The organism is Agrobacterium sp. NPDC089420 (assembly GCF_044900305.1).
Taxonomy (GTDB): domain Bacteria; phylum Pseudomonadota; class Alphaproteobacteria; order Rhizobiales; family Rhizobiaceae; genus Agrobacterium.
In genome coordinates this window covers 1-114,121 of the sequence record NZ_JBJDMY010000015.1, presented here as the reverse complement: position 1 = coordinate 114,121, position 114,121 = coordinate 1, and the positions used below count along the sequence as shown (strand labels likewise).

General features: G+C 61.3%; 99 protein-coding genes (1 of these 99 cut by a window edge). 55 read left to right on the top strand and 44 right to left on the bottom strand.

What is annotated here, in order from left to right; all coding sequences use genetic code 11:
- Both ACI2KA_RS20965 and ACI2KA_RS20960 read left to right on the top strand, forming a co-directional pair.
- Positions 1 to 1,059: the 3' portion of an aminotransferase class V-fold PLP-dependent enzyme gene (locus ACI2KA_RS20965; RefSeq protein WP_404504386.1), read on the top strand. Its footprint begins 138 nt before the window's first position; the window shows 1,059 of its 1,197 coding nt (coding positions 139-1,197); its start codon lies off the left edge, out of view; its stop codon occupies positions 1,057 to 1,059.
- Between the two features lie 106 nt (positions 1,060 to 1,165).
- Positions 1,166 to 3,001, top strand: a complete 1,836-nt coding sequence (locus ACI2KA_RS20960) for a dipeptide ABC transporter ATP-binding protein (protein WP_404504385.1) — start codon at positions 1,166 to 1,168, stop codon at positions 2,999 to 3,001.
- 6 nt (positions 3,002 to 3,007) lie between these two features.
- Here the strand turns inward: ACI2KA_RS20960 and ACI2KA_RS20955 are convergent, their stop codons facing one another.
- Positions 3,008 to 3,637, bottom strand: a complete 630-nt coding sequence (locus ACI2KA_RS20955; protein WP_404504384.1) for a glutathione S-transferase family protein — start codon at positions 3,635 to 3,637, stop codon at positions 3,008 to 3,010.
- Between the two features lies 1 nt (position 3,638).
- Positions 3,639 to 4,004 (bottom strand): ArsR/SmtB family transcription factor, encoded by a 366-nt coding sequence (locus tag ACI2KA_RS20950; protein WP_404504383.1) that lies wholly within the window; start codon positions 4,002 to 4,004, stop codon positions 3,639 to 3,641.
- A gap of 211 nt (positions 4,005 to 4,215) precedes the next feature.
- Between ACI2KA_RS20950 and ACI2KA_RS20945 the strand changes: the two genes are divergently transcribed.
- From ACI2KA_RS20945 to ACI2KA_RS20930, 4 genes are read left to right on the top strand one after another with little or no spacing between them, the layout of a single operon-like run.
- Positions 4,216 to 5,082, top strand: a complete 867-nt coding sequence (locus ACI2KA_RS20945; RefSeq protein ID WP_404504382.1) for an ABC transporter substrate-binding protein — start codon at positions 4,216 to 4,218, stop codon at positions 5,080 to 5,082.
- Positions 5,079 to 6,206 carry an LLM class flavin-dependent oxidoreductase gene (locus ACI2KA_RS20940; RefSeq protein WP_404504381.1) on the top strand — a complete coding sequence of 376 codons (1,128 nt, stop codon included), beginning with the start codon at positions 5,079 to 5,081 and terminating at the stop codon, positions 6,204 to 6,206. Before ACI2KA_RS20945 ends, ACI2KA_RS20940 begins: the two co-directional genes overlap by 4 nt.
- A 28-nt stretch (positions 6,207 to 6,234) precedes the next feature.
- On the top strand, positions 6,235 to 8,067 hold the full coding sequence (locus ACI2KA_RS20935; protein ID WP_404504380.1) for a TRAP transporter large permease subunit: 1,833 nt from the start codon (positions 6,235 to 6,237) through the stop codon (positions 8,065 to 8,067).
- A gap of 15 nt (positions 8,068 to 8,082) precedes the next feature.
- Positions 8,083 to 9,081 (top strand): TRAP transporter substrate-binding protein, encoded by a 999-nt coding sequence (locus ACI2KA_RS20930; RefSeq protein ID WP_404504379.1) that lies wholly within the window; start codon positions 8,083 to 8,085, stop codon positions 9,079 to 9,081.
- Between the two features lie 68 nt (positions 9,082 to 9,149).
- On the opposite strand, the gene aztD is transcribed toward ACI2KA_RS20930, so the two are convergent.
- Positions 9,150 to 10,400, bottom strand: a complete 1,251-nt coding sequence (gene aztD, locus ACI2KA_RS20925; RefSeq protein ID WP_404504378.1) for a zinc metallochaperone AztD — start codon at positions 10,398 to 10,400, stop codon at positions 9,150 to 9,152.
- Positions 10,401 to 10,674: 274 nt separating this feature from the next.
- On the bottom strand, positions 10,675 to 12,186 hold the full coding sequence (locus ACI2KA_RS20920; RefSeq protein ID WP_404504377.1) for an aldehyde dehydrogenase (NADP(+)): 1,512 nt from the start codon (positions 12,184 to 12,186) through the stop codon (positions 10,675 to 10,677).
- Between the two features lie 246 nt (positions 12,187 to 12,432).
- On the opposite strand from ACI2KA_RS20920, the gene ACI2KA_RS20915 reads away from it, so the two are divergent.
- Positions 12,433 to 12,783: an antibiotic resistance protein VanZ gene (locus tag ACI2KA_RS20915; protein WP_404504376.1), complete on the top strand. Its 351-nt coding sequence runs from the start codon at positions 12,433 to 12,435 to the stop codon at positions 12,781 to 12,783.
- Positions 12,784 to 12,810: 27 nt separating this feature from the next.
- Here ACI2KA_RS20915 and uxuA read toward each other — a convergent pair whose 3' ends face one another.
- From uxuA to ACI2KA_RS20880, 7 genes are all read right to left on the bottom strand, one after another.
- Positions 12,811 to 14,019, bottom strand: a complete 1,209-nt coding sequence (gene uxuA, locus ACI2KA_RS20910; protein ID WP_404504375.1) for a mannonate dehydratase — start codon at positions 14,017 to 14,019, stop codon at positions 12,811 to 12,813.
- Between the two features lie 16 nt (positions 14,020 to 14,035).
- Positions 14,036 to 15,082: an L-idonate 5-dehydrogenase gene (locus ACI2KA_RS20905; protein WP_404504374.1), complete on the bottom strand. Its 1,047-nt coding sequence runs from the start codon at positions 15,080 to 15,082 to the stop codon at positions 14,036 to 14,038.
- Positions 15,083 to 15,155: 73 nt separating this feature from the next.
- Complete coding sequence (locus ACI2KA_RS20900) at positions 15,156 to 16,562, bottom strand: TRAP transporter large permease (protein ID WP_404504373.1); 1,407 nt, start codon at positions 16,560 to 16,562, stop codon at positions 15,156 to 15,158.
- Between the two features lie 4 nt (positions 16,563 to 16,566).
- Positions 16,567 to 17,139: a TRAP transporter small permease gene (locus ACI2KA_RS20895; protein WP_020809476.1), complete on the bottom strand. Its 573-nt coding sequence runs from the start codon at positions 17,137 to 17,139 to the stop codon at positions 16,567 to 16,569.
- Positions 17,140 to 17,199: 60 nt separating this feature from the next.
- Positions 17,200 to 18,174 carry a sialic acid TRAP transporter substrate-binding protein SiaP gene (locus ACI2KA_RS20890; protein ID WP_404504372.1) on the bottom strand — a complete coding sequence of 325 codons (975 nt, stop codon included), beginning with the start codon at positions 18,172 to 18,174 and terminating at the stop codon, positions 17,200 to 17,202.
- 63 nt (positions 18,175 to 18,237) lie between these two features.
- Positions 18,238 to 18,954, bottom strand: coding sequence for a FadR/GntR family transcriptional regulator (locus ACI2KA_RS20885; protein ID WP_404504371.1), 717 nt, complete (start codon positions 18,952 to 18,954; stop codon positions 18,238 to 18,240).
- 380 nt (positions 18,955 to 19,334) lie between these two features.
- Positions 19,335 to 20,021: an HAD family hydrolase gene (locus ACI2KA_RS20880; RefSeq protein ID WP_404504370.1), complete on the bottom strand. Its 687-nt coding sequence runs from the start codon at positions 20,019 to 20,021 to the stop codon at positions 19,335 to 19,337.
- A 407-nt stretch (positions 20,022 to 20,428) separates the two neighbouring features.
- Here ACI2KA_RS20880 and minC point away from each other — a divergent pair, with 407 nt between their 5' ends.
- Genes minC through minE form a run of 3 tightly spaced genes read left to right on the top strand, consistent with a single transcriptional unit; the run spans position 20,429 to position 22,266 of the window.
- Positions 20,429 to 21,157 carry a septum site-determining protein MinC gene (gene minC / locus ACI2KA_RS20875; protein ID WP_404504369.1) on the top strand — a complete coding sequence of 243 codons (729 nt, stop codon included), beginning with the start codon at positions 20,429 to 20,431 and terminating at the stop codon, positions 21,155 to 21,157.
- Positions 21,158 to 21,193: 36 nt separating this feature from the next.
- Positions 21,194 to 22,009, top strand: a complete 816-nt coding sequence (minD, locus tag ACI2KA_RS20870; protein WP_080829757.1) for a septum site-determining protein MinD — start codon at positions 21,194 to 21,196, stop codon at positions 22,007 to 22,009.
- Entirely contained in the window at positions 22,006 to 22,266 is a 261-nt protein-coding gene (minE, locus tag ACI2KA_RS20865; protein WP_020809474.1) for a cell division topological specificity factor MinE, read from the top strand. Before minD ends, minE begins: the two co-directional genes overlap by 4 nt.
- A gap of 39 nt (positions 22,267 to 22,305) precedes the next feature.
- Here the strand turns inward: minE and ACI2KA_RS20860 are convergent, their stop codons facing one another.
- The 3 genes from ACI2KA_RS20860 to ACI2KA_RS20850 form a co-directional block, all read right to left on the bottom strand.
- Entirely contained in the window at positions 22,306 to 23,211 is a 906-nt protein-coding gene (locus ACI2KA_RS20860) for an amino acid ABC transporter substrate-binding protein (RefSeq protein ID WP_404504368.1), read from the bottom strand.
- Positions 23,212 to 23,280: 69 nt separating this feature from the next.
- Positions 23,281 to 24,174 (bottom strand): amino acid ABC transporter substrate-binding protein, encoded by an 894-nt coding sequence (locus tag ACI2KA_RS20855; RefSeq protein WP_404504367.1) that lies wholly within the window; start codon positions 24,172 to 24,174, stop codon positions 23,281 to 23,283.
- 30 nt (positions 24,175 to 24,204) lie between these two features.
- A complete protein-coding gene (locus ACI2KA_RS20850) occupies positions 24,205 to 26,523 on the bottom strand; it encodes an EAL domain-containing protein (protein WP_404504366.1) in 2,319 nt (772 codons plus the stop codon).
- Between the two features lie 347 nt (positions 26,524 to 26,870).
- Between ACI2KA_RS20850 and ACI2KA_RS20845 the strand changes: the two genes are divergently transcribed.
- Entirely contained in the window at positions 26,871 to 28,229 is a 1,359-nt protein-coding gene (locus tag ACI2KA_RS20845) for an amidase (protein ID WP_404504365.1), read from the top strand.
- Between the two features lie 191 nt (positions 28,230 to 28,420).
- On the opposite strand, the gene ACI2KA_RS20840 is transcribed toward ACI2KA_RS20845, so the two are convergent.
- From ACI2KA_RS20840 to ACI2KA_RS20830, 3 genes are read right to left on the bottom strand one after another with little or no spacing between them, the layout of a single operon-like run.
- Positions 28,421 to 29,062: a ThuA domain-containing protein gene (locus ACI2KA_RS20840; RefSeq protein ID WP_003523774.1), complete on the bottom strand. Its 642-nt coding sequence runs from the start codon at positions 29,060 to 29,062 to the stop codon at positions 28,421 to 28,423.
- 33 nt (positions 29,063 to 29,095) lie between these two features.
- Positions 29,096 to 30,196, bottom strand: a complete 1,101-nt coding sequence (locus ACI2KA_RS20835) for a Gfo/Idh/MocA family protein (protein ID WP_404504364.1) — start codon at positions 30,194 to 30,196, stop codon at positions 29,096 to 29,098.
- A 55-nt stretch (positions 30,197 to 30,251) separates the two neighbouring features.
- Positions 30,252 to 31,451, bottom strand: a complete 1,200-nt coding sequence (locus ACI2KA_RS20830) for an ROK family protein (protein WP_404504363.1) — start codon at positions 31,449 to 31,451, stop codon at positions 30,252 to 30,254.
- A 196-nt stretch (positions 31,452 to 31,647) separates the two neighbouring features.
- On the opposite strand from ACI2KA_RS20830, the gene ACI2KA_RS20825 reads away from it, so the two are divergent.
- From ACI2KA_RS20825 to ACI2KA_RS20800, 6 genes are all read left to right on the top strand, one after another.
- Positions 31,648 to 32,949 carry an ABC transporter substrate-binding protein gene (locus tag ACI2KA_RS20825; protein WP_404504362.1) on the top strand — a complete coding sequence of 434 codons (1,302 nt, stop codon included), beginning with the start codon at positions 31,648 to 31,650 and terminating at the stop codon, positions 32,947 to 32,949.
- Between the two features lie 74 nt (positions 32,950 to 33,023).
- The gene (locus ACI2KA_RS20820; protein WP_404504361.1) at positions 33,024 to 33,962 is read left to right on the top strand and encodes a carbohydrate ABC transporter permease; all 939 of its coding nucleotides are present in this window, start codon (positions 33,024 to 33,026) and stop codon (positions 33,960 to 33,962) included.
- Positions 33,955 to 34,803: a carbohydrate ABC transporter permease gene (locus ACI2KA_RS20815; protein ID WP_020809465.1), complete on the top strand. Its 849-nt coding sequence runs from the start codon at positions 33,955 to 33,957 to the stop codon at positions 34,801 to 34,803. The genes ACI2KA_RS20820 and ACI2KA_RS20815 overlap by 8 nt, the downstream gene beginning before the upstream one ends.
- A 17-nt stretch (positions 34,804 to 34,820) precedes the next feature.
- Positions 34,821 to 35,894: an ABC transporter ATP-binding protein gene (locus ACI2KA_RS20810; protein WP_404504360.1), complete on the top strand. Its 1,074-nt coding sequence runs from the start codon at positions 34,821 to 34,823 to the stop codon at positions 35,892 to 35,894.
- Between the two features lie 144 nt (positions 35,895 to 36,038).
- Complete coding sequence (locus ACI2KA_RS20805) at positions 36,039 to 37,091, top strand: sugar phosphate isomerase/epimerase family protein (protein WP_404504359.1); 1,053 nt, start codon at positions 36,039 to 36,041, stop codon at positions 37,089 to 37,091.
- 21 nt (positions 37,092 to 37,112) lie between these two features.
- A complete protein-coding gene (locus ACI2KA_RS20800) occupies positions 37,113 to 38,300 on the top strand; it encodes a Gfo/Idh/MocA family protein (RefSeq protein ID WP_404504358.1) in 1,188 nt (395 codons plus the stop codon).
- A gap of 267 nt (positions 38,301 to 38,567) precedes the next feature.
- Here the strand turns inward: ACI2KA_RS20800 and ACI2KA_RS20795 are convergent, their stop codons facing one another.
- The 3 genes from ACI2KA_RS20795 to ACI2KA_RS20785 form a co-directional block, all read right to left on the bottom strand.
- Positions 38,568 to 38,816: a hypothetical protein gene (locus ACI2KA_RS20795; protein ID WP_404504357.1), complete on the bottom strand. Its 249-nt coding sequence runs from the start codon at positions 38,814 to 38,816 to the stop codon at positions 38,568 to 38,570.
- Positions 38,817 to 38,934: 118 nt separating this feature from the next.
- Entirely contained in the window at positions 38,935 to 40,221 is a 1,287-nt protein-coding gene (locus ACI2KA_RS20790; protein ID WP_404504356.1) for a glycerate kinase, read from the bottom strand.
- Positions 40,222 to 40,225: 4 nt separating this feature from the next.
- Complete coding sequence (locus ACI2KA_RS20785; protein WP_404504355.1) at positions 40,226 to 40,579, bottom strand: DUF1304 domain-containing protein; 354 nt, start codon at positions 40,577 to 40,579, stop codon at positions 40,226 to 40,228.
- 230 nt (positions 40,580 to 40,809) lie between these two features.
- Between ACI2KA_RS20785 and ACI2KA_RS20780 the strand changes: the two genes are divergently transcribed.
- The 3 genes from ACI2KA_RS20780 to ACI2KA_RS20770 are packed head-to-tail and all read left to right on the top strand — an operon-like array spanning position 40,810 to position 46,281.
- Positions 40,810 to 41,574: an ImuA family protein gene (locus ACI2KA_RS20780; RefSeq protein ID WP_404504354.1), complete on the top strand. Its 765-nt coding sequence runs from the start codon at positions 40,810 to 40,812 to the stop codon at positions 41,572 to 41,574.
- Positions 41,489 to 43,006, top strand: a complete 1,518-nt coding sequence (locus tag ACI2KA_RS20775) for a Y-family DNA polymerase (RefSeq protein WP_404504353.1) — start codon at positions 41,489 to 41,491, stop codon at positions 43,004 to 43,006. The genes ACI2KA_RS20780 and ACI2KA_RS20775 overlap by 86 nt, the downstream gene beginning before the upstream one ends.
- A complete protein-coding gene (locus ACI2KA_RS20770) occupies positions 43,003 to 46,281 on the top strand; it encodes an error-prone DNA polymerase (RefSeq protein ID WP_404504352.1) in 3,279 nt (1,092 codons plus the stop codon). The genes ACI2KA_RS20775 and ACI2KA_RS20770 overlap by 4 nt, the downstream gene beginning before the upstream one ends.
- 10 nt (positions 46,282 to 46,291) lie before the next feature.
- Here the strand turns inward: ACI2KA_RS20770 and ACI2KA_RS20765 are convergent, their stop codons facing one another.
- Positions 46,292 to 47,230 (bottom strand): AraC family transcriptional regulator, encoded by a 939-nt coding sequence (locus tag ACI2KA_RS20765; RefSeq protein WP_404504351.1) that lies wholly within the window; start codon positions 47,228 to 47,230, stop codon positions 46,292 to 46,294.
- A 182-nt stretch (positions 47,231 to 47,412) separates the two neighbouring features.
- On the opposite strand from ACI2KA_RS20765, the gene ACI2KA_RS20760 reads away from it, so the two are divergent.
- Complete coding sequence (locus ACI2KA_RS20760; RefSeq protein ID WP_404504350.1) at positions 47,413 to 48,630, top strand: MFS transporter; 1,218 nt, start codon at positions 47,413 to 47,415, stop codon at positions 48,628 to 48,630.
- Between the two features lie 130 nt (positions 48,631 to 48,760).
- On the opposite strand, the gene ACI2KA_RS20755 is transcribed toward ACI2KA_RS20760, so the two are convergent.
- The 5 genes from ACI2KA_RS20755 to ytfQ form a co-directional block, all read right to left on the bottom strand.
- Positions 48,761 to 49,495 carry a FadR/GntR family transcriptional regulator gene (locus ACI2KA_RS20755; protein WP_404504349.1) on the bottom strand — a complete coding sequence of 245 codons (735 nt, stop codon included), beginning with the start codon at positions 49,493 to 49,495 and terminating at the stop codon, positions 48,761 to 48,763.
- Between the two features lie 18 nt (positions 49,496 to 49,513).
- Complete coding sequence (yjfF, locus tag ACI2KA_RS20750; RefSeq protein WP_404504348.1) at positions 49,514 to 50,494, bottom strand: galactofuranose ABC transporter, permease protein YjfF; 981 nt, start codon at positions 50,492 to 50,494, stop codon at positions 49,514 to 49,516.
- Positions 50,491 to 51,534 (bottom strand): ABC transporter permease, encoded by a 1,044-nt coding sequence (locus ACI2KA_RS20745; RefSeq protein ID WP_404504347.1) that lies wholly within the window; start codon positions 51,532 to 51,534, stop codon positions 50,491 to 50,493. The genes yjfF and ACI2KA_RS20745 overlap by 4 nt, the downstream gene beginning before the upstream one ends.
- Positions 51,534 to 53,057 carry a sugar ABC transporter ATP-binding protein gene (locus ACI2KA_RS20740; RefSeq protein WP_404504346.1) on the bottom strand — a complete coding sequence of 508 codons (1,524 nt, stop codon included), beginning with the start codon at positions 53,055 to 53,057 and terminating at the stop codon, positions 51,534 to 51,536. Before ACI2KA_RS20740 ends, ACI2KA_RS20745 begins: the two co-directional genes overlap by 1 nt.
- Before the next feature lie 181 nt (positions 53,058 to 53,238).
- On the bottom strand, positions 53,239 to 54,198 hold the full coding sequence (ytfQ, locus tag ACI2KA_RS20735) for a galactofuranose ABC transporter, galactofuranose-binding protein YtfQ (protein ID WP_404504345.1): 960 nt from the start codon (positions 54,196 to 54,198) through the stop codon (positions 53,239 to 53,241).
- Between the two features lie 519 nt (positions 54,199 to 54,717).
- Between ytfQ and ACI2KA_RS20730 the strand changes: the two genes are divergently transcribed.
- A complete protein-coding gene (locus ACI2KA_RS20730) occupies positions 54,718 to 56,529 on the top strand; it encodes an IlvD/Edd family dehydratase (RefSeq protein WP_174057710.1) in 1,812 nt (603 codons plus the stop codon).
- Between the two features lie 345 nt (positions 56,530 to 56,874).
- Here ACI2KA_RS20730 and ACI2KA_RS20725 read toward each other — a convergent pair whose 3' ends face one another.
- The 7 genes from ACI2KA_RS20725 to ACI2KA_RS20695 all read right to left on the bottom strand — a co-directional run bounded on the left by ACI2KA_RS20725 (position 56,875) and on the right by ACI2KA_RS20695 (position 63,366).
- On the bottom strand, positions 56,875 to 57,063 hold the full coding sequence (locus tag ACI2KA_RS20725; RefSeq protein WP_404504344.1) for a hypothetical protein: 189 nt from the start codon (positions 57,061 to 57,063) through the stop codon (positions 56,875 to 56,877).
- A gap of 165 nt (positions 57,064 to 57,228) precedes the next feature.
- Positions 57,229 to 58,347, bottom strand: coding sequence for a pyridoxal-phosphate-dependent aminotransferase family protein (locus tag ACI2KA_RS20720; RefSeq protein WP_404504343.1), 1,119 nt, complete (start codon positions 58,345 to 58,347; stop codon positions 57,229 to 57,231).
- A gap of 3 nt (positions 58,348 to 58,350) precedes the next feature.
- On the bottom strand, positions 58,351 to 59,136 hold the full coding sequence (locus tag ACI2KA_RS20715) for an ABC transporter ATP-binding protein (RefSeq protein WP_404504342.1): 786 nt from the start codon (positions 59,134 to 59,136) through the stop codon (positions 58,351 to 58,353).
- Positions 59,133 to 59,936 carry an ABC transporter ATP-binding protein gene (locus ACI2KA_RS20710; protein ID WP_404504341.1) on the bottom strand — a complete coding sequence of 268 codons (804 nt, stop codon included), beginning with the start codon at positions 59,934 to 59,936 and terminating at the stop codon, positions 59,133 to 59,135. Before ACI2KA_RS20710 ends, ACI2KA_RS20715 begins: the two co-directional genes overlap by 4 nt.
- A complete protein-coding gene (locus ACI2KA_RS20705; protein WP_404504340.1) occupies positions 59,933 to 60,763 on the bottom strand; it encodes an ABC transporter permease in 831 nt (276 codons plus the stop codon). The genes ACI2KA_RS20710 and ACI2KA_RS20705 overlap by 4 nt, the downstream gene beginning before the upstream one ends.
- Positions 60,760 to 61,749, bottom strand: a complete 990-nt coding sequence (locus ACI2KA_RS20700; RefSeq protein ID WP_404504339.1) for an ABC transporter permease — start codon at positions 61,747 to 61,749, stop codon at positions 60,760 to 60,762. The genes ACI2KA_RS20705 and ACI2KA_RS20700 overlap by 4 nt, the downstream gene beginning before the upstream one ends.
- Positions 61,750 to 61,758: 9 nt before the next feature.
- A complete protein-coding gene (locus ACI2KA_RS20695; protein ID WP_404504338.1) occupies positions 61,759 to 63,366 on the bottom strand; it encodes an ABC transporter substrate-binding protein in 1,608 nt (535 codons plus the stop codon).
- A 377-nt stretch (positions 63,367 to 63,743) separates the two neighbouring features.
- Between ACI2KA_RS20695 and ACI2KA_RS20690 the strand changes: the two genes are divergently transcribed.
- Positions 63,744 to 66,482 (top strand): DNA translocase FtsK, encoded by a 2,739-nt coding sequence (locus ACI2KA_RS20690; RefSeq protein ID WP_404504337.1) that lies wholly within the window; start codon positions 63,744 to 63,746, stop codon positions 66,480 to 66,482.
- An 87-nt stretch (positions 66,483 to 66,569) separates the two neighbouring features.
- Positions 66,570 to 67,646, top strand: a complete 1,077-nt coding sequence (locus tag ACI2KA_RS20685) for an Ldh family oxidoreductase (protein WP_404504336.1) — start codon at positions 66,570 to 66,572, stop codon at positions 67,644 to 67,646.
- A 42-nt stretch (positions 67,647 to 67,688) separates the two neighbouring features.
- Here ACI2KA_RS20685 and ACI2KA_RS20680 read toward each other — a convergent pair whose 3' ends face one another.
- Entirely contained in the window at positions 67,689 to 69,680 is a 1,992-nt protein-coding gene (locus ACI2KA_RS20680) for a putative bifunctional diguanylate cyclase/phosphodiesterase (protein ID WP_404504335.1), read from the bottom strand.
- 316 nt (positions 69,681 to 69,996) lie between these two features.
- Between ACI2KA_RS20680 and ACI2KA_RS20675 the strand changes: the two genes are divergently transcribed.
- The 3 genes from ACI2KA_RS20675 to ACI2KA_RS20665 all read left to right on the top strand — a co-directional run bounded on the left by ACI2KA_RS20675 (position 69,997) and on the right by ACI2KA_RS20665 (position 73,727).
- Positions 69,997 to 71,043 carry a class I SAM-dependent methyltransferase gene (locus ACI2KA_RS20675; RefSeq protein ID WP_404504334.1) on the top strand — a complete coding sequence of 349 codons (1,047 nt, stop codon included), beginning with the start codon at positions 69,997 to 69,999 and terminating at the stop codon, positions 71,041 to 71,043.
- Between the two features lie 188 nt (positions 71,044 to 71,231).
- On the top strand, positions 71,232 to 72,056 hold the full coding sequence (locus ACI2KA_RS20670; protein WP_404504333.1) for a bifunctional allantoicase/(S)-ureidoglycine aminohydrolase: 825 nt from the start codon (positions 71,232 to 71,234) through the stop codon (positions 72,054 to 72,056).
- Between the two features lie 165 nt (positions 72,057 to 72,221).
- Positions 72,222 to 73,727 (top strand): diguanylate cyclase domain-containing protein, encoded by a 1,506-nt coding sequence (locus ACI2KA_RS20665; RefSeq protein WP_404504332.1) that lies wholly within the window; start codon positions 72,222 to 72,224, stop codon positions 73,725 to 73,727.
- Positions 73,728 to 73,745: 18 nt separating this feature from the next.
- Here the strand turns inward: ACI2KA_RS20665 and ACI2KA_RS20660 are convergent, their stop codons facing one another.
- Both ACI2KA_RS20660 and ACI2KA_RS20655 read right to left on the bottom strand, forming a co-directional pair.
- Positions 73,746 to 74,375: a TetR/AcrR family transcriptional regulator gene (locus ACI2KA_RS20660; RefSeq protein WP_404504331.1), complete on the bottom strand. Its 630-nt coding sequence runs from the start codon at positions 74,373 to 74,375 to the stop codon at positions 73,746 to 73,748.
- Positions 74,372 to 74,563, bottom strand: a complete 192-nt coding sequence (locus ACI2KA_RS20655; protein WP_404504330.1) for a hypothetical protein — start codon at positions 74,561 to 74,563, stop codon at positions 74,372 to 74,374. The genes ACI2KA_RS20660 and ACI2KA_RS20655 overlap by 4 nt, the downstream gene beginning before the upstream one ends.
- Between ACI2KA_RS20655 and gap the strand changes: the two genes are divergently transcribed.
- The 7 genes from gap (at position 74,553) to ACI2KA_RS20620 (ending at position 84,785) form a co-directional block, all read left to right on the top strand.
- On the top strand, positions 74,553 to 75,560 hold the full coding sequence (gene gap, locus ACI2KA_RS20650) for a type I glyceraldehyde-3-phosphate dehydrogenase (RefSeq protein ID WP_404504329.1): 1,008 nt from the start codon (positions 74,553 to 74,555) through the stop codon (positions 75,558 to 75,560). The two genes, ACI2KA_RS20655 and gap, sit on opposite strands and share 11 nt — an antisense overlap.
- A 381-nt stretch (positions 75,561 to 75,941) precedes the next feature.
- Positions 75,942 to 77,129 (top strand): efflux RND transporter periplasmic adaptor subunit, encoded by a 1,188-nt coding sequence (locus ACI2KA_RS20645; RefSeq protein WP_404504328.1) that lies wholly within the window; start codon positions 75,942 to 75,944, stop codon positions 77,127 to 77,129.
- Between the two features lie 12 nt (positions 77,130 to 77,141).
- Positions 77,142 to 80,276: a multidrug efflux RND transporter permease subunit gene (locus tag ACI2KA_RS20640; protein ID WP_404504327.1), complete on the top strand. Its 3,135-nt coding sequence runs from the start codon at positions 77,142 to 77,144 to the stop codon at positions 80,274 to 80,276.
- Between the two features lie 101 nt (positions 80,277 to 80,377).
- A complete protein-coding gene (locus ACI2KA_RS20635) occupies positions 80,378 to 81,001 on the top strand; it encodes a TetR family transcriptional regulator (protein ID WP_404504326.1) in 624 nt (207 codons plus the stop codon).
- A gap of 182 nt (positions 81,002 to 81,183) precedes the next feature.
- Positions 81,184 to 82,707: a sugar ABC transporter ATP-binding protein gene (locus tag ACI2KA_RS20630; protein WP_404504325.1), complete on the top strand. Its 1,524-nt coding sequence runs from the start codon at positions 81,184 to 81,186 to the stop codon at positions 82,705 to 82,707.
- 50 nt (positions 82,708 to 82,757) lie between these two features.
- Positions 82,758 to 83,759 (top strand): ABC transporter permease, encoded by a 1,002-nt coding sequence (locus ACI2KA_RS20625; RefSeq protein WP_404504324.1) that lies wholly within the window; start codon positions 82,758 to 82,760, stop codon positions 83,757 to 83,759.
- A 72-nt stretch (positions 83,760 to 83,831) separates the two neighbouring features.
- Positions 83,832 to 84,785, top strand: a complete 954-nt coding sequence (locus ACI2KA_RS20620; RefSeq protein WP_404504323.1) for a substrate-binding domain-containing protein — start codon at positions 83,832 to 83,834, stop codon at positions 84,783 to 84,785.
- Positions 84,786 to 85,036: 251 nt separating this feature from the next.
- Here ACI2KA_RS20620 and ACI2KA_RS20615 read toward each other — a convergent pair whose 3' ends face one another.
- Positions 85,037 to 85,930 (bottom strand): LysR family transcriptional regulator, encoded by an 894-nt coding sequence (locus ACI2KA_RS20615; protein ID WP_065117027.1) that lies wholly within the window; start codon positions 85,928 to 85,930, stop codon positions 85,037 to 85,039.
- 538 nt (positions 85,931 to 86,468) lie between these two features.
- Here ACI2KA_RS20615 and odc2 point away from each other — a divergent pair.
- The 9 genes from odc2 (at position 86,469) to ACI2KA_RS20570 (ending at position 94,748) form a co-directional block, all read left to right on the top strand.
- Complete coding sequence (gene odc2, locus ACI2KA_RS20610; RefSeq protein WP_404504322.1) at positions 86,469 to 87,602, top strand: ornithine/lysine decarboxylase; 1,134 nt, start codon at positions 86,469 to 86,471, stop codon at positions 87,600 to 87,602.
- 250 nt (positions 87,603 to 87,852) lie between these two features.
- A complete protein-coding gene (locus ACI2KA_RS20605) occupies positions 87,853 to 88,422 on the top strand; it encodes a GNAT family N-acetyltransferase (protein ID WP_404504321.1) in 570 nt (189 codons plus the stop codon).
- Between the two features lie 206 nt (positions 88,423 to 88,628).
- Entirely contained in the window at positions 88,629 to 89,870 is a 1,242-nt protein-coding gene (locus ACI2KA_RS20600; protein ID WP_404504320.1) for an MFS transporter, read from the top strand.
- 93 nt (positions 89,871 to 89,963) lie between these two features.
- The gene (locus ACI2KA_RS20595) at positions 89,964 to 90,365 is read left to right on the top strand and encodes a MarR family winged helix-turn-helix transcriptional regulator (protein WP_404504319.1); all 402 of its coding nucleotides are present in this window, start codon (positions 89,964 to 89,966) and stop codon (positions 90,363 to 90,365) included.
- Between the two features lie 88 nt (positions 90,366 to 90,453).
- Positions 90,454 to 91,749, top strand: a complete 1,296-nt coding sequence (locus ACI2KA_RS20590) for an MFS transporter (RefSeq protein WP_404504318.1) — start codon at positions 90,454 to 90,456, stop codon at positions 91,747 to 91,749.
- A gap of 31 nt (positions 91,750 to 91,780) precedes the next feature.
- A complete protein-coding gene (locus ACI2KA_RS20585; RefSeq protein WP_404504317.1) occupies positions 91,781 to 92,041 on the top strand; it encodes a hypothetical protein in 261 nt (86 codons plus the stop codon).
- Positions 92,038 to 92,724 carry an OmpW family protein gene (locus ACI2KA_RS20580; protein ID WP_404504316.1) on the top strand — a complete coding sequence of 229 codons (687 nt, stop codon included), beginning with the start codon at positions 92,038 to 92,040 and terminating at the stop codon, positions 92,722 to 92,724. The genes ACI2KA_RS20585 and ACI2KA_RS20580 overlap by 4 nt, the downstream gene beginning before the upstream one ends.
- Positions 92,725 to 92,928: 204 nt before the next feature.
- Positions 92,929 to 93,372 carry a glyoxalase superfamily protein gene (locus ACI2KA_RS20575; RefSeq protein WP_404504315.1) on the top strand — a complete coding sequence of 148 codons (444 nt, stop codon included), beginning with the start codon at positions 92,929 to 92,931 and terminating at the stop codon, positions 93,370 to 93,372.
- 269 nt (positions 93,373 to 93,641) lie between these two features.
- Positions 93,642 to 94,748: an acyltransferase family protein gene (locus ACI2KA_RS20570; protein WP_404504314.1), complete on the top strand. Its 1,107-nt coding sequence runs from the start codon at positions 93,642 to 93,644 to the stop codon at positions 94,746 to 94,748.
- A gap of 64 nt (positions 94,749 to 94,812) precedes the next feature.
- Here ACI2KA_RS20570 and ACI2KA_RS20565 read toward each other — a convergent pair whose 3' ends face one another.
- From ACI2KA_RS20565 to ugpB, 4 genes are all read right to left on the bottom strand, one after another.
- Positions 94,813 to 95,874, bottom strand: coding sequence for a sn-glycerol-3-phosphate import ATP-binding protein UgpC (locus ACI2KA_RS20565; protein ID WP_404504313.1), 1,062 nt, complete (start codon positions 95,872 to 95,874; stop codon positions 94,813 to 94,815).
- Entirely contained in the window at positions 95,874 to 96,722 is an 849-nt protein-coding gene (gene ugpE, locus ACI2KA_RS20560; protein ID WP_404504312.1) for a sn-glycerol-3-phosphate ABC transporter permease UgpE, read from the bottom strand. Before ugpE ends, ACI2KA_RS20565 begins: the two co-directional genes overlap by 1 nt.
- Before the next feature lie 9 nt (positions 96,723 to 96,731).
- Entirely contained in the window at positions 96,732 to 97,613 is an 882-nt protein-coding gene (ugpA, locus tag ACI2KA_RS20555) for a sn-glycerol-3-phosphate ABC transporter permease UgpA (RefSeq protein WP_046800832.1), read from the bottom strand.
- 69 nt (positions 97,614 to 97,682) lie between these two features.
- The gene (ugpB, locus tag ACI2KA_RS20550; protein WP_404504432.1) at positions 97,683 to 98,993 is read right to left on the bottom strand and encodes a sn-glycerol-3-phosphate ABC transporter substrate-binding protein UgpB; all 1,311 of its coding nucleotides are present in this window, start codon (positions 98,991 to 98,993) and stop codon (positions 97,683 to 97,685) included.
- Positions 98,994 to 99,341: 348 nt separating this feature from the next.
- On the opposite strand from ugpB, the gene ACI2KA_RS20545 reads away from it, so the two are divergent.
- From ACI2KA_RS20545 to ACI2KA_RS20535, 3 genes are all read left to right on the top strand, one after another.
- Entirely contained in the window at positions 99,342 to 100,448 is a 1,107-nt protein-coding gene (locus ACI2KA_RS20545) for a CobW family GTP-binding protein (RefSeq protein WP_404504431.1), read from the top strand.
- A complete protein-coding gene (locus ACI2KA_RS20540; protein ID WP_404504311.1) occupies positions 100,445 to 100,714 on the top strand; it encodes a hypothetical protein in 270 nt (89 codons plus the stop codon). Before ACI2KA_RS20545 ends, ACI2KA_RS20540 begins: the two co-directional genes overlap by 4 nt.
- Positions 100,715 to 100,807: 93 nt before the next feature.
- On the top strand, positions 100,808 to 101,245 hold the full coding sequence (locus ACI2KA_RS20535; RefSeq protein ID WP_404504310.1) for a YqaA family protein: 438 nt from the start codon (positions 100,808 to 100,810) through the stop codon (positions 101,243 to 101,245).
- A gap of 94 nt (positions 101,246 to 101,339) precedes the next feature.
- On the opposite strand, the gene zigA is transcribed toward ACI2KA_RS20535, so the two are convergent.
- A complete protein-coding gene (gene zigA / locus ACI2KA_RS20530) occupies positions 101,340 to 102,545 on the bottom strand; it encodes a zinc metallochaperone GTPase ZigA (protein WP_404504309.1) in 1,206 nt (401 codons plus the stop codon).
- A 411-nt stretch (positions 102,546 to 102,956) separates the two neighbouring features.
- Between zigA and aztA the strand changes: the two genes are divergently transcribed.
- The 9 genes from aztA to ACI2KA_RS20485 all read left to right on the top strand — a co-directional run bounded on the left by aztA (position 102,957) and on the right by ACI2KA_RS20485 (position 112,069).
- Positions 102,957 to 103,796: a zinc ABC transporter ATP-binding protein AztA gene (aztA, locus tag ACI2KA_RS20525; protein WP_404504308.1), complete on the top strand. Its 840-nt coding sequence runs from the start codon at positions 102,957 to 102,959 to the stop codon at positions 103,794 to 103,796.
- Positions 103,789 to 104,655, top strand: coding sequence for a zinc ABC transporter permease AztB (aztB, locus tag ACI2KA_RS20520; protein ID WP_404504430.1), 867 nt, complete (start codon positions 103,789 to 103,791; stop codon positions 104,653 to 104,655). Before aztA ends, aztB begins: the two co-directional genes overlap by 8 nt.
- 29 nt (positions 104,656 to 104,684) lie before the next feature.
- Positions 104,685 to 105,710 carry a zinc ABC transporter substrate-binding protein AztC gene (gene aztC, locus ACI2KA_RS20515; protein WP_404504307.1) on the top strand — a complete coding sequence of 342 codons (1,026 nt, stop codon included), beginning with the start codon at positions 104,685 to 104,687 and terminating at the stop codon, positions 105,708 to 105,710.
- A gap of 190 nt (positions 105,711 to 105,900) precedes the next feature.
- Positions 105,901 to 106,593 carry a FadR/GntR family transcriptional regulator gene (locus ACI2KA_RS20510; protein WP_404504429.1) on the top strand — a complete coding sequence of 231 codons (693 nt, stop codon included), beginning with the start codon at positions 105,901 to 105,903 and terminating at the stop codon, positions 106,591 to 106,593.
- Positions 106,590 to 107,762, top strand: a complete 1,173-nt coding sequence (locus ACI2KA_RS20505) for a PLP-dependent transferase (protein WP_404504306.1) — start codon at positions 106,590 to 106,592, stop codon at positions 107,760 to 107,762. The genes ACI2KA_RS20510 and ACI2KA_RS20505 overlap by 4 nt, the downstream gene beginning before the upstream one ends.
- A gap of 37 nt (positions 107,763 to 107,799) precedes the next feature.
- Entirely contained in the window at positions 107,800 to 109,059 is a 1,260-nt protein-coding gene (locus tag ACI2KA_RS20500) for an ABC transporter substrate-binding protein (RefSeq protein WP_404504305.1), read from the top strand.
- A gap of 150 nt (positions 109,060 to 109,209) precedes the next feature.
- Positions 109,210 to 110,154 (top strand): carbohydrate ABC transporter permease, encoded by a 945-nt coding sequence (locus ACI2KA_RS20495; RefSeq protein ID WP_003525091.1) that lies wholly within the window; start codon positions 109,210 to 109,212, stop codon positions 110,152 to 110,154.
- Between the two features lie 3 nt (positions 110,155 to 110,157).
- The gene (locus tag ACI2KA_RS20490) at positions 110,158 to 110,988 is read left to right on the top strand and encodes a carbohydrate ABC transporter permease (protein WP_404504304.1); all 831 of its coding nucleotides are present in this window, start codon (positions 110,158 to 110,160) and stop codon (positions 110,986 to 110,988) included.
- A gap of 4 nt (positions 110,989 to 110,992) precedes the next feature.
- Entirely contained in the window at positions 110,993 to 112,069 is a 1,077-nt protein-coding gene (locus ACI2KA_RS20485) for an ABC transporter ATP-binding protein (RefSeq protein WP_404504303.1), read from the top strand.
- Positions 112,070 to 112,507: 438 nt separating this feature from the next.
- Here the strand turns inward: ACI2KA_RS20485 and ACI2KA_RS20480 are convergent, their stop codons facing one another.
- Entirely contained in the window at positions 112,508 to 113,506 is a 999-nt protein-coding gene (locus ACI2KA_RS20480) for an ABC transporter ATP-binding protein (RefSeq protein ID WP_404504302.1), read from the bottom strand.
- 12 nt (positions 113,507 to 113,518) lie between these two features.
- Positions 113,519 to 114,121 (bottom strand): carbohydrate ABC transporter permease (locus ACI2KA_RS20475; RefSeq protein WP_404504301.1); only part of this gene is annotated, 603 nt, incomplete at its 5' end.

Here is a 114,121-nt window from a genome sequence, read left to right as displayed (position 1 = left end):
ATCAACGATCTGCAGCGCAAGGCGAGCGCGATCATCGCGAGGCTGACGGGCGGGGAAGCCGGTTTCGTCACGGCCTCCTGCTCTTCCGGTATCAGCCTTGCGGTAGCGGGCGCGATCACCGGCAACAATCTGCTGGCCATTGAAAAGCTGCCCGATGTCGCGCCTGAGAAAAATGAAGTGCTGGTGCAGATGGGGCATGTGGTGAGCTACGGCGCGCCGGTGGATCAGGCAATCCGCCTCGGCGGCGGCAAGGTGGTGCTGATCGGGCAGGCGACATCCGCCCATCGTTTCCACATGGAAAACGCCATTACCGACAAGACGGCGGCGGCGGTCTATGTCGTCTCGCATCATGTGGTCGATTACGGCCTGCTGCATCTTTCCGAATTTGTCGAGATCGCCCATGCCAAGGGCGTGCCTGTCATTGTCGATGCCGCTTCCGAATATGACCTGAAGCTGTTTCTGGCCACGGGCGCGGATGTTGTCCTCTATTCCGGCCACAAGTTCCTTGGCGGCCCCACCTCAGGCATCGTCGCCGGCAGGAAGGAACTGGTGCGCCACGCCTTCCTGCAGAATATGGGCATCGGCCGCGGCATGAAGGTCGGCAAGGAGAGCATCTATGGCGTCATGGCGGCGCTGGAGGCCTGGGAAAAGCGCGACCATACCGGCATTCGCGAGCGGGAGACCGGTTATCTCAACCTCTGGAAAAACACGCTGGATGGACGCCCGGGTGTGACGGCGCTGATCGAGCCCGACCCGACCAACAATCCGCTCGACCGGCTGCGTGTCATCATCGATGCCGAAGAGGCGCACATTACCGCCTGGGACCTGACGACGGCGCTGGCCAGGGGCAATCCGCCGATCATCACCCGCGATCACGAGGTGGAGCATCGTTATTTCTATCTCGACCCCTGCAACCTGCATCCCGGTCAGGAAACCATCGTGGCTTTCCGGCTGGCGGAGGAACTGGACAAGGCATGTGCCTCCAACGAGGTGATTGCGACACCGTTCGAAGACCGCAGCCGCCACCGTTTCGACGGCATGCTGCGCTGGCCTGATTGAGTAGGCGCGTGGCTGCCGCGCGTTTCTTCTCCCTGGGCGGGGACAAGAAACCAGCCGCGACGCCGAGCCTCAACAGTTCAAACGACAAGAAAAGAAGGGAACGATCATGACCATGCCGCAGATGGCGCCGCTCGGTGCCGAAGACGCCGTGCTTTCCGTCCGCAATCTCACCACGTCCTTTCACGTGGACGGCGACTGGAAACCGGTGGTGCGTGATATTTCCTTCGATGTCGGCCCCGGCGAGACGGTCGCAATCGTTGGCGAAAGCGGTTCGGGCAAAAGCGTGACATCGCTTTCCATCATGCGGCTGCTGGATCGGGAAAGCAGCAGGGTTCAAGGTGAAATCCTGCTCGGGCGTCGCAACCTGCTCGCCCTTTCCGAAGACGCCATGCGGCGGATCAGGGGTAACGAGGTCGCCATGATCTTCCAGGAGCCGATGACCAGCCTCAATCCGCTCTTCACCATCGGCGACCAGATTTCCGAGGCTCTGCTGTGCCATCAGCCGATGTCGAAAGCCGATGCGCGGGCTGAGACGATCCGTCTTCTCGAAAAAGTCCGCATCCCCTCGGCCGCCTCACGTTTCGATGAATATCCGCACCGCTTTTCCGGCGGCATGCGCCAGCGTGTGATGATCGCCATGGCGCTTGCGTCCAAACCGAAACTCTTGATCGCCGACGAGCCGACGACGGCGCTCGACGTGACGATTCAGGGCCAGATTCTCGATCTCATCAAGACGCTTCAGGAAGAGGAGGGCACCTCCGTCCTGTTCATCACCCACGATATGGGCGTGGTGGCGGAAATCGCCGACCGTACAGTCGTCATGTACCGTGGTGAGCAGGTGGAAGTCGGCGCGACGGCGGATATCTTCCACCGCGGCAAACATCCCTATACCCGCGCGCTTCTGTCCGCCGTTCCGGTTCTGGGGTCGATGAAGGGTGAGGAAAGGCCGCTCCGCTTTCCCATCGTCAACACCACCACGGGGGAAACGCAGGAGCCGGCACGCCCGGCCGATACCGTCGATGCCAGCGCCCAGCCGGTGCTGAAGGTGGAGGAGCTGACCAAGCGCTTCGATATCCACTCCGGCCTGCTGGGACGGCTCAGCGGCCGGGTCCATGCGGTGGAGAATGTATCCTTCGATCTCAGGGCCGCCGAGACATTGTCGCTGGTGGGCGAAAGCGGCTGCGGCAAGTCCACCACCGGACGCGCCATCATGCGGCTGATCGAGCCGGATGCCGGTTCGGTGGTGGTGAATGGCGAGAATATTCTCGCTCTCGACAAGAGCGGCATGCGCGAAATGCGCAAGACGGTGCAGATGATCTTTCAAGACCCTTTTGCCTCGCTCAATCCGCGCATGACGGTGGGGGCGGCGATTGCCGAACCGTTTCTGGAACATCGCATGGGCAGCGCCCGCGAGGCGAAGGATGTGGTGGCCGATATGCTGAACAGGGTCGGCCTGTCGCCGGATATGGCGGTGCGTTATCCGCACGAATTTTCCGGCGGCCAGCGCCAGCGCATCTGCATCGCCCGCGCGCTGGTATTGCAGCCGAAAGTCATTGTTGCCGATGAAAGCGTTTCGGCGCTGGATGTTTCCATCAAGGCGCAGGTCATCAACCTGATGCTGGATCTGCAGCAGAGCCTCGATCTCGCCTTCCTGTTCATTTCCCATGACATGGCCGTGGTGGAACGCGTCAGCCATCGGGTGGCGGTGATGTATCTCGGCGAGATCGTCGAAATCGGTCCGCGCGCTGCTGTCTTCGACAATCCGCAGCACGATTATACCCGCAAGCTGATGGCCGCCGTGCCGGTGCCGGATCCGGACCGCCGCAACACACGGCGTGGTGCTGCCAATGACGAGCTGAAAAGCCCTATCCGCGCCGTCGATTATGCCGTCAAGCCGCGTGAGTACCGCGAGGTCTCGCCCGGTCACCTCGTGGCCTGCTGAAGCTGGTTACAGACCCGGTACGTCCGATGTCGCGAAAGGTATGCCGTAGCCGCGCTTGAAACTTTGCCGCTGTCCGAGATGGCGATACCATTTTTGCACGGCTGGAAAGTCGTCGAGGTTGATCCTGTGGCGTGCGAAACGCGAGACCCATGGCCAGATGGCGATATCGGCGATGGAGAAATCGCCGGCCACGAACTCCCGCCCGCTCAAACGGTCGTTCAATGTCCGGTAAAGCCGCTCCACATCCGCCGCAAAACGCGTCTCGGCAAACGGGGCTTGTCCGGCGTGATAGGTCAGGAAATAATGGGCATAACCGAGTGTCGGGCCGAAATTGGCGGCTTGCCACATCAGCCATTCGGTGACTGTCAGTCGCTCGGCATTAGAGGCGGGCAGAAGCCGGCCGGCCTTTTCGGCCAGATAGATCAGGATCGCGTTCGATTCCGTCAGGATGGTGCCGTTTTCATCGTCGACGATCGCAGGAATTTTCGAGGCGGGATTGATGCGGATATAATCGGCCGCGAATTGCTCACCCTTTTCGATGTCGATGGCGTGGCTGCGATAGGGCAGGCCGAGTTCTTCCAGCGCAACGGAGATTTTGAGGCCGTTCGGCGTGATCCAGGTGTAAAGGTCGATCATGTTAATCGAACATCGCCTCATCCAGCGGCAAGGCGCGCCTGCCTTTCCTGCCGGTCACGTCCGAAAGGTCCTTGTAAAGACCACGCAGGGTCAGAACCAGCTGCACGATACGCGGATCGGTGACACGATAGATCACCGCCTTGCCTTCTCGCGTGCCTTCGATGACACCCGCATCGCGCAATTCGGCCAGCTGCTGCGAAAGTGTGGGCTGCTGTATGCCGAGTTCATATTCCAGTGCGGAAACGGAAGCTTCCGTTTCCATGAGATAACAGACGATGGCCAGCCGATTGGCATTGGCGACAAGCTTTAAAAGCTCGCTCGCTTCCACCACGCTGCGGCAGATGAGATTGGAAACCGGTTTCGTCACGACTGCAGGCCCATTGTTCAGACTATAAAAAAGTAAATTGTCTTGCAAAAGATTTCAATGGCTTGATTGGGATTGCTGGGAGTGGCTCCGGCATTTTTTAAAATCTACAGGATTGGTAGATTTCTCTTTCATTTTCCGGCCAAGGATCGACAAAACGTTTCTCGAAAACATTCTATAAAAAAGTAGATTGATTGCGAAATGAGGTGTCGACATGAAAATCGGGGTTCATCCCAACAATCTGCATTTACGGCTCGCCCGGCTCTGGCCCGGCGCTTTTGCGGAATTCGATCCGCAATTCGTTGCCTATCGCGAAGGGCGCGATACGGCGGCGCTGCTGGAAAGGGGTGACATCCATTTCGGCGGCACCGGTTCTACGCCGCCGATAGAGGCGGATGCGCGGGGGCTTTCAGCGGTCTATATCGCCGCTTCCGCACCGAGACCTGCCAATGGCGCGATCCTCGTGCGTCGCGACAGCCCGATCCGTTCCGCCGCCGATCTTGCAGGAAAGCGCATATCATTGATCGACGGATCGTTTCATACCTATCTTCTGGCGCGCAGCCTGGAAGGGGCGGGGCTTGGGCTTTCGGATGTCGCCCGGATCGAAAGCGGCGACAGCGACAGTCTGCAAGACCTCGTGGAGGGTCGTGTTGATGCCTGGGTGACGATGTCTCCCCGCCTGGAAAAGGCTTTGACCCATGATGAGATCAGCCTTCTTGTCCGTTGCGGTTCCACCATTCCCAACCGCTCGTTATTCTGGACGCTTGCGCGCCACGATATGGCGCCGGATTTCAGGCTGGCGATTGCTGCCGAACTCGACCGCGTCGGCCGGGCTGTCATGGCGGATATTGACCGGGCCGCAAGCCTTATTGCCGCCGAACCGGGCAGCGAGGGAGACGCGACATCCTGGGCGAAGGTGCTGCGCTCGCGTGATCTTTCCGTGGTTCCTGCCGGAGAAAATATCCTTGCCGAGCAGCAGGAGGAGGCCGATACGCTTTACAGGCACGGCCATTTCTCTTTACCGGTTCAGACCGGGCAAGGCCCGGCTCATCAATCAGTCAGTACGGGAGGCGACCGATGAATGTTTTCTGGTACATGTGCGCACCCGATGGCGCTTATCCCTGGCAGCCGGAAGGCTCCCGCAAGGTCGATCTCGGCTATTACAGGCAGCTGGCGCTCGCTTACGATCAGCTTGGTTATACCGGTGCGCTGTTTGCCACCGGGGCGCATGATGTCTGGGTTCTGGCGGGCGCGCTGCTTTCCTACACCGAGCGGCTGAAACTGCTGGTCGCCATCCATCCGGGCCTGATCGCGCCGACGCTGCTTGGCAAGATGGCGGCGACGCTCCAGGAGTTTTCGCGCGGACGCCTGCTGATCAATGTCGTCTCCGGCGATGCGAAGATGCTGGGCGCTTATGGCATGACCATGCCGCATGACGAGCGTTACGATATGGCGGATGAATATCTGCAGATCTGGCACCGGCTTTTCGCCGGCGAGACCGTGGATTTCAAGGGGCGATATTTCCAGACGGACGGTGCCAAACTCGCTTTGCCGGTGGGGCAGGGCATAGAGCCGCCGCCTTTGTGGTTCGGCGGTTCTTCGGACAAGGCCATCGACGTTGCGGCGAAACATGTCGAGACCTACCTCTCATGGGGGGAAACGCCGGACCAGATCGGCGCGAAGGTCGATCTCGTCAAGGCGCGGGCGGAAAAGCTTGGCCGCGAGCTGGAATACGGCATTCGCCTTTATGTTATCGTGCGCGATACGGATGAAGAGGCCTGGGCGGCGGCCGCCGACCTCTATGGCCGCATGGATGAGGCCGCGATTGCCGCCAACCAGCGTTTCGTCGGCAAGACGGATTCCGTCGGCCAGCAGCGAATGACGGCGATGCATGGCGGACAGAAACCGGAAAACCTGCGCGATCTCGAAATCGCGCCCAATCTCTGGGCCGGCATCGGCCTGGTGCGGCCCGGGCCGGGAACCGCGATTGTCGGCTCGCCGGATACTGTCATCCGCACGCTGGAGGCCTATAAGAAGGCGGGTGTGAACACCTTTATCCTTTCCGGCATGCCATTGCTGGAAGAGGCTTTCCGCTTCGGCGAAAAGGTCCTGCCACGTCTCGATGTGTCGCGGGAGGTGTCCGCGGCAAAACAATTCACCTGGTCGACCTTGTTCGACCGAGACCTCTCGGCCAAGGCCTCCTGAGCATGGTGCGGGAGTGGAGAAGAACAACATGACGGCAAGCCCGGCAACGACAATCGCGCAACGGCGCTTCGGTCCACACGGCTTGGCCGGGCAGGCGCTTGCCGTCCTGGACACGGTGCTCGGGGCGGTTGCCGCCGCAATCCTGGCGACGCTTCTTGTGGTGGTGCTGGTCAATGTCACCCTGCGATACCTGTTCCATACCGGTTTCATCGGCGCGGAAGATCTGGGCATCTGGCTCAATGTGGCGATGATCGCGGTCGGCGCACCGCTCAGCCTCAAGAGCGCTCTGGCCATGCGGCTCGATGTGTTCGTGCGCTTCCTGCCGGAACGCTTTTATGCCGCAACCGAAGTTCTGGCCGATGCCTTTTCCTTCGTCGCAGCCCTCATCCTCGCTTTCGGCGGGGTGGAGATCGCGGCGATGCTGGGTGGCACTTCGCCAACGCTCGGCCTGCCGGAATGGGTGCGTTTCGGTTTTCTCGGTGCAGGCGGCGCGCTGATCTTTGTTTATCTGGCGCTTCAGCGTCTTAGTGAGGGCAAGGCGCTTGCCGTTCTGCTTTCCGTCGTCATCGCGGTGGTTTCTTATGTCGGTCTGCCGGAAGTGTTCGTCGATACGAGCCTGCCGCCGAGCCTGTTTCTGGCGCTGACGGCGGCGGTAGGGCTGGTTCTGGCCGCGCCGCTCGCCCATGCCTTCCTTGCTGCCGCCTATGTGGCGATCGCCTTCGGCAGCACCTTGCCGGAACCGGCCATCGTTTCCTCGACGGTGACGGGTATGTCGAAATTCCTGCTGCTGGCCATTCCCTTCTTCCTGCTGGCCGGAAGCCTGCTGACGGAATCGGGCGTCGCCAACCAGCTGGTGCGTTTTGCCGCCTCCATGGTCGGCCACCGGCGGGCAGGGCTGGCGCAGACGACACTTCTGACCAGCGTGCTGTTTTCCGGCGCATCCGGCTCCTCGGTCGCCAATGCCGCCTTCGGCGCTTCCACCTTCCAGCCGGAACTGGTGAAGCACGGCTATCCGCCGGCGCAGGCGGGCGCGATCATTGCCGCCACCTCGGTGCTGGACAATGTCATTCCGCCTTCCATCGCCTTTCTCATCCTCGCAACGGCCACCAACCTGTCGGTCGGTTCGCTGCTGGTCGGCGGCTTTTTCGCCGGCGGACTGATGGCGGTCTGCCTTGCGGTGGCGATCCATCTTAGCGTGCGCAGCGTCGAGACCTTGCCGCGCGCCACGGGAACGGAGCGCTGGCGCTCGGCCATCGCCGCAATACCCGCCTTCGGCCTCGGCGTCATCGTGGTCGTCGGCATCCGCATCGGCATCGTCACCACCACGGAAGCCGCCGCCCTTGCCGCCCTTTACACGCTGCTTCTCGGTTTCGGTTACCGGCTGGGCGCGGGCCGCATTTTCGCGACCTTCCGCCAATCGGCGGGTGAGGCGGCGGCCATCGGCCTTCTGATCGGCACGGCGGGGCCTTTCGCCTTCCTGCTGGCAGTGGACAATGTCTCGGGTCTCGTCACCGACTTCGTGACGTTGCTCGGCGGCAGCAAGATTGCGGTTCTCCTGCTTTCCAACCTCATCCTGCTCGTGGTCGGTCTGGTGCTGGATATTGGTGCTGCCATCCTGCTGTTCGGGCCGATCCTGTTGCCCGCTGCCGTGGCGGCCGGCATCGATCCCATTCATTTCGGCGTCATTCTCGTGGTCAATCTGATGATCCATGGCCTGACGCCGCCGCTCGGCATGCTGATCTTCGTGGTCAGCGGTGTCACCCGCATTCAGGCGACAGCACTTTTCCGGGCTGTCGTTCCCTATCTCCTTTCCCTTCTCGTTTCCCTCGCCATCTTGTGCGCCTGGGCCATTTTCTTCTAAATCCGGGGTTTATTCATGACTATTATCGATCGCCGTAATCTCCTCAAACTCTCCGCCATTGGCGCTGCAACGCTTGCCGCCCCCGCTTTCATGCGCACGGCACATGCCAGAACCCGCAGCCTCACGGTTGCCTCGCTTTTCGCCGACGACAAGCCGGAGACGAAAATCTGGGTGAAGATCAGCGAACTGGTGGAGGCAAAGCTGCCCGGCCGTTTCCGTTTCAACATCGTCAAGAGCGGTGCGCTGGGCGGTGAAAAGGAAGTGGCGGAAAATATCCGCCTCGGATCGGTTCAGGCAAGCCTTTCGACAGTCTCCTCGCTGTCCGGCTGGGTGCCGGAACTGCAGATCCTCGATCTGCCCTTCCTGTTCCGCGATGCCGACCATGTGCGCAAGGTGGTGACGGGCGAGACTGGCGCTGATCTGAAGACGAAGCTCGCCGCCCAGCAATTCATCGCCGCCGATTTCATCAATTACGGCGCGCGCCATCTTCTGACCAAGGAGCCGGTCACCCGGCCGGAGCAGCTGGAAGGCAAGAAGATCCGCGTCATCCAGAGTCCGTTGCACACCAAGCTGTGGAGCGCCTTCGGCACCACGCCGGTCGGTATCCCGATCACCGAGACCTATAATGCGCTGGCAACCGGCGTGGCCGATGCGATGGATCTTACCAAGTCCGCTTATGCCGGCTTCAAGCTTTACGAGGTCGTACCCTATCTCACGGAAACCGGCCACATCTGGGCTTCAGGCGTCGTTTATTACGGGGCGGCCTTCTGGAACCAGCTGGATGACGAAGAGAAGAAGGTTCTCTCGGAGGCATCGAGCGAAGGCGCGCAATATTTCAACCAGCTGATCGTCGAGGACGAGGTGAAGTCCGTCGAGCTTGCGCTTTCCAAGGGCGGCAAGGTGCTGCAGCCGGAGGCGCTGGACGAATGGCGCAAGGGCGCGCAGGGCGTGTGGCAGGATTTCGCCGGCATCGTCGGTGGTATCGAGAAGATACAGGCTGTGCAGTCGGCCTGATAATACGGCCCTTCAAAATCGGAAACCCCGTGCATCCTTCGGGCGCACGGGGTCTCTTTTGTTCGGTATCAGTGCGAAGCGCCGGAGCCGCCGACGGCGACGATGGAATATGGCTGGCCTTCCACCGCAAGCGTGCGGGTCTCCTTCAGGCTTTCCGCATCCACCACGCGCACCAGCGAATGGCGCGGATCGGAGATCGCGATCTGTCCGTCGGCAACGGCGAGACGCGGGCGCGGATCGCGCCAATGGCCATCCTTGCTGTAGGGTTCGGTCACCTTTGCCTTGCGGGTGATGGCGCCTTCCAGCACATCCAGCACATGCAGGTCGCCATCTTCCGTCAGGATATAGGCGTTGCGCGGATTGGCGGGGTCGAGGATGAAATCGACGCGCCGGGTCGGCAGCTCCACCAGGCGGAAGGCATCCTTGCTGTCAGGATCGATCAGGACGACCTTGTCCTCACTGTAGTTTCCGAGGAAGAACTGCATGGATTTGCCGCCGAGCAGCGTGCCGGTATAGGCTTTCGGGAAATCTTCCGGATAGGCCAGCATGTCGAGCTTCGGGCCATCCGTGCCGCCCGGCCGGGCAACGAGAATGCCTTCCTTGCAGCCAAAAGCCGCAAGCCGTGCGGATGTGGCCTCGCCGTGCAGATCGGTGCATGCCGCCTGTTCGCCAACCTGCTTGCCGTCCCTGTCGAGAACGCGCAGCCCGATGCGGGGCGGCAGCGTGTCGGGTTTGGTTTCGATCTGCGTATTCGGCACAGACACCAGAACGTAACGGCCCATCGTCACCGCCACGCCGTGATGCGGCGCGGTCGTGTCGACGGTGCGGACCTTTGCCTTGCCGTCCAGCAGGGCGGCCTCATCGATGATCTCCGCCTTGCCGCCGCGGTCATAGAACAGGATGGCGTGGTCATCATGCGGCACGACGTGGAACGGGCGCTTGCCTTCGAAGGTAACGGGCAGCAATGCCGTATCTTCCACATCCAGATCACGATGCTCGCCGTGGTCGGAAAAGACGATGCCGGTCTTGATCACATGCACGATATCCGAATCCGACTGCGTGGCAAAAACAGTCTTGCCGGAGGCGCTGGCGGTCAGCGCCGCATAGCCCTTGAGGTCGTAGCGTCCGAGTTCCTTGCCGGTTTCGAAATTGATCGCGCGCACCACCGGCTGGGTGTGATCGGCGACGAAGAGTCGCCATTCCTTGACGCTGTCGCCGCTTTCTTCCGCCTGTGCAACGCCAGAGGCCAGCGGCAGGGTGAAGGCAAGGCACGTGGCGAGCGCGCTCATGCCAAGGTGCTGTTGAAGGGAAAATCTCATGGTGTTCCTTCCAGACGTTGTCATCCTTGTGCGGATACGAACCGACGCCGGTTCCGAAGGATGAATGTAATGTTATTACGTTACGAGCGTACGTATTAGCATTACGTGCGGGGTCGATGTCAACCGGCGCCGGCGTTTCGATGTCGAAAATCTGGATGGAGGTCGCAAGGCGGGAGGAAGCATGGGACGCTGCAGTATCAACGCCTATATCCCGAAGGGCCGTAATGCCCGATGAAAAAAGGCAGGCGCATCGCTGCACCTGCCCTGATCTTGTTTAGCGGATGTCCTGAGGCAGAACGTCCGAAGGGATGTTCTGGTAGGAAACCGGGCGCATGAAGCGGCGGATCGACATGGTGCCGACCGAGGTCGCGCCGAAATTCGTCGAAGCCGGGTAAGGGCCGCCATGAACCATGGCTTCGGAGACTTCCACGCCGGTCGGGAAACCGTTGGCGAGAACGCGGCCGGCCTTGCGCTCCAGGATCGGCAGCAGCTTGCGGCCAAGCTCGGCGTCGCCGGCATCCAGATGCAGGGTTGCGGTCAGCTGGCCTTCGAAGCTCTTTGCCACTTCCAGCATTTCCTCCGCGCTATCGACCGTCACGATCAGGCCGAGCGGTCCGAAGACTTCTTCGGCAAGCGCGTGGTTGGCAACCCAGTCCTTGCCGGAAACCCGGTAAAGATAGGGCGTCGCGTTGCGCAGGTTGCAGGTGGTGGTCAGCACGTCGCGCACGCCGTTGCCGGCGGCGATCCGGTCGCGGCCGTCACGATAGGCGGCGGCGATGCCGTCGGTCAGCATGACCTGCGGGCCGACTTCGGAAAGCGCTGCGCGCGCAGTTTCAGCAATTGCATCCGCCTGCTCGGAGAGAATGACGGCGATGCCGGGATTGGTGCAGAACTGGCCTGCACCCATGGTGAGCGAACCGGCCCAGCCCTTGGCAATGGCTTCACCACGAGCGGCAACGGCTTCCGGCAGCAGGAACATCGGGTTGACGGAACCGAGTTCGCCGAAGAAGGGGATCGGCTCGGGGCGCTGGGCGCAGAGATCAAACAGCGCGCGGCCGCCGGCAAGCGAGCCGGTGAAACCGACCGCCTTGATGCGCGGATGCTGCACGAGCGCGGAACCGACATCGCGGCGGCCGCCCTGGATCAGCGAGAAGACGCCGGGATGCAGATTGTGCTTCTTGACGGCGGCGAGAACGGCTTCGGCGACGATCTCGCCGGTGCCGGGATGGGCCGAGTGGCCCTTGACGACGACGGGGCAGCCGGCGGCCAGCGCCGCGGCGGTGTCACCACCGGCCGTGGAGAAGGCGAGCGGGAAGTTCGACGCACCGAAGACGGCGACGGGGCCGATCGGACGCTGCATCAGGCGGATATCCGGGCGTGGCAGCGGCTGGCGATCCGGCAGCGCTTCGTCGTGGCGGCGGTCGAGATAGTCGCCCTTGCGGATATGCGAGGCGAAAAGGCGCAGCTGGCCAACGGTGCGGCCGCGTTCGCCCTGCAGGCGCGCGGTCGGCAGGCCGGTTTCCGACGAGCCGATTTCGGTGATGGCGTCGGCACGCGCTTCGATCTCGTCAGCGATGGTGTCGAGGAAAGCGGCGCGCTCTTCGCGGGTGGTGTAGCCATAGCTCCAGAAAGCGTCTTCGGCTGCTTCACAGGCTGCATTCACCAGATCGACGGTGCCAACCGAAAAATCGAAAGCCTCGCCATGTGCAGGCTCGCTGCGGAATTTTGCATCCGTCGCGACCCATTCTCCTGCAACCAGATGTTTGCCGTGCGGCTTGAAACTCATTGTGCTCTTCCCTGAAAATCTGATCCTGTGTGGAAAATCCACCCGATACCGTGACACCCGACCGAAAGGCGACAGCGCAAACGCCATCAGCCGCGATCCTCGCCCGGTTGCCTTCTGCCTTAGCCCGTGCGGGGCCTGAGCGAAAGCCGGTTTCTCAACTATTTGACCAAAAAGTGTGATTAATTGGGCGGGACGTGAAAAACACCGGCTTCCGTTTACGCGCACGGCGTTTTATATGACGTCATGATGACAAACAGACTTCCGAAATATGTCGCCTGGTCGGTTCTTTTGCTGATCGTGATCGTGACAATCTGCCCGATCGGCTTTCGGCCGCACACGCTGACCACGGTCGGGATAGACCGCGCCGCCGCCTTCGCTTTCTGCTCGGCGGCTTTCGTGTTCGCCTATCCGCGCCACTGGCTTGCCGTCATCGTCGCGGGTGTTACCGCGGCCTTCGGTATCGAGGCGCTGCAATTTCTGTCACCGACACGTCATCCGCATCTGATGGATGCCGTCGTGAAAGCCGCCGGGGCCATAGCCGGCGGGCTTTTCACCATTTCCTGTCTCCTGTTCCGGGCGCGATTGAGCGCCAGCTGACGGAGCGCCGGCAGTCAATTTTCCCGCTCAGCGTTTGCCACCGGCCAGACCGAAACGGCCGTGGGACAGCGTGCGCTCGATCCCGCGCAACTCCGCCAAGCCCTTGAGCCGGCCGATGGCGGGATAACCGGGCTGTGCGCCGCGTGTCAGGTCGTCGAGAATCTCCTGCCCGTGATCGGGCCGCATCGGAATTTCGTGGTCTGCGCGCCCCTCCGCCCGACGGCGGGCTTCTTCGGTGAGAAGTGCTGCGATAACGGCGACCATGTCGGTGCCGCCCTCCAGATGTTCATCCTCGAAGAAGGAGCAGGGCACGGTATCGGTGTCACGCGTCACATTGCGCAGATGCACAAAATGGATGCGGTCGGCAAAACGGCTGGCGATGAAGGGCAGGTCGTTATCCGCCCGAGCGCCAAGCGAGCCGGTGCAGAGCGTCACGCCATTGGCGCGGCTGTCGACCTTCGAGAGCATGTGGGCATAGTCCGCCTCCGTTGAGAGAATGCGCGGCAGGCCGAGCAGCGGCCATGGCGGATCATCACCATGGGCGCAGATGTTGATGCCCACTTCCGCGGCAACCGGCGTCACCTCGGACAGAAAATCGATCAGGTTCTGCTGCAGCCTTTCACGGTTGACGCCGTGATAGGAGCGAAGTTTTTCGAGCAGCTGGGCGAGCGTATAACCATCCGCCGAGCCGGGCAGGCCAGCGCCGATATTGCGCCCGAGTGCTGCGATTTTTGTATCCGGCATTTCGGCGAAGCGTTTTGCCGCTTCCTCCAGCAGCCAGTCCGGATAATCGGCCTTTGCATCAGGGCGCTTCAGAATATGAATGTCGAAAGCGGCGAAATCGGTCAGATCGAAGCGCATGGCCTTTGCGCCGTGCCGTGTTTCCCAGCGAAGGTCGGTGCGGGTCCAGTCCAGCACCGGCATGAAATTGTAACAAACGGTACGGATGCCGGAAGCGGAGAGGCGGCGCAGCGTCTCCTGCCAGTTGGCGATGTGGTTTTTCCAGTCGCCTGTCTGGGTCTTGATATCCTCGGAAACCGGCACGCTCTCAACGACATCCCAATAAAGACCACCGGCCTTGATCGCTTCATGCCGTTTGGTGATTTCGTCCATCGGCCAGACGTCACCGGTGGCGATATGGTGCAACGCGCTGACGATGCCTTCCGCACCCGCCTGAGCCGCATCCTGAACCGTGACCTTGTCGACCGGGCCGAACCAGCGCCATGTATGTCTCATCTTTGATCCTCAAATATCAGTCTGCGGAAAATGTCAGCTGCACCTTGCAGGCGGCGGAGCGGTCTCCGGCCTGTTCGAAGGCCGCTTTCGCCTCGCCAAGCGGGAAGCTGTGGGAAATGATCGGCCGCACATCGATCTTGCGTGTGGAGATAAGCCCGGCGGCGATGGCGAATTCATCGTGGAAACGCTGCGAGCCGCGCCAGAGGATTTCCTTGCCCACCAGCGCATTGAGCGGAAAGGTGATGTCGCCGGTGACGCCGACCTGCACGATGGTGCCGCGCGGGCGCACGCAGGCAAAGGCGGTGCGAAGCGCGGGACCGGCTGCGGAGCAATCGAAAATGACGTCGAAATAGCCCTTGTCGTCCTGATAGGGCAAAAGCGCCTCAGCGTCCTTCGCGACATTGATTGTGCGGTCCGCACCCATTGCGGGTGCGCGTTCCAGCGCGGCATCGGTGAGATCGGTGGCGACGATGGTGCCCGCACCGGCATGGCGGGCGGCGGCAATGGTCAGGAGGCCGATGGGACCAGCGCCGGTCACCAGCACCTTTGCACCTGTCAGATCGCCGGCCTGGGCGACTGCATGCAGGCAGACGGCAAGCGGCTCCGTGCAGGCGGCTTCGGCGGGCGAGGTTGTATCGGGAAATGGCGCGCATTGTTTTGCGGCAACCACCAGCCGGTCGCGGAACATGCCCTGTTCATGCGGCAAGCGCATGGCGCTGCCCATGAAGCGCATGTCGAGGCAATGGATCGGCTGGCCTTGCAGGCAGAAACGGCAATGGCCGCAGGGTTGCGAGGGATTGATGGCGACGAGCTGGCCGATCACGAGCCCGCTGACGCCTTCTCCCAGTGCCCGCACGTGGCCCGACGCTTCGTGGCCGCAAATGATCGGCTCGCGTACCCGGACCGGGCCGAAGCCGCCATCCTGATAATAATGAAGGTCGGAACCGCAGATGCCGCCTGCGGCCATGGCGAGCAGCACGTCGCCTGGGCCGGGGGCCGTCACGTCCTGCGTTTCGACGCGGATATCTTCACGGGAATATAGACGTGCCACGCGTGTCTGCATGACCATGCCCTCATGTCTGTGTATGGATGAATGCACCCGCGCGGCGGCAAACCGCGCGGGCAGGAATGCGCCGTCAGCGGATCAGGCCCATTTCGGTCGGCAGCCACAAGGTGATTGCCGGGATGAAGGTGATCAGCAGCAACGCCACGAACAGCGGCACCAGCCAGGGCAGGATGGCGATGGTCGTGCGTTCGACGGAGAGTTTCGCCACGCGCGAGAGCACGAACAGCACCATGCCGAGCGGCGGATGCAAAAGCCCGATCATCAGGTTGAGCGTGATGATGAGCCCGAAATGCACCGGGTCGATATTGAACTGCAGCACCAGCGGCATAAGGATCGGCACGAGGATGGTGATGGCCGCGATCGTGTCGAGGAAGCAGCCGACGAACAGCATCAGGAGATTGACCAGCACGAGGAAAATCCACTTGCTGTCGGTGATCGTCAGGATCGCCGCCGACAGAAGCTGCGCCGCCTGGCTGACTGTCAGCAGCCACGCGAAGACGGAAGCCGCCGCGACGATGAAGAGCACCGAGGCGGTGGTCTCGATGGTGTCGAAGGTCGATTTCGCCAGCGTCTTGAAGGTCATGGTCCGGTAACGGACGAGCCCGAGGAACAGCGACCAAAGCACGGCCGCGACGGCCGCCTCCGTTGGCGTGAACCAGCCCATGGTCATGCCGCCGATCAGGATCACCGGCGTCATCAGCGCCATCACGGCGGAGAAGTCGAAATACCAGTCGCAGGCAAGCAGGATGACCAGCACAATCAGGATCGACAGGTTGAGCGACAGGCCGGTGAGGGTGAGGAGATAGATGCCGAGCGGCACCATCATCACCACAAAAACTTCCAGCGATGCGCCGAAGATGGTTCTGAGGCTGAACGGCGTATCGGATCCCCAGCCCTTGATATAGGCGAAGACGGCGACCGTGATCATCATCAAAAGCGTCATGACGACGCCCGGGACGATGCCGGCCATGAACAGCGCGCCGATCGAGACATTGGCCATCATGCCGTAGATGACGAAGGGCAGCGATGGCGGGAAGATCGGCCCGAGCGTTGCGGAGGCGGCGGTGACGCCGACGGCCGCCTCGACCGGGTAACCGTGATCCTTCATGGCCTTGATTTCGATGGTGCCGATCCCGGCCGCATCGGCGAGTGCCGTACCCGACATGCCGGAAAAGATCACCGAGCCGATGATGTTGACCTGCGCGAGGCCGCCCTTCATCCAGCCGACCAGCGCCACGGCGAAGGAATAGATACGTCCGGTCACCCCCGCCGTGTTCATGAGATTGCCGGCGAGGATGAAGAAGGGAACGGCCAGAAGCGGGAAGCTTTCCACACCGGCGATCAGGCGCTGTGCCGCGATGATATCAGGCGCGACATTATAGAATACGATGTAGAGCAGCGACGCCGAGGCCATGGAAATGGCGACCGGCAGTCCGATCAGCATCAGGAGAAGAAAAGAGCCGATAAGAAGCAGCATATGGTCAATCCCCCGCGCTCTGGAATTCTTCGGGCCGTTCCAGAACGGAGTAGCCGCGCTGCATATTGGCGATGAAGACCTGCACCGACCGGAAGAACATCAAAACGAAAGCGGCCAGAACCGTGTAGAAAACGATGTTGCGCGGCAGCGCCACGGTGACCATCTCCTCATCGGCGACGATTTCCAGATAACGCCACATCAGCCAGGATGTGTAAGCGAAGAACAGGATGCGCAGCACGTCAACGAGGATCGACATGGCGCGGGCCACCTGCGGCGGCACGTAGTGATAAAGCACATCCACCTGGATGTGGCGCGACATGCGTACGCACATGACCGAACCCAGAAACACCACGCCGATCAGGCAGTTGACGGCGATTTCTTCCGTCCAGGCGTAGCTGTTGTTGAGCACATAGCGGGTGAAGAACTGAAGGAACACGCAGCCCGTCATCAGCCAGAACAAGCCGAGCGTGACCCAGTCCTCGAATGAATAGACCTTGAGATCGACCTCGGGCGGCGCCTCGTCGAACGTATGTGCCAGTTCCTCAGGCGTGACCTGAGTATGGATTTCCTGCGACATTGAGATATCCCGTCTGGAGAGAAAGGGCGGTGCGGCAAAGAAGCCGCACCGGATCTTGGCTCACTTGACGGCGCGAATGGCTTCCCAGTCGGCCTTGTCGTAACCGAAGTCCTCGAACTTCACTTTTTCGATGACGTTCTTCTCGAAGTCGGCCTTGTCGACCTCCGCGACGGTCAGGCCGCGCTTCTTGAAGTCTTCGACGAGGCTTTTCTCGCGTTCATCGATGGTCTTGGTGGTCCGCTCGGCGGCTTCCTGCATGACCTCGGTGAAGATTTTCTTGTCTTCATCCGATAGCTGCGACCAGAGGTTCTTCGAGATCACCGTGTTGAGGTGATCGACGATGTGGCCGGTCAGGACGATGTTCTTCTGCACTTCGAAGAACTTCTTCGCCTCGATGGTGGTCAGCGGGTTTTCCTGCGCGTCGACGGTGCCGTTCTGCAGTGCGAGATAGACTTCCGCGAAAGCGATCGGCGTGGTGTTGGCGCCGCAGGCGCGCGGCATGGCGAGATAGGCCGGAACATCGGGAACACGCATCTTTAAGCCCGCCATGTCGGCGCAGGCGGCAATCGGCTTGTTCGACGTGGTGTGACGCGTGCCGTAATAGCTGACGGCGGCGATGTGGTTGCCGGTCTTGTCTTCATAACCCTTGGCGAGACGCTTGAAGATATCGCTCTTGGTATAGGCGATCAGATGGCCCGGATCGCGGAAGATATAGGGAAAATAGGTGACGCCGATCGGCTTGAAATCACGTGCGGCAAAGCTCGAACCGGAAATGATGATATCCACGGTGCCGATCTTCAGGCCCTGGTTGATATCGGCTTCCTTGCCAAGCTGCGACGCCGGGAAAACATCCACCTTGTAGCGGCCGTCGGTGCGCTTGGCGATTTCTCCCGCGGCCCAGACCGAATCGGTGTGGAAAGGCTCGGATGTCTCGTAGACATGCGCCCATTTCAGCGTGGTCTGTGCCTGCGCCGCCAGCGCGGAAAGCAGAATGGCGGCCGTTGCGCCCATCAAAGTCGACAATCTGATTTTCATTCTTAACTCCTCCCGAATTAAAGTCAGATGTGCTGTTTTTTCCGTCGCCGGTTGCGGCAACGGTCACTCTTCTCCGATCGTTTCCTCCCCGAAACTTTCGGAAAATCTCTTCTGCGATAGCGTCAGGTGCTGCCGCATGGCTTCCCGTGCGCCCTCGGGATCGTTTGCCGCAATGGCGTCGCGGATCACCCGGTGCTCCTGAACAGCGAGGATCCAGGTATGCGGACCCTCGAAATAGCTGGCGAGCTTCTCGAAATAGGGCGAAAGGCTGCGCTCGTCATAGATCAGGCCGGTAAAGCGGTTGAGCGCCGAATTGCCGATGATGTCGGCAATGGCGGTATGAAAGGCGCGGTCGAGATTGAGCGCCTGCGGCGAATTGTCGAGCGCGCCGGCCATGCGCTCGATGATATCGTCGAGCTTGGCGATGCATTCCGGCGTGGCGAGCCTTGCCGCCTCTTCCGCAATCGCACTCTCGATGATGCAGCGCGCCTGCAGGATTTCGAACGGGCCATGGGCGTCCGGCACGGCGGGTTTTTCCTTGGCCTGCTTGCCGGCCGCGCTGACATAGACGCCCGAGCCCATCCTGATATGGATATGACCTTCCACTTCCAGAACGATAAGGGCTTCACGCACCGTCGGGCGGGAGACGCCGAAGCGTTCCGCAAGGTCGCGTTCCGCCGGCAGGCGCTGACCTTCGGTCAGTTCCCCGCTTTCGATGAGCAAGCGAATTTGTTCCGCGACCAGCCGGTAAAGGCGGCGCGGCTCCAGAGCCACAAACATGATGTCCTCCCAGCGCGAAAGTCTCCCCCGATCGCGCAAGCGGTAAGATGGTCTTACCAATTTTATTAGGGCGCATTTGTGTGGCGCTGTCAATCGGCGGTTAGTGGAAAAGTACGCGGTGCAAGGTCCGGGGATTTTTACGGCAAGCATGGTATCCGCCACATTCCGGGGCTTTTACCATTTCCGTCATTCCGGCCTTTGCCGGAATCCGGCCAGTCCAAGTCCTTGGGCTGAAAGGGCTCTTCTCGTCGCGCGGGCGCACCGACCGGCGTCCGGCCAAGGCCGGAATGACGGGAAAAGATTGGGCCGGGGCGGTCTGGATCGACGGATTTGTTGCTGTCAGGTTGACACTGATGCGGCGGCCGTGCGGGCCACCATCTTCAGCCTCGGCTACCTGCGAGCCTCAGAGCGCCATTCTCACCAATGACGACATCCAGCTCGCCATAACCGCCAATGGAAAGATGCGGGGTCTCGATGGGATGGGAATGGGTGGCGTTGATGACGACCACGGTCGCACCCATGCGTTCTCCCGCCTGGATGCCGGCGGGGGCGTCTTCAAACACGACGCAACGGTCCGGCGCGACACCGAGCTTTTCCGCCGCCTTCTTGTATCCTTCCGGGTCCGGCTTGCCGTTCACCACGTCCTCGGCACAGATCATTACCTCCGGCGGGGTGAGGCCGGCGGCCGCGAGCCGGCGCAGGGCGAGCGCCCGGGCGGCGGAGGTGACGATGGCCCATTTTCCGGCGGGCAATTTTTCTAGAAACGCCGCGGCCTGCGGGATCTGGAGAATGCCGTCGACATCATCCATTTCCTTCTGCAGCAGCATATCGGCCTGTTCCGCGACATCAAGGCCGGGAACCGCCTCGCGGCGCACCACTTCCGAAGCGCGCATGCCGTGGATGCGCTGCAGGAAGGCATTCGGTTCAATGCCGTTGTCCACGGCCCATTCGCGCCAGACCCGCTCCACAACCGCAATCGAATTGAGCAGCGTCCCGTCCATGTCGAACAGGAAGGCCGCATAGTCTTGCGAAAATATCGGGTTCTGCGGTGGGACTTTGCTGTGCATCTCATTCTTCCGTTGAAGGTATCGGGCCTGCCTGTCTCTACAGCATCGAAGGACATAACGGAATCGCTTTTCCATTCGGCAGACAGAGGGTGGTGGTCCGGCACGCGGCAGCCATTGTCCCGGAATCGGACGGTTCACATGTTTCGCGACTCGCGGGGTTAGGATAGGGGCATGACACGCCTGTCCTGCCCCCGGGGCGTCAGGTTGCAGCAAGGATAAGCTGCTATCGTGAGTTTTCGGAACCGGTACAAGATATGTATAATCAAAGGGTAGGAGATGGTTTTGAATGTTTTGCCTGAGAATTGCCGCAGCGGAATTTTCTTAACGAAACGGCCGCCATCGGGGTGGCGTTAACCATTTGTTAACCATATTCGAGATACCTAATTGTCAACGATTTGTTTACCAAGATGACCAAAGTGCTAACAGACCAGCGTTCGATCCGTATCAAAGGCCGCTCCTTTCTCGCAGTGGTTCTGTCTCCCGAATCTCCGGTCGATCAATGGCTGGAAAGGCTTGATGATCTTGCCGCCCGTTCGGCCGGCTTCTTCCTGTCGCGTCCGGTGGTTCTGGATGTCTCGGAACTGACGCTCGACAAGGCCGGGCTGAAAGCGCTCTTGGCGGCGCTGACGGAGCGCAATGTCGGCATCATGGGCATCGAGGGCGTTCGCCCCTCGATGATCGAACCCGGCATGCCGCCGTCGCTGAAGGGCGGAAAGCCTGCCTCCGATGTCGAGGTCGAGCCGGTCGCCGTCGCAGCCGAAGTGTCGGAGGCAAAGCCGCAGGCGTCGGGTGACGTTCGTGCGGTGGTGCAGTCGCTGGTCATCAACGAACCGGTGCGGTCCGGCCAGTCGATCATGTTTCCGGAGGGCGACGTCACCGTCATCGGTTCGGTCGCCTCGGGTGCGGAAATCATCGCCGGCGGGTCGGTGCATATTTACGGCGCGCTGCGCGGGCGGGCCATGGCCGGTTCGCTCGGCAATGTTTCGGCGCGCATCTTCTGCCGCAAGCTCGAAGCGGAGCTCCTGGCCATCGACGGGGTCTACAAGGTGGCCGAGGACATTGACGACAAGCTGCGCGGCCAGCCCGTTCAGCTCTGGCTGGAAAACGATACGATCAAGGCCGCAAAGCTCGGCTGATAACAGAGAAACAACTCAGGAACAGGAGAGAGCCATATGGGGAAGGTAGTCGTTGTAACTTCCGGCAAGGGCGGGGTCGGCAAGACCACCTCGACCGCAGCGCTTGGCGCCGCATTGGCGCAGAACAAGGAGAAGGTCGTGGTCGTCGATTTCGACGTCGGCCTGCGCAATCTCGATCTCGTCATGGGTGCCGAACGCCGCGTGGTTTACGATCTCGTCAACGTCATCCAGGGCGATGCCAAGCTGACGCAGGCGTTGATCCGCGACAAGCGCCTCGAGACGCTGTTCCTGCTGCCCGCCTCGCAGACGCGCGACAAGGACAATCTGACGCCGGAAGGTGTCGAATGGGTCATCAACGAGTTGAAGAAACATTTCGACTGGGTGATTTGCGACAGCCCGGCCGGCATCGAGCGCGGCGCGACGCTGGCCATGCGCCATGCGGATGTGGCCGTCGTCGTCACCAATCCCGAGGTTTCTTCGGTGCGTGACAGCGACCGCATCATCGGCCTGCTCGATTCCAAGACGCTGAAGGCCGAACGCGGCGAGCGCATGGAAAAGCACCTGCTCCTGACGCGTTACGATTCCGCCCGCGCCGAACGCGGCGACATGCTGAAGGTGGACGACGTTCTGGAAATCCTCTCCATTCCGCTGCTCGGCATCATTCCCGAAAGCACGGATGTGCTGCGCGCCTCCAACGTCGGCGCCCCAGTCACCCTGGCGGATGCGCGCTGCGCCCCGGCCATGGCCTATTTCGACGCTGCCCGCCGCCTGTCCGGCGAGGATATTCCCGTCGTCATTCCGGGCGAGAAGCGCGGCATCTTTTCCAAGATCTTCGCAAGGAGGGCTGCATGAGCATCTTCAGCCTCTTCCGCAAACAGAAGTCGGCACCGCTTGCGCGTGAGCGCCTGCAGGTGCTGCTCGCCCACGAAAGAGCATCGTCGGGTTCGGATCTCGTCGCCATCCTCCGGGAAGAAATTCTCGGCGTCATCGCCAAACACGTGCAGATCGACAATGACAGGGTGCATGTGAAGATGGATCGCGACGAACATGTCTCCATATTGGAGATCGACGTCGAGATTCCGCTCGGGGCTGATCTGCGCGCCGCATAGGCATTCGGTAAAAGACGTCGCCCGCCACCGGGCGGCGTCTCATCGGCTGGCCGTCGTATCGACAGGCTTGCGAAACACCTCTGCCAGATCGCCGGGCAGCGGCCGCTTGAGGTTCATGCCGTTTGGCGGTATCGGCGCATTGAACCATTTGTCGTAGATTTTATCGATTTCGCCGCTCTCATAGATCTTTCCCAGCGCCTCGTTGACGGCATCGCGGAAACCGGTGTCGCCGTGGCGGAGCATCAGGCCATAGGGCTGCGGCGGCGCGAGATATTCGTCCGAGATGGTATAGTCTTCCGGCCGCCCGGTTTCGGCGACGAAGGATCGCAGAAGAATATCGTCCATGACGAAGGCCGAGGCGCGGTTTTCCGTCACCATGTCGAAACCGCCTTCGGTGCTGTCATTCTGGAGAACGGCGATATTCAGCCCCAGCTTGCGGTTGAGCACATTCAATTGGCTGATATTGATGGTTCCCGTCGTCACCACCACGGTGCGGCCGGCAAGATCGGCAACCGTGTTCATGCCGCTCGATTTCAGCGCGACATAACGCGTGCCGGTGATGAAATGGCTGTAGGAAAACCATACTGCCTTGCGTCGTTCCTCGTTATTGGTGCTCGCCACACACTCCATGTCGATCGTGCCGTCATTGAGAAGCGTGATGCGGTTGCTCGGCGTGCGTTTGACGAAATCGATCTTCAGTTCCGGCAGGCCCAGTTTCTTCTTGATGGAATCCGCCACCCTCAGGCAAAGCTCGATACTGTAGCCGATCGGTTCCGGGCCGGTGCCGAGATAGGAAAAGGGAACGTTGCGGTCGGCATAACCGAGCCGGATAATGCCGGTTCTGGCAATGGTGTCGAGGGTTGGCGGCTGGCTGTCGTCGCTCGCCGCCTGGGTGGATAAAAGACTTAAAATCCCGAATGCAAGCCACAATGTCGATCTCTGCATCGCGCATCTCCAGCTAAAATGCTCAGTCAAAAGGTGTCTTGATGAAAATGAGGGCGGGAGGGGAGGCCCTCAGTCCCGGTATTCGCTCGGATGTTCGTAGGCTTGTTTGAGGGCGGCGGCCATTGGCAGGTTCAGGTTCATGCCGTTGGGCGGAATGGGTTTGGTGAACCATTTTTCATAGAGACCGTGAATGGTCGGGCCGGTGAAAATCTGCCGCAGGCTTTCATTGACGGCGGTCTTGAAGGCCGGGTCGTCGCGCCGGAAAACCAGCCCGTAGGGTTCGGGCGCACTCAGCGTTTCCTCGGAAAGCGCATAGAGGTTCGGATTTTCCGATGTCGCCGCCAGCGCCGCCAGCAGGATGCCATCCATGACGAAGGCGGAAGCCTTGCCGGAAACGACGAGTTCGAAGGCTTCCTCGTTGGTCTTTGTCGGCATGACCGAGATATTGAGGTTCTTTTCGCGGTTCACCGCATTCAGCTGTTCGATGTTGACGGTGCCGGAAGCGGATGTGACGGAGCGGCCGGCCAGATCGGCAAGGCTTTTCAGATTGTCCTGCCTGCGCGACAGAAACTGGGTCGCGGTCATGAAATTCGGATAGGAGAAATCCACGATCTTCCGGCGCTCGCTGTTATTGGTCGTGGCGGCGCATTCGATATCGATCTGGCCGCTGCGCACGAGAATGAAGCGGGTGGCGGGTGTGGCCTTGACATATTCGAGATCGAGCTTTTCGAGCTTCAGCTGTTTGCGGATATCCTCGCTGATGGCGCGACACAGATCGGTCGAAAAACCGGTAACCTCACCACTCGGCAATTGATAGGAAAAGGGTGGTTCGGCCTCGCGATAGCCGATGCGGATTTTCGCGCTCTTGGCGATCTGCTGAAGCGTGCCGCCTTCGCCGGCGGCCTGGAGGGGCGTGAGGGGGACAAAGTATGTGAGGAAAAGGCAAAATACTGCAAGACGCATTTTATGTCCTTTTGGCCGGCGGCCGGTTTCTCAAATCGCTTTCTGGGGCGGGCAGTAATTGTCCTGGGTTGGCCGAACGACGTCGGCGAATTCATCCTCGCCGACCGGAGCGATGACGGCGCGGTTCTTGAGTATCCGGGCGAGCGGAGCGGGCGGGGCAAAGTAATAACCCTGTGCTTCGTCGCATCCGGAAAGCTTGAGGGCCTCGACCTGTTCCCTGTCTTCCACACCCTCGGCTGTCACCTTGAGACCGATCTGTTCGGCCATGTCGATGATGGTGTTGACGATCGCCGAACACATGGGGTTGGCGGGCAGGCCGGAGACGAATTCACGGTCGATCTTGATCTTGTCGAAGGCGACATGGGTCAGCGTGCTCAATCCGGCATAACCCGTGCCGAAATCGTCGAGCGCGAGGCGAACGCCCCTTTCCTTCAGGAGTTTCAAGGCCCTGGCGCTGCTGTCGCGTTCCAGCATGACGGTTTCCGTCACTTCCAGTTCCAGCCGCTCCGCCGGGAAACCGGATGTTGCAAGCGCCCGGTCGACAATCGGGACAATGTCGTCGTTGCAGAGCTGGACGGCGGAAAGATTGACGGCGAGCCGGATGTCCTTCGGCCAGTTCATGGCATCCGCGCAGGCCTGCGAAAGAACCCATTCTCCCAATGGCTTGATGAAGTTGTTCTCTTCCGCAAGGGTGATGAAGTGGTCCGGAGAGATGAGACCAAGCTTGCTGTGCCGCCAGCGGGCAAGCGCCTCATAGGCAACGATGCGGCCGCTTTGCAGGTTGACCACGGGCTGGTAATGCAGCTCGAATTCGTGGTTCTCCAGGGCGGATTTCATGTCTATTTCCAGCGCGTGCTTGTGCTGCGCCGCCATGTCCATGCCGGGCTCGTAGAACACGAAATAGCCGCAGCCCATGGATTTCGCCCGATAAAGCCCGAGATCGGCGTGCTGCAAAAGCTGCGTGGCGGACGTGCCGTGACCCGGCGCACAGGCAATGCCGATGCTGGTATCGATGCTGATGTCGCTGTCTTCGAGGTTGAAGCTGCGCGAGACGGCATGCACCACCCGGGCCGCGAGCATCGCCGCGTCGCTCTCGCAGTCGCCGTTCGTCGATTGTATGATCGCAAATTCGTCGCCGCCAAGCCGGCTCACCATGTCGTTTTCACCGAGCACGGCGGATATCCGCGAGGCCACCGCCACCAGCAGGGCGTCGCCGGCCGCGTGTCCCAGCGTATCATTGACCGCCTTGAAGCGGTCGAGGTCGAGCAGCATGACGTTGAACGGCTGGCCGGATGCGGCAAGATGTTCGAGACGGTTTTCCAGCGTCTTCATCAGCAGCACGCGGTTCGGAAGGCCGGTGAGCGCGTCGTGATGGGCCATATGTTCCAGCTGCTGCGCCATGTCGCGTATCTGCCTGAGGCGTCCGCGCTCCAGAACCGCTTCGCGCAGCGTTTCGATGGCGGTGGCCATGTCGCCGATCTCGTCCCTTCGCTCCTGAAACGGCGTGACCGTATCGGTTTCCTCGCGGGCGATCCGCAGTGTCGCCTGCACCAGGGCGGGAACGGGTTTGAGGAAATGCCGGGCGATCAGCGTCACGAGGATGCCGGTGACCGTCAGGACCACGATCAGCGCGACGAGCGAGTTGTAGATGAGCTTGCGTTGCGCGCCGTAAAGCGCATCCGAGCCGCCGATGCTGACGGCAACCGCGCCGATCGGTTTTTTCGTTTCCGTGCTGATGATCGGCAGCAGGCCGATATAGTGATTGGACTCGCCAATGGTCGCAAAGCCGGTGGCAAAACGTGCCGCCACCGCATCCCTGGAAAAGATGGGGTCGGTTGCCAGCGGTTTTTCGTCATCATCGGTGGCGTTGTCGAAAGCCGCGGCGATCTGGCGGAAGCCGGAATCGGCTTCGTCATAACGGAAAAGCCAGACGGCATTTTTGGTCTGCGCGCCGATGAGGGCAAGAACGTCGCTCGGATTGAAGCCGGTGACGAGAATGGATTCGTCGTCGCCGATCGGCTTGTCGGTCAATATGCCGTTGACCTGTCCGTCGGCATCGGCGGTGACGCTGACATAGGTGTAGATGCCGCGCAGGGTGGCGCTGGCGATCTGCGAATTGACGCGGGCCTGATTGAGCCACTGCTCGCTGGCGGCTGCCACGAACATGTACCAGCCGACGAGCGCGCCGATACTGTAGGAAAAGATCACGCCGCCGAGAAAGATCAGGGTAATCTTGCTGGCGAGCGAACGCCGCCGCGAAAACCGGCCTTTGTCCGGTCGCGTCGTTGCGCCAAGCGTCTGGCCGGGTTCGACCTGTCTATCCGTCCCGCGATAGGCAGTCTCTTCCATTCGCGATAGTCCCCCGCGATGTCGCGTTATGATTGTTTTATGGAATTTTTATAGGGCATGTATTTCAATGGTGTCTGCTAAATAATTCAACAAAGTTTAGATGCGATTAAGAATTAATCCGTCTTTTTATAGTCGTCGCTAATGTAAGGCGCGCGCCAGATATGCCTGCGGTTGAAAAAGGCAGACGCCCGCGACGATGCTGCTGTGCCGGATCAGGTCGGCATCCCTGCATCCCATCCTGCGCCTTCAGGGCGGGCGTTTCAACCATAAAGGCGCAGCCACCGGCCTTGCCAAGCGGCCGATAAACGGCATGTTGGGCGCAATATGCGGTTCAAGGGAATGTCGTCATGGCTCACAGGGGCAAAAACGTCGCGCAGCTTTCCAGCCTTGTCCAGAGCGGGGGTCTCGATCCGCGCGATCTGGTGGAAGAGACGCTCGATACGGTGTGCGGTGAGGACGATCAGGCCATTTTTGTCGGGTTGACGGCAGAGCGGGCCATGGCGGAGGCGGATGCCGCATCGAAACGCATTCGTGAGGGCCGTTCCCGCGGGGTGCTGGACGGTATTCCGGTGGCCTGGAAGGACCTCTTCGATCTTGAAGGCATGGTGACCACGGCCGGTTCGATGGTGCTTGCGGAGGGCGCAGCGGCGTCCCGCGACGCGGATGTGGTGACGGCGCTGAAACAGGCGGGCATGGTCTGCATCGGCCGCACCAATATGAGCGAATTCGCTTTTTCCGGCCTCGGCATCAATCCGCATTACGGCACGCCGCGTAATCCGGCTTCAAGGGATGGCCACCGCCTGCCTGGCGGTTCATCCTCCGGTGCGGGCGTCGCCGTGGCTGCCGGTCTGGTGCCGGTGGCGATCGGCACGGATACCGGCGGATCGGTGCGCATTCCCTCCGCCTTTAACGGGGTGGTGGGTTACAAGGCCAGCCGCGGCCGTTATTCGATGCGCGGCGTCTATCCGCTTGCAAAAAGCCTCGATTCGCTCGGGCCGCTCACCCGCACCGTGCAGGATGCCGTCTGGGTGGATGCCGCCATGCGCGGCAAGGCGGCTGCCGATCTTGCGCGCGCGCCTCTTTCCGGCCTGTCGCTGGTGGTTCCGGAAACGGTATTCTTCGATGGCATCGAGGATGGCGTTGCCGCCGCTTTCGAGCAGGCAGTGGACCGTCTTGTCCGCGCCGGCGCCTCGGTGCGGCGGCAGGCGTTCCCGATTTTTTCGGAATTGTTCGAGCTTGTCAGGGAGAAGGGTGCGCTGGTAACGGCGGAAGCCTTCGCCTTGCATAAAGCCCGGCTGGAAGGTGCGGATGCCGCGCGCATGGACCCGCGTGTCGTTGCCCGAACCAGGCTCGGCGCGAATATCTCCATGCCGGACTATATCGCCATCCTCGAAGCGCGCGAACGTATGACGGCGGCGTTTTCCGGCATGGTTGGCAGGCAAGAGCTGCTGGTATCGCCGACATTGCCGCATGTGGCGGCCAAGGTCGCACCGCTTCTCGATGATGACGATGCCTTTTTCGCCATGAATGCGAAGACCTTGCGCAACACCCAGATCGGCAATTTTTTCGATCTCTGCGGCGTGTCGATCCCTTGCGGAACGGGCGAGGCGGGAATGCCGGTCGGCCTGCTGCTTTCCGGCCTGCATGGCACGGACGATCATGTACTGGGTGTTGCGATGGCGGCGGAAGAGATTGTTCGGGGCTAAAAAGAGGCTGTGGCTCATCCTGCTAGTTTGTGAACCTCTCCTCCGTCATTCTCGGGCCTGTCCCGAGAATCTGCGCCGGTCCATGTTGCGATATGTGATTGGATCCTCGGGACAGGCCCGAGGATGACGCCGAGTGGGTGGATGGTGCAGGATGCATTTCGGCGCTTTGTAAGGCCGCCGCTCCGAAAACCTTACCGAGCCGCCCAGTTGGCGCCACGGCGGAACATGGTCTTCATCTGCGGCACGGAAAATTCCTTGGCCTGATGGCCGAGTGCCGAATAAAAGACGCGGCCCTTGCCGTATTTGCGTTTCCACACCACCGGCATCACCACGCCGTCGATCCACCAGGCATGGTCGCCGGTGAATTTCGTCGTCGCCAGCACCTCGTTCGAAGGGTCGACATGCATGTAATATTGCTCCGAGGTGTAGGGGAAATCGGAAATTCCCTCCATCAGCGGGTCGTCGGGGCGGGTGATATTGACGTGATAGTCGATGATGTTGCCGGGATGGGCGACCCACTGGCCGCCGATCATGAACTGGTATTCCACACATTCGCGGAAACTGTCGCCCGCGCCACCATGGAAACCGGCAATGCCGACGCCGTTTTCGACGGCGGCCGTGAGGTTCTTGATCTCTTCCTTTTCGATCTTCGACATGGTGACGATAGGCACGACAAGGCTCAGATCATGCACGGACGGGTCGGCGAAGGCCTCGGTTGAGTGCTCGACATAGACCTTGAAACCGTCCTCTTCCAGCATGTCCTTGACGATGGTGGCGCATTCCTGCGGTTCGTGGCCGCTCCAGCCGCCCCAGACGATGAGTGCTTCGCGCATTTATTTCCTCCTCCGGATTATTGGATGACTTGATTATTTGCCGAGCTGGCCGTCGACCAGCGATGTTTCGAGCGGAAAAGGGCGCTCCGCCTTGGTGGTGATGGAAACGGTCGTGCCGCTGTCCGATGCCGTCTGAAAGGCTTCCATGACCTCCAGCACATGCAGGGCAAGGTCGCCATTGGCACGGTGCGGGCGGTTTTCGCGAATGGCATGGGCCATGTCGGCGACACCGATGGAGCGGTAATTGCCATCTGCATAAGGCGAAGACAGCGCCTGCGGCTCGAACTGGCCGCCCTTTTTCAGCAACTGCACCTCACCGCCGAAATGGTTGGGATCGGGCACGAGCAGCGTGCCTTCCGTGCCGTAAAGTTCCAGCGGCACATGTTTGTGGCCCGCCACATCGAAGCTCATGCCCACCTGCACCACGGCGCCATTCTGGAAGGCCAGCACGCCGGAGACATGGGTAGCAACATGAACGGGAATTTTTTCGCCGTTCTTCGGTTCGCTGGTGATGAGGCGTTCATTGCGCGGCGCGATGGCGAAGCCCGCAACCTTGGCGACCGGGCCGAACAGGTTGACGAGATCGGTGATGTAATAGGGACCCATATCCAGCATCGGTCCGCCGCCGACCTCGTAATAAAAGGCCGGATTGGGGTGCCAGCGCTCATGGCCGGGGCACATGAAGGTGGCTGTTCCGCCGACCGGCTGGCCGAGCACGCCCTCGTCGATCAGCCGGCGCGCGGTCTGGTGCCCGCCGCCGAGGAAGGTGTCGGGGGCCGAACCGATGCGCAGGCCCTTCGCCTTTGCCGCATCCGCAAGCCGCTTGCCCTCGGCGAAATTGATGCCGAGCGGTTTTTCGGAATAGGCGTGCTTGCCGGCGTCGAGCGCGCGTAGCCCAACCTCCACATGCGCCTTGGGTACCGTCAGGTTGACGATGATCTCCACGGAAGGGTCGGAAAGAAGCGTGTCGATGCTTTTTGCCTGCAGGCCGAATTCATCGGCGCGGGCTTTCGCGGCCGCCGCGTTCATATCCGCAAGTCCGCGAATGTCGAGAATGGGAAACGACGCCATGGCCTTGAGATAGGCGCTGGAGATGTTGCCGCAGCCGATGATGCCGATACCGACCCTGTTCATGTGATTTCCTCCCGTAAAATCAGAAATGTCTAAACCCGCTGCTCTGCCCTGTCGGCTAAAGCGCAGGCCCCGTGGTGTTCCATGGCGATTCGTAAAGCTCGTAGAGGGCGACGGCCGCCGCGCCCTGCGCCCACAATTCATCGCTCGCTATGTCGAAAACCAGCTCCGCGACACCGGCCAGCGAGGGTGGCACGGCGGCGTTGTAGCTGTCGCGGATGCTGGTGATGAAGGGTTCGCCGAGCTCAAGGCTGGAGCCGGTGATGATGACGCGCGGCGGCGCAAACAATGTAACGATATTGGCAAGCGTCAGGCCGAGTGCTGAACCGGCGCGCAGGGCCGCCGCGATGAGATCATGGTCCTCTGCCGCAATCAGCGCATGGGCATGCTGCATGCCGCGGCCAAGCCGGATTGCCTCGGCAAAACGGCCATCCGCCGGGCGTGCGCCTAAAATCGCGGTTTCGCCTGCCTGGCTCGCCAGCCGCACCGTGCCCTCATTGGCAAGGCCGATGACGAGGTCGCCGAGATTGTGGCTGAGGCCGCCGGCGCCGCGGAACAGCTGGTTCTGGTGCAATACGCCAAGCCCGAGCGTCTGTTCGAGCGAGATCAGCACCATGTCTTCGAGATCGCGGGCATGGCCGAACCAGTGGTGGGCGAGCGTGATGGCGTGGGCGTCGCTTTCGATGATGGTCGGTGAATTCAGCCGCGCGGTCATTTCCTCGGCGAAATTGACGTTTACTTCGCGCAAAATCGGGCTGCTGCGGATTTTTCCCGTGCGATGCTCGATGACACCGGGCAGGCCGAGGCAGACCATGTCCACATCTTCCAGCGACAGGCCGGCATCGACCACACAGCGGCGCACCCCATCCTCCACCAGATCGGCAATGACGCCGATCGGTTGGCGGTCGACACGGATCGGCAAAGCAAGGGTTGAAAGCACGTTGCCGCAAAAATCGGTGACGACGAAGATCATGCGGCTTGCGGCGATCTTGGCGCCCACCACACGGGCGGCGTCCGGGTTCAGCTCCAGCATCACCCGCGGCCTGCCGCGCGCGCCTTCGGTGCGGATATCGCCGATATGGCGGGTCAGAATCAGCCCGTCATCGAGCAGCGAGGCGGTAATCGCCGAGACGGTGGTGGTGGAAAGCTGCGTTCTTTCGCTGATTTCCACCCGCGAGATCGGACCGTGGCGGCGGATGCTGTCCAGCACGCTCAGCCTGTTGATCGCGCGCATTAATTCGGGGTCTGCGGTCTTCATGGGGTCCTGCTGCGATCGATGCCGGTTCGAGAACCGATTTATGTCGGGTTGCGGATTAAATAACGGTGTAAGGGAGGGGTGTGTCAAGCTGTCAGCGCAAAAAATCGGCATGGTGCCTTGACATCGGGCGGGGCCTAATGTGAATTAATCCGCATTGGGGAATAAATGAGGAAATCCCCCAGGGAGGATCATCATCATGACGATTTGGCACGCAGGCGCAAGCCTGAGCGGCAGGCTGACAGGCTTTGCCGCAACGACAAGCATTGCTCTCATGCTCGGCACGGCCAGCGCCTCGGCCGCGACGGTCGTTAAATGGATGCATGTGGAACTGGACCCGAAATCCGTGGCCGTCTGGGAGGAGATTGCCAAGGATTATGAGGCCAAACATCCGGGCGTGGATGTGCAGCTGCAATTCCTGGAAAACGAAGCCTTCAAGGCGAAGTTGCCGACTTTGCTGCAATCCAACGACGTGCCGGATTTCTTCTATAGCTGGGGCGGCGGCGTTCTTGAGGAACAATCCAAAACCGGTGCGCTGAAGGACCTGACTGAGGTTTTTGACGCCGATGGCGGCAAGCTGCGGCAGGCCTATAATGCGTCGGCAATCGAAGGCCTGTCTTTTGACGGCAAGGTCTGGGCCGTGCCCTACAAGGTCAGCCTCGTCAGCTTCTTTTATAACAAGGAGCTGTTTGCCAAGGCCGGCGTGAAGGCGGAAGACATCAAGACCTGGGACGATCTCGGCGCCACGGTCAAAAAGATCAAGGAAGCCGGTATCGTTCCGATCGCCGGTGGCGGCGGTGAAAAATGGCCGATCCATTTCTACTGGAGCTATCTCGTCATGCGCAATGGCGGGCAGGCCGTGTTCGATGCCGCCCGCAAGGGCGAAGGCGAAGGTTTCATGGATCCCGCCATCATCAAGGCCGGTGAGCAGCTGGCCGAATTCGGCAAGCTCGAACCCTTCCAGCCCGGTTATCTCGGCTCCACCTGGCCGCAGGCGCTTGGCGTCTTCGGTGACGGCAAGGCGGCGATGATCCTCGGTTTCGATAATACCGAAGCCAACCAGCGCAAGAATGCCGGCGACGGCAAGGGGCTGGCCGCGGACAATATCGGCCGCTTCGCCTTCCCGGTCGTCGAGGGTGGTGCAGGCAAGGCCACCGATACGCTGGGTGGCCTGAACGGCTGGGCGGTCACGAAAAACGCCTCCAAGGAAGCGATCGATTTCGCGACTTTCCTGACCAGCAAGGAAAGTGAAGAGAAGATGGCGGCTGCCGGCATGATCCTGCCGGTTGCGACGGGTGCGGACGGTGCGGTCAAGAACCCGCTGCTGGCGGATTCGGCCAAGCAGCTTGCCGGCTCCACCTGGCACCAGAACTTCTTCGATCAGACGCTGGGCGCTGCCGTCGGCCGCGTCGTCAACGATGTCTCCGTCGAGATCGTCTCCGGCCAGATGAGCGCGGAAGAGGGCGCCAAACAGATTCAGGACGCTTTCGAACTGCGCTGACTTTGGATTGCGATGCGGCGTCGCGATGAAACGCGACGCCGCAAGAATATCTGCACAAAGGAAAGCGGATAGAGATGACGGATATTTCCATGACTTCTGCATCCATGCCCGCGCGCGCCGCGGCGAAGGTCAAGCGCAAGCAAAGTTCGGTCGCGCATGACCGGGCGCTGACCCTTCTGGTGTTTCTGCCGCCGGCGCTGCTGCTCTTTACCCTGTTCGTCATCCTGCCCATGGGCGAGGCGGCGTGGTACAGCCTTTACCGCTGGAACGGTTACGGCACGCCGACGGATTTCGTGGGCCTGCGGAATTTTCAGGTCCTGTTCGGCAATGCCGCCTTTTCGCAGGCGTTGATGAATAACGGCCTCATCATCCTGATCTCGGTGCTGATCCAGATTCCCCTGGCGATCTGGCTTGCCATGATGTTGGCGCACCGTATTCCGGGCGTCGTCGCCTTCCGGCTGGTGTTCTTCCTGCCCTATGTGCTTGCGGATGTTGCAGCCGGCCTGATCTGGCGTTTCGTTTATGACGGCGATTATGGCCTGTTTGCCGCCATCTCCAATTTCTTCGGCTTCGCCAATCCTTACGTGCTGGCCGACAAGGATGTGGCGATCTATGCCGTGCTCGGCGTCATCGTCTGGAAATATTTCGGTTTCCACATGATGCTGTTCATCGCCGGCCTTCAGTCCGTCGACAAGAACGTATTGGAAGCGGCCGAAATCGACGGTGCCTCCGGCTGGCAGAAGTTCCGTTATGTCACCTTGCCGATGCTCGGCTCCACCGTGCGCCTTTCCGTCTTCTTTGCGGTGATCGGCTCATTGCAGCTGTTCGACATGATCATGCCGCTCACCGGCGGCGGTCCGTCCAACTCCACGCAGACCATGGTCACCTTCCTCTACACCTACGGCGTCATGCGCATGCAGGTCGGGCTCGGCAGTGCGGTCGGCGTCGTTCTGTTCGTCATCTGCGTGACGCTCGCCTTCGGTTACAAAAGGATTTTCATGCGCCATGACTGACACATCCACCTCCGTCCGCATGCCGCTGCAAACCAAGCTTTATCTTTATATATCGCTGAGCCTGATTGCGGCCATCGTGCTCATCCCGCTGCTCACCACAGCACTCGGCGGCTTCAAGACGCTGGGAGACCTGCGCGTCAACCCGTTCGGCATTCCGGCGGAATGGCAATGGGCCAATTACGGCGATATTCTCTTCGGAAAACGTTACTGGCTGCAGATCTTCAATTCTCTGGTCATCGCGCTTTTGACGGTGTTCCTGACGCTCACCGTTTCGGCCATGGCGGCCTTCACCTTCGCACATGTGAAGTTCTTCGGCTCGTCCTTCCTGCTCAATTATTTCCTGCTGGGGCTGATGTTCCCGGCGGCCACCGCCATCCTGCCGCTGTTCATCCGCATCCGTGATCTCGGCCTGCTCGACACCTATTGGGGTGTGGTGCTGCCGCAGGTGGCCTTCGGGCTTGGCATGAGCATTCTCCTGTTCCGCAATTATTTCCGCAATCTGCCGGAGGAGCTGTTTCAAGCCGCCTTCGTGGATGGCTGCGGTTATCTGCGCTTCTTCTGGCACATCTCCATGCCGCTCTCGCGACCCATCGTCGCCACCGTCGGTATCGTTTCCTTCGTCGGCAGCTGGAACAGCTACATTCTGCCGCTCATCATGCTGAATTCGGAATCGAAATATCCCTGGCCGCTCGGCATCATGGTCTATCGCGGCGAATTCGGCACGGAATGGCAGCTGGTGCTTGCCTTCATCACGCTGACGATCCTGCCGACCGTCATCGTCTTCTTCCTCGCCCAGAAACACATCATCGCGGGCCTGACGGCCGGTGCCGTCAAATCGTGACTTGAAAGGAGCAAAACATGGCTTCCGTCGAACTTAAGGATATCGCCAAGTCCTATGCCGCGCTCGATGTCATCCACGGCATCTCGCTTGATATAGCGGATGGCGAATTCATCGCGCTGGTCGGCCCTTCCGGTTGCGGCAAGTCTACGCTTTTGCGCATGATCGCCGGGCTGGAGGAAATCACCGATGGGGATATCCTCATCGGCGACAAGGTGGTCAACGGCATGACCCCGCGCGAACGCAACATCGCCATGGTGTTCCAGTCCTATGCCCTTTATCCGCATATGACGGTGGCCGAAAACATGGGTTTCAACCTGAAGCTTGCCGGCCAGCCGAAAAACGTCATCGAGGAGCGCGTGGCGGAAGCCGCCCGCATGCTCGACCTTGGCAAGCTTCTCGACCGCAAGCCGTCGCAGCTTTCCGGCGGCCAGCGCCAGCGTGTCGCCATGGGCCGTGCCGTGGTGCGCAATCCGGCCGTTTTCCTGTTCGATGAGCCGCTCTCCAATCTGGACGCCAAGCTGCGTGTGCAGATGCGCAGCGAAATCAAGGCGCTGCATCAGAAAGTCGGTACGACGTCGATCTATGTCACCCATGACCAGATCGAGGCGATGACGCTGGCGGACCGGGTGGTGGTGCTCAATCACGGTCGTATCGAACAGCAGGGCACACCGCTGGAACTCTACAAGACGCCCGCCAATCTCTTCGTTGCCGCCTTCATCGGCTCACCGGCCATGAACCTCATCGAAGGTGTGGTCGATGGTGAGGGTGACCAGCCCGCCGCTCGGCTGAAGGACGGCACCGCGATCCGTATTGCCGCGACACGCAAGGTCAAGCGCGGCCAGCCGGTGACGATCGGGCTTCGCCCCGAACATATCGGTTCGACCATTGGCGGCGATATCTCGCTTTCCGGCCGCACGGTGCTGGTGGAACCAACCGGTGCGCAGACCCATGTGGTCTTCGAACTGGCGGGCGACCAGGTAACGGCGGTGGTGGATGGCGAGCAGCCGGTGAAGGTCAACACTCCCTTTGCTGCCACCGTTCATCATGAGCGCGTGCATGTGTTCGACAGGGCCAGCGGGCTGGCGCTTTAACGTCTTCCGCTTTTTGCATGAAATAATGAAATTCTCTCGCCCCCTGGCATTTGGGGCTTGTCTGAAAATCACGAGCGGTTAGCTTGGCGCTGGGAGCCAAAGCGGTTTTACCGCTCAACTGTATCGATACAGGGAGGAGATTTTATGAGAACGATCAAGGGACCGGGTCTTTTTCTCGGCCAGTTTGCCGGTGATGTTGCCCCTTTCAACAGCTGGGACAGCATTACCAGATGGGCGGCGGAAAAGGGTTATGCCGGCGTGCAGGTGCCGACATGGGCCGGGCAGCTGATCGATCTTAAAAAAGCGGCGGAATCGAAGGATTATTGCGACGAGTTCGCTGGCGTCGCGCGCCAGAACGGCGTCGAAGTCACCGAACTTTCCACCCATCTGCAGGGCCAGCTGGTTGCCGTTCACCCCGCTTATGACGAGGCCTTCGATGGCTTTGCGGCGCCCGAAGTGCGCGGCAATCCCAAGGCGCGGCAGCAATGGGCGGTGGAGCAGGTGAAGCTGGCACTGAAAGCCTCGAAGAACCTCGGCATCAAGGCGCATGCCACATTCTCCGGCGCGCTTGCCTGGCCGTTCGTTTATCCCTGGCCGCAGCGCCCGGCCGGACTGGTGGAAGCCGCCTTTGACGAGCTGGCGAAACGCTGGACGCCGATCCTTGATTATGCCGACGAGCAGGGTGTCGATGTCGCTTACGAAATTCATCCGGGCGAAGACCTGCATGACGGCGTGACCTTCGAGATGTTCCTGGAGCGGGTGAAAAACCATCCCCGCGCCAACATGCTCTACGATCCCTCGCATTACGTGCTGCAATGCCTCGATTATCTCGACAATATCGACATCTACAAGGACCGCATCAAGATGTTCCACGTCAAGGATGCGGAGTTCAACCCAACCGGCCGGCAGGGCGTTTATGGCGGTTATCAGGGCTGGGTGAACCGTGCCGGCCGCTTCCGTTCGCTGGGCGACGGACAGGTGGATTTCGGTGCCGTCTTCTCGAAAATGGCGGCCAATGACTTCGACGGCTGGGCCGTGGTCGAGTGGGAATGCGCGCTGAAACATCCCGAAGACGGCGCCCGCGAAGGGGCCGAATTCGTCAAGGCGCATATCATCCGCGTTACGGAAAAAGCCTTTGACGATTTCGCATCGAGCGGCACCGACGATGCGGCCAACCGCCGTATGCTCGGGATTTGAAAGGATTTCAGGGGAGATATTATGGCTATTGAAGGAAAGACGACCGACAAGGCGAACAAGCGGATTCGCCTTGGCATGGTGGGCGGCGGTTCGGGCGCATTCATCGGCGGTGTGCACCGCATGGCGGCGCGGCTGGACAATCGCTTCGATCTCGTGGCGGGGGCCTTGTCTTCGACGCCGGAAAAATCCCTCGCTTCGGGCCGTGAACTGGGGCTCGATCCCGAGCGCTGCTACGGCTCCTTTGCGGAAATGGCCGAGAAAGAAGCACTTCGCGAAGACGGTATCGAGGCGGTGGCGATCGTGACGCCCAACCATGTGCATTATCCGGCGGCCAAGGCGTTTCTGGAGCGCGGCATCCATGTCATCTGCGACAAGCCGCTGACTTCCAACCTGGAAGACGCAAAGAAGCTGAAGCAGGTGGCCGACAAGGCGGATGCGCTGTTCATCCTGACGCATAACTATACCGGTTATCCGATGGTCCGGCAGGCGCGGGAACTGGTGGAGGCCGGTGAACTCGGCAATATCCGTCTGGTGCAGATGGAATATCCGCAGGACTGGCTGACGGAAGCGGTGGAACAGACCGGTGCGAAACAGGCCGTCTGGCGCACCGATCCGGCCCAATCCGGCGTCGGCGGCTCCACCGGCGATATCGGCACCCATGCCTATAATCTCGGCTGCTTCATTTCCGGTCTGGAAGCGGATGAGCTGGCGGCGGATGTGCACACCTTCGTCGAAGGCCGCCGTCTGGATGACAATGCCCATGTGATGCTGCGCTTCAAACCAAAGGGCGGCAAGCAGGCTGCCAAGGGGCTGCTCTGGTGCAGCCAGGTTGCGGTGGGTCACGAAAACGGGCTGAAGGTGCGTGTGTATGGCGACAAGGCCGGTCTTGAGTGGACGCAGGCCGATCCGAATTATCTGTGGTTCACAAGGCTCGGCGAACCGAAGCAGCTGATCACCCGCGGCGGTGCTGGCGCCGGGGCCGCGGCGGCCCGTGTCACCCGCATTCCCTCCGGCCACCCGGAAGGTTATCTGGAAGCCTTCGCCACCATCTATACCGAGGCTGCGCATGCCATCGAGGCCCGCCGCACCGGCTCGGCGCTGGACAAGGCGGTGATTTATCCAACGGTGGATGATGGCGTTAAAGGTGTCGCCTTCGTCACCGCCTGCATCGAGTCCGGCAAGAAGAACGGCGGCTGGGTGAAGCTGTAAAACGACGTTACGGCATATTTCTTCTCCCCGCCGGGGAGAAGATGCCCTGAAGGGGCACATAAGGGGCAAGCTTTCCGCATATCGCTACCCTTGCCCCTTCGTCCCGCTGCCGCGACCTTCTGCCCGGCGGAGAGAAGCAACAAGCGGCGCACGCTCGCGTCGTCGCTTGGCATTTTCGGCTCACGACTATTGATTGGAACCGGAAGATGCAGGCTGCGGCGATACACGGCCGGGATGCAGAGCCTGGTCTGCCCGCCGACGATGTCATCAATCAACGCGTGTCGACTGCAACTGCGCCCGTTGCGTCACCGGGCAGCCGTCCTGAACCTTGGTCCAGGACGAGACATTGAGCTTCATTTCGCAGCGCGCGAGATAGGAGCCGCCATCGACCTTCAGACAGGATGTCTGGCCGAGCTGGAACATCACACCGCGATTTCGGCATTTGCAATTATGAGCATCCGCCAAAGCTGGAATAAGGGCCATGATCAGGCCAAGTATGAGCACTTCAGGACGCATGGCCGAGGCTCCAGAGGATATCCTGCCAGATTACTCCTGTCCGAGGGTATAGTCAAAACGGCTCTTCTCCGCGATGCGCTCACCGAAGGGGCATCCGCCGTCTCGAACGCTTCCGCTTTCACTCGATCAAAATCGCCCTGATATCATTGACATTCGTCAGGGTCGGCCCCGTCACGACAAGATCACCGACCCCTTTGAAAGCCGTGTAGCTGTCGTGGTTCACCAGCGACTGGCGGGGGTCGACACCGGCGGCACGCATGCGCTCCAGCGTATCCGGTGTCACCACCGCACCCGCCGCATCCTCGACGCCGTCTATGCCGTCGCTATCGCCGGCAATCGCCCATATGCCGGCTGCGCCTTTCAGTGTCAGCGCGAGGCTTAACAGGAATTCCGTGTTGCGGCCGCCCTTTCCGGCCGGTCCCTTGCCGCCGACGCCCCTGTTCAACGTCACGGTGGTCTCGCCGCCGGAAAGCAACACGGCCGGACCTTTGACCGGCAGGCCCTTGCGGCTGGCGGAGAGTGCGATGCCGGCCATGACGGCGCCGACATCCCTGGATTCGCCTTCAAGCGAATCCCCGAGGATCAGCGGCGTAAGGCCGCGCTTCACGGCCTCGTCCGCCGCGGCCTGCAGGGCGAGCGAGGGCGCCGCGATCAGCCGGATATCTTCCTCTATGTCGCCTGCCTTCGGGGTTTCCTCACCCTTTTCCAGCACCTTGCGCACATTATCGGGAAGATCGAGTTCATAACGCGATACGATTTCGCGCACGGTTTGAATGTCGCTCGGATCGGCGACCGTCGGGCCGGAGGCGATCTCGGACGGATCGTCACCCGGCACGTCGGAAATCAGCAGCGAGACCACCTTGGCCGGCCTGGCGGCCAGTGCCAGCCGGCCGCCCTTGATGCGGGACAGATGTTTGCGCACGGCGTTCATTTCGGAAATCGTCGCGCCGCTGGCCAAAAGGGCACGATTGACGGCCATCTTGTCGGCAAGCACCATGCCTTCGGCGGGCGCGACCATCAGCGCCGAACCGCCGCCGGAAATCAGCGCGATCACCATGTCGTCGGCGGTCAGCCCCTCGACGGCGGCGAGAATGCGTTTTGCCGCTTCGGCACTCTTGTCGTCCGGTACGGGATGGGACGCTTCGATGATCTCGATACGGGAGGTCGGGACCGCATGGCCATAACGCGTCACCACCACACCGGAAAGATCGACATGCGGCCACGCCGCTTCGAGCGCTGCGGCCATGGCGGCCGACGCCTTGCCGGCACCCACCACCACGCAGCGGCCTTTGGGCGGGGAGGGAAGGTGGTGTTGCAGCACCTTTGCGGGATCGGCGCTTGCGACGGCTGCCATGAATATCCGGTTGAGAGCGTCTTTGGCCCGGGTGTCGTTCCATGCGGTCATGAGTTCATGCTCCGAGCCAGAGGAAGCCGAGCGCAAACAATGCCGGCAAGGCCTGAATGAACAGGATTTTCATATTGGCGGTGATGGCGCCGAAAATACCGGCCACCAGAACGCAGGTGAGGAAGAAGACCTTGAAGTCCAGGCCTTCATCGCCCTGCATCAGCCCGTAGATCAGACCGGCCGCCAGAAACCCGTTATAAAGCCCCTGATTGGCGGCCAATACCTTCGTCTGCCGGGCGAAATCCGCCGAAAGACCGAAGGCCTTGCGGCCGGCCGGTTTTTCCCACAGCAGCATTTCCAGAATGGTGATGTAAATATGGATGGCCGCAACCACGGCAATCAGAATGCTGGCAATCATCGGCGGTTTCCTCCAAAACCCGGATGTCCGTTGTCAGCGGTTCTCTTGAGAAGAACAGGCGACGGGCGGACAATTCCGTTTTAACGGTGGGATGAAGCGCTGCAAGGCCAGAATCTCCTCTTCCCGTGCAAACTGTTGAAGAGCGGCAGCCTGTTGCTTGACTCTTTGTTGAAATAGGAACAAAACAGGAACAATAAAGATGAATAACCGGAATTGAAACCTGTCATGCCATGCAAAAGCGCGCGGACCAGTTGCTCGTTGTCGAAGAGCTGCGTGAAAGGCTGGAAAGGATCGGCAGCAGCCCTGAGCGGCTGCACGAGACCTTGCCTTTCGGCGTGGACGCCATCGATCATCACCTGCCGGGCGGTGGGCTGAAGCTCGGTTGCCTGCATGAACTGAGCGGCGGCGGCAACGGCGCCGCCGATGGTGCGGCGGCGGCGCTTTTTGCCGCCGGTGTGGCGGCACGGCTTTCCGGCAAGGTTTTATGGTGTGTCACCCGGCGGGATCTGTTCATGCCGGGCCTGACGCAGGCCGGCCTGTCGCAGAACCGGCTCATCATCGTCGAATGCCGCGATGAGAAAGGCGTGCTTGACTGTTTCGAGGAGGGCTTGCGCTGCAACGGTTTCGGCGCGGTGATGGGTGAAGTGGCAAAATTGCCGATGACCGCCTCGCGGCGGCTGCAACTGGCGGCGGAAACCTCCGGTGTTACCGGCATCGCCATCCGCCGCTTCCGGCGTGCGGCCGATGCGGCGCTCTACGGCGAACCGACAGCGGCCGTCACCCGCTGGCGCATTTCGGTGCGGCCCTCATCACCCCTGCCGGTGCCGGGGGTGGGCAGGCCGCGCTGGTTTCTGGAACTCTTGCGATGTCGCGGCGGCGAAAGTGCCGAATTTGAAGTGGAAGCCTGTGATGCAAAGGGTCGTCTCGCTCTACCTGCCGACATGGCCGACGGATCGCTTCCGGCGTCTTTCGGGGCAGGACGCGCCGCCGGTTGAAACACCGCTGGTCATGATCGGCCGTCAGGGCAGCCGCCGGCTGGTGCTGGCGCTCGACAAGGCGGCAAAGGCGGCGGGCATCCGCCCCGGCACGCCGGTCAGCAAGGCGCAGGCGCTGGTGCCGGGCCTTCTCGTCGAAAATCTGGATGCGTCGGCTGATGCCCGCGCCCTGCGGCAGCTGGCGTTTCATTTCCTGCGCCTTTATGCCCCCATCGTCGCCGCCGACCCGCCGGACGGGCTGGTGCTGGACACGGCGGGTGCGGACCATTTGCATGGCAATGAGGCGCTGATGCTGAGCGGTATGGTCAACCGCCTGCATGCCGCCGGTTTTAGCGCCCGCGCCGCCATTGCCGATAGCTGGGGTGCAGCGCATGCGCTGGCGCGTTTTGGCCGTGAGGAGATCGGCATCGTTCCGCCGGGCGGGCAGCGGGCGGCAATCGGCGGGCTGCCGCTTGCCGCGCTGAGGCTGGAGGAACGTGTCGTTTCCGGGCTGAAGGTGCTCGGTTTTCGCAGCGTCGGCGAGCTGGCCGAAGCCCCGCGCGCGCCGCTGACCCTGCGTTTCGGCCCCGAAGTCGTCCGCCGCCTTTCCCAGGCTTTCGGCGAGATCGGCGAGCCCATAGAGCCGGTGCGCGTGCCCGAACTGGTGGAGGTGCGGCGCGCCTTTGCCGAGCCGATTGCGGCGGCAGAAACGATCGCCCGTTATACGCAGAAGCTGGTTGTCGGCCTTTGCGCCGCGCTGGAAAAACGCGGCCTTGGCGCCCGCCGGGTCGATCTGGTGCTGCACCGGGTGGATAGCGGCCTGCAGGCGGTGCGGGCCGGCACGTCCAGACCGGTGCGCGATGTCAAACAGCTTGTCCGGCTTCTGACCGACCGGATCGATACCATCGATCCCGGCTTCGGCATCGAGATGATGGTGCTGACCGCCACCCATGCCGAGCCGCTTGTCGCCGCGCAGGCCCGTTCCTCCCTGCTGGAGGAGGGGCGTGCGGACATTGCCGATACGGTGGATGTCATTCTCAATCGCGGTCACCGGGTCTATCGTTATGCGGCGGTGGCGAGCGACGTGCCGGAACGCTCCGTTACCCCTGTTGCCACGCTGGCGCCGGAGGATATGCTCGGCTGGCCGGGCCACTGGCCGCGCCCGGTCCGGATTTTTGCAAGGCCGGAACCGATAGAGACGCTGGCGCTGCTGCCGGACCACCCGCCGCGTTATTTCCTCTGGCAGGGCGTGCGCCACAATGTGCGGTGCGCTGACGGGCCGGAACGGGTGTTTGGGGAATGGTGGAAACGCGACCGGGAAAAGGCCGCTGTGCGCGATTATTTCACGGTGGAGAATGAAAGCGGCGAACGCTTCTGGATCTTCCGCTCCGGTGATGGCGAACATACCGAAACAGGTTCGCAGGGCTGGTTCATCCATGGGGTCTTCGCATGAGCACGCCGCGTTATGCCGAACTGCAGGTGACCACGCATTTTTCCTTCCTGCGCGGGGCAAGCTCCTGCGAGGAGCTTTTCGAACAGGCCAAAAGCCTCGGCATCGAGGCGCTGGGCATTGTCGACCGCAACAGTCTTGCGGGCATTCCCCGCGCTTACGAGGCGGCCGATAATCATGGCGTTCGCCTCGTCATCGGTTGCCGGCTGGATCTGGATGACGATCTTTCCGTGCTGGTCTATCCCATGGATCGCCAAGCTTACGGACGGCTTTGCCGGCTGCTTTCCGTCGGCAAGAAAAGGGGCGGCAAGGGCAAATGCCGGCTGGCATGGGACGATCTCGTTGCCTATGGCGAAGGTCTGATCGTGGTGCTGCTCGCCGATCTGGCCGACGATCTCTGCGCCCTTCGCCTGCGGCGGCTGAAGGCAACCTTTGCCGACCGGGCCTATATGGCGCTCAGCCTTCGAAGACGTCCCAATGACCAGATGCGGCTTTTCGAACTGTCGGCGATGGCCGAAGCGGCTGATGTGCCGACGGTGGTGACCAATGACGTGTTGTTTCATGTGCCGGAGCGGCGCATGCTGCAGGATGTCGTCACCTGCATAAGGCACAATTGCACCATCGACGAGGCCGGTTTCCGCCGCGAGCGCCATGCCGACCGCTATATGAAACCGCCGGAGGAAATGCACCGGCTGTTTTCCGGTTACCCGGAAGCGCTTTCCCGCAGCCTCGACATTACGAAACGCTGCAAATTTTCACTGAAGGAACTGGTCTATCAATATCCCGAGGAACGCAGCCTGCCAGGGCTGACGGCGCAGCAGGCGCTGGAAAAGCTGGTCTGGGAAGCGGTGCCGGTTCGTTATCCGAATGGTTTGCCGGAGAAGGTGGAAAAGGCGTTGCATCATGAGTTGGATGTTGTCGGCAGATTAAATTACGCCCCCTACTTTCTGACCGTGAGTGCTATCGTCCGACAGGCACGTAAGATGGATATCTTGTGCCAAGGACGCGGTTCGGCGGCAAACTCGGTTATCTGTTTTGTCCTTGGTATCACTGCCATTGATCCTGCTCGTTTCAGCAATCTCGTCTTTGAACGTTTCGTTTCCGAAAACCGGGGTGAACCGCCTGACATCGATGTGGATTTCGAGCATCAGCGCCGTGAGGAAATTATTCAATGGGTCTACAAAACCTATGGCCACGACAAAGCCGCGCTTTGTTCAGTCGTCACCCGCTATCGTGGTCGAGGGGCATTGCGAGATGTTGGTAAGGTACTGGGGCTGCCGGAGGATTTGACCAAACTTCTGTCCTCGCAAGTCTGGCGCTGGAGCGAAGGTGTTGGTGAAAAACAGATAAGGGAACTGAACCTCAATATGGAGGATCGTCGCCTGAAACTGGCTTTCGAGCTTGCCAACCAGCTTGTCGGCACCCCACGCCATCACAGCCAGCATCCGGGCGGCTTCGTACTTTCCCACGATCGGCTGGATGAGCTCGTGCCGATTGAACCAGCCGCCATGGATGATCGACAGATCATCGAATGGGACAAGGACGATATCGATATTGTGCGGTTCATGAAAATGGATTGTCTGGCGCTCGGAATGCTTTCCTGCATGAAGCGCGGCTTCGATCTGCTGGAGGCGCGTAAAGGGGAAAGATACGATCTTGCTGCCATGCCACCGGACGATCCTGAAACATTTGCAATGATCCAAAAAGCAGACACCCTCGGCACTTTCCAGATCGAAAGCCGGGCGCAGATGTCGATGTTGCCGCGTTTGAAGCCCGCCGAATTTTACGATCTTGTCATTCAGGTCGCTATTGTTCGTCCCGGTCCCATTCAGGGTGATATGGTACATCCCTATCTGCGGCGGCGTCAGGGAAAAGAGCCCGTTCGGTATGAAAAACCGGAGCTTAAAAATATTCTCGAAAAGACGCTGGGGGTTCCGCTGTTTCAGGAACAGGCCATGAAGATTGCCATCGAATGCGCTGGTTTTTCGCCCGGCAAGGCGGATCAATTGCGCCGTGCCATGGCCACTTTCAAGAATGTCGGCACCATCTCCAAATTCCGGCAGGATTTGATCGATGGAATGGTGGAGCGCGGTTATGACAAGGAATTCGCCGAACGTATCTTCAAACAGCTCGAAGGTTTCGGCAGTTACGGCTTCCCCGAAAGCCACGCGGCCTCCTTCGCGCTGATTGCCTATGCCTCCTCATGGCTGAAATGCCATCATCCCGATATTTTCTGTACGGCGCTTCTCAATTCGCAGCCCATGGGGTTTTACGCCCCGGCCCAGATCGTGCGTGATGCGCGCGATCATGGCGTGGAGGTGCGTCCGGTCTGCGTCAATAACAGCCGTTTCGATTGCACGCTGGAGCCCACGGGCGAAAAAGATGCGAAAGGCGACGAACGGTTTGCCGTGCGGCTCGGCATGCGCTTGGTGAAGGGGCTTTCCAATGACCACGCCGCGAAAATCGTTGCCGGACGGCAGGATCGCGATTTCGTCTCCGTGGATGACCTCTGGCGAAGGGCGGGTGTTCCCGCCGCAGCTTTGGTCTGTCTCGCCGAAGCCGATGCCTTTCTGCCGTCGCTTGCGCTTTCCAGGCGCGGGGCGCTCTGGGCCATCAAGGCGCTGCGGGATGAGCCGCTGCCGCTTTTCGCCGCTGCCGCCAGCCGGGAAAATACCGTGGTGGACGAGCTTCAGGAGCCATCCGTCACGCTCAGACCCATGACCGACGGCGGTGAGGTGGTGCAGGATTACGGGCATGTGGGGCTGACGCTGCGCGAACACCCCATGTGTTTCCTGCGGCGCGATCTTTCACGCCGGCGCATCGTTACCTGCGCGGAGGCGGTGCGTGCCCGCGATGGCATATGGCTGGAAACGGCCGGTCTGGTGCTGGTGCGCCAGCGCCCCGGTTCGGCAAAGGGTGTGATCTTCATGACGCTGGAGGATGAGACGGGCATCGCCAATGCGGTGCTGTGGGTGAAAACCTTCGAAAAATACCGGCGCGTGGTGCTGTCCGCCGGTATGGTCGGCATTTACGGCAAGATCCAGCGGGAAGGCGAGGTGGTGCATCTGGTCGCCCACCGGTTGACCGACCTGTCGGAGGCCTTGGCAAGCGTGGGCGAGCGCAACCGCGCCTTTCCCCTGCCGCATGGGCGCGGCGACGAGTTCCACCACGGCATTCCGCCGGAGGATCACCGTGCGATCAGGAAACATCCGCCGCCTGCCGTCCATGATGACGATGCGGTGGAGCGCATAAAGGTCATTTCCCGCAATTTTCACTAAGGCGCATTGCCTATGCCGCATCCTCCAGCCCGGCCGTATCTTTCCTGCGGAACTGGCTGGGCGGCGCGCCGATGACGCGTTTGAAGGCGCGGCTGAAGGAGGCTTCGGAATCGTAGCCGAGTTTTTCCGCCGCCAGCGTTACGCGCATACCTTCGCGCAGCCACAGCCGCGCCTGATGCATGCGCACGCGCACCACATAACGGGCCGGGCTTTCGCCCACCACGCGGGTGAAGCGTTCCGAGAAACTGGAGCGGGATGCGCCCATCAAGGAAGCGAGTTCCTCGACGCTCCAGTCCTTTTCGGGGTTGAGATGGATGGCCGCCAGCACCCGCCCGAGTTCCGGATTGCGCACGGCGGCGAGCCAGCCGCTGGAATCGCCGCAGCCATATTCCACCCATGTGCGGATCAAGGTCGCCGTCAGCACATCGGCAAGCCTTGCGAGAATGCCGCCCGCGCCGACGCGGTTCAGTTCCACTTCCCGTGTCATGGCTTCCAGCAGGTGCGGAATGGCCGGGTCGCTCTTGGCCAGATCGCTGGTCAGCATCACATCGGGCATCAGCTGCAACAGCGGGTGCAGATTGTCCATGTTGAAGCGCATAGAGGCGGTAAAGGCCACGGTGTCGCCGCCGGCGCTTGCGCATTCCATGTCGAAAATGCCCTGGCAGACTTCCTTCTTGCCGAAACGGTCGAAGGGGGAGGGCGCCACATCCTCGCCGCTGGCCAGCACATGGGCGTGCCCCCGGGGCAGAAGCACGGCATCGCCGCAGGTCAGCGTCAGCCACTCCCCGGAAGGTTTTCGCAGCTTGGCGTGACCCACGCCGATGAAATGAAACCGCGCCGCCTCCTGTTCGGGAAAAGCCGTGGCCCAGGGTGTGGCCATGCGGCAGCGGCCATATTCCACGCCGTCGAGCCTCAGGCCACGCAGCATTTCCGTCAGGGCATCATTCATGGCGGCTCCAAGATTTGGACGATTGGTTAAGGAATACGGATTTTCTAGCATGGAAACGCCGGGCTGTCACGCATAGCCTGCGGTGCATCGATTTGCGGGCGCTGGATTGGACTCCCACCGGATCCACTGTTCTGCAATTCCGTTTCGCGCGCATTTCTGACAATGCGCTTCAGGAGATTTTCATGACCAACCGGACCACAAACGAACTCCAATATACGCCGCGCCGACAGGAACCGGATGCCAAATGGGCCGCCGTGGTTTCACTGTCGCTCGGCGTCTTCGGGCTGGTGACGGCGGAATTCCTGCCGGTCAGCCTGCTGACGCCGCTATCGGCCGATCTTGCCATCAGTTCCGGCATCGCCGGACAATCCATCACCGTCACGGCGCTGGTCGCGGCGGTTGCGGGTCCCGGCATCGTCATCGGCACACGCGGCATCGATCGCCGTTTCACCCTGCTCGGGCTCACCATGCTGCTGATCATTTCCAGCACGCTGGCCGCCTTCGCCAACGGCCTCTTCATGCTGTTCACCTCGCGTGTCCTGCTCGGCATCGGCCTTGGCGGCTTTTGGGCCATGTCGGCGGCGCTGGCGCTGAGACTCGTGCCTCTCGACAAGATGCCGCGCGCCATGGCCATCATTCTTACCGGGGTTTCGGTCGCCACCGTCTGCGCCGCGCCGGTGGGCGCGTGGATCGGCGCAACGCTCGGCTGGCGTTCGGCCTTCGTTGTCGCCGGAGCAGTGGGCGTCATCGCATTCGTCGTGCAATTGCTCACGGTTCCATCATTGCCGCCGGCCGGCGCGCCGGGTCTCTCCACCATGTTCCGGCTGTTGCAGCGGCCGCAGGTGCGCATCGGACTTTTGACGACGCTGTTCATCGTTGCGGGTCACTTTGCCGGCTTCACCTATGTCCGCCCGTTTCTGGAAGATGTGCCCCAGCTTGGCGTCGAGGCCATTTCCCTTGTCCTTCTGGCCTATGGGATTGGCGGCTTTTTCGGCAATCTCTTCGGTGGTTTCATGGCCGAAAGAAACACGGCCTGGGCGGTAACCATCGCCGCTACCCTGATTGCCGCCTCCGCCTCCGTGCTGGTGCTTGCCGGGGCATCGCCCGCCATCGCCGGACTTGCCATCGCCTCATGGGGTTTCGCCTTCGGTGCGCTGCCGGTCAGTGTGCAGAGCTTCATCACGAGAGTCGCTTCCGATGAAGCCGAAAGCGCCGGCGCGCTGCTGCTCACCACCTTCCAGATTGCCATTTCCAGCGGTGCTGTTCTGGGCGGCCTGCTGATCGATCTTCAGGGCGCGACCATGGTCTTCGTCTTCGTGGCCATCGCGGCGCTCCTCGGCGCATCGCTGATGGCGTCGCGCCGGGGCGTGGTGCCGCAGGTCGAAGCCTCACAGGGATAATATTCCGGGTGAAGAAAAAGGATCCGCCTTCGGGCGGATCCACCGTTGATCGAAGCGGTTGCCGCCTCTTTTTTCTCCCCGCCGGGGTGGAGACAAAAATGGCGTCCGTTCGATCCTGATCACGGCGCCTTCAAGGCGCCTTGATCGCCTTCTGAGTCCGGTCCTTGCCCACCTCGATCACGTGGCGCATGGCTTTCACCGCCGCATCGGCGTCCCGCGCCGCGATGGCGTGGACGATACGCAGGTGGTTCGATGCGATTTCGGCGATGGTGCCGGGTGAGGCGGCCGGTGAGGAGAGCTGGAAGGAAATGGCAAGTGCGGCCTCGATCAGTCCACTTGCAGAGCGCATGAAAGGATTGCCGGACATATGCGCCACGGCAAGGTGGAATTCGAGATCGACCTTGGCGATGCTTTCCGGCGTATGCTGCGGATTGTCGAATTTGGCGGCGATGACATAGAGGGAAACGATATCGTCATTGGAGGCCTGCAGGGCCGCCGCCGCTGCCGCCGCCGGCTCCAGCGCCAGGCGGATTTCCGCCAGATGCGTGACGAATTCCTGGTCTATGCCGGCCTCGCAGCGCCAGCCCAGCACATCCGGATCGAAGAAGTTCCAGCTTGAGCGGTCGAGAACGCGGGTGCCAACCTTTGCCTTGGGTTCTACCAGCCGCTTGGCCGCCAGCGTCTTCATGGTTTCGCGCAGCACGGTGCGCGATACGCCGAAGCGCATGGAGAGTTCGGCGTCATTGGGGAGCAGGGACCCTTCCGCAATTCTGCCCGAGACGATGGCGCTGCCGAGTTCGGAGACCACATGGGCGTGGCTGTTCCGGCGTTTTCGCCCGCTTATCGTCGTTTCGAGCAGCCCCAAGCATGCCTCCCTTGGTGGTTATGCCGGGTGTGGCCCGGCCAGTCTCCTGTTTGAATACCAGATGATGGCGCGCTGCAACACGATGAAGACGAAAAGCAGCACACCGATGACGATTTTCGTCCACCAGGAGGAAAGCGTCCCGTCAAAAACGATATAGGTCTGGATCAGCCCCTGGATCAGCAGGCCGATGAAGGTGCCCGCCACCAGCCCCGTGCCACCGGTCAGAAGCGTGCCGCCGATGACGACGGCGGCGATGGCGTCCAGTTCCACACCCACCGTCGCCAGCGAATAACCTGACGAGGTGTAGAGCGTATAGACGATGCCGGCGAGGCCGGAGAGAAAGCCGGAAAGCGCATAGATGCCGATGGTCGTCTTGCCGATCGGCACGCCCATCAGCTCGGCCGATTGCGGGTTGCCGCCAAGCGCATAGACATTGGCGCCGAAGCGGGTGCGGCTGGCGATCAGCATGCCGGCGGCGAAGACCAGAAGCATCAGCATCGCCAGCGCCGTCAGCCTGCCGCCGCCGGGAAAGCGATAATAAAAGCCCTGTATCGCATCGATGAAGGGATGCGAGATCGGTACCGACTGGGTGGAAATCAGATAGGCGGCACCGCGCGCCAGAAACATCCCCGCTAATGTCACCACGAAAGGCGGGATGGCGAGGAAGCGGATCATCGCGCCCATCAGGCAGCCGAACAGCGTCGAGATCGCCAGCACGGTGGTGAAGGCAAGCAGCGGATGCACATTATAGGTGCCGACCATCACCGCCACGAAGACGCTGGTGAAGGCGATGACCGAACCGATGGAGAGATCGATGCCGCCCGACAGGATGACGAAGGTCATGCCAACCGCCGCGATGCCGAGAAAGGCATTGTCGGTCAGGAGATTACCGATCACCCGCGTCGAGAAGATCGCCGGATATTGCAGCACGCACAGCAGATAGGCGATCACGAAGATCGTCAGCGTGGTGAGGAAGGGCAGGTTGCGGCTGTGGATCATCGCGCGGTTCCTTCCTTGGTCATGCCATTGCTGGCCGCCGGTTTGACATGCGGCTTCGGCGCTTTCACGAAACCGAAGACGGTCATGATCGCCGGCGATTGCAGCGTCAGAACCACCATGATGATGCCAGCCTTGATGATGAGGTTGAATTCCGGCGGAAAGCCCGAGACCAGGATGCCGGTATTGATGGTCTGGATGATGAGCGCGCCGATCAGCGAGGCGGTGATGGAGAAACGGCCGCCATTCAGCGATGTACCGCCGATCACCACCGCAAGGATCGCGTCCAGTTCCAGCCACAGCCCGGCATTATTGGCATCCGCGCCACGAATATCGGCGGTCACGATCATGCCGGCGATGGCCGCGCAGAGGCCGGAAACGGCATAGACGAAAAACAGCAGGAAGCGTGCCCTGACCCCGGCAAGCGCTGCCGCGCGGCGGTTGATGCCGGTCGCCTCGATCAGGAAACCGAGCGCGCTCTTGCGCACCAGCAGGCCGATCAAAAGTGCCGCCGCCACCCAGATGATGACGGGCAGCGGAATGCCTGCGAAGGAGCCGGAGCCGATGGCGGCAAAGCTGTCATTGTTGAAGGTGAGAATGACGCCTTCGGTGATGAGCTGGGCGATGCCGCGCCCCGCCACCATCAGGATCAGGGTGGCGATGATCGGCTGTATGTCGAGAAGGGCGACCAGCACGCCGTTCCACAGCCCGCAGGCAATGCCCACCGCCAGCGAGATGACGATGACCGAGGGAATGGAATGGCCATTGCTGATGAGCGTTGCCGCGACCGCGCCGCAGATCGCGATGACGGCGCCAATGGAAAGATCGATGCCCTTGGTGGCGATGACCAGCGTCATGCCGATGGTCAAAAGTGCCACGGGTGCGGCGCGCACGAGAATATCCACCAGGCTGCCATAGAGCCGGCCGTTCTGGAACGAGACATGCAGGAAACCCGGTGAAAGGATTGTAATCGCTGCCAGAATGATGAAGAGGGCAGCCAGCTGCGGAGCAAGCCTTTTCAGGCGTCGTGTCACGACCGCCATCACGCCGCCTCCGTTCTGGCCGCATCGGCGATCGCCCGCATGATGTTGTTGGCGGTGACGTCCCCGCCCTTTAATTCGCTGACATGGCGGCGGTCGGACAGCACGACGACGCGATGGGCAACGGCGGTGAGTTCTTCCAGTTCGGAGGAGATGACGACGAGCGACATGCCTTCGCTGCAGAGTTTTTCGATCATTTTCAGGATTTCCGCATGCGCGCCGATATCGATGCCGCGTGTCGGTTCGTCGAGGATCAGAAGCCGGGGATGGGTGGCGAGCCAGCGTGCCAGAATGGCCTTCTGCTGGTTGCCGCCGGACAGGAATTTGATCGGCCGATCGGGGTCGGCCGGGCGGATATCGAGCGATTTTATGAAGCTTTCGGCCAGTTCCGCCTTCTGCCGTCGCGAGAGCGGCCTTGCCCAGCCCTGCCGGGCCTGAAGCGCCAGCGCGATGTTGTCGGTGACGGAAAAGTCGCCGATGATGCCATCCGTCTTGCGCTCTTCCGGACAGAATCCGAAGCCTTGCGCAATCGCAGCCTCCGGAGACGAAATCGCCACCGGTTTTCCGTCAATCGTCGCTGTGCCGGTATCGGGTCGGTCGATGCCGAACAGCAGGAAGGCGGTTTCCGTTCGGCCGGAGCCAAGAAGACCGGCGACGCCGACGATTTCGCCGGGACGGATGCCGAGATCGAAGGGGGCGATGCTGCCGCGTTTGCCGTACCCTTCGAAACGGATCGGTGGTTCGCCCTCGGCAACCGTATCTTCGGTTGCCTGGTGTTCATGGGTGATGTGCTGAAGCTCGCGGCCCAGCATCATGGAGATCAGTTCGGAGCGGGGCAGGCTGCCGATGTCGCGGGTGCCGACAAGGCGGCCGTTGCGCAGCACCGTCACCCGGTCGGCAATATCATAGACCTGATTGAGGAAGTGGGTGATGATGACGATGCCGATGCCGCGCGCGCGCAGGTTTTTCAAGACGCCGAACAGCATCTCGACCTCATGGGCATCAAGGCTGGCGGTGGGTTCGTCCAGCACCAGCACCTTGCCGGAAAGATCGACGGCGCGGGCAATGGCGATGATCTGGCGGATGGCGACGGAATAGCTGGAGAGAAGCGCATTGACATCGATGGAAAGCCCGTATTGGGCAAGCAGCGCCCGGGATTGCTTCTGCATCGTGCTGCGGTCGATCAGTCCGAAGCGGCGCGGCTGGCGGCCGAGAAACAGGTTTTCGGCAACCGTCAGGTTTTCGAGAAGGTTCACTTCCTGATAGACCGTGCCGATCCCAAGCGCCTGCGCCTCGCCGACATTGGCGGGCGAAATCTCGTCTCCCTCCAGAAAGATCGAGCCGCTGTCTCGGTGGTAAACCCCGGTCAGGATCTTGATCAGCGTGGATTTGCCCGCGCCGTTTTCGCCCAGCAGCGCGTGGATTTCACCGCGCCGAAGCGAAAAATCGACGCCATCGAGCGCCGTGATCCCGAGAAAGGATTTGCCGATGGCGCGTGCTTCCAGAAGTGATGCCGTTTCGGACATTGAGCAGTTCCGTATCGATATGGGTCTCGATGGAGTGATCGCGCAGGGGCGGCGGTTTTTTCTCCCCGCCGGGGAAAAAGCAGCCGGCACGTGCTCGCTCCATATACGATCATTCTATGCCGGGCTTTCGTCCCTCGTCTGGAACGGCGCAACTATTGCGCCGTTCCTTCGAAGACGTCGCTCAGTACCCCAGGCCCTTCTTCGCCTCGTAGACCTTCATCGGATCATCGGATGCCGTATAGAGCTTGGATTCGGTCTGAATCCACTTCGGCGGTTCCTTCTTGTCCTTCAGATAGGCTTCGAGCGCATCGAAAGCGGGGCCGGCCATGTCCGGCGTCAGTTCGACGGTGGCGTTGGCTTCACCGGCTGCCATGGCCTTGAAGATATCCGGCACGGCGTCGATGGAAACGATCTTGATATCGGTTCCGGGCTTCAGGCCGGCCTCCTTGATCGCCTGGATCGCGCCGACGGCCATGTCGTCATTATGGGCGTAGACGGCACAGATATCCTTGCCGCCGCCTTCGGCCTTGATGAAGCTTTCCATCACTTCCTTGCCCTTGGTGCGGGTGAAGTCACCCGTCTGCGAGCGCACGATCTTGATATTGGCGTGGGAAGCGATCGCCTCTTCGAAGCCCTTCTTGCGGTTGATGGCGGGCGAGGAGCCGGTCGTGCCCTGCAATTCCACCACCTTGCAATCCTTGGAGCCGACATCCTTGACCAGCCAGTCGCCGGCGACCTTGCCTTCGTGCACCTGATCGGAGGTCACGGCGGTCAGGTAAAGATCGTCCGGGGCCTCGATCTGCCGGTCGAGCAGGATGACGGGGATCTTTTCTTCCTTGGCTTCCTTCAGCACCGCATCCCAGCCGGTGGCGACGACGGGCGCGATCAGGATTGCATCGACACCCTGCGCGATGAAGCCGCGGACGGCCTTGATCTGGTTTTCCTGCTTCTGCTGGGCGTCGGCGAATTTCAGCGTGACGCCGCGCTTTTCAGCCTGCTGTTTGGTGACGGTGGTTTCCGCCGCGCGCCATCCGGATTCCGAGCCGATCTGCGAGAAACCGACGGTGAGCGATTGTGCGGAAACACTGGATGCAAGGCATGCGGAGACGGCGACAGTGAATGCCGCAAGAGCTTTTCTCATCTTATCCTCCCAGAGATGATGTCAGCGTGACGACGGTACTATGAGCATATAGTAATACTCTTGAAAAGCGGTTTTTTAGCGTTTTTGCAATTTGCTGGATGCCGATCTTGTTCGGATTTTACCTTAAAATGTAATAAATCAATGATTTATATATCTCTCTGACGCCTTTTTTCTCCTTGGATGGAGGCCGGAAACGGACGTTGATCCGGCTTGACAGGGAGAGATGACATCTAATAGTAATACAAATAAATAGATTGGCTTGAGACGGAACGCGGTGCCAAAGGCCGGCCGCCATCCGACAGCGCAGGGAGGGAGAGGCCGTTGCACAGTGCCGGTATCATCGTAAATGCCGAAAAATATTCGGCTAAAGCCGAAGAACAGCCCCAATCCACTCGTCTGGGCATGCTCCGTCGGTTATGCGTTCTCCACAAGCTGATTCCATTTTCCTTGCGCGCAACATAAGCTTGTCGCATTTCGTAATATTTTACCGTTGGCCACTTCCGGCTGGAGACCTGCATCATGACCAAATCCGACAATCTGCCTGCAACCCAAGGCAAGCTTCGCTCGCGTGCGTGGTTCGACAACCCCGCCAATGCGGATATGACAGCACTTTATCTCGAGCGTTACATGAACTTCGGTCTGAGCCAGGCCGAGCTTCAGTCCGATCGCCCGATCATCGGCATTGCCCAGACCGGTTCGGACCTTTCGCCCTGCAACCGTCACCATCTGGAACTGGCGAACCGCCTGCGTGAAGGCATTCGCGAAGCGGGCGGCATCGCGATTGAGTTTCCGGTCCATCCGATCCAGGAAACCGGCAAGCGCCCGACCGCCGGTCTCGATCGCAACCTTGCCTATCTCGGCCTGGTGGAAGTGCTTTACGGCTATCCGCTCGACGGCGTCGTTCTGACGATCGGCTGTGACAAGACCACGCCTGCCTGTCTTATGGCGGCGGCCACCGTCAACATTCCGGCCATCGCCCTTTCCGTCGGCCCCATGCTGAACGGCTGGTTCCGTGGTGAACGCACCGGTTCCGGCACCATCGTCTGGAAAGCGCGCGAACTGCTGGCGAAGGGTGAGATCGACTATCAGGGCTTCGTCAAGCTCGTCGCCTCGTCGGCTCCGTCCACCGGCTATTGCAACACCATGGGCACGGCAACCACCATGAACTCGCTTGCCGAGGCGCTCGGCATGCAGCTTCCGGGCTCTGCCGCCATCCCGGCCCCTTATCGTGACCGTCAGGAAGTCTCCTATCTCACCGGCCTGCGCATCGTCGAAATGGTCAAGGAAGACCTGAAGCCTTCCGATATCATGACCAAGGATGCCTTCATCAACGCCATCCGCGTCAATTCCGCCATCGGCGGCTCCACCAATGCGCCGATCCACCTGAATGGTCTCGCACGCCATGTCGGCGTCGAACTGACCGTGGATGACTGGCAGACCTATGGTGAAGACGTGCCGCTGCTCGTCAATCTGCAGCCGGCCGGCGAATATCTCGGCGAGGATTATTACCATGCCGGCGGTGTTCCCGCTGTCGTCAACCAGCTGATGAACCAGGGGCTGATCATGGAAGACGCCATGACCGTCAATGGCAAGACCATCGGCGACAATTGCCGTGGCGCGATCATCGAGGACGAGAAGGTCATCCGTCCCTATGAGCAGCCGCTCAAGGAACGTGCCGGCTTCCGCGTGCTGCGCGGCAACCTGTTCTCCTCCGCCATCATGAAGACCAGCGTGATCTCGGAAGAATTCCGCAACCGCTACCTCTCCAATCCGAATGATCCGGAAGCCTTCGAAGGCCGCGCCGTGGTGTTCGACGGTCCGGAGGATTACCATCACCGCATCGACGATCCGTCGCTGAAGATCGACGCCAACACCATCCTCTTCATGCGCGGTGCGGGACCCATCGGTTACCCGGGTGCGGCGGAAGTGGTGAACATGCGCGCGCCGGATTATCTTTTGAAGGAAGGCGTCAATTCGCTGCCCTGCATCGGCGATGGCCGCCAGTCCGGCACGTCGGGAAGCCCGTCCATCCTCAACGCCTCCCCGGAAGCGGCGGCCGGCGGCGGTCTCGCCATCCTGCAGACGGGTGACCGCGTCCGCATCGATGTCGGCCGCGGCAAGGCGGACATCCTGATTTCCGGTGAGGAACTGGCCAAGCGTTACGAGGCGCTGTCGGCCGAAGGCGGCTACAAGTTCCCGGACCACCAGACGCCATGGCAGGAAATCCAGCGCGGCATCGTCAGCCAGATGGAAACCGGCGCAGTTCTAGAGCCGGCCGTGAAGTATCAGCGCATCGCCCAGACCAAGGGCTTGCCGCGCGACAACCACTGAAGTGGCGTGGTTGACGTTTTAATGATGGGGAGGGCTTGCTCCTCTCCATCGTTATTCCTGCCTGCAACGCAGCTGTCAGGTCTAACTTATGGGATATGCTGGATTATATTGATTTAGCAGGTGTTAGGAGGCGTTCGCGACGCTGCGGACGTAAACCGGGCACGACGTCATCAAATGAATGCCGAGGCTTGCCAAACCCTCATCCGTCATCCTCGGGCTTGTCCCGAGGATCTGCAACCGACTGATTTTATTAGACATGATGAGATCCTCGGCGCAGGGCCGAGGATGACGCCGAGTGTGGTTTTGGCGCTCTTGGCGACGCGTTCGCGGCCAGCAGTCACAAACTTAAATCACCGGATAAAGCGACCAGAAGAACAGTTCATATTCCTGGTCGCGGTCGTCGTCATGCTGTTCGTCGTCCGGCCGGCGCGGCGTCTTGTCCTGAAGATCGGTCTCCACCCGCTCATTGACGACGGGCATTCTTCGGCCGATGCCAAAGAGGTCAAAGGAGAGCATGTTGAACCCTGCTACCATGGCCAGTTTCCCTTCTTCACGCGAGTTAACGGTGTGTTAAGTTTCGCGCGTTGCCATGATTTCGTCAAGATTGGCCACGGAATTTGTCTACTATTTTTAACAACAATGTCGTGATTGGCATTTCACCGGTGCCGGATTTCACGCAATGAATGTTTAGCGGTGCCGTCAACGGTCTTTTGCGGCGACCTCGGAATAGGGGTTTGCGGCGGCTTCCAGCGCGGAATCGGTGTCTGCCGCATGGCCGAGGTTTTTCAGGGCACGCGATACCGCCGTGATATTGGCCTTCACCGCCTCCGGATGCGCACGCCGGCCGGTATGGTTGAGCCTTATCAGCCGTTCCGCGCCGGGGCCGACGCCTGCGGAAATATCCGCGCCGCGCTCCTTGGATGCCGCGGCGAAAAATGCTCCGGCTTCGACGGTATCCGGCAGGATCGCCGTGGAAACGAGCGCTGACGCATGCGCTTCCTCCACCCAGGTGGCGATCCCGAGCGCCCTGATGCCATGACGGGTGGCCGTCGCCGCCCGCTCGTGACGTGCATTGGCGGCTGGCAGACCCTCAGCCTCGATCCTGTCGAGCGCGGCCTCCAGCGCGTAAAATTCCAGCGGCGCCGGCGTCCCGGGCAGCGCGCCGCGCCCGGCATCCAGCCAGAATCTCTTCTGGTCGAGAAGCGAGAGCATGGAGCTGGCGGGCGCCCTGTCGTGCGAAAGAAGCTCCCATGCCGTTGGGCTGACCGAAATGGCCGATATGCCGGCCGGGCCGGCCAACGCCTTCTGCGGCCCGATGACGGCGATATCGATGCCCAGTCTGTCGGCCTCGAAGGCATGGCCGCCAATCGAGGCAACGGCATCGACGAGGGTGACGACGCCTCTTTCTTTCGCCAGTTCGACAATGGCGGGCAGGGGGTTGAGAATGCCGCTTGCCGATTCCGCATGCACGATGGAAAGAAGGTCGAAACCCGGCCCGTGATCCAGCGCCCGTTCCACCTCCTCCAGCGTCACCGGCTTTGCCGGGCTGGCCGCCAGGTTGCGCACCGTCGCGCCGCCGCGCTCCAGCCAGCCGCCGAACCAGGCGCCATAGGGGCTGGTGACGATGTTGAGCGCCGTCAGCCCCGGCCGGGCAAGACTGGTGGCCGCCGCCTCCAGCGCCAGCACGGCTTCCGCCTGTATCAGCAGCACATCGTTTTTTGTGCCCATCAGGGCCGCCAGCCGGTCGGCCAGCACGGCGTAACGTTCGGCAGGGAAAGCGGGCGGGTCGAGAAGCAATGCATAATCCGGGGCGGGCATGTCTTATCCTTGCATGGTGGTGGTGAGCCGCGGTGCGGCGTCGATCAGGCTTCTGGCGGTCGAGGATTGCGGCGCGGCAATGATCGCTCCGGTCGCGCCGATTTCGACGATCCGTCCCGCTTCCATGATCACGACACGGTGGCAGACGGCGCGGATGACGGCGAGATCGTGGGACACGAAAATACAGGAAATCGCCGTTTCCCGCTGTATTTCCACCAAGAGTTCGAGAATCTGCCGGCGAACCGAAACATCGAGCGCCGAGACCGCTTCGTCCAGAATGAGCAGCGACGGCTTGAGCGCGATGGCGCGGGCAATCGCCACACGCTGCCTCTGCCCGCCCGAAAGCTCGAAGACCGAACGCCCGGCATAGGCGGCGGGCAGGCCGACACGGTCGAGGAGGCGGGATATTTCCGCCGGGCGGTCGCGCCCTCGAACGATGCGGTGAATGCGCAACGGCTCGCCTATGGCATCTTCGACGGTGGCGCGCGGGTTGAAGGCGCCATGCGTATCCTGAAACACCATCTGCATCTGCTGCCGGGCGGCGCGCAATGCGCTGCCGTCAAGCGCAAGCCAGTTGCGGTTTTCAAAACGGACATTGCCTTCGTCGGAATGGATCAGCCGCATGAGGATGCGCGCCAGCGTCGATTTCCCGCAGCCGGAGGGGCCGGCAAGGCCGAGCGTCTCGCCGCGCTTGAGCGAAAACGAGATGTCGGAGAGCGCCGTCACCGTTCTTGCGCCGGTGCGATAGGTCTTGCAAAGGCCATCCACGCTCAGAAGGGCTTCATTCATGGCGCTGCCTCGCTGAGGAGCGGCGGGGTCGAAAGATCGAGGTAATCGGCAAGCAGGACTCGCGTGTAGGCATGGGCGGGCGCGGAAAGCACCCGCCGCGCCGGGCCGTGCTCCACCAGTTCGCCGGCGTTCAAAACCGCGATCTCGTCGGCAAGGCTGGAGGCAAGACCGATATCATGGGTGATGAAAACCAGCGTTCTTTCTTCCTCGCGCACGAGATCATCGAGAAGGGTGGCGATGGCCGCCTGGGTTACCGTGTCGAGCGCGCTTGTCGCCTCGTCGGCAATCAGGATCGAAGGACGCGCCGCGATGGCGGCGGCAATCGCCACACGTTGCCGCTGCCCGCCGGAAAGCTGGTGCGGATAGGCGGTGAGCAGATGCGAAGGATGCGGCAGCCGTACCCGTTCCAGAAGATCGCGGGCAAGATCGCGCCCCTGCCGCCATGAGAGGCCGAGATGCCGCACCGCACCTTCCGCCACCTGTTCGCCGATGGTCAGAACCGGGTTCAGGGTTGCGCCGGTATCCTGAAAGATCGTGCCGATGTCGCGCCCCGGCATCGGCCTGCCGGTGAAAAGGCCGCTGTCGCGGCTCCAGGAAATATCGCCTGAAACCAGCGCCACCTGCGGCAGAAGCCCGGCGATTGCCTTGCCGAGCGTGGATTTGCCCGAGCCGCTTTCGCCGATGATCGCCAGCCGCTGCCCCTGCCGTATCGTCAGGGAAACCTTGCGCAGCGCCGGTGCATCGGCCGCGGCGTAACGGACGCTGAAATCGTCGATCCGGCAAAGGGCGTTGCCGCTCATGACACTTGCCTCCTCGTCGCCATCGCCCTGTTGATACCTTCTCCGAAAAGATAGACACCGAGCACCGTGACCAGCAGGCCGATACCGGGGATGACGGACAGGAAAGCGGCTGAGCGGAGCACGTTGCGTCCTTCCGCGATCATCGAACCCCAGGTGACGATATTGGGATCGCCAAGCCCGAGGAAGGAGAGCGCCGCCTCGGTGAGGATGGCGGCGGCAACGATGATGGCGGCAAGCGCCAGAACCGGCGGCAGGGCATTGGGCAATATTTGCCGGAAGGCGATTTCCAGCGGATGCATGCCGATGGCGCGGGCGGATTGCACATAGTCACGCTCGCGGATGCTCAGCACCTGCGCCCGCATCAACCGCGCCGGATCCGCCCATGCGCCAAGCGCAATGGCCAGGATGACGATGGGCATGGAGGGGCCGATGGTGCTGACGAAGGCAAGCGCCAGCAGGAAGTTCGGTACGATCTGGAAGGCATCGGTGACGCGCATCAGCGCTTCATCCACGAGGCCGCCGGCAAAACCGGCAATCGTGCCGATGACGGTGCCGATCACAAGTGCTGCGGCGGCCGCACCCATGCCGACGAGCAGGGAGGCCTGCGCGCCATGGGCGAGTTCGGCCAGCACATCGCGGCCCAGCCGGTCGGTGCCGAGCGGCAGGGCGGCATCGGTAAAGGGCGCAATCAGCGGCTCGCCGACGATCGCCAGCGGATCGCCGGGGAACAGGAGGGGCGCGGAGAGCGCAATTACCGCCAGCAACGCCAGAAGGACGGTGCCCGTCACGCCTTCGAAACTGCGCAGGAGCCTGAGAGCGAAACTCATGCCGCACTCTCCCCGCTGCCGATGCGCGGATCGAGTACGGAATAGACAATGTCGACGGCAAGATTGACGAGGATGACGAAAATGGCGCTGGTGAGGATGATACCCATCAGCAGCGGCGTGTCGCGGCCGCTGACGGCCTCCTGCGCCAGCCGGCCGAAACCTGGAATGGCAAAGACGCTTTCGATCACCACGCTGCCGCCCAGCATGGTGGCGGCCTGCAGGCCAAGTACGGTGACGAGCGGCAGCGCCGCGTTGCGGGCAACGTGACGCAGCACGACCCGCCGTCTGGAAAGCCCCTTGGCCTCTGCAAAAAGCACGAAATCCAGCGGCCATATCGTGGCCATGGCGGCGCGCATGACGCGCAGGAACAGCGCCAGATAGATGAGGCCGAGGCTGGCGACGGGCAGGACGAGATGGCGGCCAATATCCAGCGCCCTTGCAAAGCCCTCTTTGCCCGAGGCGATGGTTTCGATGCCTGACGTGGGCAGCCAGCGAAGCTGTACGGCAAAGACGATGGCGAGAACGAGGCCGAGCCAGAAGCCGGGCGTGGCGTAAAGCGTAAGCGACACGGCGGAGAGCACGCGGTCGGTCAGCCCGCCGGGTCGTGCGCCGGCGACGATGCCGAGCGCGGTGCCGAGGATGAAGGCGAGTGCGGTGGCGCTGCCCATCAGGAGCAGGGTGTTCGGCAGCCGCTCGAGGATCAGCCCCAGCACCGGCCGGTCAAAGGCCAGCGACCAGCCGAGATCGAGCCGCAGCACCGAACTGGCATAGAGCCAGAAGCGGGCGAGCATCGAACCGTTGAGGCCATATTGTTCACGCAGCGCATCCCGCAACCCGGCATCGCCGCCGCCGATGGAAACGAGATAGGCATCCACCGCATCGCCGGACGCATTTTCAAGCAGGGCGAAGGTGAAGATGAGAACGATCAGCAGCACCGGAATGGCGCTGAGTGCCCTTCGCCGCAGCAATGTCGCCGTGCGTCTCACGGCGTTGCCTCAGGTGTCGACCGCCGTATCCGCCCAGTTGGAAACCGCCCAGCGCGGATTGCTGGCGACATGTTTGACGGTGTCGCGCGCCACCGTGATGAAACCCCATTCGGCGACGTTGATCAGCGGCAGATCGGCTGCGACCTGTTTCTGGAAATCCTTGTAGAGCGCTGTGCGCGCGGCCGTATCCACGGTCTCCGCCGCCTTGTCGATCAGCGCGTCCAGCGCCTTGTTCTCATAACCGCCCTGGTTGGAAAAACCGACGCCCGCCGGTATGCCAGAGCGCACCAGAATGGTGGTCGAGATCGCCGGATCGCCGCGGAAGACCGGTGGGGCGATGGCAAGATCGAAGGCGTGGTCGGTATAGACCGCCTTCTGGTGCGCGGCGGAATCATTATTCACCAGCTCGGCGTCGATGCCGATTTGCTGCAGCGCCTGGCGAAGATAGGCGCCGAACTGCTTCGTTTCGTTGAAATAAGGCGCCGGCAGCAGTTTGAGCGAAAACCGTGTCCCATTGGGGCCACGCGCATATCCGGCCTCATCCAGCAGAGCATTGGCCTTGGTCACGTCGAAATCATAGGTCTCGACATCGTCGGTATAAAATTCCGGCGCGTTTTTGGGTACCGGCCCGGTGGACGCCGTGGCGTAACCCAGGAAGACCTTGTCGATGACGAATTTCTTGTCGATGGCGTGCGCAATCGCCTTTCTCACCTTGAGATCGGCCAGTTCCTTGCGGCGGTGGTTGATTTCCACCACCAGCTGATAGGTCAGCGCCTCGTAGCCGTCGGCGATCACCTTGATGCCCGGTACTTTCGAGATACGGTCGAGATCGGCGAGCGGCACGGCGGAAAAGGCGGCCAGCTGAATTTCCTCCGCCTCCAGCGCCGAGGCCGCGCCTGCCCGGTCGGGCAAGACACGATAGATGATTTCCTCGAGCTGCGGCTGCCCTTTACCCCAGTAATTCGGGTTGCGGGTCAGGCGGTAATATTCGCCGGGCTTGTATTCGGCAAAAACGAAAGGCCCGGTGCCGACCGGTTTGGTATTGGCCGGATTGGCGGCGATATCGGTGCCTTCATAGAGATGTTTCGGCACGACGCTGGTGACCACCGGCAAAGCATTGCGGATGAGCTGGAACGGCGTGGGCTTGGAGAAATGGAAGACGGCCGTGTGGTCGTCAGGCGTTTCCACCTTTTCGAGATTGGCAAAGACCAGCCGCCCGAGGTTCTGCAGCGGTTTCCACACTGAAAGCGCCGAAAAGGCCACATCCGCCGAGGTGAAGGGTTTGCCGTCATGCCAGGTCACGCCCTCGCGCAGCTTGAAGGTGGCGCTGAGGCCATCATCCGATCCCCGCCATTCGGTCGCAAGCCGCGGCTCCAGCCCGTCCTTGCCATTAAAGGAGGCTTCCGCCAGCGGCTCGACGATCTTGCTGGCGATATAAAACACGCCATTGGAGGCGACGATGGCCGGGTTGAGGTTTTTCGGCTCTGAATCGGCTGCGACGATCAGTCGTCCCCCGGCTTTCTCCTGCGCTGCGGCAATTCCCGCCAGTCCCGTGGTTGCGGCAAGAGCAAGCGATGTCTTGAGAAGCGAGCGGCGGGATAGCTGGACAGGCGACATGAATTTCACTCCGGAAATGAGGGCGAGGCGGGCCTTTCCGCTGGGTCCGCGGCACGCCGATCTTAAGACTGCAACCTCGGCAGTGTCCACGTTAATTCGCGCCCTTTACAGCAATGATTTTACGTTGCGGACGCATTTGCAGAAACAATATGCTTTACCGGCGGCAATCCGCTTTTCCCTGCCGCAACTTATGGCCGGAATTCTCCCAAGGAAGACAATTTAATAAATAAAAATCAATGGTTTGATTATTGCCCGCAGTGGTGGATGGTGCTTCTGTATACCTCCCGGTCACGCGAAAATCTGCCGGCAACGGCCGGTTTGGAAAGGGGTAATTAACCTTTATTTTTTATTTCAAAGGGACCGAAATATGTACGTTTATGATGAGTGTGCACGCTGCCATGAGCTTCTCCCGATCCAGATTCCAGAATTCGTCCAATAGCGCAGGGGAGGGGAGCGAGAAGGCTCGTCACGCCGGCGGCCAGCCGTCTGCCGCGCCGCAGGCAATGGTGACGAAGGCTGGTGTTGCACCCCGGCCGAATGCCGACGTCAGCGCCGCCGACGCCATCGAAGGCCGTGCGGAAATGCCCGGCTGGCAGAATGCTTTCGTGCTTGGCCCGAATGTCCGTTTCACCCGCACGCCGGAGAGTGCCTTTGCGCGGCGGATGCCGGTCGAGACGCCCCATATTCCCGAGGACGACGTGGTTGCTGTCGTTGCGCCTGAAACGGTGGAGCCGGAAGCCGCGGTGCAGCAGCAGGCCGAGCAGCCGGAAGCCGTTCCGTCTTCTGCGCCAGTCGTAAAGCCGGCGGAGCAGCGTGCGCCGCCGCCGCGCATGCCGTTCCTGCCGCAGCCGCCGGATGCGCGGGGTGCCAGGGCATTGACCTATAAATTGCGGCTGGAGCTTGCCCGCAAACAGGCGGAAGAAGCCGTCACCGCCGCACAGGCGCCGGCTCAGGCCGTCGCGACTGTGCCCATGCCGGCAGACGCACCGGTGCCGCAGCGGCCAGTCTCCGCTTTTCAGCCGCAACCTGCCGAGATACCGGTCGCTGCCGCGCAGGCCGCTGCGCCGGGTGCATCCATTCCCGCTTTTGCCGCGCATCTGCCGGACGAGCTTTTCTGGGAGGTCATGACGCTCGATCTGCCGGGTGATGCCGGCGAGAGCGTTCCCGCCTATCTGCACGCCAGTTTTGGCCCGGTATCCGCAAATCCGGTCCTGACGAACCCGATGCCGATGCCGATACAGCCTGTTTCTGCCGTTTCCGCGGTGTCGGCCGCCGCCGTCGTGCTGTCGTCGGAACCGCCTGTCGTCACCGTGCCGGGTGGCTCCGCGATCCGGCTCTATCGGGAAATCGGCGTGCGTCAGGCAGTCGCCGCCGCCACTATTCCCCTCATCGAACAGGAAATCGTGCAGCCGCCGGTGGCGCAAGCCCCTGTGGTCGTCGAGCCGCAGCCGCCTGTCGAACAGGTCCAGCCGGCGCAAAAAATGACGGCCGAGCCGCGTTTTGCGCCGCGCGCGCCCATTCAGGCTTCGCAACCGATGTTCCGCGAAGCGCCGGTCTTTGCCGAGGGAGAATATGAATATCCTTCCATCGATCTTCTGCAGGAAGCCCGCGTCCAGCAGACTACGACGATGACGCCCGAGGCGCTGGAACAGAGCGCCGGGCTTCTGGAAAGCGTGCTGGAAGATTTCGGCATCAAGGGCGAGATCATCGATGTCCGCCCCGGCCCGGTCGTGACGCTTTACGAGTTCGAGCCCGCCCCCGGCGTCAAATCCTCGCGCGTCATCGGTCTGTCTGACGATATCGCCCGCTCCATGTCGGCGCTCTCGGCCCGTGTCGCCGTCGTGCCCGGCCGCAATGTCATCGGCATCGAACTGCCGAACCCGGTGCGGGAAACGGTCTATCTGCGCGAATTGATCGAAGCGACCGATTATGCCGAAACCCGTCAGAAGCTCGCGCTCTGCCTCGGCAAGACTATCGGCGGCGAACCCGTCATCGCCGAACTGGCGAAGATGCCGCATCTGCTGGTTGCCGGCACCACCGGCTCGGGCAAGTCGGTCGCCATCAACACCATGATCCTGTCTTTGCTCTACCGCCTGAAGCCGGAAGAATGCCGCCTGATCATGGTCGATCCGAAAATGCTTGAACTGTCGGTCTATGACGGCATTCCGCATCTCTTGACGCCCGTTGTCACCGATCCGAAAAAGGCGGTCATGGCGCTGAAATGGGCCGTGCGCGAAATGGAGGACCGCTATCGCAAGATGTCGCGTCTCGGCGTGCGCAATATCGACGGTTACAATGCAAGGGCAGCGGCTGCCCGCGCCAAGGGCGAAACGGTGTTCTGCAACGTGCAGACCGGCTTCGACCGCGCCACCGGTGAGGCTGTCTACGAGCAGGAGGAAATGGACCTCACGGCCATGCCTTACATCGTCGTCATCGTCGATGAAATGGCCGACCTGATGATGGTCGCCGGCAAGGAGATCGAAGGCGCGATCCAGCGCCTGGCGCAGATGGCGCGCGCCGCCGGCATCCACCTCATCATGGCGACCCAGCGCCCGTCGGTCGATGTCATCACCGGCACGATCAAGGCCAATTTCCCGACCCGCATCTCCTTTCAGGTGACGTCGAAGATCGACAGCCGCACCATCCTTGGCGAACAGGGCGCGGAGCATCTGCTTGGCCAGGGCGACATGCTGCACATGATGGGCGGCGGCCGCATCGCCCGTGTCCACGGCCCGTTCGTATCGGATGAGGAAGTGGAAAAGGTCGTGGCGCATCTGAAGACGCAAGGGCGTCCGGAATATCTCGGCACCGTTACCGAAGACGCCGAGGAGGCCGATGAAGAGGCGGAAGAGGATACGGCTGTCTTCGACAAGACTTCGATGGGCGACGATGACAGCGACGATCTTTATGAAAAGGCGGTCAAGGTGGTGATGCGCGACAAGAAGTGCTCGACCTCCTATATCCAGCGCCGCCTGTCTGTGGGTTATAACCGCGCCGCCTCGCTGGTGGAGCGCATGGAGCAGGAAGGCATTGTCGGCCCTGCAAACCATGTCGGCAAGCGCGCCATCATCGCCGGTGAGCGCGATCCCTACGACGCCATGGGGGCAGATGATTGATTATCCGCGACGCGATATTCGATTGCAAAAACGCGTCCCGTGAATAGCCTGTGCGGCATGGATTCTGGAATCGGGAGGGTTCCCCGCATGTCGCACAGCAATGAAAACGTCACCGTTCTGGCAAGGCTGGATGAGCTGGAGCGGTTCTGCCGCGGCGTGTTCCTGGCCGCCGGCACGGATGACGAGACGGCCGATGCCGCGACCCGCGCGATGATGCACGGCACAAGGCTCGGCGTCGACAGCCACGGCGTGCGCCTGCTTGCCCATTACATCACTGCACTTGAAGGCGGGCGTCTCAATCCTCGGCCGCAGATCAGCCGGGTCTCCGGCTTCGGTGCGGTGGAAACCATCGATGCCGATCACGCCCACGGTGCCCGCGCCACCTATGCGGCCATGGACAATGCCATGGCGCTTTCCGAAAAATTCGGCATCGGCGCGGTGGCGATCCGGAATTCCTCGCATTTCGGCCCGGCCGGCGCCTATGCGCTGGAGGCGGCGCGCAAGGGTTACATCGGCATCGCCTTCTGCAACTCCGACAGTTTCGTGCGCCTGCATGATGGCGCGATGCGGTTCCACGGCACCAATCCGATCGCCGTCGGTGTCCCGGCGGTGGATGACATGCCCTGGCTTCTGGATATGGCCACAAGTGCCGTGCCGTATAATCGCGTTCTGCTTTACCGCAGCCTCGAGCGGCAATTGCCGGAAGGTGTCGCGTCGGACGGTGACGGCGTCGATACGCAGAACCCGCATGCCGTCGAGATGCTCGCGCCGCTGGGCGGCGCTTTCGGTTTCAAGGGCGCGGCGCTGGCGGGCATGGTCGAGATCTTCAGCGCCGTTCTCACCGGCATGAAGCTCAGCTTCGATATAGCCCCGATGGGCGGCCCGGATTTTTCAACGCCGCGCGGCCTTGGAGCCTTCGTGCTGGCGCTGAAGCCGGAAGCCTTCCTCGAACGCGCGGCGTTCGACGAGGGCATGAAACGTTACCTCGAAGTGCTGCGCGGCTCGCCCGTTCGCGAGGACTGCAAGGTCATGGCCCCCGGCGACCGGGAGTGGGCGGTGGCGGCAAGGCGGGAAAGGGAAGGGGCGCCGGTCGATCCTGTTACCCGTGCGGCCTTTTCGGATCTGGCGGCGAAATTCTCGATCAACCTGCCCGCCTATCATTAAGGGGATCGGCGGCCGACTGGGCTTTCCTGCGCCCGCATGTCGTCAGGCGGGGCGCGACAGCATCTTGGGATGCGTATAGGGTGCCGCGACGTTCAGCCTTTCGGCCGCGACGGGGCGGCCGATATAATAGCCCTGCGCGAAATCGATCTCCAGCTGGCGCACCAGCCGCAGCTGCTCTTCCGTCTCCACGCCTTCGATCAGGATCTTGTGGCCGCGGTTGCGGATAAGGCGGATCATGTCCTGCAGCATCGCCCTGCCGCGCGGCGTATTGCTGTCGTGCAGGAAGGAGCGGTCGATCTTGACGGTATCGAAATCGGTCATGCGCAGCCAGGAAAGGCCGGCAAAACCCGTTCCGAAATCATCGAGCCAGATATTGATGCCGAGCGTTTTCAGGTCGTTCAGGCAGCGCAGCACATCCGAGTGCATCTCCATGTCCAGACCTTCGGTAATCTCGAAGGCGAGCCTGTTGCCGGCGATGCCGGCCTCGACGAGGATTGCCGCGACGGAGGTGGCAAAGCCCGGATTCTTCAGTTGCATCGGGGATACGTTGACGCTGACGACGCCCACCCGGTCATCGGCGAGAATCTGCCTGCAGACGGTCTTGATGGTCCATAGACCAAGTTCCATGATCGTGCCGGTGCGCTCGGCGATGGGGATGAAGACGCTGGGCGAAACGGCGTTGCCGTCAAGCAGGCGAAGCCGCATCAGCGCCTCGGCGCCGGGCGTTTCATTGCTCGCGACGTTCAGGATCGGCTGATAGACGAGGGAAATCAGATCTTCCGCAACGGCGATTTTCAACAGCGCGGCGATGTTTTCCGTCTCGTCGCTGGTCTGCGGATCGTCGGGGTCGAACAGCCTCATGCAGTTGCGGCCGTTGCCCTTGGCGATGTAGAGCGCCCTGTCAGCCTCGTTGATGATCTTCTCCAGCTTGCCGTCCGCACTGGGACGGGTGAAGGACGCGCCGATGCTGACGGTGACGACAAAGGTGCCGTCCCGGCGCTGGTCGTGGGCAAGCGACAGGTCCTCAACGGTGTGGCGGATCACTTCGGCCAGTTCGCCAACCTGCTGCTTGGACTGGAAGGGCGCGAGAACAATGAATTCCTCACCGCCATAACGGCCGATCGAGGCGCCATGTCCGGCAATTGCATCCTGCAGCGCATTGCCCACCGTCACCAGGCATTTGTCGCCCTCCTGGTGGCCGTAGCGGTCGTTATATTTCTTGAAGAAATCGACATCGATCAGGAGAACGGCGAAACCTTCCTCCTTTCTGGTCCAGTTGTCCCACAACAGGCGCAGATGATGGTCGATGGCACGGCGGTTCTGCAGGCCCGTCAGGGAATCCGTATTCGAAAGCCGCAGCAGCGCCTGGCCACGTTCATCCGCCGCCTTCTGCTGGGCCTTGGCTTCCAGCCCGTTGACGAAGACGTGGTAGCGTTCCCGGTTCAGGTTCCAGTTCACATAGGAGGTGAAGACGAAGCATGAGATATAAAACGTGCCGAAGGCCAGCTTGTAGAACACGTCCTCGGGAAACTGCACCACCGCCAGAAAATAGGTTACGAGAATGATGCCCGACGACACGAGCGACAGATGGAAGCGGAACGTGAAGAACAGGTTGGCGCCCATCATGAATATGGTTCCGAAAATCATGTAATAGGACATGTTTTCGACGTTGTCGGTAAAAAGCGACGGCAGCAGCCAGCCAATGTAACCCATGACGAGCGCCGTCGCGCAGGTGAGGTCCAGCGCCGATGTGCTGGCGCCCCTGCGCAACTGTATTTCCAGCGTCAGCAGCGCCGAAGAGACCACGAACAGGCGGGCGACGATCGCATAAAAAGCGACGTCGGGTATCAGAATGATGTCGGTAATGGCAAACAGCAGATAGATGAAGACAGCCGTCCACAGGCCCCTTCTGATCGAACCGCGGCGGCTGCGTTCACCTTCCTGCTGATAGAGGGCAAGAAGTTCATCAGAAAACCGGGAGTCCGGCTGCCGATAATCTTGCTGTCCACCCACCTCTCCCAATGTGTGCTTCATGCACTTTCCCATAGTGTTGCGTATACTTTATCAAGTAACTGCTTATTCCACTTTTCCGTGTGCTGCCGCATCCGGTGCGGGTTCCTGCCGATCTCTGCCGATACTTGCGCAGACCATGGAAAGGAAGAACGCATCATACGTTCGCAACATTAAGTTTCACTAAACTGCGTATTCGCTTTCTCCTCTGCCCAAGAGTGTGACCAAAAAAATACGCTAATGTACTAATCTATCCCTACACCGCTCAAAAATCGAAAGCGAGTGGCCTTCCGGCTCCCAGAAACGTATAGTTAACAATGTGTTAATACTGGAGGCTGACGTGGTGCGGGTAAAGAAGAAAAATCTGGACGGGGCAAGTCTGATCACCCCGGATACTGTCGCAAAAGAGATTTTTGCGCGCAGAACGGAAACATTCGATGAGCAGTTCGCAGTTGCGAAAGCAGAGGCTGCCATCATTCTCGAATTGGCACAGCAGCAATTCGCCAATGGCGTTTCGGCGCGTGAGATAATACATCGAACGGCGGGCGCGCTGCATGGTCTAAGAGATAAACTCCACTCAAGCGTGTGGGCGGAACTGATTCCGCTGGTGCAGAATCACTCCGTTTCGGAGCGGTTTCTCGAAGATCCCTTCACCCGGTGGTCGTTTGAAAAGCCGAGGGGATATTCCGGCGATGCCCAGCTGCTTGATTTCATCTATGGTCACGACAGCATCGCCGAACTGGTGGGGAAGGCCTCGCCGCTCGGGGCTGCGCTTTACGATTATACCAGGGATGCGAGTTCCTCGGTCGCCGTGCGCGAGCGGCGCGATCTGCTGACGCGCTTCGTGGACGAGGCCGCCGCCCGGCACGGTGACGAGACGGAAATCCTCACCATCGCCTCCGGCCATCTGCGCGAGGCGGATGCTTCGGTGGCGCTGAAAGAAGGCGGGATCAAGCGCTGGGTGGCGCTCGACCAGGACCCGCTCAGCGTCGGCTCCGTCGCCCGCGATTTCGGCGGTCGTGGCGTCGAGGCGGTCGATGGTTCGGTGCGCGATATCGTGCTGCGCACGCAGGAACTCGGCACCTTCGATCTGGTCTATGCGGCCGGCCTCTACGATTATCTGAACGACCGCGTGGCAATCAAGCTGACGCGGCGTTGCATGGAGATGCTGAAACCCGGTGGCATGTTCCTCTTCGCCAATTTCTCCGAGGACATCGTCGTCGACGGTTATATGGAGACCTTCATGAACTGGGCGCTGCTGTTGCGCTCGAAGGCGGATATGTGGCGCATCGTCAATGCCAGCGCCGATCCTTCGACAATCGAGGCGGAGGTGTTCTTCGGCGAGAACCACAATATCGTCTATGCCACGATGCGTAAGAAGGGCTGAGATGGAAGGCTGCGTTCGTTGTTCCTTCGCGGGAAGCGAATGCATGTCGCTTGTTTCTTCTCCCCGCCGGGGAGAAGAAAGGCGTGGCGACGGCGTACTCCATTCCGTCACCCGTCCCCGGCCAATAACCATTTGATTAAACCCCGTCGCGGGCCTAAGAATCCGCGCCGAATGCGTTGCAGAATGGAATGGCTGAGATGAAGAGATATTATTCGGATATGGGCGGTCTGCCGGGGCAGACGGAACTGCTGTCGAGCAAGGCTGTTTTCAAGACCGCCTATGCGGTCATCCCCAAGACCGTGATGTCCGATATTGTGACAAGCGTGCTGCCGCACTGGACCGGCACGCGGGCCTGGATCATCGCCCGGCCGATGACCGGTTTTTCCGAGACTTTCGCGCAATATATCGTCGAAGTGCAGCCGGGCGGCGGCAGCGACCGGCCGGAGCCGGATGACAGGGCGCAGGCGGCGATCTTCGTCGTCGAAGGCGAGATGACCGTGGCGTTCGAGGGTGCGCAGCATGCCCTGCGGGAGGGCTCGTTTGCCTTCCTGCCGGCTGGCGCGCCCTGGCAGGTCAAGAACTCCGGCAAGGCGCCGGTCAAGTTCCACTGGGTGCGCAAGGCGTTTCAGGCGGTCGACGGGCTTGAGCCACCGCCGGCGATTTTCACGCATGAAGATGACAACGCCCTGTCCGCCATGCCGGATACGGACGGAAAATGGGCGACGACACGTTTCATCGATCCGGAAGACGTGCGCTACGACATGCATCTCAACATCGTTACCTTCGAGCCGGGCGCGACCATTCCCTTCATGGAAACCCACGTGATGGAACACGGCCTTTATGTGCTCGAAGGCAAGGCCGTCTACCGGCTGAACGAGGATTGGGTGGAAGTGCAGGCCGGCGACTTCATGTGGCTGCGCGCCTATTGCCCGCAAGCCTGTTATGCGGGCGGGCCGGGCCGGTTCCGTTACCTGCTTTACAAGGATGTGAACCGCCACGTGAAGCTCTGGTAACGGGCATCCACCGGCAAAACCCACGAATTATCGCGCAATCCGGCGGCTTGCGCGATAAATGCTTGCGTTAAATCGAATATCTCTAATAAATCGGATCAAGCCGCCGGCCATCGCTGGCCCGTGCGATTCCTGCATTTGCCGCGTTCATTCAGAGAAACTGACCGTATGAGTGATACGATCGATACCAACGTCTTTAATCTTGCGCCGGTGGCGATGTGGATCGAGGATTTCAGCGAGGTAAAGCGCCAGTTCGATCTTTGGCGGGCGGATGGGGTCGAGGATATCCGGGCATTTCTGCTGGAAGATTTGTCGCGGGTGGCAGCCTGCTCGCAGAAAATCCGCGTCATCCAGGTCAACGCCAAGACGCTGGAACTGTTCGAGGCGCGCGACCAGGCGCATCTCATTGACAATCTGCACCGGATTTTTCGCGATGACATGCTGGAAAGCCATGTCAACGAGCTGTCCGAACTCTGGGCGGGCAGGACTGAATTTACCAGCAATGCGGTGAATTATTCGATCGGCGGCAGGCGGCTCGATATCCAGCTGCGCGGCGCGGTCATCCCCGGCCACGAAGCCACGCTCGGCCGGCTGCTTCTGACCACCGAGGATGTGACGGAGCGGGAAGAGGCCCGCCGCAAGGAGCTTTTCAACCGCCGTTATGCCGAGGGCATGTTCAAACATTCGCCGGTCTCGCTGTGGGTGGAAGATTTCAGCCGCGTGCGGCGGTTGATTGAGGAGGTCAGGGATCGCGGTATCGTCGATTTCCGGGTGTTCATGGATGTGCATCCCGAATTCGTGCGGCAATGCATGCGCGAGATCCGCGTCATCGACGTCAACCGTGCGACGCTCGACCTGTTCTGCGCGCCGGACCGGCAGGTGCTGCTGCAGCGGCTTGGCGACATTTTCCGCGGCGAGATGGAAAAGCCGTTCCGCGAGCAGTTGATGGAGCTCTGGAACGGCAATCTCACCCACCATCGCGAGGTGGTGAACTACGCGCTTGACGGTTCGGAGCGGCACGTTCTCCTGCATTTTTCCGTCTTCCCCGGCCATGAGCATGACTGGTCGCTGGTGCAGGTGGCGCTGACGGATATTACTGCGCGCAAGAAGGCGGAAGCCTATCTCGAATATCTCGGCAAGCATGACGTGCTGACCAAGCTGCACAACCGCGCCTTTTATTCGGACGAACTGAACCGGCTGGAGCGCAGTGCGCTCAGGCCGGTTTCCGCCATCGTCATCGATCTGAACGGCCTGAAGGATGCCAATGACAAGCTTGGCCACGATGCCGGCGACGCCCTGTTGCGGCGGGTGGGCGAGGTGCTGAACGGCGTGGTGACCGCGCCGAACCATGCCGCCCGTATCGGCGGGGACGAATTTGCCATCCTTCTTCCCGGCGCCGACAGGCAGATTGCCGCCGCCATGGTCGAGACGGTTTATGAACTGCTGAAGATCAACAACCAGTTCTATTCCAGCGCGCCGCTCAGCCTGTCGCTGGGCGTGGCGACCAGCGAGGCCGGCGAGACGATGGAATCGCTGGTGCGCCGGGCCGATATGAACATGTACGAGCAGAAGAACGCCTATTATGCGGCTCTTCGCAGCAGGTCCGCCGACAATAGCGACACGACGACGAGCGGTCCGCAGCCGGACGCCGCACCGCTGAAACGCCTGTTCTGAACAGGCAGGCGAGGGCGGCTAGGATGTTGGGCTGGCGCCCGCCGCCTTGAGAAGCAGTGCAATGCTGCGGCGTGCGATACGCTCGAGGTCGGTTTGCGCCGTTCCGGCCCGGGCGCGTTGGGCAAGGCTGTGCTGCAGGGCCGCGAGCATGTCGGCGACGGCATCAATATCGCTTTCGGGCGGCAGCTGGCCGCCATCGCGCGCTGTCGCAAGCCGCTGGCGGAACCGCGCATCCGTGCGACCGAGGGCGGCGGAAAGTTCCGCTCCCATCACCGGATCGGCGGTCGCTTCGCCGGTGATGACGCTGAGCACGGGGCAGCCGAGCGGGTAATCATCCCCTTCCGAATAGATCGCAACAATCATCATGAAATAATCGTCGAGCGCTTGTGCGAGCGACGGCACGGCGAAGAGCGCATGGTTGCGGCGTTCGGTGCTCCCCGCGATGTGATGCGCGATGGCCCGCAGATAGATGGCGCGCTTGTTGCCGAAGGCCGCGTAAAGGCTTGGCCGCGCCATTTTCGTCGCTTCCGACAGATGGTCGAGCGAGGTGGCGGTATAGCCGTGGCGACGGAATTCGGTAAGCGCCGCACCGAGTGCGGCGTCGGTGTCATATTGGCGGGGGCGGCCCCGGGCGGACTTCTCGTTCATTTTTGTACCGTTTCGCAATAAATTCGTTGCGCCGTATTTTTGTGCGGTCTAGTATAAAAATAAGCGGCATGGAAAACAATCCCTTCGGGCAGGGCGGCGGCGCGCAGGCGCGGCATGCCCGGCAGGCCGCCTGGGCGGGGAATGGCCGCCTTTGCTTCACGATTAAAAGGACAATCGATGACTGACAAAATCCGTATCGGCATTAACGGGTTCGGCCGCATCGGCCGCACGGTTCTAAGGGCCGCGATGGCGCGGGACGATGTCGAGATCGTGGCGATCAACGATCTGCTGCCGATCGATCATCTCGCTTACCTGCTCAAATATGACAGCGTGCATGGCGGCTTTCCGGGCACCGTGGCGACATCGGAAAATGCGCTTGTCATCGACGACAGGCCGGTGAGCGCCTTCAGCGAGCGGGAACCGGGCGCAATCGGCTGGGCCGGCGTGGGCGTCGATGTCGTCATCGAATCGACCGGTTTCTTCCTGACCAAAAAGGCGGCGGAAGGGCATCTTGCCGCTGGTGCAGCCAAGGTTCTGATCTCGGCGCCGCCGGATGACGATACGCCGGTCTTCGTGATGGGTGTCAATGCCGGTGGTTATGCCGGGCAAACCATCGTCTCGAACGCTTCGTGCACGACAAATTGCGTGGCGCCGCTCGCCAAGGCGCTGAACGACGCCTTCGGTATCGAAGAAGCGCTGATGCTGACGGTTCATGCGACGACCTCCAGCCAGAACACGGTGGATGGCGTCGCCCGCAAGGACTGGCGTTTCGGCCGCGGCATCCTGGAAAACATCATTCCGGCAACGACCGGGGCTGCGCGCATGGTGGGGCGGGTGGTGCCGGAACTGAACGGGCGGATCAACGGCCTGGCGGTGCGCGTGCCGGTCTCTGACGTCTCCATGATCGACCTGACATGCCGGTTGCGGGACAAGGTCTCCTACAGCGATATCTGCGCCATGATCCGCACACGGGCGGCGGGCGACATGCGTGGCATTCTCGCCTATTGCGACGAACCCGTCGTCTCCACGGATATGCGCGGCAATCCGCATTCCTCGATCGTCGATGCGCTGGCGGGAATGCAGACGGAGGGCGGCCTCACCAAGCTGGTCGCCTGGTACGACAATGAATGGGGTTATGCCTGCCGCTGCCTCGATATGGCGGCGCATATTTTTCTGGCCAGATAGGCTGTTATAGATACCGAAATTGACGGCTGCGGCTGTCGGGACGGTTTCCCTCGTCCTCGGGCTCGTCCCTGGGACCGCCAGGGCTCCATCTGGTCGGAAGGTCGCAGATGCTCGGGATGCGCCCGTGCATGGTGAAGCAGGGTCCCCGGGTTTTGATTTACCCGGGTGTCCGCCTCGGGACCTTTGCTCGATGTCCTTGCGCCAACGCCAGTTCGCTTCCGCTTCCCATTTCCCCTCAGCGCAATGCCGCTCCACACCGTCTCACGCAGCTTCACAAGCGCGTGAGACGGCTTTTGCGGTGCAACAATTTTATTGCCGAAATTTTACATACGTCTTAGTATGTATGTAAATGTGACCTATTTTATGGATTCGGAGCGCAGAATGGCGAAGAGATTGGGGCAGATCGTAGCGGTGTTGTTGACGGGCATCGTTCTGGTCGGATGTAGCGACGAGCAGGCCTCCGCGCCCGGCGCGCCGCCACCCGGTGCGGTCAAGGTCGTGACCGTGAAGCAGGAAGAACTGCCCATCACCAACGAGTTGCCGGGCCGCATCGCGCCGACGCGGCTTGCCGAGGTGCGTCCGCGCGTCTCCGGCATCATCGTCGAGCGGGTGTTCGAGCAGGGGTCGCTGGTGAAGGAGGGCGATGTTCTCTACCGGATCGACCCCGCGCCGTTCCAGGTGCGCGTCGACAGCGCCGAAGGCACGTTGCGCCGGGCGCAGGCCGCGCAGCTGCAGGCGCGGCAGACGGCCGACAGGCAGCAGCAGCTGCGCCGTTCCAATGTCGGCTCGCAACAGGAATTCGACAATGCCATCGCCCAGCTGGCGCAGGCCGATGCCGAGGTGGCGGTTGCCGAGGCGGGGGTCGCGGAAGCAAAGCTCAATCTTCAATATGCCGATGTGAAGGCGCCGATCAGCGGTGTCATCGGCCGGGCGCGCATCACCGAAGGTGCGCTGGTCAGCGCCACCGGTTCGGAAAGCCTGGCGACGATCCAGCAGCTGGATCCGATCTATGCCGACTTCACTCAGCCGGCGGCAGACCTCATCCGCCTGCGCAAGGCCCTGCAGGACGGCCAGCTGATGACCGGCCCGAACGAGGCCGAAGTCAACCTGCTGTTTGATGACGGCAGCCGTTACCCTGTTTCCGGTCGCCTGCTGTTTTCCGAAGCGGCGGTGGATGAAACCACCGGCCAGGTGACGCTGCGCGGCGAATTTCCCAATCCGAACGGCGATCTTCTGCCGGGCATGTATGTCCGCGTCCAGATCCAGCAGGGCATCCAGAAGGCGGCCTTTGCCGTGCCGCAGCAGGCGGTGCAGCGCGATGCGGGCGGGCAGGCGAGCGTGCTTGTCGTCAATGCCAAAGACACGGTCGAACAGCGGCGCGTCAGCGTCGGCCGCTCCATCGGCGACCGCTGGGTAATTTCCGAAGGCCTGAAGGATGGTGACCGTGTCGTTGCCGAAGGTTTCCAGAAGACCGCGCCGGGCGCCAAGGTGAAGCCCGAGCCGTGGTCCGCGGAGCCGGAGGTCACCGCCGCCGGCAGCGAAGGTGCGGCCCCGGCTGCAAAGCAATAAGGACCGATTTTAATGGCACGTTTTTTCATCGATCGGCCCATTTTTGCCTGGGTCGTTTCCATCTTCATCATGCTGGCGGGCCTGCTCGCCATTCCCATGCTGCCGATTGCGCAATATCCGAATGTGGCGCCGCCGCAGATTTCGATCGGCACCAACTATCCCGGTGCCGCGCCCGAGGATATCTACCAGAGCGTCACGCGTCCCATCGAGGAAGAGCTGAACGGGGTTCCGGGTCTTCTCTATTTCGAATCGACTTCTGAATCGTCCGGCAGCATTTCCATCAACGTCACCTTCGCGCCGGGCACCAATATCGGCGAAGCGCAGGTGGAGGTTCAAAACCGCATCGCCCGCGTCCAGCCGCGTCTGCCGCAGGCGGTCACGCAGCAGGGCCTGCGCGTCGAACAGGCCGGCACCTCGTTCCTGATGATGGTGGCGCTCACCTCCGTCGACGGCAATACCGACGCGATCGGTCTCGGTGATTATCTCAGCCGCAACGTGCTCGGCGAATTGCGCCGCGTGCCGGGCGTCGGCAGCGCCCAGCTGTTCGCCACCCAGCGCTCGATGCGCATCTGGATGGACCCGGACAAGATGCTCGGCCTCAGCCTGACCTCGTCCGACGTCATCGGCGCCATTCAGGCGCAGAACTCGCAGGTCGCGGCGGGCCGCATAGGCGCCTCGCCCAACCCGATCGGCCAGCAGATTTCAGCCACCGTCAACGTGCAGGGCCAGCTGACCTCGCCGGAGGAATTCGGCGCCATCGTGCTGCGCGCCAATCCGGACGGTTCGTCCGTACGGCTGCGCGATGTGGCGCGGGTGGAAGTCGGCGGCGAAAGCTACGCCTTTTCCAGCCGCCTGAACGGCAAACCCAGTGCGGCCATCGGCGTGCAACTGTCGCCCACCGGCAATGCGTTGCAGACCTCCGATGGCGTGCGCGCCACCATGGAGGAGCTGTCGCGGTATTTCCCGCCCGGTCTGGAATATGAAATTCCCTACGACACCAGCCCCTTCGTGAAAATCTCGATCCAGAAGGTGATCAACACGCTGGTGGAGGCGATCATCCTCGTCTTCGTGGTGATGTTCGTCTTCCTCCAGAACATCCGCTACACCATCATTCCGACGCTGGTGGTGCCGGTGGCGCTGCTCGGCACCTGCGCCATCATGTATGTCTCGGGTTTCTCGATCAACGTGCTCACCATGTTCGCCATGGTTCTCGCCATCGGCATCCTCGTCGATGACGCGATCGTCGTGGTGGAAAATGTCGAGCGCATCATGGCGGAAGAGCATCTGTCGCCGAAGGAGGCGACCCGCAAGGCGATGGGCCAGATTTCCGGCGCCATCATCGGCATCACGCTGGTCCTGACGGCGGTGTTCGTGCCCATGGCCTTCTTCCCCGGCGCGGTCGGCATCATCTACCAGCAGTTCAGCCTGACCATGGTGGTCTCCATCCTGTTTTCGGGCTTCCTCGCTTTGTCGCTCACGCCGGCGCTCTGCGCTTCGTTCCTGAAGCCGATCAAGGCCGGGCACCACGAGAAGAAAGGTTTCTTCGGCTGGTTCAACCGCGGCTTCGACAAGGCCTCGCACAAATACTCCGCGTCGGTGGGCAGCATCATCAAGCGTTCCGGCCGCTTCATGGTCATCTATGCGGCGCTGCTTGCCGGTCTCGGCTGGGCCTATATGCAATTGCCGAGCTCCTTCCTGCCCAACGAGGACCAGGGTTACCTGATCGTCGACATCCAGGCACCGGCGGAAGCCAGCAGCGAGCGCACCCTGCAATCCATCCAGGAAATCGAAAAGATCTTCCTGGCGGAACCGGCGGTCGATCGCGTGATTGCGGTTTCGGGCTTCTCCTTCTCCGGTTCCGGCCAGAATGCCGGTCTCGCCTTCGCGACGCTGAAGGACTGGAGTGAGCGCGGGCCGGAGGATTCCGCATCCGCCATTGCGCAACGCATCAACGGCAAGCTGTGGGGCCTGCCGGGTTCCATGGCCTTCACGCTGTCGCCGCCGCCCATTCAGGGTCTCGGCAATTCCAGTGGCTTCACCTTCCGCCTGCAGGACCGCGCGGGTGCCGGGCAGGCGGCGCTGAGTGCCGCCGGCGCGCAGCTGATGGCGGCGGCACAGAAAAGCCCGATCCTCGCCGGCCTGCGCGTCGAAGGCATGCCGGATTCGCCACAGGTCAATCTCATCATCGACCGTGAAAAGGCCAATACATTCGGTGTGACCTTCAGCGACATCAACGCCACCATCTCGGCCAATATGGGGTCGTCCTACGTCAACGACTTCCCCAATGCCGGCCGCATGCAGCGCGTGACGGTGCAGGCGGAGCAGGGCCAGCGCATGAAGACCGAGGACCTGCTGCACCTTAACGTCCGCAACGCCAATGGCGGCATGGTGCCGGTGAGCTCGTTCGCCACGGTGGAATGGGTGCGCGGCCCCTCGCAGGTGGTGGGGTACAACGGCTATCCGGCGATCCGTATCGGCGGCCAGTCGGCGCCCGGTTACTCCTCCGGTGACGCGATTGCCGAAATGGAACGTCTGGCGGGCGAATTGCCAAGCGGTTTCGGTTTCGAATGGACCGGCCAGTCGCTGCAGGAAATCCAGTCCGGCTCGCAGGCGCCGGCGCTGATCGGCCTCAGCGTGCTGTTCGTCTTCCTGCTTTTGGCGGCGCTTTATGAAAGCTGGTCCATTCCGCTTTCCGTCATGCTGGTGGTGCCGCTTGGTGTCATCGGTTCGGTGGCGGCGGTGATGATGCGCGGCATGCCGAACGACGTCTACTTCCTGGTCGGCCTCGTCGCCATCATCGGTCTTTCGGCGAAAAACGCGATCCTGATCATCGAATTCGCCAAGGATTTGCGGGCGGAGGGCAAATCCACCTATGATGCGACGGTGGAGGCGGCGCACTTACGCTTCCGGCCGATTCTGATGACCTCGCTCGCCTTCTCGCTCGGCGTGCTGCCGATGGCGATTGCGTCGGGTGCCAGTGCGGCGAGCCAGAACGCCATCGGCACCGGTGTGCTTGGCGGCATGATCTCGGCGACGATCCTTGCGATCTTCTTCGTTCCCGTCTTCTTCGTCTTTGTCATGAAGATTTTCGGGGATCGCAAGAAGAACAATGAGATTGCTGCTGACGCCGTATCCCCGGCGGAATAAAACGGGATGGGAAGGCCGCCGGTTTCATCGGATCGATGGTTCCGGCATTGCAAAGCGGCACGGTGCGAAAGCGCCGTGCCACGACTGAAGGAGATATTGCGATGCGCCGTACCAAGGCCGAGGCGGAAGAGACGCGTCAGGCGATCCTTGCCGCCGCCGAGCGGGTATTCTTCAAGAAAGGCGTGGCCAACAGCTCGCTGGACGAGGTGGCGGCCGCCGCCGGGGTGACGCGCGGGGCGATATATTGGCATTTCTCCAGCAAGGCCGACCTTTTCATCGGCCTTTACGAATCCGTCACCTTGCCGGAATCGGACCTGCTCGATTTCGGAGATCCCGATCTCAAGGGGGCCGCCCTGCTGGCCAAGATCGAGGAGGCGGCGTGCAACTGGCTGGCGCTTCTGGCCGCAGACGAACAGCGCCAGCGCATCATGACCATCAGCCTGCGCACCAATTATTCCGACGAGTTCGCCCCCGTGCTGCGGGCGCAGGAGGAGCTGGACCGTTACCACAAGCGGCTGCTCGAGGAGGCCTTCGAGCGGGCGCAGGCGGAAGGCGCCTTCAACGACAACTGGACGGCGGAATCGGCGCTCGGGGCGCTCTACTGGCTGCTGAAGGGCATGTGTTCAGACTGGCTGCTGTTCGGGAAACGGTTCGATCTGGTGAAGGAAGGCGCCGAGGCCATGCATCGCCTCATGAAGGGGTTCCAGCGTCCCGCGTCGCGGTGATGAAAGGCCGCCGCACCGGTCAAATTTCAGTGTATTCTAAAAGACGAGCGAAATTTGCTTTACGTACCTCAAAACGGACGTTAGCTTCTTCTTCGAGCTTTGGGAGGAGTTCGCTCATGGTCGCTTCAAGGAAAATCGAGGGGCAAAAACCGTCCGTTCTCACCGGCTGCCGGTGACGGCGCATGGCTTTTGCTGACGAAATTTCAGCCCCGGCTCTTGTCCGGACGGTCGGGCTGTCGAAATCCTTCGGGCCGGTTCAGGTTCTGAAGGATATCGAGATCGCCGTGCGCGCCGGTGAGGTTCACGCCATCATCGGCGAGAACGGCGCCGGCAAGTCGACGCTGATGAAGCTGCTGGCGGGCAATGAGAAGCCGTCGGGCGGCGAAATCCACATCGATGGCGACGCCGTGGCGCTCAGTGGGCCGGTGGATGCCGAACATCGCGGCATCGTTCTCGTGCATCAGGAAATATTGCTGGCGCCGGATCTGACGGTGGCACAGAACATCTATCTCGGCCGCGAATTGCATAAAGGTCCGATGATGGACGACCGCGCCATGCGCGATGGTGCGCGCAAGGCCGTTAGCGATCTCGGCGGCTCGATCGATCCCGACGCCATTGTCGGCAGCCTGTCGATTGCCCAGCGGCAGCTGGTGCAGATCGCCCGGGTTCTGCTGGTGCCGCATCGCGTGGTGATTTTCGACGAGCCGACCGCGAGCCTTACGCCCATCGAAACCGACGCGCTCCTGAACGTCATCCGCGACATCCGGACGAAGGGTGTGGCCGTGCTTTATATCTCGCATCGTCTGCCGGAAGTGAAGGAGATTGCCGACCGGGTGACGGTGCTGCGCGACGGCAGGCTGGTCGCGTCGCATCCGGCCTCAGAGCTGGAGCCGGCCGATATGGCGCGGCTGATGGTGGGGCGGGATGTGGCGAAACTCTATCCCGACCGGCACGCCGGCGGTGAACGCGAGCCGGTTCTTGAGGTCGAGCATTTTAACGTTCCCGGTTATGCGCAGGATGCCGGTTTCCGCCTGCGCAAGGGCGAAATCCTCGGTTTCGCCGGTCTTGTCGGGGCGGGCCGGACGGAGCTGATGGAGGGCGTGCTGGGCCTGCGGGCCGGGCGGGGAACGGTGCGCCACCTGGGACGCGCGGTCAGTTTCGCCAAGGCGGAAGACAGCCTGAAGGCCGGAATCGTTTATCTGAGCGAGGATCGCAAGGGCAAGGGTCTGCTGCTTGCCAAGGATCTGCGGGTCAATCTGACGCTTGCTTCGCTCAAAAAATTCAGCCGGCTGTTCCAGATCGATACCCGCCGCGAGACGGCGGCGCTTGACGATGCCGTGCGCGACTTCGATATCCGCACCGGCCGCAAGGATCTGCTGGCGGGCCAGCTTTCCGGCGGCAACCAGCAGAAGCTGCTTCTGGCCAAGATGATGCTCCTCGATCCGTCCATCGTCATCATCGACGAGCCGACGCGCGGCATCGACATCGGCACCAAGGAGCAAATCTACCGCTTTATCGCCGGGCTTGCGCAGGAGGGGCGCTCCATCATCGTCGTTTCTTCGGAAATGCCCGAGCTGATCGGCATCTGCGACCGCATTCTGGTGATGCGTTCGGGCCGGATCGTCGGTGAGGTGACGGGCGAGCGCATGACGGAAAACGACATCGTGGCGCTGGCGACGGGCGTTCACACGCAGGAATTCGCCTGAGGCGGCGTGTCCTTTGAACAGGGCCTGAGAAAAGACAATTGAGGGGAAACATGACTGAGGCCGCACTTGATAACGGCAAGACGCCGAAGACCTCGAAGGACTGGGATCTGCGCGCCGTGGCGCCGTTTGTGGCGCTGGCCCTGCTTCTGGTCCTCGGCACCATCGCCAATCCCAATTTCATTGGCATCGACAATCTCCTGAACGTCATCACCCGCAGCGCCTTCATCGCCATCATCGCGCTTGGCGCGACCTACGTCATCACATCCGGCGGGCTCGATCTGTCCGTGGGCGCCATGGTGGCTTTCGTCGCCAGCCTGATGATCCTGTTCATGAACAGCGGCGTCATCGCCAGTCCGCTTCTGATGCTGCTGGCCGCCATGGCGCTCGCGCTCGCCATCGGCGCGGCCTGCGGACTGACGAACGGCCTCATCACCACCATCGGCCGCATCGAACCCTTCATCGCCACGCTCGGCACCATGGGTATCTATCGCGGTTTGACCACATGGCTGTCGCAGGGCGGTGCCATCACGCTGCGCAACCCGGAAATCCAGACGCTTTATCGCCCGGTCTATTTCGGCAATGTCTTCGGCGTGCCGGTGCCGGTCATCGTGATTTTCGTGACGGCCGCCATCGCCGCCTTCGTGCTGTACCGTACCCGTTACGGCCGGCATCTGACAGCGGTCGGCTCCAGCGAGGATGTGGCGCGTTACTCCGGCATTTCGGTCGCGCGGGTGCGCACCATCGCTTATGTGGTGCAAGGGCTCTGCGTTGCTGTCGCCGTATTGCTGTATGTGCCGCGCCTCGCCTCCACCTCGGCCACAACGGGCATGTTGTGGGAGCTGCAGGCCATCACCGCCGTCGTCGTCGGCGGCACGGCGCTGCGCGGTGGGGTAGGGCGTATCTGGGGCACGATCTGCGGCGCCTTCATTCTGGAGATTGTCGGCAACATCATGATCCTGTCGAACTTCGTCAGCGAATATCTGATCGGCGCCATTCAGGGCGCCATCATCATCATCGCCATGCTGGTGCAGCGCTCGCTCAGCCGCAGGTGACGTATCACGCCGCGCCGTGTGGGGCAGGTGCGGTTGAAGGAGGAACGCCCCGGTCTTGGGAGGAAAGAGACTATGCGTAGAAAATTCATCGGCGTGGCCTTTGCCGCGCTGGCCGCGGTGCTGGCGGGTTCGGCCCATGCGCAGGACAAGAAGGTCACGATCGGCGTCTCCATTCCGGCTGCCGACCACGGCTGGACGGCGGGCGTCGTTTATCATGCCGAGCGCGTGGCGAAGCTGCTGATGCAGGAACATCCCGGCCTCAATGTGATCGTGAAGACCTCGCCGGACGCCGCCAATCAGGCCAACGCGCTGCAGGATCTGGCGGTGCAGGGGCTGGACGCTCTGGTCGTGCTGCCGTCCGATCCCGATCCGCTGGTCAACGCCATCAAGGAGATCAAGGACAAGGGTACCTTCGTTGCGCTGGTCGACCGCGCGCCGAGCGTCAACGACAATTCCATCCGCGATCTCTATGTCGCGGGTAACAACCCCGCACTTGGCCAGGTGGCTGGCGAATACATCAAGAAGACGACGCCGGATGCCGAAGTCGTGGTCATTCGCGGCCTGCCGATCCCGATCGACCAGCAGCGTCAGGACGGTTTCGACAAGGGCATCGCCGGCTCGAACGTCAAGGTTCTCGACCGGCAATACGGCAACTGGAACCGCGACGACGCCTTCCGCGTGATGCAGGACTATCTGACCAAATACAAGAAGATCGACGTGGTCTGGTGCCAGGATGACGATATGGCGATCGGCGTGCTGGAGGCGATCCAGCAGGCGAACCGCACCGATGTCCAGTATATCGTCGCGGGCGCCGGCTCCAAGGACATGATCAAGAAGGTCATGGACGGCGACAAGCTTGTGCCGGTCGACGTGCTCTATCCGCCAGCGATGGTGGCGACCGCCATGCAGCTGACGGCCGGCCATTTTTACGATCAGGTGCCGGTTGCCGGCGAGTATATTCTCGATGCGACGCTCATCACCAAGGACAATGCCGCGCAGTTCTACTTCCCGGATTCGCCGTTCTGATAAGGGGTCCGGCCATGCGACGCCCGCTGCAGGGCGGGCGTTTAGGCGGGTGGAAAAACTTGCAGAGATCAGGTTTTAGTGAGGCTGTTGCATCCGCACACCGTCACCCCGAACTAGATCCGGGGTCCAGCGCGATCAAATCCTTGATCGCAAGAGACTCTTCTCACGGCGCAGACGCGCCGTGGCTGGATGCCGGATCAAGTCCGGCTGACGGAGGGGCGCTCGGTGAGAGCCATCCGGCTCTCCACTCTTCACCCGTTCTTCCTGAACCACGCGGAAAGATAATCCACGAAGCTGCGCACCTTGGCGGGCAGATAGCGGCGGTGCGGATAGACCGCGTAGATGCCGCGGTCCTTGGAAATATAATCGTCGAACAGCGTCACCAGTTCGCCGGACTGGATATAGGGCCGGGCGATGAAATCCGGAACCATGGCGATGCCGAGGCCGGCGCGGGCGGCGCGCAGCGTCGCCTGGGGGCTGTTGACCTCGATCGGTCCGCTGATGGTGACCGAATTCGAGCCGCCATCCGGCTCCAGATACCGCACCGTATTGTGAAAACGCGTATTGGTATCGATGATGAAAGGAACGCGGGAGAAATCCTGCGGCCCGTCGAGCGGCCCGTGCTGCGCCACGAAATCCGCCGTCGCCACCGCATAGACCCGGAAATCGGAAAGCTTGCGGGCAATGAGGCCCGAATCCTCCAGCCGCGTGATTCGAACGGCAAGATCGAAACCCTCCTCGATCAGGTCGACAAACCGGTCCTCGGCAACGATTTCCAGCGACAGTTCCGGATTTTCCTTGGCGAAATCGATCAGGCTCTGGCCGACATCGGCATCGATGAAGGTGCGGGGAACGGAAATCCTGAGCTTGCCTTTGAGATCGGCATTCTTCTCGCGCACCAGATCGGCGAGGTTGTCGATCTCCTTCAATATGTCGGAGGCGGTGCGGTAATAGGTGTGCCCAGCCTCCGTCAGCGAAAACTGCCGGGTGGTACGGTTGAGGAGCAGCGCGCCGAGATCATCTTCCAGTTCACGGACATATTTGGACAGAAGCGCCTTGGAGCGTCCGGTCTTGCGTGCGGCGGCTGAAAAACCCTCCGCCTCGACGACATCGATAAAGGCGCGGATGCGGGTCAGCGTGTCCATGAAAATCCTCCAGTTCGTTCCATATAATTGAACGCTGGGGGACGACTGTTCAACCCCAAATCCATTGCCGAAAAAATCCGCTCCCTGATGAAAAAATCCTCTTGATTATGACTGCGAATATTCTTATCTCCCGTGCTGCCCAAAGTCGCACGTGCCCATGTGTGTCCGCCGAGTCCTCGATGTGGTGAGGATTTAGGTAAGGTACCTGGAACTAACCCCTCCAGTCGCTATTCCGGCCAACCGGGAAATGCGAGGACATATGAAAGCAACGACGGTGCGGGCCTTTCTGGTTCTCTGCCGGCTCTCCATCAGCCGGGGTACTGAAGAGGCACACCATCATTGCCTGAAGTGCGGTCGGGTCAATCCCTCCAATCGATGGCAGACAAAGCCGAATGATGCTCTGGCAGGGCGTCGTTCACATTCGCGCCTTGAGCGTATGCTATCGATTCTGCGCCTCCACCGGCTGATTCGAATGCATATCTCGAGCGTCCTTTGTCCTCCGGATTTTTCCGGAGCCGGTTTTATAGGGAATATATCGATGACGACTGCACGCATTCTCGACTTCATCAAGACCCGACGTCCCGAAGGCCCTTGCCTCGTGGTTGATCTCGACGTCGTGCGCGACAATTTCAACGCGTTCCGGCATTCCCTGCCGAACAGCGCGATCTATTATGCCGTGAAGGCAAACCCGGCTCCCGAAATCCTGAAGCTGCTCGCGTCGCTCGGCTCCAACTTCGATTGCGCCTCCGTGGCTGAAATCCAGATGGCGCTCGATGCCGGTGCAACGGCTGACCGTATCTCCTTCGGCAACACCATCAAGAAGGAACGCGATGTTGCACGCGCTTATGCGCTCGGCATCGATCTCTTCGCCGTCGACAGCCATGAGGAAGTCGAGAAGGTTGCCCGTGCCGCTCCCGGCGCGCGCGTCTTCTGCCGCGTGCTGACGGATGGCGAAGGTGCGGAATGGCCGCTGTCGCGCAAGTTCGGCTGCGTGCCGCAGATGGCCGTCGATGTTCTGGTCTATGCGCATCAGCTCGGCCTTGAGTCCTACGGTGTGTCCTTCCATGTCGGCTCGCAGATGATGAACCTCGACGCATGGGATGCGGCGCTCGCCGATGCCAAGCGCGTCTTCGCATCGCTCGCCAAGCAGGGCATCCACCTGCAGATGGTCAATATGGGCGGCGGTTTCCCGACCAAGTACCTGCGCGACGTTCCGGCTGCCGAAGAATACGGCCAGGCGATCGACACGGCGCTGCGCAAGCACTTCGGCAACCAGATCCCGAAGACGATCATCGAGCCGGGCCGCGGCATGGTCGGCAATGCCGGCGTCATCAAGGCGGAAGTCGTTCTTGTCTCGCGCAAGTCCGACAATGACAACCACCGCTGGGTGTTCCTCGACATCGGCAAGTTCGGCGGTCTCGCCGAAACGATGGATGAGGCGATCCGTTACCCGATCCGCACCGAGCGCGATCAGGACGCGATGGAACCCTGCGTTCTGGCCGGTCCGACCTGCGACAGCGCCGACGTGCTGTATGAAAAGAACATGTATCCGCTGCCGGTCTCTCTGACCATCGGCGACGAAGTTCTGATCGAAGGCACGGGCGCCTATACGACGACCTATTCGGCGGTTGCTTTCAATGGCTTCGAGCCGCTCAAGGCTTACGTCATCTAAGCATCGGGCCGAAAGGCGTAACGCGGTTTTCGGAAAACCCGATGCGCAGGTCAAAAAGTCCGAACGCCGCCCGCTGAACGGGGCGGCGTCTCGACCAAGCTTCCGTTCCGGCCCTGCCGATTGTGCTGTTGCGCAAATCCCTGCTTGCTGCACCTCTTCCAGCCGAGGAAAGCGTGTCGGCGGGCCGGAACGGTTCACCAATTTTCATCAAGGGCCGCGTGTGGGCGGTTGTGTGAGGGAGGGCCGAGAGATGGCCGCTCTTTTGAATTCGGTACGGGCATTTTTCACGCCGCAGACATTTCATGTCGATCAGGAAAATCCGGGCGATGTCGTTGCCCGTGAGACCCTGCTGGACCGCGCCATGGGCGAGGGCCGCCGCCGCAAGTCTTCCGAAAAGCTGCGCGCCGGCCGCATTCCGGCCGAAGGCCTGGCGCTGGTCGCCCGCGATGAGGACGGTCATGTCATCGGCTCGGTGCGCCTGTGGAATGTCGAAGCCGGCATTTCGCGCGAAGGCCGCGCCGTCGAAGCGCTGCTGCTCGGTCCGCTGGCCGTCGATTCCGCCCATGAGGGCAAGGGCATCGGTTCGGCACTGATGCGCGCCGCCATTGCCGAAGCCACCAGACGCGGCCATGGCGCCATCCTTCTGGTGGGTGATGCGCCCTATTACGAGCGTTTCGGCTTTTTCGCCGACAAGGCGCAGCATCTGATCATGCCCGGCCCGTTCGAGCGTAGCCGTTTCCTGGCGCTGGAACTGAAAGCCGGCTGGCTGGAAGGCGCTGCCGGTCTTCTGGTCGCGAGCGGCCGCAGGCTCTCGGCCTGAGCCGAACGTAATGCCGGTGGTCCGGTCCGGTTGAACGGCCAGACCTGGACCGCCGTAAATTCTGTTTCCGCAACATGGTCTTTCATGCAAAGCTGCGATATCGGATTGGATGCCGCTTCGCAGGCTGGGCAATATTGTAATGCCTGTCAGATAATTGCGTCGGCCCGCAAGTTCTCCGGTGTGATGTTCAGCTGCGGGGATCAGGCATGCAGGCAACTCTTCTTCGGGTAAATCGCGACTACCGTCTTCTTTTTTCCGCAAGCGCCGTATCCAATCTTGCCGATGGCATATCCATGGTGGCGATACCCTGGCTTGCCACGATGCTGACAAGCGATCCGCTGCTGATCTCCATGATTGCGGTGGCGCAGCGGATGCCGTGGCTGCTTTTTGCGCTTCCCGTCGGTGTCTGGACGGATCGGAGCGACCGGCGTCTGTTGATGGTGCGGGCCGATCTGGTCCGGCTGGCGCTGATGATCTGCGCGGTTGCGATGATTTCCGCCACCACGGCGCTTCCTCGGCCGGCGGATGCCGGTATGACGGCGATTTTTTCGCTGGCGGTGATCGCTTTCCTGCTTGGCTGCGCCGAGGTCGTCCGGGACAATGCGGCGCAGACGATCCTGCCGTCGCTGGTTGCCGCCAACGATCTTGAACATGCCAATGGCCAGATGTGGAGCGCCGAACAGGTCACCGGGCAGTTCATCGGGCCGCCACTGGCCGGCCTGCTGATTACCGCCGGCATTGCCTTTCCCTTCGGGCTGGATGCCGGGTTTTACGCGGTATCGGCCCTGCTGATCTGGCTGATCGTTTTGCCGCCGCGCAAGCCATCCGGCACCTTTGCCTTCTGGCCGGCTTTGCTGGAAGGGTTGGGCTGGATGCGGCGCCATAAAATGATCCTGCGGCTTGCCCTCATGCTGGGCATTATCAATGCGGTCTTCGTCGGCGGAATGACGATCCTCGTCCTTTACGCTCAGGAGGTTCTGCAGCTGTCGGCGGCAGCCTATGGCGTGCTGCTGACATGCGGCGCGGCGGGTGGCGTTCTTGGCGGGCTGACCTCACCCTGGCTTGCCCGCCGGTTGGGCGCCCGGAAAAGCCTGGTTCTGGTGCTCTGCATTTTCGCGCTGTTCAATCTCGCGCTCGGCCTTTCCGGTTCCGTGCCGCTGGTGGCATTGGGCCTGTTTTTCGAGGCCGCAGCCGGCATGCTCTGGAATGTGGTGACGGTCAGTTACAGGCAAAGGCTCATTCCGGATGCGCTGCTCGGCCGTGTCAATTCCGTTTACCGGTTCTTCGGCTGGGGCGCGATGTCGTTCGGCGCACTTGCCGCAGGCCTGCTCGTCAGCCTTGCCGAGCCGGCATTCGGCCGCATCGCCGCGCTGCATCTGCCCTATCTGATCGGGGCATCGATCAGCGTGGTTCTGGCGATATATGGTTTCTTCCGGCTACGCTTTTGAAATAAGCATGTGGCCCGCCTTGCCGCGGCCATGTGTGAATGCCTGCTCGACAGCCCTTGCATCAGAGGCATTGCGGGTATATACCCGAGACAAATGCCAAACGATAGCTGCCACTGCATTCTGTTGCGCAAAGCATCCCGCAAGGTCTCGTCCTATTATGACGAGGCGCTGGCGCCGCTTGGCGTCAATATCGGCCAGTTCAGCCTGTTGCGGAACATCAACCGTACCGCGCCGGTGTCGCTCACCGATCTAGCCGCGCGGGTGGAACTGGATCGCTCCACCGTCGGCCGCAATGCCAGGGTACTGGCGCGCATGGGGCTGGTGGCGATCGGCCACGGCGAGGATCAACGGGAGGCGATGCTGACCGTGACGGAGGTGGGGCAGGCGATCCTGAAGACGGGCGCGCCGCTCTGGGACAGGGTGCAGGACGAAATCGAAGCCCGGTTGGGGCCGGAAAAGACCGCGCAATTGCAGGAACTGCTCGCAGCCCTGTAATTTTTCATCGTAATACGGGTATCTGCCCGTAAAGTTGGGTATATACCCGCAATCACCAGCCTGAGGCCGCTGGAAAGGGACCTTGAACATGCTCTCCACACGCCTTGCCCGCTGGATGGCCGGCAGAAACCTGCATTATGGCTGGCTTGTTGCCGCCACCACCTTTCTAACCATGCTGGCCACTGCCGGCGCCATGGGCTCTGCAGGGGTGATGATCCAGCCGCTGCATCAGGAGTTCGGCTGGGATATCGCCGATATTTCCTCCGCCATGGCCGTCAGGCTGGTGCTTTTCGGCCTGCTCGGGCCTTTTGCCGCCGCCTTCATGAACCATTTCGGCATTCGGCAGGTGGTGTCGACGGCGCTCGCACTGATCATGGGCGGCATTGTCGCCTCCTTTTTCATGACCGAGGTCTGGCAATTGCTGCTGCTATGGGGCGTGGTGATCGGGGTCGGCACCGGCATGACAGCGCTGGTGCTGGGCGCCACGGTTGCGACGCGCTGGTTTTCCAAGCGCCGCGGACTGGTGATCGGCCTGATGACGGCGAGCAACGCGACCGGCCAGCTGGTTTTTCTGCCGCTTCTGGCGGCGCTGACCGAGGCCTATGGCTGGCGGACGGCCCTGACACTTTCCGTCGCGGTGATTGCCGCCGCCATGATCCTCGTGCTGCTTCTGATGCGTGATCACCCCGCCGATATCGGCCTGCCGGCTTATGGCGAAACGGCGGTGGTGAAGCCGCCGAAGCAGGATCACAATCTTCTCGCCACGCTGGTTTCACCGCTGTTGACGTTGAAGAGCGTCTCCGGCAATCCGGTCTTCTGGGTGCTGTTCGGTACATTCTTCGTTTGCGGGCTTTCCACCAACGGTCTGATCCAGACCCACTGGATTTCGATCTGCGGTGATTTCGGCATGGCGGCGGTCACGGCGGCGGGCACGCTGGCGGTGATCGGTATCTTCGATTTCTTCGGCACGATCTTCGCGGGCTGGCTTTCCGACCGTTTCGACAATCGCTTCCTGCTGTTCTGGTTTTACGGTCTGCGCGGCCTCTCCCTGCTATATCTCTCCTTTTCCGGGTTCAGTTTCGTCGAGCTTTCGGTCTTTGCCGTATTTTACGGGCTGGACTGGGTGGCGACCGTGCCGCCGACGGTGAAGCTGGCCGCCGAAAATTTCGGCCGTGAAAAGGCGGGGCTGGTATTCGGCTGGGTCTTTGCCGGCCATCAGCTGGGGGCCGCCACCGCCGCCTTCGGCGCCGGTTTCTTCAAGAGCGACTTCGACACCTATATGCCTGCGCTGCAGATCGCCGGCCTGATGTGCATGATCGCAGCGGTCTCGGTATTGCTTCTCAGGAAGCCGGGGTCCGCCACACTGAAACCTCAGGCGGCATAAGCGGCCAAGAGGCGCGGCGGAGGACACGTGGATGCGCGTCCTCCTGTCCGCCATGGGCGTGATGTGCGTGCCCTCGGCGGCGCTTCTGTTGCGCAATTGTCACGATGCCCGCGGCTTTGCTGGTCGCAGACACCATTGGCATCCACGTTTGATCCATCTCAATCGGCTTGCCTTTCCCTTCGCCATAGTGGCCGCAGATCAGGTGCGGCAGGTGAGGATTCGCAGGCCCGCCGTCATCGGCCGGTTGCCGGGGTTTGCCGGGTCGCGGCGTGCAATAGGAGAGATGGAATGACGAACAGAAACAAAAAAATCGCCTTGCTTGCCGGGGTGGCGGCAATGCTGATGTCTGCCAGTGCCATGGCTGCGGATCTGGCTCCGGCAGCGCCGGCTCCCACCGCGGAAGAGGCGATTGCGGCGGCAAGCCCATGGATGCTGCGCGTGCGCGGCCTCGGCGTCATCACCCATGACAGCGGCAGCGTTGATGGCGTCCCGGGTGCGGGCCTGTCCTATTCGGATACCGTGATCCCGGAACTGGATATCAGCTATTTCTTCACGGAGAATTTCGCCGCCGAGCTTATTCTCGGCACGACCTATGCCAGGATCAACGGTGAGGGCGTCCTCGCCGGAACACCGGTGGGCAAGACATGGCTGCTGCCGCCGACATTGACCCTGCAATATCACTTCACCGATTTCGGCGCTTTCAAACCCTATATCGGCGCGGGTGTGAACTATTCGCTGTTCTATAACCAGTCCGAAAAGCCCGGCTTCAGCAATCTGGATGTGAAAAACAAGCTCGGCGCCGCCGTGCAGGTGGGTTTCGACTATATGCTGGACGAGCACTGGGGCGTGAACTTCGACGTGAAGAAAATCTTCCTGAAGACCGACTGGACGGCCGAACTGGGCGGGACGCCGATCAGCGGCAAGGCGAAGCTCGATCCATGGCTGATCGGTGCGGGTATCACCTATCGTTTCTGATGGCGGTGCAAAGACGCGCCGCCTTTGACGGGCGGCGTTTTCTCGGCTATAGGGACGGCACGGGCAGAGAGCCCCGGCCGTCCGCAGGCGTTTGTGCCCCTGGTGAAGCTCTTTCTTGATAACGGTCATCCCATGTTTTGCATGTCGTCGATGGCAACGCGGACCCCTTCGTAAAATTCGGCATGCGCATGTTGGAGAACCGTTATGAACGTGTCCAAACCGCTTCCCGCGCTTGAGGGCCTGAAGGAACAGGCAAAACGGCTTCGTGCCGCCCTTGAGGAGCAGGGGCAGACAATCACCCACTCGAAGGCGCTGGAACTCATCGCCGCGCAATATGGTTTCCGCGACTGGAACACCCTGCACGCGGCTGCCGGAAACCGCCCGGCCTTCAATCCCTATCTCCTTGGTTCGCGGATTGAAGGCTTTTATCTTGGCCAGCCCTTCGTGGCCTCGGTTCTCGGCGTGCAGGCGCTCGGTGGTGATCCGGAGCGCTATCGCCTGACCCTGCATCTCGATGATCCGGTGGATGTGGTGACCTTCGAAAGCTTTTCCGCTTTCCGGCAGCGGGTTCACTGCAACGTCGACGCCTCCGGGCGCACGGTGGAGAAGACCTCCAACGGCCGGCCGCAGGTGGAGCTTGTCTGGTAGGCTGGGCCGCCCATGAGCGCAGGCTTCACACCCTGACGACATTTGCCGCACCGCGTTCCGGCCAGGCGTCGGAATGCGGTTTTCGCATCGGAATGACCATAAGGTGCAGGCTGCGGCCGTGTGGCGGAGTGTCCGTTCTTCGTGTTGGCGACGGGGGGGCGCTGAAACAAGAAAAAACGATCCAACTTGTTGCAATCTGCTCTAAACCAGAAGTATAGTTTGCTAAATCGATAATTATTACAGTTTTATAAATAATTTCAGAGGTGTTTATGGGCGCATGTCGCGATATTCGGCGTTTGATTTGCGTCGATTCCATCAGGGGTGTGGCTGCAATAACTGTCATATACTTTCATGTTTCTGAAGTTGCGTATAGGAATGGGTTGACGTCGAATTCCTATGAATATTACCTCTTTCTTTTTTTGACGGAATATTTCGATATCGGCAAAATTGCCGTTGTGATGTTCTTTGCCGTTTCCGGTTTTGTCATTCCGTTTTCCCTGCTGAAAGCGAACATGGCGCCGCTGCGCGATTTTGCGGTGTCGCGGTTTTTCAGGCTGTACCCCGCTTATTGGGGATCGATGATCCTGGCGCTGGCCCTCATTCCGCTCGTGCGGGGAGACATGTTCACGCTGACCCAGATTCTCGCCAATATCACCATGCTGCAGCAGTTTCTGGGACAGGAGAATATTCTTGGCGTTTACTGGACGCTGCAGATAGAGATGCTGTTCTACCTCGCCAGCGCGTTGATGTTCCATCTCAGGCTCCTGCATAAGCCGGAGGGTGCGGTCGGCGCGGTGATGTTCTTCCTGTTTTGCACGATCGCCATGGCGGCTGGGCGTTATGCCATGGGCATCAAGCTGCCGGTCGCGATCCCGCTTGGGCTGACCGTCATGTTCTGGGGGCTGTTATGGCGCCACGGTGCAGACGCGAAGGCCTGCACCCATCTGCGGCGGCTCGTTGCGGCCACGTCCCTGCTCGTCGTGCTTGCCGTACCGCTTGTCAGCCTTCTCAGCTACAATGTGGATATGGGGTTTGGCGAGACCTGGTATCGCTATACGATCGCCTATTATGCCGGCATGGCGCTGTTCGTGCTCTTCACGACGAAGCTTCGTATCACCCACCCGGCTTTTGTCTGGCTGGGCACCATCAGCTACTCCGTCTATCTGCTCGGACCTGTCGCCCAGCCGATCGTGGAACATCTTCTTCCCTATCGGCGGCTGGCTCCCTATCCCGTTCACGTCATTGTCGTTCTGACCGCGATCGTGACGGTGATCATGGCGTATCTGAGCCACCGTTTCATCGAGTTGCCAAGCCAGAAATTCGGCAAGAAACTTGCCGCCCGCCAGTCGTCCCTTCCCGTTCCGTCATCCGCGTGACATCGGCCCGGCATGGCGCAACAAGCGGCCATGCCGGTACGGACATTGTTTTCATCCGCGGGCTCTAGATGCGTTTTCCCGCCGCATCAAAGAGGTGGAAATCTTTCGTCTGCGCGGCGATCTTCAGCGTCTCGCCGATGCGCAGCCGTGAGCGGCCGTGAACACGAAAGACGATGGTGGTGCCATCCGCAAACGAGCCATGCACGTAGCTTTCCGCGCCCACCAGCTCCACGGCATCCACCTGTACGGTGCCGGTGAAGGCGGCATCCGCAGGAGCTTCCTCGGCAAGCGTGATGTCCTCGGGGCGGATGCCGAGCGTGGCGACCGTCTGCGGCAGCGCGGCAGCGTCATTCACCGACCAGCCGGCCGAACCGTTGGACGATGCCGCACCGTGAGCCAGAAGGTTCATGGAGGGCGAGCCGATGAAGGTGGCGACGAAGGTGGTTGCCGGTTTTTCATAAAGCTCGATCGGCGTGCCCATCTGCTCGATACGGCCGGCATTCAGCACCACCAGCCGGTCGGCCAGTGTCATGGCCTCCATCTGGTCATGAGTGACATAAACGCTTGTCGTGGCGAGCGAGCGCTGCAGGCGGCGGATTTCCACCCGCATCTGCACGCGCAGCTTGGCGTCGAGGTTGGAGAGCGGCTCGTCGAACAGGAAAGCCGCCGGCTTGCGCACGATGGCGCGGCCCATGGCAACACGCTGGCGCTGTCCGCCGGAAAGCTGGCGCGGCTTGCGCTCCAGGAACTGTTCGATTTCCAGCGCCTTGGCCGCCTCGGTGATGCGCCGCTCGATCTCCTCCTTCGGTGTGTTGCGGTTCTTCAGGCCATAGGCAAGGTTCTGCCGCACCGTCATATGCGGATAAAGCGCATAGTTCTGGAACACCATGGCGATGTCACGGTCGGAGGGTTCGAGATCGTTGACGACGCGGTCGCCGATGACGATCTGGCCGCCCGAAATACTCTCCAGACCGGCGATCATGCGCAGCAGCGTGGATTTCCCGCAGCCGGACGGGCCGACGAGCACGATCATTTCGCCGTCGGCGATGTCCATGGACACGCCCTTGATGGCCTCGACATTGCCGCCATAAACCTTGCGGACGTCTTTCAGCGCGATTTTTGCCATTACTTCTCGGTCTCCACCAAACCTTTGACGAACCAGCGCTGCATCAGCACCACAACGATAATCGGGGGGATGATGGCGAGGATCGCCGTCACCATCACATAATTCCAGGGCGTCGAAGCGTCGGTAAAATCCACCATGCGCTTGAGGCCGATGATGATCGTGTTCATCTTGGCGTCGTTGGTCACGAGCAGAGGCCAGAGATATTGGGTCCAGCCATAGATGAACAGGATCACGAAAAGTGCTGCAATATTGGTTCTCGACAGCGGCAGCAGGATATCGCGCATGAAGCGGAAGGGACCGGCATTGTCGATGCGCGCCGCCTCGACCAGCTCGCCGGGAATGGTCAGGAAGAACTGCCGGAACAGGAAGGTGGCGGTCGCCGACGCCATCAGCGGCAGCGTCAGCCCCGCATAGGTGTCGATCAGGCCCAAATCGACGATAACCTTGTAGGTGGGCAGGATGCGCACCTCCACAGGCAGCATGAGCGTGATGAAGATCATCCAGAAAAAGCCCATGCGGAAGGGAAAGCGGAAAAAGACGATGGCGAAGGCCGACAGGAACGAGATGACGATCTTGCCGATGGCGATGGCGAGCGCCACCACGAAGCTGTTGAACAGCAGCCGCTCGAGGCTGACGCCGACGACGCGCTCCACGCCGCCGGCCATGGCCTCGGCGTAATTGGCGCCGAGATGGTCGCCGGGCAGCAGCGACATGGGCGGGCGGATGATATCCGTCGACGTCATGGAGGAGGCGACGAAGGTGTAATAGATCGGGAAGGCCACGATGATGATGCCGAGCACCAGCATCAGATGGGCGATGACGCGCGCAATGGGGCGGTTTTCAATCATGGGAAATCCTCAGCCGTAATGCACGCGCTTCTCGACGAAGCGGAACTGGAAGGCGGTGAGCGCGATGACGATCACCATCAGGATCACGGATTGCGCGGCGGAAGAGCCGAGATTGAGGTTCACGAAGCCATCATTATAGACCTTGTAGACCAGCGTCTCCGTCGCCTTGGCCGGGCCGCCGCCGGTGACGGCATGGATGATGCCGAAAGTATCGAAGAAGGCATAGACCGTGTTGACGACCAGGAGGAAGAAGGTGGTCGGTGCAAGCAGCGGGAAAACGATGGTCCAGAAACGCCGCGAACCGCGCGCGCCGTCAATGGAGGCCGCTTCCAGCAAAGATTTCGGAATTGCCTGCAAGCCCGCGACAAAAAACAGGAAATTATAGCTGATCTGCTTCCACGCGGCGGCGGCGACAACGAGCAGCATGGCTTGATTGCCGTCGAGCAGCGGGTCCCACATGATACCGTTGCGGCGCAGGATGTAGGAGAAGGTGCCCATGGCCGGGTTGAACATGAACAGCCACAACATGCCCGCCACGGCCGGGGCGACGGCATAGGGCATGATCATCATGGTGCGGTAAAAGCCCTTGCCGCGCACCACCCGGTCCGCCGCCGTCGCCAGAAGCAGCGCCAGTCCCATCGAGACAAGGGCGGTCAGGACGCTGAAGATCACCGTGACATGCAGCGAGTTGAGGTAGCTTTCATCCGAAAGGACCGCGGAAAAATTGGCCAGCCCGACGAAATTGCTGTTCAGCCCGAAGGCGTCCTCGCGCATGGTCGACTGGTAGAGCGCCTGGCTTGCGGGCCAGAAGAAAAAGATCACCGTCAGGATGATCTGTGGCGCGACCAGCAGATAGGGCAGGATCTTGTTGGGGAATACGACGCTTTGCACGGCGATCTCCTGATGACATGAAAACGCCGCCCGCACCTTGTCAGGGATGCGGGCGGGGCAGGGGACCGTTTAGTTGCCGGCGGCGTGCTTGATGGCCGCGTCACCGCGCTCCACGATCTTGTCGAGGGCGGCTTTGGCGTCCTGTTTGCCGGCCAGCATCGCCTCGAACTCCTCGTTCATGATGTCACGCACCTGCGGCAGGTTCACGAGACGAACGCCCTTGGAGTTTTCTGTCGGCGGCTTGCCCATCATCTGCAGAAGCGGGGTCTCGCGGCCGGGATTCTTGTCGTAGAAACCGGACTTCTTGGTTTCCTCATAGGCCGCGATCGTTACCGGCATGTAGCCGGAGACCTGATGCAGGCGCGCCTGGATCTTGGTCTGGGACAGGAAATGGAAGAATTCCGCCACACCCTTATATTCGGCTTCGCTCTTGCCGCCGAACACCCAGAGGCTGGCGCCGCCCGGGATTGTGTTCTGCGGGCCGTGTCCTTCATAATAGGGCAGCTGGCCGATGCCGTAATTCATGCCGGTCTTGATGATGTCGCCAAGGCCGCCGGAGGATTCGGTCAGGATGCCGCATTCGCCGGACATGAACAGCTGCTTGGCTTCCGAGGTGCGGCCGCCGTAACGGAAGGTGCCGTCCTTGGCGAGATCGGCAATCGCCTGGAAATGCTCGACGAACAGCGGCGCATTGACCGCAAGCTTCACATCCGTACCGCCGAGGCCGTTTTCATTGCTGCCATAGGAGACGTTGTTCCAGGCGGCGAAGTTTTCGGTCTGGATCCAGGTGAGCCAGGTGGAGGTGAAACCGCATTGTGCCGCGCCGCTGGTCTTGATCTTTTTCGCAGCTTCGAAAACTTCCGGCCAGGTCTTCGGCGGGTTGGCGGCGTCGAGGCCGGCCTTCTGGAAGACATCCTTGTTGTAATAGAGGATCGGCGAGGACGAATTATAGGGGAAGGACAGCATGGTGCCGTCAGGCTTGGAATAATAGGCGACGATACCGGCCAGATATTCCTCCTTGTTGAAGGTGTAGCCACCTTCCTTCAGCACATCCGCTACCGGCTTGATGGCGCCGGCCGCACCCATCATCACGCCCGAGCCGGCATCGAAGACCTGGATGATGGCCGGCGGCTGCTTGGCGCGGAACGCGGCGATGCCTGCATTCAGCGTTTCGGGGTAGGTGCCCTTGAAAACGGGCGTGATCTTGTAGTTTTTCTGGCTGTCGTTGAATTCTTTCGCAAGCGCGTCCACGACCTCGTTATTGGCGCCGGTCATGGCGTGCCACCACTGGATCTCCGTCGCGGCGAAAGCATTCGATGTGACAAAAAACGAAAGCGCGGATGCCGCAGCAAGGCGGTAGCTGAGTTTTTTCAAGGTGATTCCTCCCGTTATGAAAACAGTAAAAGATACAGCCCCTTATTGCAGTCCACTCTCCTCGATCCGGCTGCGGGCGATCTTTTCCATGTTAGCGTTCCGATTAAAAGCGAACTCTAACGAAAATGCAAGAGAACGTGGAACGATTAAAACGAAAGTGAAGGAAACGGTTTTATTATTCCATTTCGCGGGTACTTCGGTTTTTTCATGCGCTTGGCGGTCTGGCTTGGCAGGACAGCGGACGCGCGCAGGACAAAAGCCTGCGTACTCTTCGCGAATGATATTGATATGTTATTACATAACATAGTAAGTCATTCCCACATTGTCCGGCGGAAGGGAAAGATCGTGTTCGCAATGAAGCGCAAGCAGGCGGTGGTGTGCAGCAGCGATTCGGCTGTCGCGCCACCCGTGCAGACGGTGCCGGTCACCCTGCTCACGGGTTTCCTCGGCGCCGGCAAAACGACCTTGCTGAACGCGCTTCTGGCCGAGCCGGCCATGCGGGACGCAGCCGTCATCGTCAACGAGTTCGGTTCGGTGCCTATCGATCACGGTCTGGTTCACACGGGTTCGGAGCGCTATTTCAAGACCACCACCGGCTGCATCTGCTGCACCGCCACCAGCGATATCCGCACGTCGCTTTACGAGTTGCATCAGGCTTTTCTTGAGGGAATGATGCCGGACATATCGCGGGTCGTCATCGAAACCACCGGCCTTGCCGATCCCGCGCCGATCATCAACAGCCTGATCGCCGGCGGTACGCCGGCCCTCGGCCTGCGCGACCATATCGTCGCCCGGCACTTTCACCTTGCGGGCGTGGTGACGGCCTTCGACGTCACCTCCGGCCGGGCGATGCTCGACAGTTTCATCGAAGGCTGGAAGCAGCTTGCCTTCGCCGACCATATCGTCCTGACGAAAACCGACCTTGCCGATGCGACGGCAAAAGGTTGCGAAAGCCTGGCCGATCTCAATCCCGCCGCCCGGCTGCATGACCGCAATGCGGCCGATTTCGATCTCATGTCGCTTTTTGCAGCCAAGAACTACGCGCTGCGCGACAAGCCCGAAGACGTGCAGGGATGGCTGGCGGCCGACAGGCTGAGCCTGCATGCCGGTCACGACCATGACGTCAACCGCCACGGCGCGGGGGTGGAGGCGTTCGATCTTACCTTCGACGGCGGGTTCGATCCGCAGGCGATCGTCACCTTTCTGGAACTCGTCACCAGCAACGTGCATTCCGGCCTGCTGCGGCTCAAGGGGATTTTCCGGGCGACGGACGATCCGGAGCGACCGGTGGTTGCGCACGCCGTGCAGCACCGGCTTTATCCGCTGACAAGGCTGGCAGGCTGGCCGGATGGCGACCGAGCGACGCGGCTCGTGCTGATCGGCATGGATATGCCGCAACAGCCGATCCGCGATCTTTTTGAGACATTGGCCTCGAAGGCGCGGCGAAAGGCCAGGTCGTGAACAATCCGCTTGCGCGCAGCGGCTCGGCGATCGTCTCGCAGGCCCGACTTCTCAAACAATGGACGCGTGAACTGCTGCATCTTCGTGCCGAAGACATCGTCTCGGTCAGCGAGCTTTCCTGCACCCTGCCGGATTGCCCGCCGCGCGAAACGGTGATCCTCATCCTGTCCGCATCCGGCGAGACCCGGCACTTGTCCGTTCACAAGCCGCTGCTGGAGGTGGATCATGACGATATTGTGCATGCCATTGCTGCGAATTCGACCTGATATCCCGGGGGTGAAGTCCCGGCGTGCTTGCGCTGCGCGCCATCATCCGGCACTTCAGGGACAGCGGGGTTCGCGAATGACGAAGGGCGGGCAATGGCCGATCTGGCGGTATATACGGGTTTGTTTCTAACGGCCTTCGTGGCGGCGACCATTCTGCCCATGCAGTCGGAGGCGGCGCTGGCCGGCCTCATCCTTTTGAAATCCCAGCCCGTCTGGCTGCTGGTTGCGGCGGCCAGCGCCGGCAACGTTGCCGGTTCCTTCGTCAACTGGCTGCTTGGCCGCGGCATCGAGCGTTTTCGGCATGAGCGCTGGTTTCCCGTCGGCGACGCCGCACTGGAGCGTGCGCAGAACTGGTACCGGCGCTATGGCCGATGGTCTCTTTTGCTCAGCTGGGCGCCGCTGATCGGTGATCCGCTGACGGTTGCCGCCGGTATCATGAAGGAACCGCTGCCGTTTTTTTTACTGCTCGTCACCCTTGCCAAGGTTGGGCGCTATCTCGTGCTGGCGCTGGTGACGCTGAATTTTCTGTAGTGTTGCGCACGAAACGGTGCGGCCAGCTTCTCCCCGGCAGGGGAGAAGTCGAAAGGCGCATCCGCTCGCCCAGGATGCGGGCGGTTACGGACAATCAAGCCGCCTGCCGGTCCCAGCTTGCGAAGGGATCGGGCAGGTGCCGCCATGCATCGGGCGTGAAGGTCTCGGTATCGATCAGGCAGGCGTCGAGCTGGGCGCGGATGCGTGCCTCGTTCATCGGATCGGAGCCGATGAAGACGATTTCCTGCCGACGGTCGCCGAAGACCGGGTCGAGATAGGGCTTCATCATGTCTAGGAACTGTTTTTCGCGCGGCCACTGCGCTTTCGGCACTGCGGACCACCACAGGCCCATCCTGCCGGTGCGCACCAATGCGCCGGCCTGGCTGATCTCGCCGACATAACGCGGCCGTGTCGCCAGCCAGAAGAAGCCCTTGGCCCGCACCACGCCCGGCCAGGCGCGATCGATGAAGCGCTGGAACAGCACGGGGTCGAAGGGTTTTTTGGCGCGGTAAACGAAGGAACGGATGCCATATTCCTCGGTTTCGGGAATGTGGTCCTTGAAACCGTGCAATTCCTTGAACCAGAGGGGATGTTCTTCGGCTCTGGCGAAATCGAAGCGGCCGGTGCCGAGCACCTCATTCAGTTCCACCTTGCCGAAATCGGCCTCGATGAGTTTCGCATCCGGGTTCAGCCCGACGATGATCTTGCGGGCGGCATCCCGTTCATCCGGCGTGGCGGTGCCGATCTTGTTGAGGACGACGACATCGGCAAATTCGATCTGCTCCACCAGCAGGTCGACGATGGTGCGGTTGTCGCCATCGCCCGCCGTTTCGCCGCGGTCGGCCAGGAAATCGGACGAGCCGTAATCATTGAGAAGATTGGCGGCATCCACCACCGTCACCATCGTGTCGAGCCGCGCGACATCGGACAGGCTGCGGCCGTTCTCATCGCGGAAATCGAAGGTCGCGGCCACGGGAAGCGGCTCGGCAATGCCGGTGGATTCGATCAGCAGATAGTCGAAACGACCCTGTTCGGCCAGCGCTCGCACCTCGGTCAGCAGGTCGTCGCGCAGCGTGCAACAGATGCAGCCATTGGTCATTTCCACCAGTTGCTCCTCGGTGCGCGAAAGATTGGCGCCGCCGTCGCGCACCAGCGCGGCATCGATATTGATCTCGCTCATGTCATTGACGATCAACGCCACGCGCAGGCCATCGCGGTTGGCGAGGATGTGGTTGAGAAGCGTCGTCTTGCCGGCGCCGAGAAAGCCGGAGAGCACGGTAACGGGAAGTTTTTTCGACATGGGAACCTCATCGTGTCAGCAGGTAAGTGCGGGGCAGGCTTGCCGCCGCTGATGATTGTGGAATGAAACAGCTCGCTCGGTCGCCGCTTAGTAATGTAATAACATTACATACGCATGTGCTGTCAACAGACTGACGAAAAATTTCAAGTCGGATGAAGGGGAGGCGTTCTCGCGCGCAGCGTCGGCTCGTCTTGATGGTCGGCTTTTACATACGCTCATGTCTTCATCGGCCAGCCTCGAGAATCCGGAGGCCCTCTCGCCATGGCTCCGGAGATCTTCCGAAGGGGCGGCAAGCGTGCGGCGGCGACAATCTTTCCGAGAGTTAATGTTATCTCATTACATATTCATTTGACGAATGTAATAACATTACATATCAAGGTCGCCAAATGACATCCTGCCCCGGAGGGATCGATGCGCGATCCGTGCCTTGCCTTTAAAAATCTGACGCTAGGATATGCCGGCCGTGCGGCGGTGCATCATCTCGATGGCGATATAGCCAAAGGGTCGCTCACTGCGGTGGTCGGCGCCAATGGTTCGGGAAAATCGACGCTGATGAAGGGCATTGCCGGCATTCTGAAGCCGCTTGGCGGCGAATGCCGTGTCACGCCCGGCATCTCCGTCGCTTATCTGCCGCAGCAGTCGGAACTCGACCGGTCCTTCCCCGCGCAGGTGCGTGATCTGGTCGCGCTGGGCCTGTGGCCGAAACGCGGGCTGCTCGGCCGTCACCGTTCCGAGGACAGGGCGGCGATGGGCCGGGTGATGGAAGCGGTCGGGCTTTCCGGCTTTGAAAAGCGTAATATCGACTCGCTTTCCGGAGGTCAGATGCAGCGCGCGCTGTTTGCCCGCGCCATGTTGCAGGATGCGCAGCTTATCCTCCTGGATGAGCCGTTCAATGCCGTTGACGAACGCACCGTCACCGACCTCCTCGTCCTGATCAAGGCGTGGGTGGCGCAGGGACGCACGGTGCTGGCCGTGCTTCACGACCACCAGCTGGTGCAGCAGCATTTTCCGCAGACTTTGTTCCTCGCAAGACGGCTGGTCGGACTAGGCCCGACAGCCGAGGTCCTGCAGGCTGAAAACATGCGGCAGGCGCGGCACTTCCACGAGTCCTGGGAGGAAAATGCGCCCTGGTGCGGGCCGGATGACAAGCCGGCCGCCAATGCGGCGGTCGAGACGCCGCACGCAGCGCCAGCGCATGCCCATTCCGGCGCTCACTTTCACTCCCAGGCAAATTCGAATGTCCATGGCTGAGATCTTCATCGACCCGTTTCTCCAATATGTCTTCATGCAGCGGGCGCTTGCCGGCGCCTTGATCCTTGCCATCAGCTGCGGGCCGGTCGGGGTGTTCCTGATGCTGCGCCGCATGAGTCTCACGGGCGATGCCATGTCGCACGCCATCTTGCCGGGCGCGGCGGTGGGATTTCTGTTTTATGGGCTGGAAATCCTGCCGATGACGGTCGGCGGGCTGGTCGTCGGTCTCGTGGTCGCACTCGGTGCCGGCGCGGTGTCGCGTTTCACCGTCCAGAAGGAAGACGCTTCGCTTGCCGCCCTTTATCTGATTTCACTGGCGCTCGGCGTGCTGCTCGTCTCATGGCGTGGCTCCAGCGTCGATCTCATGCATGTGCTGTTCGGCACGGTGCTGGCGCTGAACAGTGAGGCGCTCGGCCTGATCGGCGGCATCTGCATCGTCACATTGGCGGTGATGATCACCTTCTGGCGGGCGCTGCTGGCGGAATGCCTCGATCCCCTTTTCCTGCGTTCGGTCAGCAACTGGGGCAGCCCGGTGCATTTCCTCTTCCTCGCCGTTGTCGTGCTCAATCTGGTCGGCGGTTTTCAGGCGCTCGGGACGCTGCTCTCCGTCGGGCTGATGATGTTGCCCGCCGCCGCCAGCCGCTTCTGGTCCAACCGGGTCGCCCCGATGTGCTTCATTTCGATCGGCATCGGCATGGTTTCCTGCTTTGCGGGCCTCATCCTGTCCTATCACGCATCGCTGCCTTCAGGCCCGGCGATCATCCTTTCGGCGGGCGTCATCTACGCGCTCTCCATCCTCGTCGGCACGCGCGGCGTGCTTGGCGATCTTCTCGGTTCCGGCCGCCACAGAACGGCCTGAATACAGCGTTCGAAAAAAGGAGAACCTTCATGTTCAAAACCGTCCGTCTGGCCACCTGCGCCAGCCTTCTTTCCCTCTCCCCGGTGCTGATGGCGCAGGCATCCGCCGCCGAACTCAAGGTCGTGGCCAGCTTCTCGATCATTGCCGATTTCGCCAAGAATGTCGGCGGCGATCGCGTTGGGATCACCACGCTGGTCGGGCCGGATGGCGATGCGCATGTCTACGAGCCGCGCCCGGCCGATGCCGTGGCCGTCAGCAAGGCGGATGTGGTGCTGGTCAATGGCCTGGAATTCGAAGGTTTCCTGAAGCGGCTGATCGATACCAGCGGCACCAAGGCGCCCGTCGTTGAACTGACCAAGGGTGTCGAGCCGCTAAAGCTTTCCGAAGAGCCGGCCGGTCACGCCCATCCGGAAGCGGAAGAGGAGGAAGGTCACGATCACAAGGCTGAAGAAGCCGGCCACAAGCATGAGACCACCGAGGCGGATGGTCATGACCATGGCCATGAGGGCCATCATCATCACGGCGAATTCGACCCGCATGCCTGGCAGTCGATCAAGAACGCGGAAATCTATGTGAAGAACATTGCCGGCGCATTTTGCGAGGTCGACAAGGCCGGTTGCGCGACATACACCGCCAATTCGGAGGCCTATATCGCCAAGCTTGCCGCTCTGAACGAAAAGGTGAAGACGGAGATTGCCGCCATCCCGCCGGAAAAGCGGGTCATCATCACCTCGCATGACGCCTTCGGTTATTTCGAGCATGCCTATGGCCTGAATTTCCTTGCACCTGAAGGCGTATCGACGGAATCCGAAGCCTCTGCCGCCGATGTCGCCAAGCTGGTGGACCAGGTCAAACACGACAAGGCCTCGGCAATCTTCATGGAAAACATCACCGACAAGCGGCTGATCGACCAGATCGCCAGCGAAACCGGCCTGAAGGTTGGCGGCACGCTTTATTCCGATGCGCTTTCCACCGCCGATGGCCCGGCATCCACCTATATCGACATGGTCAACCACAATATCGAGACCATCAAGGCGGCTGTTCTTACCCAGTAAGTTCCGTCATTTCGTTGTGAGTCCGGGGAGGGTGGCCTGTGTCACCCTCCCCATTTTTTTGCCTGTGTGCAGCGTGTCTGCCCTGCGTGCGTTTCCGCGCTTGCCCGTTGACAATTCTTCAGCCCTTTGAAATGGTAAGATGTCAGACCAATTTAGAGGGTACGTCTTGGACAGGTCCAGCCGGGAACTGATGCAGCCCATTCCGCCGAGCGACCGTGTGCGCCAGGTCGAAGCGGCGCTGTCTGACTATGTCGAGCGGGCAGGGCTGAAGGCGGGAGACCGGCTGCCGGCGGAGCGGGAACTGATGGCGGCGCTGGGTGTCGGCCGTTCCACCATCCGCGAAGTCATCCGCAAGTTTCAGGCGCTTGGCGTCATCGACAGCCGCAAGGGCAGCGGCAATTATCTGCTGAAGCCGATTTCCGCCGCCACCGTGCATATGCCGATTTCCATCGAGGCCGAAAGCCTGCGCGATGCGCTGCTGATGACGCTTGAAGTGCGGCGCGGCATCGAGGTGGAGGCGTCCATGGCGGCCGCCCGCCGCCGCACGGCAGAGGATATCGCCACCATGGAAGCGCGGCTTGACGAGATGGAGCGGGTGCATCTGGCTGAGGGCACTTCCGGCAAGGCCGACCTTGCCTTCCATCTGTCGATCTACGATGCCACCCATAATACGCTGTTCAAGCAGCTGCTGGAGCAGATGCGCGAAGGTTTCGAACGCTTCTGGCTGAAGCCGTTCGACCGGCCGGATTTCGCAAGCCGCTCCTTTCCCTTCCACCGCACGCTGTTCAACGCCATCGCCGCCGGTGATGCCGAGACCGCGCGGCAAGAAACACTGAAAATCCTCGCTGTCGTCGAGGAGGATATCAAGGACATGTCGAAATGAACCATGGCAACGATCTCTTCGATCCCGCCTCATTTATCGTTGCGCATGACGAGGCCCACGCCTTCGAAGCCGTGGTGCCGCCCATCGTGCAGACGTCGCTTTTCACCTTTTCCAGCTATGACGAAATGGTCTCCACCTATCGCGGCGAAAAGGTGCGGCCGGTCTATACGCGCGGGCTGAACCCCACGGTGCGGCTGTTTGAGGAGATGCTGGCGAAGCTGGAAAGTGCCGAAGATGCGCTCGGTTTTGCGAGCGGCATGTCGGCCATTTCCTCCACCGTGCTGTCCTTCGTTTCGCCGGGTGACCGGATCGTGGCCGTGCGCCATGTCTATCCCGATGCCTTCCGCCTGTTCGGCACCTTCATGCAGCGCATGAATATCGAGGTGACCTATGTCGACGGCCGCGACGAGGCGGCGGTCGAAAAGGCGATGCCGGGTGCAAAGCTGTTCTACATGGAAAGCCCGACCAGCTGGGTGATGGAAGCTCACGATGTCGGCGCGCTGGCCGCCATCGGCAAGCGGCATGGCGCCGTTACCGTCATCGACAATTCCTGGGCAAGCCCGGTCTTCCAGCAGCCGATCTCGCTCGGCGTCGATCTCGTCGTGCATTCGGCCTCGAAATATCTCGGCGGTCACAGCGATGTGGTCTCCGGCGTGGTGGCCGGTTCGAGGGCGATGATCGATCGCATCCGGGCGGAGGCCTATCCCTATCTCGGCGGCAAGATGTCGCCCTTCGATGCCTGGCTGCTCATTCGCGGGCTTCGCACCCTGCCGCTGCGCATGAAGGCGCATCAGGCATCGGCGCTGGAGATCGCCAGCCGGCTGCAGGCGCTGGATGTGGTGGAGAAGGTCTGCCATCCGGGGCTGGCGAACCGCCTGCCGCCCGGCCTTCACGGCACCTCTGGCCTGTTTTCCTTCATCTTCAAGGAAGGGGTGGATGTGCGCGCTTTTGCCGACCGCCTCAGGCTTTTCAAGCTGGGTGTTTCCTGGGGCGGCCATGAAAGCCTCATCGTCCCCGGCGAAGTGGTGCTCGAACAGAAGGCGCAGCCAAACTCCGCCCACACCTTCGGCATCAGCGCGCGTTCGGTGCGTCTGCATGTCGGGCTGGAGGGCACGGAAGCGCTCTGGAACGATCTCGAACCCGCGATCAAGGCGGCCACCGCCGCCTGACGTGTTTTTAAACTGACCACAAAAAGGGGAGAACGACATGAAAAAACTGGTAACAGCAGCAATCTTCACCGCCCTGATGACCGGAACGGCGCTGGCGGACACGACCTTGAAACTGGTCGAGGTCATCACAAGTCCCGAGCGGACGGAAACGCTGAAAGGCATCGTCTCGAAATTCGAGGCCGCCAATCCCGGCACCAAGGTCGAAATCATCTCGCTGCCGTGGAGCGAGGCCTTCCAGAAATTCGCGACCATGGTCTCGGCCGGCGATGTGCCTGATGTGATGGAAATGCCGGACACATGGCTGTCGCTTTATGCCAATAACGGCATGCTCGAAAGCCTTGAGCCCTATCTCGCCAAGTGGGAGCACACCGCAGGCCTGAGCGATCGGACGCTCGAACTCGGCCGCGACGTGAAGGACACGGCCTATATGCTGCCTTATGGCTTCTACCTGCGCGCCATGTTCTACAACAAGAAACTGCTGGCCGAAGCCGGCGTGAAGGAGCCGCCGAAGACGCTCGACGAATTTGCCGATGCCTCCAAGAAGGTCGCGGCCCTTCCTGGCAAATACGGCTATTGCCTGCGGGGCGGCCCGGGCGGCCTCAACGGCTGGGTCATGTTCGGCGCGTCCATGGCCGGCTCGAACGAGTTCTTCACCAAGGACGGCACCTCCACCTTCGACAGCCCTGGCTGGGTGAAGGGCCTGACCTATGTGATCGATCTCTACAAGAACGGTCTGGCGCCGAAGGACAGCGTCAACTGGGGCTTCAACGAGATCGTCGCCGGTTTTTATTCCGGCACCTGCGCTTTCCTCGATCAGGATCCGGATGCGTTGATCGCCATCGCCCAGCGCATGAAACCGGAAGATTTCGGCGTCATGACCATGCCGAAGGGGCCGGACGGCAAGACTTTCCCGACAATTGGTTTCGCTGGTTGGTCGATGATGTCGAAATCCGAAAACAAGGATCTTTCCTGGAAGCTGATCGAGACGCTCGAAGGGCCGGAAGGCAATATCGAGTGGAACAAGAAAACTGGCGCGCTGCCGGTGCACAAGTCGGCGGAGAAGGACCCCTTCTATGCCAGCGAGCAGTTCAAGGGCTGGTTCGACGAACTGGCCGACAAGAACGCCGTGCCGACGACGATGCCGACCTATCTTGAGGAATTCGCCTTCTTCAAGGATTCGCTGGTCATCAAGACATCGCAGGAAGCGCTGCTCGGCGATATCACGCCGGAAGACCTTGCCAAGCAATGGGCTGATTACATGACCAAGGCGCAGCAGAAGTTCCTCGCCTCGAAGTAACGACGCGGACCAGCCGTGCGGGCGAAAATGCCCGTGCGGCGTTTTGCCGGCCTTTCGCTGCGACAGGCCTTTTCCTCGCAATTTTTCGGATCGGTGAGCCGAGAGGCTCTGAAACCCGTCCGTTCCGTCGTCCGATCAGGGAGCGATATTATGTCCTATGCCCATGGCGCCGGGCCGGTGGCCGCGCGCAAACCGGCTGGCAAGCCTGCGATGCGGCGGTTTGCCGATTGGGCCGAACCGTGGCTCTACAGCGCGCCCGTGCTCGTGCTCATCGTCGCCGTCATGCTGGTGCCGCTGGTGCTCGGCCTTTCCTATGCTTTCCGCGATGTACAGCTGCTCAATCCGTTTTCCGGCGGTTTCGTTGGCCTCAAACATCTGGAGGCTCTGTCGCAGGATGCGGCCTTTTACCGGGCGCTGAAAAATACGCTGTGGTGGACAGGCGCTTCGGTTTTCCTGCAATTCTTCTTCGGCCTCATTCTGGCGCTGCTGCTCGATAAACCCTTCGCGGGCAGGGGGCTGGCGCAGGCGCTGGTGTTCCTGCCATGGGCCGTGCCGACCTTCCTTGCCGGTCTCAACTGGGCATGGCTGTTCAATCCGGTCATCGGGCCGCTGCCGCACTGGATGGTGTCGCTCGGGCTGTTATCCGCACCCAACAATATTCTCGCCGATCCGCAGCTGGCCATGTGGGGGCCGATCATCGCCAATGTCTGGTGGGGCATTCCGTTTTTCGCCATCACTTTGCTTGCGGCCCTTCAGGCCATCCCGCGCGATCTTTACGAGGCGGCGGAAATCGATGGGGCAAACCCGCTGCAGCGTTTCACCTCCATCACCCTGCCGTTTCTGGCGCCCACCATCGCCATCACCATCCTGCTGCGTACCGTCTGGATCGCCAATTTCGCCGATCTCATCATCGTCATGACCAATGGCGGGCCGGCCGACCGCACGCAGATCGTTGCCAGCTACATCTTCACCCAGGCCTTCCGGCGTCTGGATTTCGGTTATGCCTCGGCCATTGCGCTGGTGCTGCTGGTGCTGCTGCTCGCCTATTCCATGCTGATCGTGCTGCTGCGCCAGCGCCTGATCGAGAAGGACTGACCGATGACCTCAAGGATATTTTTGACCCTTGCCCATCGTCTGGCGATCCTCGCCTATATCGCCTTCGCGCTGTTCCCGCTGTTCTGGCTGCTGAAGGTGTCCGTCACGCCGAATGATCTGCTCTATAGCGAGGGTGTCAGGATGTGGCCGTCGCGCGCGACATGGGATCATTATCGTTTTGTCATTGAAAACAGTGCCTTCCCGACGTTTTTTAAGAACAGCGTCATCGTCGCGGGCTCGACGGCAATTGCCGTGACGATACTCTCTTCGCTCTCGGGTTACGCGCTGTCACGCTTCCGTTTCAGGGGCAAATACTGGATCGTGGCGCTAATGCTGATCACCCAGATGTTTCCGCTGGTCATGCTGGTCGCGCCGATCTTCAAGATACTGTCGCCGCTCGGCCTCACCAACAGCCTGACGGGCCTCGTCATCGTCTACACCGCCTTCAACGTGCCTTTCGCCACCTTCCTCATGCAGTCGTTCTTCGATGGCATTCCGAAGGATCTGGAAGAGGCGGCGATGATCGACGGGGCAAGCCGGTTTACCGCCTTCCGCCAGATCATCCTGCCGCTGACGCTGCCGGGCATTGCCGCGACGCTCGGTTTCGTCTTCACCGCCGCGTGGAGCGAGCTTCTGTTTGCGCTGATGCTGATTTCCGGCAACCAGAGCGCCACCTTCCCGGTCGGGCTTCTGACCTTCGTTTCGAAATTCTCCGTCGATTTCGGGCAGATGATGGCGGCGGGCGTTCTGGCGCTCATTCCGGCCTGCCTCTTCTTCCTGCTCATTCAACGTTATCTCGTGCAGGGCCTGACGGCCGGCGCGGTGAAAGGATAATCCCATGGCTTCCATCGAGCTGAAGAATGTCGGCAAGACCTATGGCGACCTCGCCGTGCTGCATGGCGTCGATCTTGATATCAGGGATGGCGAGTTCATCGTCCTCGTCGGTCCCTCCGGCTGCGGAAAATCGACGCTGCTGCGCATGATCGCAGGGCTTGAAGAGATAACGTCCGGCGACCTGTCCATCGACGGCGAGCGCGTCAATGATCGCCGGCCGAAGGATCGCGATATCGCCATGGTCTTCCAGTCCTATGCGCTTTATCCGCATATGAGCGTCGCCGACAATATGAGCTATAGCCTGCGCCTGCGCCGCAGCCCGAAAGAAACCATCGCGGCGGCGGTGGCCGGTGCTTCCGCCAAGCTCGGGCTCGATCCCTATCTCGCCCGCCGCCCGAAGGCGCTCTCCGGCGGCCAGCGTCAGCGCGTCGCCATGGGCCGCGCCATCGTCCGCCAGCCAAAGGCCTTCCTGTTTGATGAGCCGCTGTCCAACCTCGATGCCCGGCTGCGTGAACAGATGCGCGCCGAAATCAAGCGCATGCATGCCGATCTCGGCGCAACCTCGGTCTACGTCACCCATGACCAGATCGAGGCGATGACGCTTGCCTCGCGTATCGTCGCCATGAATGCTGGCCATGTGCAGCAGATCGGCGCGCCGCTCGATCTTTACGACCGCCCCGCCAATCTTTTCGTCGCCGGCTTCATCGGTTCCCCCGGCATGAATTTCCTCGAAGGGAGGCTTGGGCAGGAGAATGGCGGCAGTTTCGTCGTGCTGGGTGACGGCACGCGTCTGGCGCTTGGCCGCGATGTGAAGCTGGCCGATGGCGAGCCGGTCACGCTCGGTATCCGCCCGGAACATGTCACCGTTGCGCCGGCCGAGGGCGGTGTGGAAGCGACGGTCGATCTGGTCGAGCCGACCGGCCTCGGCGTCATCCTGCACCTCACCGTGCATGGATTGCCGTTCAAGCTGTTTTCATCGGACCGGGCATTGTTGCAGCCGGGCAAGTCCCTGCGGGTCGGTTTCCCGCAGGAAAGGCTGCATGTCTTCGACAGGAATGGCGTCAGGATCGGGGAGGCGTGAGGCTTCATATAGTACTCGGCGGGAGGGTTCCCTGTGCCGTTGCATGGCCCCTCCGTCATTTTGGCGAAAGCCGGAACGACGGAAAGCTGGAGACGTTGAGAACCGTCGCAAACGCGCCAACCGTGGCATCAGATTGCCCTTCGGTCGTCTATTGTGGAGGCTCCGGCTGGATGTGAGCTTTCACAAGGTTTTTCATTCACAGCGGACCCGAGGGCGCGTGGGGCTTACCCCCCTCTGCCCTGCCGGGCATCTCCCCCTCAAGGGGGGAGATCGGCAAGAGGCTCTTTCATCGCTTCATTCGCAAGCTTCGAGATGCGCGAGACTTTGCCGCAGATCGATCTCCCCCCTTGAGGGGGAGATGCCCGGCAGGGCAGAGGGGGGTAAGCCCTCGCGCCCTCGGGTCCGCTGTGAATGAAAAAACCATGTGAAAGCCAGCACCTAGATCGCCACACCCATCTCATCGAACCTGTGTATCTTGGTGTCGTCGGGGGTGATGAAGACGGTATCTCCGTGTTTGCATTCGAACTCGCCATCGGTCCTTGCGGTGACGGGTCCGATGCCGGCGACGTCGAGATGCAGGAAGGTGTCCGAGCCGAGATGTTCGGCGACGGTGACCTTGCCCTGCCACAGGCCATTTTCCTTTGACAGCAGCAGATGCTCGGGCCGCACGCCGGCGGTGGTCGCCCCCTTGCTGCGGGCATAATCGCCGGTGATGAGGTTCATGCGCGGCGAGCCGATGAAGCCGGCGACGAAGAGGTTGGCGGGGGAACGATAGAGCTGCATCGGCGAGCCGACCTGCTCGATATTGCCGCGGTTCAAGACGACGATCTTGTCGGCCATGGTCATGGCCTCGACCTGGTCGTGGGTGACATAGATCATCGTCGTCTTCAGCGTGTTGTGCAGTTCGGAGATTTCCAGCCGCATGGTGCCGCGCAGCGCCGCATCGAGGTTGGACAGCGGCTCGTCGAACAGGAAGGCTTTCGGTTCGCGCACGATGGCGCGGCCGATGGCGACACGCTGGCGCTGGCCGCCCGAGAGCTGCGAGGGCCGGCGCTCGAGGTAATCGGTGAGGTTCAACACCCGGGCGGCATCCTCGACCTTTTTGTCGATCACCGCCTTGTCGAGCTTGGCCATCTTCAGCGGGAAGGCGATGTTGTTCCTGACACTCATATGCGGATAAAGCGCATAGGACTGGAACACCATGGCAAGGCCGCGCTCGGCCGGCGCCTTTTCCGTCACATCCTTGCCGTCGATGACGATCTTTCCGCCGGAGACGTCCTCCAGCCCGGCGATGAGGCGCAGCAATGTCGACTTGCCGCAGCCGGACGGGCCGACGAAGACGACGAATTCGCCGTCGTTGATATCGAGATCGATCGACGGGATGACTTTCGCCTCACCGAAGAGCTTGGACACGGTCTGAAGGGAAATGCTGCCCATGATTGTCGTTCCTTATTTCACGGCGCCGAAGGTCAGGCCACGCACGAGTTGTTTCTGCGAGAACCAGCCGATGACGAGAATGGGGGCGATCGCCATCATCGAGGCGGCCGAGAGTTTGGCCCAGAACAGCCCCTGTGGGCTCGAGAAAGAGGCGATGAAGGCGGTCAGCGGCGCGGCATTGGTGGTCGTCAGCCGGATCGTCCAGAAGGCCTCGTTCCAGGCGAGGATGACGTTCAGGAGCAGCGTCGAGGCAATGCCCGGCACCGCCATCGGGGTGAGCACATGCACGATCTCGTTCCACAGGGAGGCGCCGTCCATGCGGGCGGCCTCGAGGATCTCGCCGGGGATTTCCCGGAAGTAAGTGTAGAGCATCCAGATGACGATCGGCAGGTTGATGAAGGTGAGCATGATGGTGAGCCCGATGCGGGTATCGAGCAGGCCGGCATTGCGGAAGAGCAGATAGATCGGCACCAAGACGGCGACGGCCGGCATCATCTTGGTGGAGAGCATCCACATCAAAATGTCCTTGGTGCGCTTGGTCGGCGAGAACGCCATGGCCCAGGCGGCGGGAATGGCGATGATCAGCGCGATGATCGTCGAGCCGAGCGACAGTAC

Coding starts and splice junctions, on each gene's coding strand:
- ACI2KA_RS20710 (WP_404504341.1), bottom strand. CDS start 59,936: ATGAGCGGCAACGCCCTTTGCCGGATCGACGATTTCAGCGTCCGTTAC.
- ACI2KA_RS20790 (WP_404504356.1), bottom strand. CDS start 40,221: ATGACCGCATGGAACGACACCCGGGCCAAAGACGCTCTCAACCGGATA.
- ACI2KA_RS20535 (WP_404504310.1), top strand. CDS start 100,808: ATGGCCGATCTGGCGGTATATACGGGTTTGTTTCTAACGGCCTTCGTG.
- ACI2KA_RS20630 (WP_404504325.1), top strand. CDS start 81,184: ATGGCTTTTGCTGACGAAATTTCAGCCCCGGCTCTTGTCCGGACGGTC.
- ytfQ (WP_404504345.1), bottom strand. CDS start 54,198: ATGAGAAAAGCTCTTGCGGCATTCACTGTCGCCGTCTCCGCATGCCTT.
- ACI2KA_RS20605 (WP_404504321.1), top strand. CDS start 87,853: ATGGCCGCTCTTTTGAATTCGGTACGGGCATTTTTCACGCCGCAGACA.
- ACI2KA_RS20915 (WP_404504376.1), top strand. CDS start 12,433: ATGACAAACAGACTTCCGAAATATGTCGCCTGGTCGGTTCTTTTGCTG.
- ACI2KA_RS20740 (WP_404504346.1), bottom strand. CDS start 53,057: ATGTCCGAAACGGCATCACTTCTGGAAGCACGCGCCATCGGCAAATCC.
- ACI2KA_RS20705 (WP_404504340.1), bottom strand. CDS start 60,763: ATGAGTTTCGCTCTCAGGCTCCTGCGCAGTTTCGAAGGCGTGACGGGC.
- ACI2KA_RS20765 (WP_404504351.1), bottom strand. CDS start 47,230: ATGAATGATGCCCTGACGGAAATGCTGCGTGGCCTGAGGCTCGACGGC.
- ACI2KA_RS20500 (WP_404504305.1), top strand. CDS start 107,800: ATGAAAAAACTGGTAACAGCAGCAATCTTCACCGCCCTGATGACCGGA.
- ACI2KA_RS20590 (WP_404504318.1), top strand. CDS start 90,454: ATGCTCTCCACACGCCTTGCCCGCTGGATGGCCGGCAGAAACCTGCAT.
- ACI2KA_RS20730 (WP_174057710.1), top strand. CDS start 54,718: ATGACCAAATCCGACAATCTGCCTGCAACCCAAGGCAAGCTTCGCTCG.
- ACI2KA_RS20510 (WP_404504429.1), top strand. CDS start 105,901: ATGCAGCCCATTCCGCCGAGCGACCGTGTGCGCCAGGTCGAAGCGGCG.
- minC (WP_404504369.1), top strand. CDS start 20,429: ATGACCAAAGTGCTAACAGACCAGCGTTCGATCCGTATCAAAGGCCGC.
- ACI2KA_RS20850 (WP_404504366.1), bottom strand. CDS start 26,523: ATGGAAGAGACTGCCTATCGCGGGACGGATAGACAGGTCGAACCCGGC.
- ACI2KA_RS20565 (WP_404504313.1), bottom strand. CDS start 95,874: ATGGCAAAAATCGCGCTGAAAGACGTCCGCAAGGTTTATGGCGGCAAT.
- ACI2KA_RS20845 (WP_404504365.1), top strand. CDS start 26,871: ATGGCTCACAGGGGCAAAAACGTCGCGCAGCTTTCCAGCCTTGTCCAG.
- ACI2KA_RS20890 (WP_404504372.1), bottom strand. CDS start 18,174: ATGAAAATCAGATTGTCGACTTTGATGGGCGCAACGGCCGCCATTCTG.
- ACI2KA_RS20690 (WP_404504337.1), top strand. CDS start 63,744: ATGATGAGTGTGCACGCTGCCATGAGCTTCTCCCGATCCAGATTCCAG.
- ACI2KA_RS20775 (WP_404504353.1), top strand. CDS start 41,489: ATGCAAAGGGTCGTCTCGCTCTACCTGCCGACATGGCCGACGGATCGC.
- ACI2KA_RS20885 (WP_404504371.1), bottom strand. CDS start 18,954: ATGTTTGTGGCTCTGGAGCCGCGCCGCCTTTACCGGCTGGTCGCGGAA.
- ACI2KA_RS20505 (WP_404504306.1), top strand. CDS start 106,590: ATGAACCATGGCAACGATCTCTTCGATCCCGCCTCATTTATCGTTGCG.
- ACI2KA_RS20635 (WP_404504326.1), top strand. CDS start 80,378: ATGCGCCGTACCAAGGCCGAGGCGGAAGAGACGCGTCAGGCGATCCTT.
- ACI2KA_RS20770 (WP_404504352.1), top strand. CDS start 43,003: ATGAGCACGCCGCGTTATGCCGAACTGCAGGTGACCACGCATTTTTCC.
- minE (WP_020809474.1), top strand. CDS start 22,006: ATGAGCATCTTCAGCCTCTTCCGCAAACAGAAGTCGGCACCGCTTGCG.
- ACI2KA_RS20670 (WP_404504333.1), top strand. CDS start 71,232: ATGGCTGAGATGAAGAGATATTATTCGGATATGGGCGGTCTGCCGGGG.
- ACI2KA_RS20620 (WP_404504323.1), top strand. CDS start 83,832: ATGCGTAGAAAATTCATCGGCGTGGCCTTTGCCGCGCTGGCCGCGGTG.
- ACI2KA_RS20805 (WP_404504359.1), top strand. CDS start 36,039: ATGAGAACGATCAAGGGACCGGGTCTTTTTCTCGGCCAGTTTGCCGGT.
- ACI2KA_RS20905 (WP_404504374.1), bottom strand. CDS start 15,082: ATGCAGACACGCGTGGCACGTCTATATTCCCGTGAAGATATCCGCGTC.
- ACI2KA_RS20490 (WP_404504304.1), top strand. CDS start 110,158: ATGACCTCAAGGATATTTTTGACCCTTGCCCATCGTCTGGCGATCCTC.
- yjfF (WP_404504348.1), bottom strand. CDS start 50,494: ATGATCCACAGCCGCAACCTGCCCTTCCTCACCACGCTGACGATCTTC.
- ACI2KA_RS20830 (WP_404504363.1), bottom strand. CDS start 31,451: ATGAAGACCGCAGACCCCGAATTAATGCGCGCGATCAACAGGCTGAGC.
- ACI2KA_RS20810 (WP_404504360.1), top strand. CDS start 34,821: ATGGCTTCCGTCGAACTTAAGGATATCGCCAAGTCCTATGCCGCGCTC.
- ACI2KA_RS20485 (WP_404504303.1), top strand. CDS start 110,993: ATGGCTTCCATCGAGCTGAAGAATGTCGGCAAGACCTATGGCGACCTC.
- zigA (WP_404504309.1), bottom strand. CDS start 102,545: ATGTCGAAAAAACTTCCCGTTACCGTGCTCTCCGGCTTTCTCGGCGCC.
- ACI2KA_RS20480 (WP_404504302.1), bottom strand. CDS start 113,506: ATGGGCAGCATTTCCCTTCAGACCGTGTCCAAGCTCTTCGGTGAGGCG.
- ACI2KA_RS20955 (WP_404504384.1), bottom strand. CDS start 3,637: ATGATCGACCTTTACACCTGGATCACGCCGAACGGCCTCAAAATCTCC.
- ACI2KA_RS20575 (WP_404504315.1), top strand. CDS start 92,929: ATGAACGTGTCCAAACCGCTTCCCGCGCTTGAGGGCCTGAAGGAACAG.
- ACI2KA_RS20930 (WP_404504379.1), top strand. CDS start 8,083: ATGACTATTATCGATCGCCGTAATCTCCTCAAACTCTCCGCCATTGGC.
- ACI2KA_RS20585 (WP_404504317.1), top strand. CDS start 91,781: ATGCGCGTCCTCCTGTCCGCCATGGGCGTGATGTGCGTGCCCTCGGCG.
- gap (WP_404504329.1), top strand. CDS start 74,553: ATGACTGACAAAATCCGTATCGGCATTAACGGGTTCGGCCGCATCGGC.
- ACI2KA_RS20835 (WP_404504364.1), bottom strand. CDS start 30,196: ATGAACAGGGTCGGTATCGGCATCATCGGCTGCGGCAACATCTCCAGC.
- ACI2KA_RS20820 (WP_404504361.1), top strand. CDS start 33,024: ATGACGGATATTTCCATGACTTCTGCATCCATGCCCGCGCGCGCCGCG.
- ACI2KA_RS20780 (WP_404504354.1), top strand. CDS start 40,810: ATGCAAAAGCGCGCGGACCAGTTGCTCGTTGTCGAAGAGCTGCGTGAA.
- ACI2KA_RS20570 (WP_404504314.1), top strand. CDS start 93,642: ATGGGCGCATGTCGCGATATTCGGCGTTTGATTTGCGTCGATTCCATC.
- ACI2KA_RS20645 (WP_404504328.1), top strand. CDS start 75,942: ATGGCGAAGAGATTGGGGCAGATCGTAGCGGTGTTGTTGACGGGCATC.
- ACI2KA_RS20795 (WP_404504357.1), bottom strand. CDS start 38,816: ATGCGTCCTGAAGTGCTCATACTTGGCCTGATCATGGCCCTTATTCCA.
- ACI2KA_RS20855 (WP_404504367.1), bottom strand. CDS start 24,174: ATGCGTCTTGCAGTATTTTGCCTTTTCCTCACATACTTTGTCCCCCTC.
- ACI2KA_RS20660 (WP_404504331.1), bottom strand. CDS start 74,375: ATGAACGAGAAGTCCGCCCGGGGCCGCCCCCGCCAATATGACACCGAC.
- ACI2KA_RS20760 (WP_404504350.1), top strand. CDS start 47,413: ATGACCAACCGGACCACAAACGAACTCCAATATACGCCGCGCCGACAG.
- odc2 (WP_404504322.1), top strand. CDS start 86,469: ATGACGACTGCACGCATTCTCGACTTCATCAAGACCCGACGTCCCGAA.
- ACI2KA_RS20715 (WP_404504342.1), bottom strand. CDS start 59,136: ATGAATGAAGCCCTTCTGAGCGTGGATGGCCTTTGCAAGACCTATCGC.
- ACI2KA_RS20625 (WP_404504324.1), top strand. CDS start 82,758: ATGACTGAGGCCGCACTTGATAACGGCAAGACGCCGAAGACCTCGAAG.
- ACI2KA_RS20825 (WP_404504362.1), top strand. CDS start 31,648: ATGACGATTTGGCACGCAGGCGCAAGCCTGAGCGGCAGGCTGACAGGC.
- ACI2KA_RS20640 (WP_404504327.1), top strand. CDS start 77,142: ATGGCACGTTTTTTCATCGATCGGCCCATTTTTGCCTGGGTCGTTTCC.
- ACI2KA_RS20695 (WP_404504338.1), bottom strand. CDS start 63,366: ATGTCGCCTGTCCAGCTATCCCGCCGCTCGCTTCTCAAGACATCGCTT.
- uxuA (WP_404504375.1), bottom strand. CDS start 14,019: ATGAGACATACATGGCGCTGGTTCGGCCCGGTCGACAAGGTCACGGTT.
- ACI2KA_RS20685 (WP_404504336.1), top strand. CDS start 66,570: ATGTCGCACAGCAATGAAAACGTCACCGTTCTGGCAAGGCTGGATGAG.
- ACI2KA_RS20615 (WP_065117027.1), bottom strand. CDS start 85,930: ATGGACACGCTGACCCGCATCCGCGCCTTTATCGATGTCGTCGAGGCG.
- ACI2KA_RS20785 (WP_404504355.1), bottom strand. CDS start 40,579: ATGATTGCCAGCATTCTGATTGCCGTGGTTGCGGCCATCCATATTTAC.
- ACI2KA_RS20495 (WP_003525091.1), top strand. CDS start 109,210: ATGTCCTATGCCCATGGCGCCGGGCCGGTGGCCGCGCGCAAACCGGCT.
- ACI2KA_RS20935 (WP_404504380.1), top strand. CDS start 6,235: ATGACGGCAAGCCCGGCAACGACAATCGCGCAACGGCGCTTCGGTCCA.
- ACI2KA_RS20800 (WP_404504358.1), top strand. CDS start 37,113: ATGGCTATTGAAGGAAAGACGACCGACAAGGCGAACAAGCGGATTCGC.
- ACI2KA_RS20940 (WP_404504381.1), top strand. CDS start 5,079: ATGAATGTTTTCTGGTACATGTGCGCACCCGATGGCGCTTATCCCTGG.
- ACI2KA_RS20720 (WP_404504343.1), bottom strand. CDS start 58,347: ATGCCCGCCCCGGATTATGCATTGCTTCTCGACCCGCCCGCTTTCCCT.
- aztB (WP_404504430.1), top strand. CDS start 103,789: ATGGCTGAGATCTTCATCGACCCGTTTCTCCAATATGTCTTCATGCAG.
- ACI2KA_RS20860 (WP_404504368.1), bottom strand. CDS start 23,211: ATGCAGAGATCGACATTGTGGCTTGCATTCGGGATTTTAAGTCTTTTA.
- ACI2KA_RS20580 (WP_404504316.1), top strand. CDS start 92,038: ATGACGAACAGAAACAAAAAAATCGCCTTGCTTGCCGGGGTGGCGGCA.
- minD (WP_080829757.1), top strand. CDS start 21,194: ATGGGGAAGGTAGTCGTTGTAACTTCCGGCAAGGGCGGGGTCGGCAAG.
- aztD (WP_404504378.1), bottom strand. CDS start 10,400: ATGAGATTTTCCCTTCAACAGCACCTTGGCATGAGCGCGCTCGCCACG.
- ACI2KA_RS20880 (WP_404504370.1), bottom strand. CDS start 20,021: ATGCACAGCAAAGTCCCACCGCAGAACCCGATATTTTCGCAAGACTAT.
- ugpE (WP_404504312.1), bottom strand. CDS start 96,722: ATGATTGAAAACCGCCCCATTGCGCGCGTCATCGCCCATCTGATGCTG.
- aztA (WP_404504308.1), top strand. CDS start 102,957: ATGCGCGATCCGTGCCTTGCCTTTAAAAATCTGACGCTAGGATATGCC.
- ACI2KA_RS20840 (WP_003523774.1), bottom strand. CDS start 29,062: ATGCGCGAAGCACTCATCGTCTGGGGCGGCTGGAGCGGCCACGAACCG.
- ACI2KA_RS20595 (WP_404504319.1), top strand. CDS start 89,964: ATGCCAAACGATAGCTGCCACTGCATTCTGTTGCGCAAAGCATCCCGC.
- ACI2KA_RS20960 (WP_404504385.1), top strand. CDS start 1,166: ATGACCATGCCGCAGATGGCGCCGCTCGGTGCCGAAGACGCCGTGCTT.
- ACI2KA_RS20920 (WP_404504377.1), bottom strand. CDS start 12,186: ATGAGTTTCAAGCCGCACGGCAAACATCTGGTTGCAGGAGAATGGGTC.
- ACI2KA_RS20745 (WP_404504347.1), bottom strand. CDS start 51,534: ATGGCGGTCGTGACACGACGCCTGAAAAGGCTTGCTCCGCAGCTGGCT.
- ACI2KA_RS20680 (WP_404504335.1), bottom strand. CDS start 69,680: ATGAAGCACACATTGGGAGAGGTGGGTGGACAGCAAGATTATCGGCAG.
- ACI2KA_RS20815 (WP_020809465.1), top strand. CDS start 33,955: ATGACTGACACATCCACCTCCGTCCGCATGCCGCTGCAAACCAAGCTT.
- ACI2KA_RS20545 (WP_404504431.1), top strand. CDS start 99,342: ATGAAGCGCAAGCAGGCGGTGGTGTGCAGCAGCGATTCGGCTGTCGCG.
- ACI2KA_RS20895 (WP_020809476.1), bottom strand. CDS start 17,139: ATGTCGCAGGAAATCCATACTCAGGTCACGCCTGAGGAACTGGCACAT.
- ACI2KA_RS20945 (WP_404504382.1), top strand. CDS start 4,216: ATGAAAATCGGGGTTCATCCCAACAATCTGCATTTACGGCTCGCCCGG.
- ACI2KA_RS20665 (WP_404504332.1), top strand. CDS start 72,222: ATGAGTGATACGATCGATACCAACGTCTTTAATCTTGCGCCGGTGGCG.
- ACI2KA_RS20600 (WP_404504320.1), top strand. CDS start 88,629: ATGCAGGCAACTCTTCTTCGGGTAAATCGCGACTACCGTCTTCTTTTT.
- ACI2KA_RS20900 (WP_404504373.1), bottom strand. CDS start 16,562: ATGCTGCTTCTTATCGGCTCTTTTCTTCTCCTGATGCTGATCGGACTG.
- aztC (WP_404504307.1), top strand. CDS start 104,685: ATGTTCAAAACCGTCCGTCTGGCCACCTGCGCCAGCCTTCTTTCCCTC.
- ACI2KA_RS20725 (WP_404504344.1), bottom strand. CDS start 57,063: ATGGTAGCAGGGTTCAACATGCTCTCCTTTGACCTCTTTGGCATCGGC.